Consider the following 111,825-nt stretch of genomic DNA (forward strand, 5'->3'; position numbering starts at 1 on the left):
GCCCCACCAGGGGCCGGCCCTTCGGCACCTTCACCGCCGGCATCCCCAGCGGCCAGCACGTGGTCGCTTTCCCGTGGACCGACGCACCGACATCACACGGCCGGCCCACCACGGGCCGGCCGTTGTCGTCTCGGCACCCGGAGCCGGGTGCGGGTCAGCCGCCGGAGTCGTCCAGTTCGGCGCCGTCGGGCGGGGTGTCGTCGTCCCGGCTGGCCAGCCAGCCGTCCGGCAGGAAGACCTTGCCCGGGGAGTTGGTCCGGCCGCGGGGCTGACCGAGGGTCTCCACCGGGAACGGTACGGCCGGGTCGAGCTTGCCGAGCAAGTCGTCGAACTGGGCCAGGCTGTCGATCATCGCCAGCGACCGGCGCAGCTCACTGCCGATCGGGAAACCCTTGAGGTACCAGGCGACGTGTTTGCGGAAGTCGGTGCAGCCGTCCCGCTCGCCGCGGGCCGGGTTACGGGCGCCGGCCACGAACTGGTCGACCAGCAGCTCGGCGTGGCGCCGCATGGTGACCGCCACCTCGCCCAGGGTCGGCAGCCGCCGCTTGGACCGACCGTTGAAGGCGGCCTCCAGGTCGGCGAAGAGCCAGGGTCGGCCCAGGCAGCCCCGCCCGATCACCACGCCGTCCACCCCGGTATGGGCGACCATCCGCAGCGCGTCGTCGGCCTCCCAGATGTCGCCGTTGCCGAGCACCGGCACGTCGAGCGCCTGCTTCAGGGTGGCGATGGCATCCCAGTCGGCGGTGCCCGAGTAGCGTTGCGCGGCCGTACGCCCATGCAGGGCGACCGCGGCGACGCCGGCGTCCTGGGCGGCAAGCCCGGCCTCGACGTACGTCAGGTGGTCGTCGTCGATGCCCTTGCGCATCTTGACGGTGACCGGCACCCCGGCGGGTGACGCGGCGTCCACCGCGGCCTTGACGAGCCGGGCGAAGAGCCGGCGCCGCCATGGCAGGGCCGACCCGCCACCCCGCCGGGTGACCTTCGGGACGGGGCAGCCGAAGTTGAGGTCGATGTGGTCGGCGAGGTCCCGCTCGACCACGATCCGCACGGCGGCGGCGGTGATCTCCGGGTCGGTGCCGTAGAGCTGGAGGCTGCGCGGCTGCTCCTCGGCGCCGAAGGCGATCATGCGCAGCGTCTTCGGGTTGCGCTCCACCAGTGCCCGGGTGGTGATCATCTCGCAGACGTAGATGCCGCCGCCCTGCTCCCGGCACAGCCGGCGGAAGCCGACGTTGGTGATCCCGGCCATCGGCGCGAGCACCACCGGCGGCCACACCTGGTGTCGCCCGAGGGTCAACGGGCGCAGCGCGGGCAGGGTCGGGGCGGTCACCGCACAAGTGTACGGGGCCCCGACCGACGCGGTCGGGGCCCCGTTACCAGCTCAGCAGCCGGGCAGGCGCTCGATCAGGTAGCGCTCGACCTGGTCCAGCGAGACGCGCTCCTGGGCCATGGTGTCCCGGTTCCGCACGGTCACCGCGTTGTCCTCAAGGGTGTCGAAGTCGACCGTCACGCAGAACGGCGTGCCGATCTCGTCCTGGCGGCGGTAGCGGCGGCCGATCGCCTGCGAGTCGTCGAACTCGACCACCCAACGCTTGCGCAGGTCCGCGGCGAGCTGCTTGGCCTTCGGCGAGAGCGCCTCGTTGCGGGACAGCGGCAGCACCGCCACCTTGACCGGCGACAGCCGCGGGTCGAAGCGCATCACGGTGCGCTTGTCCACGCCGCCCTTGGTGTTCGGGGCCTCGTCCTCGTCGTACGCCTCGAGCAGGAAGGCGAGCACCGCGCGGGTCAGGCCGGCGGCCGGCTCGATCACGTACGGGATCCAGCGCTCCTGCTTGGTCTGGTCGAAGTACGACAGGTCGACGCCGGAGTGCTTGCTGTGCGTCGACAGGTCGAAGTCGGTGCGGTTGGCGATGCCCTCCAGCTCGGCGAACTCGCTGCCGCCGAACTGGAACCGGTACTCGATGTCGACGGTGCGCTTCGAGTAGTGGGAGAGCTTCTCCTTGGGGTGCTCGTAGAAGCGCAGGTTGTTCTCCGACAGGCCGAGGTCGAGGTACCAGTTCCAGCGCTCCTGGAGCCAGTACTCGTGCCACTGCTCGTCGGTGCCCGGCTCGACGAAGAATTCCATCTCCATCTGCTCGAACTCGCGGGTCCGGAAGATGAAGTTGCCGGGGGTGATCTCGTTGCGGAACGACTTGCCGGTCTGCGCGATGCCGAACGGCGGCTTCTTACGGGCGACCGTCTCCACGTTCTTGTAGTTGACGAAGATGCCCTGGGCGGTCTCCGGGCGCAGGTAGTGCAGGCCCTCCTCGCTCTCCACCGGGCCCAGGTAGGTCTTCATCAGGCCGTTGAACATCTTCGGCTCGGTGAAGGTGCCCTTGTTGCCGCAGTTCGGGCAGTTGATCTCCGACAGCGAGGTCGACGGCCGGCCGTGCTTGGCCTCGAACGCCTCCTCCAGATGGTCGGCCCGGAACCGCTTGTGGCAGGACTGGCACTCGGTCAGCGGGTCGACGAACTCGGCGATGTGACCGGAGGCCGCCCAGACCTGGCGGGCCAGGATGACCGCGGAGTCCAGACCGACGACGTCGTCCCGCTGCTGGACCATGGTCTTCCACCACTGCCGGCGGACGTTCTCCTTGAGTTCCACGCCGAGCGGACCGTAGTCCCACGCCGACCGGGTGCCCCCATAGATCTCACTAGAGGGGAAGACGAAGCCCCGGCGCTTGGCGAGGCTGACGACGGCGTCGATACGGTCGGCTGGCATGTTTCCTCCTACGCCGGCTGGCGGTCGGCGGGGGTGTGATGGATGGAACCGGACGGTCCGGGACAACGGTACGACCACCGCGGTCCCCAAGCCCAGCACAATACCGGGGCAGGGTCAGCTCACCCCGCAGACCTCCACGGCACCCGTCTGCTGGTCCGGCGCCAGCGTCACCGTCTGGGCCTCCCGCTTGCCGCCGGCCAGCGTCACGTCCACCGGCACGGTCAGCGTCTGGGTGTCGACCTTGCCCACCCGGTAGCCGGAGATCTGCGGCTCGGTGGCCACCCGCTGCTCGAACTCCGACCGGGACTCGCGGCGGTGGGCGTCGTCGCAGAGCTGGTCGTACGCCTTGGACCAGTTCTTCTGCACCAGCGCCCGGTAGTAGTTGTCGGTCACCGCGCGGCCCTGTTCCTCGACGGCCTGCACGTTGCTGACCGCCAGCCCGACGACGGCGGCACCGCCCCCACCGCAGCAGAGCAGCACGGCGAGCGCGCCGACGCCGAGGCCCAGCCAGAGCCGGGCCCGGCCCCCCTCGGTGGGCGGAGCGGCGAACGGCGGGGCGACCCCCGGGCCCGCCGGCGGCGCGGGGACGCCGGGCTCGGCCGGCGGGCCCGGTACCGGCGGCGCGGCGGACGGCACGGGGTGCGGGGGTGGGGCGGCCGGTCCGGGAGCGGTCATACGCGCCAGGGTAGTGCCCCCGGCCTCAGCGGTAAGGACCTGCGGCCCGATCACTGGCGACGACGACGATCTCGCCCTCGGGCGCGGCGCTGGCCAACGTCTCGTACGCCGAGGGCTCGTCGACGGACTGGGCCAGCAGCGGCACGGCGGTGACCTTGACGTCGAAGCCGCCGAGCGCCCGCCGGTACGCCCCGACGGACTCCCACTCGCTGAGCAGGCACCAGTGCGTCGGGTCGTCCAGCGCCCGCAGCAGTTCCCCGCGCAGGTAGCCGGGGCGGGCGGCGAGGGCGGCGAGCGCCGCGTGCGCCCGCTCGGTGAAGTCGGCCGCGACATCGGTGTCCACCACGAACCGGTTGGTGACCAGCACCCGGGTCCTCCTCGTAGAGTCTGTGGCATGCAGCGTACGCAGCGTCCCCTTCCGGCCCGGCTCAACCCGACCGCGGTGTTCCTGGCCACGCTGGCCCTGGTGCTGGTCGCCCTGTTCGCGCCCGGCCCGGTCGGCGGCGTCCTGCTGCTCGCCCTGGCCGGGGGCCTGGTCTGGCTGATGAGCGTCACCTGGCCGGTGCAGCGCCCGGGGACCCGGGTGCTGCGGCTCGTGATCTTGACGCTGTTGCTCGCGGTCGCCCTGGCCAAGCTGCTCTGACATGCAATCATGCGTTTTTGACAATCAATTTCGTTATCGCGGACAGTTGGTCACATGACCATCCGCACCGCCTCGCACGCCCTCGCCGCAACCGCCGCCGCCCTGCTCGCCCTGGGCGGCGTCGCCGCCTGCTCGGACGGCGGTGGCGGCGGGAGCGATCCGGAGCGGGTCGACGTGGTGGCGGCCTTCTACCCGCTCCAGTTCCTCGCCGAGCAGATCGGCGGGGACGCGGTCAAGGTCACCAACCTCACCAAGCCCGGCGCCGAGCCGCACGACCTGGAGCTCAACCCGCGCCAGGTCGGCCAGGTCAGCGACGCGGAGCTGATCGTCTTCCTCGCCGGCTTCCAGCCGGCCGTCGACGAGGCGGTCCAGCAGAACGGCGGTGACCGCACGTTCGACGTGGCCACCGTGCAGCCACTGCGCGACGCGGCGGCCGGCGGGCACCAGCACGAGGGCGAGGACGGGCACGCGGAGGAGAGCGGCGGAAAGGACCCGCACGTGTGGCTCGACCCGACCCGGCTGGCCACCATCGGCGACCGGCTCGCCGAGCGGCTCGGCAAGGCCGACCCGGACCACGCCGCCGACTTCACCGCCCGGGCGAAGACCCTGCACGCCACGCTGGAGCAGCTTGACGCCGACTACGCCGCGGGCCTGAAGACCTGCCAGCGCCGGGAGATGGTGACCAGCCACACCGCGTTCGGCTACCTGGCCGAGCGCTACCAGCTCGAGCAGATCGGCCTCACCGGCCTGACCCCGGAGAGCGAGCCCTCCCCGCAGCGCCTCGCTGAGGTGACGAAGGAGGCCCGGGAACACGGGGCCACCACCATCTTCTTCGAGACGCTGGTCAGCCCGAAGGTCGCCGAGACCATCGCCCGCGAGGTCGGGGCGAAGACCGCCGTGCTCGACCCGATCGAGGGCCCGCCCGCCGAGGGCGACTACCTCGCGGCGATGCGGGCCAACCTCCAGACCCTGCGTACCGCCCTGGACTGCTCATGAACACACCACTCGTCATCCAGGTCGAGCATGCCGCCGTCGGCTACGACGGCCGCCCCGTGCTGCGGGACGTCTCGCTGGCCGTGGCCGCCGGTGAGGTGGTCGCGGTGCTCGGCGCCAACGGCACTGGCAAGTCGACCCTGATCCGCGCCGTGCTCGGCCTCGTCCCGCTCAGCGCCGGGTCGGTCGCCCTCTTCGGCACCCCGCAGCGCCGTTTCCGGCAGTGGCACCGCATCGGGTACGTCCCGCAGCGGCTCGGCGCGGGCGGCGGCGTACCGGCCACGGTGGCCGAGGTGGTCGCGTCCGGCCGGCTGGCCCGCCGGGGCCTGCTGCGCCCGCCCGGACGGGCCGACCGGGAGGCGGTCGCCGCGGCGCTGCGCGCGGTCGGGCTCGCCGACCGGGCGGGTGACCCGGTCGCCACCCTGTCCGGGGGCCAGCAGCAGCGCACCCTGATCGCCCGGGCCCTCGCCGGCCGGCCGGAGCTGCTGGTGCTCGACGAGCCGACCGCCGGGGTGGACGCGGCCAGCCAGGCGGCGTTCGCCGGCGCGCTGCGCGGCTTCGTCGACGGCGGCGGCACCGTGCTCCTGGTCGCCCACGAGCTGGGGCCACTGCGCCCGCTGATCAGCCGGGCGGTCGTCGTCCACGAGGGCGGGATCGCCCACGACGGCCCCGTGCCGGAGCCGGCCGGCCACCACGCGGACCCTGACCACGAGCACGTGCACCCGCACTGCGACGAGGAGCCCGCCGGACTGTGGAGCATGTGACATGGACCTCTTCCAGTACGACTTCATGCTGCGCGCCCTGGTCGGCGCGCTGGTCATCGGGCTGGCCGCCCCGGCGCTCGGGATCTACCTGGTGCAGCGGCGGCTGGCGCTGATCGGCGACGGCATCGGCCACGTGGCGCTCACCGGCGTGGGCGCCGGACTGCTGCTCAACCGCTCCCCCGTGCTGGTGGCGGTGATCGCGGCGACGCTGGGCGCGATCGCCATCGAGCTGGTCCGCGCGCGCGGCCGTACCTCCGGGGACCTGGCCCTGGCACTGCTCTTCTACGGCGGCATCGCCGGCGGCGTGCTGCTGGTCGGGCTCTCCAACGCCAGCAACGCGTCGCTCAACGCGTACCTCTTCGGGTCGCTGACCACGACGTCGCCCGGCGACCTGATCACCATCCTGGTGCTCGGCACGGCCGTCCTGGTGGCCATGCTGGCGCTGCGCCCGGCGCTCTTCGCGGTCTGCCACGACGAGGAGTACGCCCGGGTCTCCGGCCTGCCGGTCCGGGCCCTCAACCTGCTGCTCGCAGTGACCACCGCGGTGACCGTGACCATCGCCATGCGGGCCGTCGGGGTGCTGCTGATCAGCGCCCTGATGGTGGTGCCGGTGGCCACCGCCCAGCAGGCGACCCGGGGCTTCCGGAGCACCATGACGGCGGCCATGGCGCTGGGGCTCTTCGCGGCCGGAGCCGGGATCTGGGTGGCCGCCACCGCCGACACCGCGCCCGGCGCCTCGGTGGTGCTGCTGGCCATCGGCTCGTTCCTGGTGGTCGCGCTCGTCGCGGCGGGCTGGCGGGCGCTGCGCCAGCGGGCCCGTCCGGCCGGCGCGCCCGTCGTCGAGCCGCACGAGCACGAGGTGGTGCTGCGGTGAGCCCGTCCGGGCCACCGCTGCTGGGATTGGTTACCGTTACGAGGTGACCGCCACACACGGATACGACGCCTTCGAGGGCGCGGGTGACCTGCTGCGCGCCCTGTCGGCGCCCATCCGGCTGGCGATCGTGAGCGAGCTGGCCCAGGGTGAGCGCTGCGTGCACGAGCTGGTGGAGAAGCTCGGCGCCCCGCAGCCGCTGGTCTCCCAGCACCTGCGGGTGCTGCGCGGCGCCGGGGTGGTCCGCGGCTCCCGGCGCGGCCGGGAGATCGCGTACGCCCTGGTGGACGAGCACGTCGCGCACATCGTGGCGGACGCCGTCAGCCACGCCGGGGAGGGCCCGGCATGATCACGCGGGCCACCATCCCCGACGCCGACCAGCGGGAGGCGGCGGCATGACCGAGGGCGCGCAGCGCAGCACCCGGCAGCGGACCGCGGTGAGCGCGCTGCTGGCCGAGGTGGAGGGCTTCCACAGCGCGCAGGACCTGTACGCGATGCTGCGCGAGCGGGGCGAGCGGGTCGGCCTCACCACCGTCTACCGCACCTTGCAGGGGCTCGCCGACGCCGGGGAGATCGACGTGATGCGCCCGCCCGGCGGCGAGCACCTCTACCGCCGGTGCAGCCAGGGTCATCACCACCACCTGGTCTGCCGGGCCTGCGGGCGGACCGTGGAGGTGGCCGGGCCGGCGGTGGAGCGCTGGGCGGAACGGGTCGCCGCCGAGCACGGGTATGCCGAGGTCAGCCACACCCTGGAGATCTTCGGCACCTGCCCGGCCTGCGCCGGCTGACAATTCCGTCGGTGCCGGCGCCGTCGAGCCGTGGCACGCTGTCCGGCGTGAAGATCTACGCCGACCGTTTTCCGACCGCCCTCCGTCAGTTCCTCACCGATCTGCTCGTGGTCGTCTGGGTGTACGCGGCGATCCGCTTCGCGCTCTGGCTGCACGACCTGATCGAGAAGCTGGCCGTACCCGGACAGAAGCTGGAGGGGGCCGGCGGTGGCCTCGCCGACAACCTGGCCGACGCCGGCGGCAAGGTCGGCCGGGTCCCGCTGGTCGGGGACGAGCTGACCGCCCCCTTCACCAAGGCCGCCGAGGCCGCCCGCGCGGTCGCCGAGGCGGGCCGCGACCAGCAGGAACTGGTCGGCCAGCTGGCCCTCGGGCTGAGCATCGCGGTGCTCGTCTTCCCGCTCGGGCTCGTGCTCTTCGGCTGGCTGCCGCTACGGGTGCGCTGGATGCGCCGGGCCGGCGCGGCGCAGGCCCTCGCCACCGCCCCCGCCGGCCGGGACCTGCTGGCGCTGCGCGCGCTCGCCGGCCAGCCGCTCGGCCGGCTGGCCCGGATCGCGCCGGACGTGGCCGAGGCGTGGCGCCGCGGCGACGACGCGACCGTCGACGCGCTCGCCGCGCTGGAGCTGCGCAGACTCGGTCTGCGGGCCGGCCGGTAGGGTGTTGCGGTGCTGTACTTCCTGATCGTCGTCGCCGTGCTGCTGCTCGCGTACGCGGGCGTCCTGGTGAGCTACGTCCGCAAGGGCCGCAAGATCCCGCCGGCCGCGTACCTGGTGCTGGCCGGGTTGAACGGGCTCATCCTGGCCGGCGTGCTGGCCTGGGCGATCGCCGCCTCCTGACCCACCCGGGCGCCGCCCCCTCCCGCACGGATTCACGGAAAGTGTGGTCTCGCGGGGCGGCGAGGCCCCCCACTTTCCGTGAATCCGGCCGCATCAGGTCACCGGCGGAGCCGGGGGCCGGCGCGGGACGGTCAGCCGGCGGGTGGGATGCGGCGGCGGACGTCCGGCGCGGTGGAGGGGCCGGGCTGCCAGCGGGCCACCCACGGCCGGTCGGCCGGCGGCGTCACCACCCCCTCCTCCAGGGCGGCGTACCGGCCGGCGAGGATCCGCTTCGCGGCCGCCACGTCCACCGAGTCGGTGTTGGACCACAGCCCGGTGAACAGCTCGTCGACGCGCAGCCTGGCCTGCCGGCAGAACAGGTCAGCCAGCTCGACGTGCTCCGGGTGCTCCGCCCGTTCGGCGGTGGCCCGTACGCAGACCGCGGCCATCGCGAACAGCTCCGCGCCGATGTCCACCACCCGGCCGAGGAAGGCCTGCTTGCGCTCCATCTTTCCCTGCCAGCGGGACATCGCGTAGAAGGTGGCCCGGGCCAGCTTGCGCGAGGCGCGCTCGACGTGCCGCAGATGGCCGGCGAGCGGGCCGAACTCGGCGTACGCCCGGGGTGCCTGACCCTTGCCGACGGCGAGGGTGGGCAGCCACTTCGCGTAGAAGACGCCGGCCCGGGCGCCCGCCTTCGCCTTGCGGCCCAGCCCGGCGTCGGGGTCGATGATGTCGCCGGCCACCGAGAGGTGAGCGTCGACCGCCTCCCGGGCGATCAGCAGGTGCATGATCTCCGTGGAGCCCTCGAAGATCCGGTTGATCCGCAGATCGCGCAGCAGCTGCTCAACCGCGGCCGGCCGCTCGCCCCGGGCGGCCAGGGACTCGGCCGTCTCGTAGCCGCGGCCACCCCGGATCTGGATCAGCTCGTCGGCGATCTTCCAGGCCATCTCGCTGGCGTAGAGCTTCACCAGCGCTGCCTCGATCCGGATGTCGTTACGGTCGTCGTCGGCGAGCAGGCAGCAGAGGTCGAGCATGCTCTCCATGCCGTACGTGGTGGCGGCGATAAACGACAGCTTCTTGGCCACCGCCTCGTGCTCGCCGACCGGCCGGCCCCACTGAACCCGGTCGGCGGCCCACTCCCGGGCCACGTTCAGCGACCACTTGCCGGCGCCCACGCACATGGCCGGCAGCGAGAGCCGCCCGGTGTTCAACGTGGTCAGGGCGATCTTGAGGCCCTTGCCCTCGCCACCGATCACGTTCTCCTTCGGCACGAACACGTCGTGAAACCGGGTGAGGCTGTTCTCCAGGCCGCGCAGGCCCACGAAGGCGTTGCGCCGCTCGACCGTGATGCCCTCGCTGTCGCCGTCCACCACGAAGGCAGTGATGCCGCCGCGCCGCCCCTCGGCAGCCGGCACCCGCGCCATCACCACCAGCAGCGTGGCGACCGTGCCGTTGGTGGCCCAGAGCTTGACCCCGTTGAGCCGGTAGCCGGTGCCGTCCTCGGTCGGCTCCGCGGTGGTGGCCAGCCGCGCCGGGTCGGAGCCGACGTCCGGCTCGGTGAGCAGGAAGGCGGACACCTCACCGGCGGCCAGCCGGGGCAGGAAGCGCTGCTTCTGCTCGGGCGTGCCGAACATCTTCAGCGGCTGCGGCACACCGATCGACTGGTGCGCGGAGAGCAGCGCGCTGATCGCCGGGTTGACCGAGCCGGCCCGCATCAGCGCCCGGCAGTAGTGCAGATTGCTCAGCCCGAGCCCGCCGTACTTCCGGTCGATCTTCATGCCGAACGCGCCCAGCCGGGCCAGCCCGCGGAACACCTCGTCCGGGATGCGCGCGTCCCGCTCGATCGCCGCGCCGTCCACCTCGGAGTCCAGGTACGCCCCGAACGCGCCGAGGAACTCCTCGGCCCGCGCGACGTCCTCGGCTTTCGCGCGGGGCCACGGGTTGATCAGATCGAGCCGGAACCGGCCGAGGAAGAGTTCCTTGCCGAAGCTGGGCCGGTCCCAGGCCGTCTCCCGGGCCGCCTCGGCGACCTGGCGGGCCTCCTTCTCGGAGACCTGGCCCGCCTCGGTGGGCAGCGGTCCCACCCCGCCCGCCTGATCGATCGCGGCGGCCGTGCCGGCCGGCGGTTCGGCGTCGTCGACGACGGGCTCCGGGTCGCGGCCCGGCGACAGACGCGCCGAGCTGGAGTCGTCGATGGGGGTCACCCGACCGGTCGGGCCCCCGGGTCCGGCGGGATCGGGCCGGCTGTTCTGTGTCGTGGTCACGGCTGCCTCCTGGAGACCTCGGTCCGGCTGCGTCGACGTGCTCGACGAGAACGACGCTACCCCCGGTTGTTACCCAGCGGTAGCCTTCGACGCACGTCCGATTTGGCGGGACCGGCGCCGGTCAGTCGCCGGGCAGCACCACCGGGTCGTCGTCCTCGTCGTCGATGTCGCCGTCACCCCAGTTGCGCCGGGCGAACGGCAGGATCAACCAGAAGACCAGGAACCACACCGCGGTCAGCGCGCTCAGCACCAGGGCGACCGGCCGGCTCAGCACGAAGTCGGTGATCAGCAGGACCGCGCTGACCATCGAGATCAGCATGAAGGCCAGCCCGCCGGTGGCCATCAGGTGGGCGTACCGCACCAGTTCCGGCTTGCGGCCCTGACGGAACAGCGCCCGGTGAAAGGCCACCGGCGAGATGATCATCGCGGTGGCCGCGGCGGCGGCCAGCAGCGAGACGATGTAAACGTGCTTCTGGAAGCCGGTGGTCCGGGTGAAACCATTGCTGAACGGCAGGGTAAGCAGGAAGGCGAAGAGGATCTGCACCCCGGTCTGCGCCACCCGCAGCTCCTGGAGCAGGTCGGCGAAGTTGCGCTGCCAACGCTGCTTCTCGGTTTCCTTGGACACGCGCTACCTCCAGGGAAGACGGTACTGCCGGCGGGGAGCCCCCGCCGGCAGCACGCCTGTGCCCGGTCCGCGCCGTCGCGAAACCGGTTCATGCACCCCGGCGGATCCGGCCGGCGTACCGGGCCTCCAGCTCGGCGTTGTGCTCGTCGCCGCCGGTGATGTTGGCCGACAGGTAGACCGGGGGCCGCTCCCCCGCCGCCAGCAGCCGGGCCACCACCTCCGCCACGACCTGCTGCGCCAGCAGCGCGGCGGTGATCGAGGAGACCGCGCCGACCGCGCCGCCGCCGGGCAGCGGCAGGGTGGCGTCGCCGTACGGGGCCCCGTTGTCGAGCACCACGTCGGCGAAGTCGGCCAGCTTGCGGCCGGACGGGTGGCGCGAGGTCATCCGGGCGGAGTGCGCCGCCGAGGTGATCGCGATCAGCGCGTGCCCGCGTTCCTTGACGATGGACGCGAACTCCACCATCGCGCCGTTCACCCCGGAGTTGGAGGCGAGCACGAAGACGTCCTGCGGGCGGATCGGGGCCAGCTCGTAGAGGCGGTGCGCCACCTCGGGCTCGCGCTCCAGTTTCGGGCCGAGCACGTCGACCGGCTCACCGCCGTACAGGACCAGGTCACGCAGGGCGATCCGGTTGGTGGGGACCAGCCCGCCGGCCCTGCCGGCGATCTCCATGGCCAGGGCCTCCGAATGCCCGGTGCCGAACGCGTGGACCACCCCGTCGGCGCGCAGCGACTCGGCGATCAGGTCGGCGGCCCGGGCCACCCCCTCCCGCTGGCCGGCGGCCACCCGGCCGATCGTCTCGGTCACCACCGCCAGGTACGCCTCGGCGCTCACGCCGCCGCCTCGCTTCGCTCCGCGGCGGCGCGAGGCGCCACGCTGCTGAGCCGGATGGTTCGCTCGCTTCGCTCGCTCACGCTCATAATTCCTCCGTCCGTCGGTTCCGGGCCAGCCAGTCCACCGCGAAGTCGACCGCCACCCGCTGCCTCATCAACCGGCCCGTCCCGTCGCCGACCGGCCCGAGCCCTACCGCACCGGTGGCCTCCAGGTCGACGCCGAGCCGGGCGAAGTCCCCCTCATCGAGGACGATGTCCTCCCACCACACCCACTCGCGGCCACCGTCGCCGGTCAGCACGGCCCCGCCGCAGCGCTGCCGGGGCGGCGCCGGCTGCCGGTACTCCGCCAGGTGCAGCGACGTGTTGCTGTCGTGGCCCACACCGAGCAGCAGGACGTCGGCGTCCAGGTCGTAGAGGCGGGCCAGCGGGGAACCCTCGCCGAGCATGCCGGCCAGCGCGTGGCCGGCGACGATCCGGTCGGCGGCCGGCCCGAGCGCGGCGAACGAGACGTACGGGTGGTCGCTGCGCCGGGCGCCCGGCCAGGTGCGGACCAGCTCGGCCAGGGCACCCATGAACCGGCTCGGCGTCACCGCCGGATCGAAGCCGGGCAGCTCGGCCCGGATGACCGGCCACCAGTCCTCGGGCACCGGCGGGTTCGACCAGCCCGCGGGGTCGCTGTTGTCCGGCGTGTGGGTGGGCACCACGACCGTCCCGTCCCGACCGAGCACATCGCGCAGGGCGAGCAGCACCGCCTCCGGCCCGCCGCAGAGAAAACCCAGCGGGCCCAGCGCCGCGTGCACCAGCACAGTCCCGCCGGGGCGTACGCCGAGGGCGCGGAACTGGGCGGCGAGCGACGCGCGGGTATGCGGCCGGGCCGGTGCGGCGCCGGCGATCATCGGCCCACCCGGGCGAGGATCGCCGCGGCCAACGGGGCGGGCGCCTCGTCCGGGATCCAGTGCGTCACGCCGGACAGTTCGACGAACCGGTAGTCGCCGGTCACGTGCGCGGCGCAGGACTCGGCCGCCGTCCGGCCGATCGCGATGTCCCGGTCGCTCCACACGAAGGTGGTCGGCACGTCCACCGGCCCGACGGCCTTCAGGTCCGACCCGGTCATGGCCCGGTACCAGTTCAACGCGGCGGTCAACGCGGCCGGCTCGCGCATCGGGTCGGCGTAGCGGGCCACCCGCGCGCGGTCGCCCACCCCGCCGAGCATCCGGCGCAGCGCGGTGGCGTCGAGCGCGAGCAGCACCCGCTCCGCCTTGCCCGGCTTGCGGAACAGCGCGATGTACGCGGAGCGGGCCTTCTGCCGCGGGTCGGTGGCGAGCGCGTGGGCCATCGCCGCCGGATGCGGCACCGACACCGCGGTCAGGGTGCGGACCCGCTCCGGGTGCACCGCCGCCAGACCCCAGGCCACGATCGCCCCCCAGTCGTGCCCGACCACGTGCGCGGCCTTGACGCCGAGCGCGTCGAGCACGCCGGCCGCGTCCGCCACCAGCTCCGGGATCCGGTACGCCTCGACCGCCGCCGGCCGGGCACCCGGCGAGTAGCCGCGCTGGTCTAGCGCGTACGTGCGCAGCCCGGCGGCGTGCAGCGCGGGCACCACCCCGTCCCACTCGCCGCCGTGCTGCGGGAAGCCGTGCAGCAGCAGGACCGGGACGCCGTCCTCGGGACCGCAGGTGCGTACCTCGAACGTCAGACCTCGCGCGTCGACCCGCATGATCGGCAGCGTCCCTGATCAGCTTAGTGATCTTGAGTCGGATTGGGTTTCCGGGATCGTTTCCCACCGTGGTGGTGTCGCGTGGGCGTGGAAGTGGAATCCTGCGCCCAGGGCGGCTCCGCGTGGCTGGTGGCCGGGGGTGGGTGTGCTGGTCGTGTTCACGCCCTGGTGTCGGTGGGCTGCGCGGGGCAGCTTCCGGTCCGTTGGTGCGTGTCCCTCCGGACGCTTTCCCGCTCGGCGGTGGGGCCGGGTGGGGGAGGGTGCCCTGCGTCGCCTGGGCGCGGGGCGTGGTGCCTTGCGCCGGGTGGGGCCGGTCTTCGACCGGTCGGCCCGGCGGGTCTTCGTGATGACCGCGGAGGCTTCGAGTTTGTCGACCACGGCGCGGATGACCATGTGCCCGGTGGTCTTGTCGGTGACGGTCTTGGCCTGGTGGGTGAGGCCGCGGGCGGCGATGCGCCGCCAGGCACCGTGGTCGCGGTCGCCCTCCCAACGGCAGGACTGGTGGGGGCAGACGGCCCACTTCCAACCCGCCACGGTCGGCTTATCCGGGGCCTTGCAGTGCCGTAGCGGGGTCAAGCATTGCGGGCAGTGCTTCGAGGTGTTGCGGGCAGGCGTGGTGACGACGGCGATACCCGCCTCGGCGGCGAGGTGTCGCATCCGGTCGACGATCTGCCCGCGCACCTGCTGGGACAGGCGGGTGTTGAGGGTGGCGCCCATGCCCTTGGCCTCCAAGGACCGCAGGTCTTCGACGTAGATGACGGTCGCCCGGGCGGCGATGGCCTGGTCGACCGCCCAGCGGGCGGCGGCCCACGCGAGCGCGGCGTTCAGGTTGGAGCGGCGGTCGGAGACGTGGCGGATCTCGTCACGCAGTACCGCAAGCTTGCCGACGAGGTGATGCCGCTCGTTGCCGCCAGCGAGGCGTTGGTAGTGGTCGGCTTTGGCGTGCAGCCGCTCACCGTGACGGCGCAGGCGGTGCTGTTTCGCGAGGACCCCGGCGGCCCGGAACTGACCACCCGCCCCCAACGCGGTGATCCGCCCATCCTCGTGCAGGCGCAGGGCTCCCGCGCTGAGGAGAGTGTTCAGACCCCAGTCCACCCCGACCGCCACCGTGTGACCGGCGCGCCCGGCCTTCGGCACCGGATGGCTGTATGCCATATCGGCGCGCACCTGCCGGCCGGTGACCCGGAGGGTGGGCAGGTGCACCACCGCGCCCGCGGGGACCGTGGGCGGCAGGCTGATCGGACAGGCCACCCACGTCCAATCCCGATACGATCGCGGATCCGGACGTGAGGGAAGCTGCAACCGCAGCAACACCCTCCGAGGGTCGGTGTCGCCGCGTTCGATGGTGGCCTGCTGCCGGTCACACGCGGCCAGCAACAGCATCCGCGGGACCCTCGGGACGCCTTCCAGCTCGAACACGTCCACCGGCAGACGGCCATTGACGGCACGGAACCTGGCAACCTGCCGCGTGCGGGACTTGATGACGCTCGACGGCAGATGCTCCCCGCCCGGAACCGCCTTGCGTACCTGCTCCCACTCCTGCGCGGTGCGCTGACGCGGATCGGCCGGCCACGTCGCCAGCACCCCGCCGGTCAGGCCAGCACGCCACGACGCCGAGCGCAGAATGCGGCCCGCCTGCTCCTGGGCCATCCGCACGATCCGGTCATTGACCCTCACACCCTCGGCCGTGGTGACGGTCCAGCCCAAACGCCGCAACGCCATCCACGCGTTCGACGGAAGCTTCCGGCCCCCCGCGTCGTGTCCGGAGGCCAACACCTCCGCATCCGCGGAGTTCCAGCGCTCAACCAACAGGCCGGAGACCATCCCCGCCACCAGATCGGCACACCAGCCGATCCGTTGCGCCAGCACCGCCTGCGGCAGGACCTCACCGGTCTCCTCGTCCACCCCTGATCGGAGCAACGTGCGGGCGCAAGCGGTGCGGGAGGCCTCGCCCTCAGCCAGCGGCAGCTTTCCGGTCACCGGCTCATCGCCTCGACATCGATCCAGGAGAACCCGCGATCACGACCGGCCCACCTCACCGGAATCTCCCCCGAACCAGCCCAAAGACGAAGCGCCACGGTCCACACGGCTAACCTATGATCACCGACGATTCCTATCAAGTTGGTCAGCCTACCCAGCCGGGCCGGCGCCGCCCGCCCTGCTGGGCCGGCGGTGGGCGCCGGTGCTAGCGTCTGCCGGAGACAACTTCACATCCGACAGGGGAGCGCACAGCGCTGAGAGTGCGGGCCGGTGCCCGCAGACCCTCGAACCTGATCTGGGTAATGCCAGCGCAGGGAGTTCGGTCAACCTCCAGCCGCGCCGTCGTCCGGGCATCCGGACGCGGCGTGCGTCTTCTCCTGGTTCACCCTCGACGAACTGGGAGCAGCCATGAACCACACCACCAACCGGTGGCGGACCATCGACATCGTCATCGCCTCCGTGATCGCGGTCGCCTTCGGCGTGATCTTCTGGGCCTGGGGCCTGGTCTGGAGCGCCACCGACGCCGCCTTCGCCTTCTTCCCGCCGGCGCAGACCCTCATCTACGGCGTCTGGCTGGTGCCGGCCGTCCTCGGCGGCCTGGTCATCCGCAAGCCGGGCGCGTCGCTGTACTGCGAGCTGGTGGCGGCGATCGTCTCCGCGCTGCTGGGCAGCCAGTGGGGCGGCACCGTCATCGTGCAGGGCCTGATGCAGGGCGTCGGCGCCGAGCTGGCCTTCGCCGCTCTGCGGTACCGCTCGTACCGGCTGCCGGCCGCGCTGCTGGCCGGTGCGCTGACCGGCCTGACCGCGGCGATCTTCGACTTCGTCTACTGGAACAAGACCTACGAGCTGGTCAGCTACCGGATCCCGTACGCGCTGCTGACGATCGTGAGCGCCACCGTGATCGCCGGCGCCGGCGGCTGGTTCCTCACCCGCGCGCTGGCCAACACCGGCGTCCTCGACCGCTTCCCCGCCGGCCGCGAACGCGCCGCCGTCTGACCGCCGGGACCAGCGGGTTGATCATGAGGTTGGCGGCGATGTGGATCTCTGAAACTGCCGCCAACCTCATGGTCGACGGTGCGGGGTGGGCCGGGAAGGGGGTGTGGGTGTGAGCGCGGTGGTGTTGCGGGGGTTCGGGTGGCGGCACGCGGGGCGGAAGGGGTGGGCCGTCCGGGGGGTGGACCTGCGCGTCGAGGCCGGGGAGCGGGTGCTGCTGCTGGGGGCGTCCGGCGCGGGCAAGAGCACCCTGCTGGCGGCGCTCGCCGGGCTGCTGCCCGAGGACAGCGGCGAGCAGGAGGGCACCGTCGAGATCGACGGGCTGGACCCGCGCAAGGCCCGGGAACGGGTCGGCGTCGTCTTCCAGGACCCGGAGACCCAGCTGGTGATGGCCCGCTGCGGCGACGACGTCGCGTTCGGGCTGGAGAACCGGGGCGTACCCGCCGAGGAGATCTGGCCCCGGGTCGACGAGGCGCTGCGCCGGGTCGGTTTCCCGTACCACCGGGACCGGCCCACCGCCGCGCTGTCCGGCGGTGAGCAGCAGCGCCTCGCCCTCGCCGGGGCGCTCGCCCCGCGGCCCGGGCTGCTGCTGCTCGACGAACCCACCGCCAACCTCGACCCGGCCGGTGCCGCGCTGATCCGGCGGGCCGTCGCGGACGCGCTCGACGTCGACACCACGCTGATCCTGGTGGAGCACCGGGTCGCCGAGGCGCTGCCGCTGGTCGACCGGGTGGTCGTGCTGGAGGCGGGCGGCGGGGTGCGGGCCGACGGGCCGCCCGACTCGGTGTTCGCCGCGCACGGCGACGCGCTCGCCGCCGCCGGGGTCTGGGTGCCGGGTCGCACCGTGCCGCCCCGGCCCGCCACCGCGCCGCCCGGCGACTGGTTGCTCACCGCCGACCGGCTCGGCCTGCCGCCCCGGCTGGCCGCCGTCGACCTCGAGGTACGCGCCGGCGAGGCGCTCGCCGTCCTCGGTCCGAACGGCGCCGGCAAGTCCACCCTGGCCCTGCTGCTCGGCGGCCTGCTCCGCCCCGGCGCCGGTACGGCCACCGCCACGGCCGCCCTGGCCGGGCGGGACGCGCGCACTCCCCCGCACCGCTGGCGCGCGCCCCTGCTGGCCCGGCGGATCGGCTCGGTCTTCCAGGACCCGGAACACCAGTTCGTCACCGGCAGCGTCTACGACGAGTTGGCGCTCGGCCCGCGCCGGACCGGCCAGCCCGAGGCGGCGGTACGGGCCACCGTGGACGGGCTGCTGGACCGGCTGCGGCTGACCCGGCTGGCCGGCGCCAACCCGTACACCCTCTCGGGTGGGGAGGCGCGGCGGCTGAGCGTGGCGACCGCCCTGGCCACCGCGCCCCGCCTGCTGATCTGCGACGAGCCCACCTTCGGACAGGACCGGCGGACCTGGGGGGAGCTCGTCGACCTCTTCGCCGAGCTGCGCGACGCCGGCCACGGCGTCGTCGCGGTCACCCACGACCCGGACTTCGTCGCCGCGCTCGCGGACCGGACCCTCACCCTGGAGCGGCCGTGATCAGCGTGGCACCGGTGGCCCGGCCCGGTGCTCCGCTGGCCCGCCGCAACCCGGTGGCGAAGCTGGCCGCCGCGCTGGTCTTCTCGTTCGTCCTCATCGCCACCCTGGACCCGGTGGCCCCGGCGATCGCCATCGCCATCGAGCTGGCGGTGCTGCCGCTGTTCGGCATCCGCTACCGGATCCTCGCCCGGCGGGCGTGGCCGTTGCTGGCCAGCGCCGGCGGCATCCTGGTCACCCTGGTGCTGTTCGCCGCCGACCGGTCCGGCCGGGTGCTGGTCGAGGCCGGCCCGGTGGTGGTCACCGAGGGGGTGCTGGTCACCGCGCTGGGCCTGGTGCTGCGGACGCTCGCCGTGGCGCTGCCCGGGATCCTCGTCTTCGCCACCACCGACGCCACCGACCTGGCCGACGCGTTGATCCAGAACGCGAAGGCGCCGGCCCGGTTCGCCATCGGCGCGCTGGCCGCGTTCCGGCTGGTGCCGCTGCTGGAACAGGAATGGCGGATGATCAGCATGGCCCGGCGGGCCCGGGGCGTGGACGCCGGCCGCAACCCGGTCGCCAAGCTGCGGCTCTTCGTGTCGACGGCGTTCGCCCTGCTGGTCGGGGCGATCCGCCGGGGCACCCGGCTGGCCGTCGCGATGGACGCCCGTGGGTTCGATGCCGGCCTCCCGCGTACGGTGGCCCGGCGGCAGCGCTTCACCACCGCGGACGGCCTGCTCGTCGCGGGCGCGGCGGCGCTGGCCGGCGCGGCGCTGGCGGTCAGCGTCGCGCTCGGCACCTTCCGCCCGCTGATCGGCTGACTGCTCGGTCAGCGCCGGGGCTGGGCCACCCCGCTCCGGTACGCCAGCACGACCGCCTGCACCCGGTCCCGCACGCCGAGCTTGGCGAAGATGCGGTTCACGTGCGTCTTCACGGTGGCCTCGCCGACGAAGAGCTGTTCGGCGATCTCCCGGTTGGACAGCCCGAGCGCCATCATCCGCAGCACCTCGGTCTCCCGCGCGGTCAACTCCGCCAGCCCCGGGTGCGCCACCACCGACGCCGTCGCGGTGTAGTGGTCGATCAGGCGCCGGGTGATCGACGGGGAGAGCAGGGCGTCGCCCCGGGCCGCGGTCCGCACCGCCTCGGCGAGCTCGCGGGGCGGGGTGGTCTTGAGCATGAACCCGGAGGCACCGGCCCGCAGCGCCCGGTAGACGTACTCGTCGAGGTCGAACGTGGTCAGCATGATGATCCGGGTCTCGCTGCGCACGGCCAGGATCCGCTCGGTGGCCGCGATCCCGTCGGTGGGCGCCATGTGGATGTCCATCAGCACCACGTCGGGCGCGTGTCGGGTCGCGAGTTGCACGGCTTCCTCGCCGTCGGCGGCGTCGCCGACCACCTCGAGGTCCGGCTGCGCCGTGAGGATCATGCGAAGGCCGCCGCGCACCAGCGCCTCGTCGTCGGCGATGAGTACCCGGGTCATCCGGTGAGCCCCGTCGTGGCGAGCGTGCCGACCGACGCCTCCGCGTCGAAGGGCAGCTCGACGCGTACCTCGAAGCCGCCCCGCGGGCGCGGGCCGGCGGTGACCGTGCCGCCGAACAGCTCCACCCGCTCGCGGATGCCGGTCAGGCCGTGCCCGGTGCCGGCGCTCCGCCGGGCCCGGCCGGTGCCGTCGTCGGTCACCTGCAGCCGGAGTGCGTCGCCGGTCACCTCGATCGAGACGCGGACCGCCGCGCCCGCCGCGTGCCGGGCGGCGTTGGTCAGCGCCTCCTGGAGGATCCGGTACCCGCTGACGTCGGCGGCGGCCGGGATCATGTCGAGGTCGCCCGTGACATCCACGTCGACCTGCCCGCCGGCGAGGCGTACCCCGGCGGTCAACGGTTCGAGCCGCCGTAGCGAGGGCAGCGCCTCCGGGGCCGGCTCCGCGCCGCGGAGGATGACGAGCAGCCGGCGCAGCTCGGTGACCACCTCACGCCCGACGTCCTGCACCGCGTCGAGGGACGTGCGGGCCTGCGCCGCGTCCGAGTCGAGCACGGCCTGCGCCGCGGCGGCCTGCAGCACCATCACCGAGACCCCGTGCGAGACGATGTCGTGCAGCTCCCGGGCCACCCGCAGCCGCTCGTCCGTCCGGGCGGCGGCCTCCCGCTCGGCGGCCAGCGCCACCAGCCGGGCCGCCTGCGCCCGCCGCATCCGCACGGCGTACCCGGGGCCGAGCACGGCGAGCCCGACGAACAGGATGAACACCCAGTCGGAGTCGCCGGCCACCGCGTTCTCGATCCCGAGCGGAACGAAGTAGCTGACCGCGGCGACCGTGAAGGCGGCCCGGCCGCCCACGGCGACACAGCCGAAGGCGGCGGCGAGCAGCGCCAGCAGTGGCACGACCGGCCACTCCGGCAGGACCGGCGTGAAGCTCTGCGCGGTGAAGCAGGCGCCGGCAAGGACGGCCGCCGCCCGGGGGTACGCCGTGCAGCCGGCCACCGCGAGGCAGTAGCCGACCAGCAGCACGGTCAGGACGGCGAGCCAACCGGCGGAGAGGGCGGCGAGGTCCGGTCCCTCCCCCTCGACGTAGCCCGCCAGCGGGACGTAGAGCTCGGCCAGGCCGAACGCGAGCAGCGCGGCACCGGCGAGCGAGGTGGCCGCCGCGCGCCACCGGGCCCGGACGGCGGGGGTGGCTGACATGCCCGAAGGGTAGCGACGGCGGCCGCGGTTCCGCGTCCACCCACGGGTGTAGCGGGGGCGGCCGAGGCTCCACCCGGGGATCAACTTCCGAGCCGACGACCCGGCCCCGGTGCTGCTCCTAGCGTCCCTGCCACGACCTCGGAAGGAGACACTGATGGACGACAGCACCGGGCGGCGGCGGAGCCTGCGGCTCACGGCGGGCGCTCTGCTCACCGGCGGCGTGGTGTACGGCGCCGCGAACGCCTTTTACTGGGTGATGTTCCCGGACGACGTGGCCGACACCGCCGACAACGTCACGGTGGCCGCCGGGCACCTGGGCGCGTGGCGGGTGGAGACCGTCCTGTTTGCCCTGGCCCACCTGCTGCTGCTGCCGGCGACCCTCGGGCTGGCCGCGACCCTGGGCCGACGCAAGCCGGTGGTGGCCACCGTCGGCGGCGCGGCGAGCCTTTTCGGGCTCTACTTCTCCACCGTCCACCTGTGGCAGTACAACGCGTTCTTCGGCGCCCTGGCCGGTGGTGGCGTGGACGCCGCCGCCGCCCGGCCGGTGACCACCGCGATCGACGGGGACCCGTTCGTGATGGCGTCGTTCGCCGTATGGCTGCTCGGCTGGCTGGTCGGCCTCCTCGTGCTCGCCTTCGGCGCCTGGCGCGCCCGGCTGGTGGCGCTCTGGGTGCCACTGGTCCTCACCGCCGGGCAGGTGCTGGACCTGGTCGGCTCCGGCGTCCCGGTCAAGGTGGTGGTGAGCGCGCTGATGGTGGCCGGCTTCGTCGGCCTGGCCCTCGGCGTCGAGCGGTCGCGTGCCGCCGAGGCGCCGGCCGGGACGGCGACCCCGGCGACCGCCGCGGCCTGAACGGCGGGGCGGGGCGGCCGAGTGCCGCCCCGCCCCGGACCGGCCGGTGCGGGCCGCCGTCACCGCCACTTCGGGTGACCTCATGGCCCGGGACCGGCCGGTGCGGGTCGCCGCCACCGCCGCTTCAGCGAACTCGCGGCATCCGGCGAGCCGGCACACGGCAGCATCGGCGAGGCGGCGTCACCGGGAGGCCCGCCGGGCCTCAGCTCCGCCGGAACGCGTAGAACTTCGGCTGGCCGGCGCGCTGGCTGCGCCCGGCGAGGCGGGCGTCGCGGCCGGCCGGCGGGCCCGCCTTGGGCGGGGGCGGAGTGTCGGCCCGGGCGGGCAGGATGACCGGGGACGCGACGGTCAGCGTGTCGAGGTCCGGCGGGGTCACGTCTGCAAGGGACGGTTTCGGCGCCGGCTTGCGGGATTTCTTCGGACTGCGTTTGGCGGGCATACGATGCCTCCTGACTGTCGGGGCGCCGGACGGCGCGGCGAGCGGACAGGCTCCGGCGGGTCCGACGCGGGACGCCGCGGCTGACGGCGGCGACGAGAAGGCGGACGCCCGGAGCGGGACTGGTCCGCGGCGCGACACGGCGGCGGACCGGGCTCGGTGGAACGGGCGTCAGTTACGCATGCCGACACGCTAACCGGCCCACCCGCCGGCGCGCAGCCGAATTACTGGCACGATCGGCGGCATGCTGATCGCGTTCTCGATCACCCCGCTCGGCGTGGGTGAGTCCGTGGGCGACCTGGTCGCCGACGCCGTCCGGGTGGTCCGGGAATCCGGCCTGCCCAACCGGACCGACGCCATGTTCACCAGCGTCGAGGGTGAGTGGGACGAGGTGATGGCGGTGGTGAAGCGGGCCGTCGACACCGTCGCCGCCCAGGCGCCCCGGGTCAGCCTGGTGCTCAAGGCGGACCTACGCCCCGGGGTCACCGATGCGCTGACGGCGAAGGTCGCCCACGTGGAGTCCCGCCTGGCGGAGGGCTGAGGTCGGAGCGCCATCCTGGCCTCACCCCGCGTTGACGTCGGGGCCCGCGCCCGCATCGACCGCGATACGGTCGCAGCACGGGCAGCCCGACGAGAGGTGGCGGTACGCATGGCTGAGCAGGCGACGGCACAGATCGGCGTGACCGGTCTGGCGGTGATGGGCCGTAACCTGGCCCGAAACCTGGCCCGCAACGGCTTCACCGTGGCGGTGCACAACCGCTCGCCGCAGCGCACCCGCAGCCTCGTCGCCGAGCACGGCGACGAGGGCCGGTTCGTGCCGTCGGAGTCGCTGGCCGACTTCGTCGCCTCGCTGGAGCGCCCGCGTGCCGTGATCGTCATGGTGAAGGCGGGCGCGCCGACCGACGCGGTGATCGACGACCTGGTCCCGCTGCTGGAGGCGGGAGACATCATCGTCGACTGCGGCAACGCCCACTTCGCCGACACCCGCCGTCGGGAGGAGGCGCTGCGCGGGCACGGGCTGCACTTCGTCGGGACCGGCGTCTCCGGCGGTGAGGAGGGCGCGCTGCACGGCCCGAGCATCATGCCGGGCGGCTCGGACGAGTCCTACCGGAAGCTCGGCCCGATCTTCGAGCGGATCGCCGCGCAGGTGGAGGGCACCCCGTGCTGCCGGCACATCGGCCCGGACGGCGCCGGCCACTTCGTCAAGATGGTCCACAACGGCATCGAGTACGCCGACATGCAGCTCATCGCCGAGGCGTACGACCTGCTGCGGGCCGGCCTGTCGGCGAGCCCGGCGGAGATCGCGGAGATCTTCCGCGAGTGGAACACGGGCGAGCTGGAGTCGTTCCTCATCGAGATCACCGCCGACGTGCTGGCACACACCGACGCGGCGACCGGCCGGCCCTTCGTCGACGTGGTGCTCGACCAGGCCGAGCAGAAGGGCACCGGCCGGTGGACCGTGCAGAGCGCCCTCGACCTCGGCGTCCCGATCACCGGCATCGCCGAGGCCACCTTCGCCCGGTCGCTGTCCGGCCACGCCGACCAGCGGGCCGCCGCCCGCCGCGCCTTCCCCGACGCGGGCGCGAAATGGGAGGTCGACGACGGGGAAACCTTCGTCGAGGACGTGCGGCGCGCGCTGCTGGCCAGCAAGATCGTCGCGTACGCGCAGGGCTTCGACCACATCCGGGCCGGCAGCCGGGAGTACGACTGGGGCATCGACCTGGGCGGCACCGCGACCATCTGGCGGGGCGGCTGCATCATCCGGGCCCGCTTCCTCGATCGGATCCGCGAGGCGTACGACGCGCAGCCGGACCTGCCGACGCTACTGGTGGCGCCGTGGTTCGCCGATCGGGTCAGCGCCGGGATCCCGGCCTGGCGGCGGGTGGTGGCCGACGCGGCCCGGGCGGGCGTGCCGACCCCGGCCTTCTCGTCGTCGCTGGCCTGGTTCGACGCGCTGCGCGCGGAGCGGCTGCCGGCGGCGCTGATCCAGGGGCTGCGGGACAACTTCGGGGCGCACACCTACCGCCGGGTGGACCGGGACGGCTCGTTCCACACCCGCTGGGCGGGAGACCGCTCCGAAGTGGAGGCCTGACCGCGGCTTGATCCACTCGAGGTGCCGCAGGTCGCGCCGTTCGTCGGCTCTGCCGCCGCGACATGCCGCATCCCGTGGGGGCGCGGACGCTCACCAGGCCCGTTCGGTGGCGTCGGCAGGGGTGGGTGCCCAGTCGGCGGCCGGTTCGCCCTGTGCCAGCTCGGCGATCTCGCCAGAGCGGACCGCCGGGGTGTGCCCGAGCTCGGCGCAGTACCGCTCGGCGACACCGGCGCAGAGGTCCGCGACCCGTTCCCGTTGTGCGGCGTCGACCAGGTCCGCACCGGCCAGCGCAGCCGTCATCTCGTACCGGAGATCCCGCATGCCCACCCCCGTGGCCGGGCGCGACCGGGCGGCGCGCCCTCGCGCCGATGGTATGCGCTGCGGCCGCGCCGCCCGCCGGAAACGTGTCGACGCCGCCCCAAACAGGGACGGCGTCGACCTCGGTCGTCACCAGAACCGACGACGTTTCACCTTCTGTGGCCGCAGCAGGTCGGCGCCCTTGGCGAGGAGTCGGCTCACTCCGGTCGGGCCGCGGCGGGCCTCCAGGGAGTGGCTCAGCCGGCGCGCGCCGGCCGCCGCCAGCGGGACGGCGACCGCCATGAGCGCCCACTGGGCGATCCGCTTCTGAATCATGTTGGTTCACCTCCGCGATCGGCTGCTGTCGAGGTGATACCCCGCGCACCGCCCCGGTAAGCCTGCCCTCAGGTGCCCGGGGCCACCGGGTTCGGCAGCGCGCCGCCGAAGCGGCGGTCCCGCTGGGCGTAGAGCTCGCAGGCGTACCAGAGGTGACGCCGGTCGAAGTCGGGCCAGAGCGTGTCCAGGAACACCAGTTCGGCGTACGCGCTCTGCCAGAGCAGGAAGTTGGAGGTGCGCTGCTCGCCGGAGGGGCGCAGGAAGAGGTCCACTTCGGGGACCTCCGGGTGGTAGAGGTACTTCGCGACGGTCTTCTCGTTGACCTTGCCCGGGTCGAGCCGGCCGGCGGCCACGTCGCGGGCGATCGCCGCGGCGGCGTCGGCGATCTCCGCCTGGCCGCCGTAGTTGACGCAGAACTGCAGGGTCAGCGTCGAGTTGCCGCGGCACATCTCCTCGGCGGTCTGCAGCTCGGAGATCACGCTCTTCCAGAGCCGCCCGGCCCGGCCCGACCACACCACCCGGACGCCCAGGTCGACCAACTGGTCCCGGCGGCGGCGGATGACGTCGCGGTTGAAGCCCATCAGGAAGCGGACCTCGTCCGGCGAGCGCCGCCAGTTCTCGGTGGAGAACGCGTACGCCGACAGGTAGGGGATGCCCAGCTCGATCGCGCCCTCGATGGTGTCGAAGAGGCTGTATTCCCCCTGCTCGTGACCCTTGGTGCGGGGCAGCCCACGCTCCTTGGCCCAGCGGCCGTTGCCGTCCATCACGATGGCGACGTGCTTCGGCAGGGCATCCGGGGGCAGCGCGGGCGGCCGGGCCCCGGACGGGTGCGGAGTCGGTGGCACCGGCTCGCGCCGGCCTGCCCTCATCGATCGGATCACTTACGTCTTCTCCCTGTTCACACCAGCGGCGGTGGGCCCGGCGCCGGTGCCCGGCAGGACCCCACCCGGCCCCGAGCCACCCCGCGGCGGGACCGTGCCGGAGGCCGGGCCACCCCGGTCGACCAGCGGCAGCGAGCGTAGCGCGCGCTCCAGGTGCCACTGGAGGTGCGCCGCGACAAGACCGCTGCACTCCCGGCGTACGCCGGTCTCGGTCGCGTCGGCGTATGTCCAGTCGCCGGTGGTCAGCGCGGACATCAGCGCGATCGTGGCCGGGGCGGGGTGGGCGGCGCCGGGCGGCCGGCAGTCCGGGCAGACCACTCCCCCGGCCGGTACGGAGAACGCCCGGTGCCGCCCCGGGGTGCCGCAGACGGCGCAGGCGGTCAGCGCCGGCGCCCAGCCGGCGAACGCCATCCCGCGCAGCAGGTAGGCGTCCAGCACCAGGGTGGTGGCGTGCTCGCCGGTGGCCAGCGAGCGCAGCGCGCCGAGGGTGAGCTGGAACAACCGCAGCGACGGCTCCCGCTCGATCGGGGTGAGCCGTTCCGCGGTCTCGGCGATCGCGCTGGCCGCCGTGTAGCGGGGGTAGTCGCCGAGGAACCGCTTGCCGTAGAGGTCGATCCCCTCGACCTGGCTGATGGTGTGCAGCGAGCTGCCCTGGTTGCCCTTGGGGTCGCCGGCGAGCTGGAGGTCGACGTGCCCGAACGGCTCCAGCCGGGCGCCGAACCGGCTGGTGGTGCGCCGGACGCCCCGGGCCACCGCGCGCAGCCGGCCGTGCCGGCGGGTGAGCAGGGTGATGATCCGGTCGGATTCGCCCAGCTTCTGCACGCGCAGCACCACCGCGTCGTCGCGGTAGAGCTGTCGGCGGTACCCGGCCATCGGGTCATTCTCCCTCGGGGTGCGATCTCAGGGTCGGTTCGGGGTGGATCGGCGGTCGAACCCGGATGTGCCGCCCCGGAGGTCGCCCGTAGCGTGCTGACCATGGCTGTGCACCGGACCGTCGCCGCCGCCGCGGCGGCCTCCCTGATCCTCCTCTGCGGGTGTGACACCATCTCGTTCCGCCGGCTCGACTACGACAACACCGAGGCGGTGAAGATCACCCGGATCACCGTGGAACCGGGCGCGGGCAACGTCACCGTCCGCGCCGCCGGCTCCGCCGCACAGGTACGCATCAAGCGAACCGTCCGCTACCAGGGCGGGCAACCCGACACCCGGTACGAGATCAACGGCGACGAGCTGGTGCTGCGCACCGACTGCGGCCCCCGGTGCAGCATCTCCTGGGAGGTGTCCGCCCCCGAGGGCGTGGCGGTACGCGGCGAGACCGACTCCGGGGACGTCGAGATGAGCCAGGTCGGCGCGGTCGAGTTCAAGCTCGGCTCGGGCAACGTCTCGGTCAGCGGGGCGCACGGCGACGTCCGCGCCGAGACCGGTTCCGGGAACATCGACGTGGTCGACGCGGCCGGCGCGGTGCGGCTGCGCGCCACTTCCGGCGACATCACGGCGCAGCGGCTCGCCGCCGGGGTGGACGCGGAGACGACCTCCGGCAATGTGACGGTGGAGCTGGCCACGCCGGCGTCGGCGCGGGTGCACGCCGGCAGCGGCGACGTCGAGCTGGCCGTGCCGGACGGCCGGTACCGGGTGCGGGGCAGCACCGGCTCCGGCGACCGGGATCTCGGCGTGACCGACGATCCCGCCGCCGCCCTGGTGCTGGACGTCAGCACCGGCAGCGGCAACGTGACCATCACCCGCCGCTGACCGCCGCGTCCACCCCACCCACTCGCCCTCCCCGGCAGCCGCGCTGATGCACCGGCCATTCCCCGGGCGATGGCCACTCATTCCGTGACTGAGTCCCCACAGGCGGCGGGTCAGCCGGTGCCGAGTTCGGTCCCGGCGCGGTCGTCGGCCCGTCGGGGCGCGGGAACCCCGCGCGGGGCGCTACGGCGGGACGCGCCGGCCGCCGCCAGTTCGGTCTCCGCGCCGGCCGGCGCGGGGCTGGCCGGGACGGCGGCCGCCCGCTCGGCCAGGGTGGGCCGGGGCCGGCCGGGAAGCACCTCCGGCGTACGCCGGGCCGCCACGTCCTCGACCCACCCGACCAGCAGGGTGACCACGCCGACCAGCGCGAACACCAGCACCACCCGGATCGCCAGGCCGAGCGGGTCGCGCGGGGTCCAGCCGACCAGACCGACCAGCGGGGTGAGCGCCACCACGAACGGCATGTGCCACAGGTAGATGGTCAGCGCGCGACGGTTCAACAGGGTGACCGCCCGGCTCACCAGCGGGATGCGGTCGACCCAGCGCGCCTCGGTCGGGGCCCGGCCGATCGCCACCAGGATGAAGGCCGCCGACCAGAGTGCGTTGCCGAGGTGGATGTCGTTCAGGTCGTAGCCACGTGGACCGGGGTGGGTGAAGATCCAGGTCAGGCCGGCGGCACCGAGGGCGAGCGCGGCGGGTACGAGGACCCGGTTGCGCATCCGGCGCAGCATGCCCTCGTGGTGGGCGAAGCCCAGCAGCCAGGCGCCGAAGTACAGGCCGAACTCGCGCAGCACCCCCGGCGCGTCCGGATAGACGCCCAACTCGATCAGCACGAGCAGCACGTACGGGGCGAGGAGGGTGGGCAGCGGCGCCCGGCGGAACAGCCACAGCGCGAGCGGCGAGACCAGCACGAACCACAGGTAGTCCCGGAGGTACCAGATGGGGCTCAGGGCCAGCCCGCCCCAGTAGTTGGCCGGTGGGTCACTGACCGGGAAGAGCCAGAGCAGCACCTTCGGGCTGAACGGCAGCCCGGTGAACAGCATGGCCGGCACGAACACCAGGGCGAGCACCCAGAGCGACGGCAGCAGGCGACGCAGCCGGCGCGCCACGGCCGGCACACCGGTCCGGTCCAGCGAGGCGGCCATCAGCGAACCGGCGAGCGCGAACATCACCGACATCGCCGGGAAGATCAGCGTCAGGGTCGCCGAGCCGATGACGTGGTAGACGACGACGCGCACGATGGCCAGGAAGCGGAGCAGGTCCAGGTATCGGTTTCGCATAACCCTGCATCTATGTCCGGGGGCTCGGGGATCAACCTCTCCCTACCCTCCGACCCGAGCGTGCGAAACCGCGAGGTGCCGGGGCCAAAAGTGAAACTTCCCATAAAGCCGACCGATCCGGACCAGCCGGTGAGGACCGGTCACCGGACCCCAAAAAAGCGCACCGGCGGTGCCGGAAAGCTCCGGCCCGCCGGTGCGGGGGATTCGTTCAGAAACCGAGTTTGCGCAGCTGCTTCGGGTCGCGCTGCCAGTCCTTGGCGACCCGGACGTGCAGGTCCAGGTAGACCCGGGTGCCGAGCAGCTCCTCGATCTGCCGGCGCGCGGTGGTGCCGACCTCCTTGAGCCGGCTGCCCCGGTGACCGATCATGATCGCCTTCTGGCTGGGCCGCTCCACGTACACGTCGGCGTAGATCTTGGTGAGCTGTCCCTCCACGATCATCTCCTCCACCACCACGGCGATGGAGTGCGGCAGCTCGTCCCGTACGCCCTCCAGCGCCGCCTCGCGGATCAGCTCGGCGACCAGCACCTGCTCGGGGTCGTCGGTGAGCATGTCGTCCGGGTAGAGCTGCGGCGACTCGGGCAGGTAGCCGGTCATCACGTCGACCAGGGTGTCCACCTGGTGACCGGAGACCGCGCTCACCGGCACCACGTCGGCGAAGTCGGCCAGCTCGCTCACCGCGAGGAGCTGCTCGGCGAGCCGCCTGCGGTCCACCAGGTCGGTCTTGGTGACCACGGCCAGCACCGTCGCCTTGAGGCTGGCCAGCTCGCCGGTGATGAACCGGTCGCCCCGGCCGATCGGCTCGTTCGCCGGGATGCACAGGCCGATCACGTCGACCTCGCTCCAGGTCTCCCGGACCAGGTCGTTCAGCCGCTCGCCGAGCAGCGTACGGGGACGGTGCAGGCCCGGGGTGTCGACCAGCACGAGCTGCGATTCCGGGCGGTGCAGCACGGCCCGGATGACGTGCCGGGTGGTCTGCGGCTTGTTCGAGGTGATCGCGATCTTGGTGCCGACGATCGCGTTGGTCAGCGTCGACTTGCCGGCGTTCGGCCGCCCGACGAAACAGGCGAAACCCGCCCGGTAGGGACGCGGCTCCTCCGGGTCCGGCACCGCGGTCGCACTCACGCCACCGCTCCGCTTCGCTCCGCGCCGGCGTGCGGCTCCCAGGTGCTGTGCCGGATGGTTCGCTCGCTCACTCGACCACCGTGCCGAGGACGGTGCCGTCCGGGGCGGCCACGTGGATCGGCGCGTCGACGGAGAGGTCCCGGACCGCCGCGTGCCCGGCGCCGTCCAGCGTCGAGGCCTCGGTCACCACTACGGCGGCCTCCAGCCGGCTGGCGCCGGCGGCCACCGCCGAGGCGACCGCCAACTGGAGCGCGGTCAGGGTCAGCGACGGCAGGGCGACGCTGGCCGCCGCGTACGTCCGGCCGTCCTGGTCGCGAACCGCCGCGCCCTCCACGGCGCCCACCCGGCCGCGTGCGCCCCGGGCCAGGACGACCAGCTTGCCGTCCTCGGCGGTCAGCTCGGCCGGGTCGGACGGGGTGGGCCGGGCAGCCGGCACGACGGGTGACTCAGGCATCGGCGGGTTGCCTCTCCTCGGAACGGTTGTGGTTGCCGCGGGGCTCGGCGTGGTCGCCACGCCCCCCGCTGTCGGACGCGTCGCTCGGCGCGACCCGGCGCACCAGCACGGTGTCGATCCGGTTGCGCCGCCCGGTGGTGCCCTCGGCGATCAGCCGGAGCCCGGCGACCTCGGCCTCGGCGCCCGGGATCGGCACCCGGCCGAGCGACTGGGCGAGCAGGCCGCCGACGGTCTCCACCTCGTCGGTGGGCAGCTCGGTGTCGAACAGCTCGCCCAGATTCTCCACCGGCAGCCGGGCGGTCACCCGCACGGCCCCGTCCGCCAGGTGCTCGACCGGCGGGCGTTCGACATCGTACTCGTCGGTGATCTCACCGACGATCTCCTCCAGGATGTCCTCGATGGTGACCAGACCGCCGGTGCCGCCGTACTCGTCGACCACGATGACCAGGTGGTTGCGGGCCGCCTGCATCTCCGACAGCAGGTCGTCGACCGGCTTGGACTCCGGCACGAACGTCGCCGGGCGCATCAGCTCGGCCACCGGCAGCTGCCGGGCCTCCGGGGCGCCCTGGATGCGCCGGATCAGGTCCTTGAGGTAGAGCACCCCGAGCACGTCGTCCACGCTCTCCCCGATCACCGGGATCCGGGAGAAGCCGGAGCGCAGGAAGAGCGCCAGCGCCTGGGCCAGCGTCTTGCTCTCCTCGATCCACACCATCTCGGTGCGGGGCACCATCACCTCGCGGGCGATGGTGTCGCCGAGCGCGAAGACCGAGTGGATCATCTGGCGCTCGCCGTGTTCCACCACCCCGCGCTGCTCGGCGAGGTCGACCAGTTCGCGCAGCTCCACCTGGGTGGCGAACGGCCCCTCACGGAAGCCGCGCCCCGGGGTGACCGCGTTGCCGATCAGGATCAGCAGCGAGGCGAGCGGGTTGAGCGCCCGGCCCAGCCAGCGCACCAGCGGCGCGACCGCGCGGCCCACCGCGTAGGCGTGCTGCCGGCCGAGGGTGCGCGGCGCGACGCCGACCACCACGAAGCTGACCACGGTCATCGCCCCGGCGGTGACCAGGGCGGCCCGCCAGCCCGCGCCGAAGCTGTCCACCGCCACCAGCGCGACCAGCGTGGTGGCGGTCAGCTCGGCCAGCAGTCGGACCAGCAGCAGCAGGTTGAGGTGGCGGACCACGTCACCCGCGACCGCCTGGAGGGTACGCGCCCCGCGTGCCCCGTCCCGGGCCAGCTCGGCCGCGCGAGCCGGGGAGACCGCGGCCAGCGCCGCCTCGGTCATGGCGATGAGGCCGGCGAGCACCACCAGCCCCGCCGCGACGAAGATGAGCTGGAGATCGGGCAGTCCCGCCGGAGCGCCGGCCGCCAGGGTGGTCATCATTTCGACCGGGACGACCGCCAGCTCGCCAGCAGTCGGGCCTGGAGACCGAACATCTCCCGCTCCTCCTCCGGCTCGGCGTGGTCGTACCCGAGCAGGTGCAGCACACCGTGCACGGTGAGCAGGTGCAGCTCGTCGGCGGCCGAGTGGCCGGCGGTGGCGGCCTGCTTGGCGGCCACCTCCGGGCAGAGCACGATGTCGCCGAGCAGGGCCGGCTCGCCACCGGCCGGGCTGCTCTCCCCCGGACCGTGGTCGACGCTGCCCTCGTCCATGGGGAAGGCGAGCACGTCGGTCGGGCCGTCGCCGCCCATCCAGCGATGGTTCAGCTCGGACATGTAGTCGATGTCGACCAGCAGAATGGAGAGCTCGGCGAGCGGGTTGACCCCCATCTCGTCGAGGGCGTGCCGGGCGACGGCGAGCACGGCGTCGGTGTCGACCTCGACACCGGACTCGTTAGCGATCTCGATGGACAACTGTCTTCCTCTGGTGGATTAGCGGCGCCGGCCGGCCCGGCCGCCCTGGGCGGTCCGCCCGGGCACGGCGTGCACGCCCTGTGCCTGCTGGTTCTCCCGCTCGGCGTCCCAGCGGGCGTACGCGTCGACGATCTCGCCCACCAGCTTGTGGCGGACCACGTCGGCGCTGGAGAGCTGGGCGAAGTGCACGTCCTCGACGTTGCTCAGGATCTCCCGGACCACCCGCAGGCCGCTGGTCGTCCCGCCGGGCAGGTCCACCTGGGTGACGTCACCGGTGACCACGATCTTGGAACCGAAGCCGAGCCGGGTGAGGAACATCTTCATCTGCTCGGGCGTGGTGTTCTGCGCCTCGTCCAGGATGATGAACGCGTCGTTGAGCGTCCGGCCGCGCATGTACGCCAACGGCGCCACCTCGATCGTGCCGGCCGCCATCAGCTTCGGGATGGACTCCGGGTCGAGCATGTCGTGCAGCGCGTCGTACAGCGGCCGCAGGTACGGGTCGATCTTCTCGTTCAGGGTGCCGGGCAGGAAGCCCAGCCGCTCGCCCGCCTCGACCGCCGGCCGGGTCAGGATGATCCGGTTGACCTGCTTGGCCTGGAGCGCCTGGACGGCCTTCGCCATGGCCAGGTAGGTCTTGCCGGTGCCGGCGGGGCCGATGCCGAAGACGATCGTGTTGCCGTCGATCGCGTCGACGTACCGCTTCTGCCCGAGCGTCTTGGGACGGATGGTGCGGCCGCGCCGGGAGAGGATGTTGAGCGTCAGGACCTCGGCGGGCCGCTCGGTGCTGCCCTGCTCGAGCATGCCGACGGTCCGCCGGACGGCGTCAGTGGTCAGGGTCTCGCCTTTCTCGATGAGTTCGAGCAGCTCGCTGAAGAGGCGCTCGGCGAGGGCGTTGTCCGCGGGCGCGCCGGTGATGGTGATCTCGTTGCCACGCACGTGGACGTCACTGTTGACCGAGCGTTCGACGAGCCGCAGGATCTCGTCGCCCGCGCCGAGCAGGTTCACCATGATCTTCTGGTCGGGGACCGTGATCCTGGTCTGCACCCGGGGCGGGCCGGGAGGTGGGGTGCCGGTCATAGGTCGGGCCGTCGGGCCCTGCGCCACCTGCTCTCGATCTCGGCGCCGGGCCCTGCTGGCGCGGCGGTCGGACGTTACACCCATCGTATCGGGTCAACACCCGCCGCACCTCGCGCATTTCCGCCGGTAGGAGATCAACTACTCGCGGAAGTCGTACCCGTCGAAGGTCTCCTGGTGGCGGGTGAAGCGGTAGGTCGCCCAGTGCATCCGGACCACCGCGCCCTGCTCGTCGCGGGTCAGCCGGAGCAGCTCGCCCACCTCCCGGCCGGCCACGGTCCGGAACACGTCCGGCCGGTCCGGCAGCGGCGCGAAGACCGCCGGTGGCTTGCCGGCCGGGTCGTCCGCGCCCCGGGCCCGCAGCGCCCCGTCGTGCCAGGAGAAGACGTACTCGAAGCCCTCGCCCCACCAGCGGCCCAGCACCCCGCGCAGGTGCGCCGGGGCGGGCGGCCCGGGACGCCACGGCTCGATCTCCGCCGGGTCGTACTCGGCCGCGACGGCGAGCAACTGGTGGGCCAGCTCGAACACCGGCACGCCGGTGCCGGACGAGCCGAGCACGGCGCAGCCCATCGCGCCGGCCGTGCCGTCCCCGCCGCGCCGGCCGTAGACGGCGGCCAGGAAACCGGGCATGGCTCCGTCGTGCCCCACGTGCACCACCCGTTGCGGCTGCGGCACCAGGATCAGGCCGAGCCCGAAGCCAGCCCCCCACAGCGTCTCGTCGGTGGTGGTGAGCGGCCAGCGCATCTCGTCGAGGGTGGCCGGGGCGAGCACCGCGCCGGCCGGATCCAGCGCCGCCGGGTCGGCCAGAAAGGCGGCCCAGCGCGCCATGTCCGGCGCGGTGCTCCACAGCTGCGCCGCCGGGGCAACCGCGCCGAAGTCGGTGGGCGGTTCCGGGTGCGCCTCGTCGGAGTACGCGTCGACCAGGAACCCGGTCGCCGCCCGCTCGCCGGGCGTGGGGCCGGTGGCGGTCAGCCCGAGCGGGGCGAGCACCCGCTCGGCGAGCACCTCGGCCCAGGTGCCGCCGCGCAGCCGGGCGACCAGCTCGCCGAGGAGCGCCATCCCGAGGTTGGAGTAGTGGTAGCGCCGGCCGGTCGGCAGCACCCGCTCCACCCGGGCCAGGTCCGCGATCAGCTCGCTGACGCCGGGCGCCAGCAGGCTGTCCCAGACGTCGCCGTGCGGCTCGCGTTGCAGGCCCGCGGTGTGCGACAGCAGCCGGCGTACGGTCAGCTCGCCGTGCGCCGGCAGGTCGAGGTGCCGCCCGATCGGGTCGTCCAGGTCCAGCAGCCCGTCGTCGCGGCACTGCATGACCAGCACGGCCGTGAAGGTCTTGGTGACCGAGCCGATCCGGAACACCGTCTCCGGGCCGAGCGGGCTGTCGTTGCCGGTCCCGCCCACCGTGCAGGTCCAGAGCGGCCGGTCCGCCCGGTGCAGGGCGGCCGAGACCGCCGGGATCCGGCCGTGCGCCTGCGCCTGCCGCACCATCCGGTCGAGCCGGTCATGCACCGTGATCATGCAAGCAGTCTAGGGACGGCCTCAGCGGCAGAGCATCGGGCCGAGTGGCGCGCCGCCGAACACGTGCGCGTGCACGTGGAAGACCTCCTGACCGGCGTACGCCCCGGTGTTGAACATCAGCCGGAAGCCGTCGGCGAGCAGCCCCTCGTCCTCGGCCACCGTGGCGGCCGTGGCGAGCACCTCACCGGCCAGGCCTGGGTCACCCTGGGCCAGGGTGGCCACGTCCGCGTAGTGCTCCTTGGGGATGACCAGCACGTGCGTCGGGGCCTGGGGGTTGATGTCCCGGAAGGCGAGGGTGGTGGCGGTCTCCCGCACGATGGTGGCCGGGATCTCCCCGGCGACGATCCGGCAGAACAGGCAGTCGGTTCCCATTCGGGCAGTGTAAGGAAGGGCCCCCCTGTTAACGCGTTCCGCACACGAAGGGCCCCTTGTTAACCGGCGGCAGGCCGTGCGGCAACATGACGCGCATGACGGGACGGGCGGTACTGGTGACGGGGGCCTCGCGCGGCATCGGGCGCGCGGTGGCGCGGGCGTTCGCGGCGGGCGGGGACCGGGTGGCGATCCACCACCGGGACTCGGCGGAGCTGGCCGAGCGGGTCCGCGTCGAGTTGCCCGGCGAGGGGCACGTGGTGGTCCGCGCCGACCTGACAGACCCGGAGGCCGTCCGGGCGATGGTCGACACGGCGGCGGAGCAGCTGGGCGGGTTGGACGTGCTGGTGAACAACGCAGGCGTGTACGGCCCTCGGGACCTGCCGCACCCGGTCTTCGGCAACACGTACGAGCAGTGGCGCGAGCAGTGGCGGCTGGTGCTGGAGACCAACCTGACCGGGGCCGCCAACGTCACCTGGTGCGCCGCCCAGCACATGCGCAAGCGGGGCGGCCGGATCGTCAACGTCTCCTCCCGGGGCGCCTTCCGCGGCGAGCCGGAGCAGCCCGCGTACGGGGCGAGCAAGGCCGGGTTGAACGCGCTCGGTCAGTCGCTGGCGCTGGCCCTGGCCCCGTACGGCATCGCGGTGGCCACGGTGGCGCCCGGCTTCGTCGAGACGGACATGACCACCACGCACCTCAGCGGCGAGCGCGGCGACGCGATCCGGGCACAGAGCCCGTTCCGCCGGGTGGCCCGCCCGAAGGAGATCGCCGCCGCGGTGCACTGGCTGGCCAGCCCCGAGGCCGAGTGGGCCTCCGGCACCATCGTCGACCTCAACGGCGCCTCCTACCTGCGCAGCTGACCCCGGCAGGCGCCCTCCCGAGCCGGCCCGCGCGACACTCCGTCGTCCCCTTTGCTCTGCAGCCATCCACGCAGCACCTACCGATGCCGCGGTGTTGCGTCCGTGGCTGCAGAGCAGAGGCGGGGCGGGGTGTTCCGGTGGGTGCCGCGACACGCGCGGCGGCGGGGGGCGCCGCTCGGCCTACCAGCGGCCGAGGCGGGCGGCGAGCACGCTGAGCGCGGCGACGCCGGCGGTGGAGGTACGCAGCACCGACGGGCCGAGCCGGACGGTACGCGCGCCGGCCTCGCCGAAGGCGGACAGCTCGGGCGGGGCGATGCCGCCCTCCGGGCCGACCACCAGCACGATCTCGCCGGTCTCCGGCAGCGCGGCGGTGGCCAGCCGCTCCTCGGCCTCCTCGTGCAGCACGAACGCGGTGGCTGCCCCGGCGATCCGCCGGGCCACCGTCGCGGTGGACTCGTCGGGCGTGCCGGCCACGATCGGCAGCCAGGCGCGCCGGGCCTGCTTGGCCGCCTCGCGGGCGGTGGCCGCCCACTTCTCCCGGGCCCGTACGCCCCGGTCGCCGCGCCACTGCACGACCGAGCGGGACGCCGCCCAGGGGACGATCTCGTCCACCCCGACCTCGGTCATCGCCTGCACGGCCAGCTCACCCCGGTCGCCCTTGGCGATGCCCTGCACCACCACGAGCCGGGGGACGGACGCGTCGACGTACCCCCGGGTGGTGACCGCCAGGTCGAGGGTGCCCCGGCCGACGGCGGTGACCACCGCGGCGGCGGTGCCGCCCCGGCCGTCGGCGAGCAGCAACTCCTCGCCGACCCGCAGCCGCTGCACGGTGGCGGCGTGGTGCCCCTCCGGGCCGTCGAGCGTCACCGTGTCACCGGTGGGCAGCGCGTCGACCAGGAACAGCGGCGCCGACACCTCAGGCGTGCCCGTTGAAGGCGTCGCGCATCCGGGAGAAGAAGCCGCCCTGCTTGGTCAGCTCGGCGACCTCCTCGCCGCGGGTCTTGGCGAACTCGCGCAGCATCCGCTCCTGGTCCGCGTCGAGCTTCGTCGGGGTGCGCACGTCGAGGTGGACGTAGAGGTCGCCCCGCCCGGTGCCGCGCAGGTGCGGTACGCCGCGGGCGCGCAGCCGCAGGGTGCTGCCCGGCTGGGTGCCGGGCTTGACGTCCACCGTCTCCTCGCTGTCCAGCGTCTTGATGGTCAGCCGGGTGCCGAGCGCGGCGGCGGTCATCGGCACGGTGACCCGGCAGTGCAGGTCGTCGCCCTTGCGGGAGTAGACGTCGTGCGGCCGCTCGTGGATCTCCACGTAGAGGTCGCCGGCGGTGCCGCCACCCGGGCCGACCTCACCCTGCTGGGCCAGCCGGATCCGCATGCCGTCCTCGACCCCGGCGGGGATCTTGACGGTGAGGGAGCGGCGGGTCCGCACCCGGCCGTCCCCGGCGCAGGTCGGGCAGGGGTGCGGGATGGTGGTGCCGTAGCCCTGGCAGACCGTGCACGGCCGGGCCGAGACCACCTGGCCGAGGAAGGTCCGCTGCACCGACTGCACCTCGCCCCGACCCCCGCACGCCTCGCAGGTGGCGAGGTGGGTGCCGGCCGCGGTGCCCGCGCCGGAGCAGGTGGTGCAGAGCACGGCGGTGTCGACGGTGATCGGGGCCTCGACGCCGAACGCGGTCTCGTGCAGATCCAGTTCGAGCCGCAGGATCGCGTCCGCACCCGGCCGGGTACGCGGACGCGGCCCCCGGCTGCCGCCGGCCGCGCCACCGAAGAACGCGTCCATGATGTCCTGGAACCCGACGAACGGGCCGGCGCCGCCCGGGCCGCCCGGACCTGCGCCCCCGCCGCCGGGCGCGAGCGGGTCGCCGCCCAGGTCGACGATCTGCCGTTTCCGGTCGTCCGAGAGAACCTCGTACGCGGCGTTGATGTCCTTGAACTTCTCCTGTGCCTCCGGGTCCGGATTGACGTCCGGGTGGAACTGCCGCGCCAGCTTGCGGTAGGCGCGCTTGATCTCGTCGTCGGAGGCGTCCCGGCTCACGCCGAGAATGCCGTAGTAGTCCCTGGCCACTGCGTTCGGTGTCCCCATTTTCGTCTCGCGTTGCGCGGTCGTCGGCCGTGCGCCGGCCGGCGGCCCTGACTGGTCAGTTCTGGGCCAGCAGATCGCCCACGTAGCGTGCCACGGCCCGCACCGTGGCGATGGTGCCGGGGTAGTCCATCCGGGTCGGTCCGAGCACGCCGAGGCCACCGACGATGGTGCTGCCGGGGCCGTACCCGGTGCTCACCACGGAGGCGGCGCGCAGGTTGTCGATCTCGTTCTCGTCGCCGATCAGCACCCGGGTGGTGCTCGGCTCGGCCTCGCCGATGAGCTTGAGCAGCACGACCTCCTCCTCGAGCGCCTCGAGGATGGGGCGCAGCGAACCCTGGAAGTCCAGCAGGCCACCGCGGGTGAGGTTGGCGGTGCCGGCCAGCGCGATGCGCTCCTCGTGCCGTTCGACCAGCGTCTCTAGCAGCACGCTGGAGAGCGTGGCCATGGCCGGGCGCAGGTGCGGCGCGGACTCGTCCACCAGCGCCTGGACCAGCGGCGGGGTCTCCGACAGCGGGCTGCCGACCAGCTTCTCGTTGACCAGCCGGCGCAGGTCCGTGACGTCGTCGGCGGGGAGCGGCCCGGGCAGCTCGACCAGCCGCTGCTCGACCCGCCCGGTGTCGGCGATCATGACCACCATCAGCCGGGTGGTGGAGATCGGCACCAGTTCCAGGTGGCGCACCTTGGAGCGGGCCAGGCTCGGGTACTGCACCACGGCGACCTGCCGGGTGAGCTGGGCCAGCAGCCGGACCGTCCGGTGCACCACGTCGTCCAGGTCGACCGCGCCGACCAGGAAGCGCTCGATGGCCCGCCGTTCGGCGGGGCTGAGCGGCTTGACCCGGGAGAGCCGGTCGACGAAGAGCCGGTAGCCCCGGTCGGTCGGCACCCGGCCGGCGCTGGTGTGCGGCTGCCGGATGTAGCCCTCGTCCTCCAGCACCGCCATGTCGTTGCGGACCGTGGCCGGGGAGACGCCCAGCTGGTGGCGCTCGACGAGGGCCTTGCTGCCCACGGGCTCCTGCGTGGCGACGTAGTCCTCGACGATCGCGCGCAGCACCTCGAGCTTGCGGTCGTCGAGACCCATCTCCCCACCTCCTGACGCACCTCGGCCCGCCGGCACCCGGCGCAACCCAGTCTCGACCAGGCGGCACGCGGTGCCGACTGAGCGTCTGGCACTCGACTGTAGCGAGTGCCAGTCTACGTCGGCGTGCCCGCCGACGCGATGATCAGCGCTGGACCTCCGGTGCGGCCCGCCGCACAGTCACCCCGCCTGGGCCGAACAGTCGGACATCCCGGGCGATCTTGCTCTGGTGCGCCCTTGCCCACGGGACCTACCGTGACGTCCATGACTGAACCTCCTCGCCCTCCTGGAGCGGGGGACTCCGGCGCCCAGCCGCCGGAGGCGACCCCGCCGTCGGCACCGTTCGGCTCGTCGGCGGACGAGTCCCCCACCGCACCACTGTCCGGCGCACCGGGGGCGGGCGGCTATCCCCCGCCCGGTGGCTATCCGCCGCCCTCCGGTGGCCAGCCGCCGTCGGGTGGCTACCCGCCTCCGGGCGGCCACGCCGCGCCCGGCGCCGGCTACCCGACCGGCGGCGCGTACGGGCCGCCCGCCGGCTACCCCACCAACGATGACAAGACCTGGGCCCTGGTCGCGCACTTCGGCGGCGCTGCCGGCGCCCTGATCAGCTTCGGCCCGTTGGGCTTCGTCGCCCCGCTCATCGCGTACCTGGCCCGCGGTCAGCAGTCGCCGGCGGTCCGGGCGCACGCCCTGGCCGCGCTGAACTTCCAGATCCTCTGGTCGATCATCGCGTTCGTGCTGCTCTTCGTGAGCTGGTGCCTGCTCTTCCTGCCCAGCATCGCGGTCGTGGTGATCCAGATCCTGTTCGGGATCATCGCCGGCATGAAGGCCAACGAGGGGCAGCTCTACCGCTACCCGATGTCCGCCAGCTTCATCAAGTGATCCCGCCCGGCCGGCCTCCGGGCCGGCCGGGTGCGATCGTTCAGGGCAGCAGGTCGCGGACCACCGCGTCGGCCAGCAGCCGGCCGCGCAGGGTGAGCACGGCCCGCCCGGTCGCGTACGCGCCGGGGGCCAGCAGGCCGTCGGCCAGCGCGCGCTCGGCACCGGCCCGGCCGGCCGGGTCCAGCACGTCCAGCGGCAGGCCGGTGGCGAGCCGCAGCCGCAGCATCACGTCCTCCATGTGCGCCTCGTCGGCGGTGAGCACCTCCCGGGCCAGGCCGGGCGACTCCCCGCCGGCCAGGCGCTGGGCGTACGTGCTGGGGTGCTTGACGTTCCACCAGCGCACCCCGCCGACGTGGCTGTGCGCGCCCGGGCCGAGGCCCCACCAGTCGGCGCCGGTCCAGTAGAGCAGGTTGTGCCGGCACCGGGCCGCCGCGGAGCGGGCCCAGTTGGAGACCTCGTACCAGGAGAAACCGGCCGTGTCGAGGGCGGCCTCCGCGGCCAGGTAGCGGTCCGCCGCCACGTCGTCGCTCGGGTACGGCAGCTCGCCGCGGCGCATCCGCGCGGCCAGCCGGGTGCCGTCCTCCACGATCAGGGCGTACGCGCTGACGTGGTCCACGCCCGCGGCCACCACCTGGTCCAGCGAGGCGGCGAAGTCCGCGGCGGTCTCCCCCGGCGTGCCGTAGATCAGGTCCAGGTTCACGTGGTCGAAGCCGGCGTCCCGCGCCTCCAGGGCGGCGGCGGTGGCCCGGCCGGCGCTGTGCTGCCGGTTGAGGACGGCCAGCACCCCGGGCGCGGCGGACTGCATGCCGAGCGAGATCCGGGTGTAGCCGGCCGCCCGCAGCGCCTTCAGCGACTCGGGGGTGACGGACTCGGGGTTGGCCTCGGTGGTCACCTCGGCGTCGGCGGCCAGCCCCCAGGTGCGGTCGATGCCGTCGAGGATCCGGGCCAGATCGTCGGCGGGGAGCAGGGTGGGCGTGCCGCCGCCCACGAAGACGGTGTCCACCCGGGGCGGCGGGGTGTCGCCCAGCACCCGGCCGGCGAGGGCCAGTTCGGCCAGCACCGTGTCGGCGTAGGTCTCCCGGCCGGCACCGCCGCCCAGCTCGGCGGCGGTGTACGTGTTGAAGTCGCAGTAGCCGCACCGGCTGGCGCAGAACGGGACGTGCACGTACACGCCGAAGCCGCGGGCGCCGACGGCGCGGCGGGCGGCAGCGGGCAGCGATCCGTCGCGCGGGACGGATTCGCCTTCTGGAAGGACGCCGGGCATGGCCACTAGTGTGCCCGGCATGACCTCTCCGGACGCTCTCGTGCGGGTCACCACGGCCCGTGGGGTGACCACCCTCACCCTGGACAGCCCGCACAACCGCAACGCGCTCTCCACCCCGCTGATGACCGAGCTGCTGGCCGGGCTCGCCACGGCGGCCGCCGACGACGCGGTCCGGGCGATCGTGCTGGACCACACCGGCCCGGTCTTCTGCTCCGGGGCGGACCTGAAGGAGACCGCCGCCGCGTACGCCAGCGGGACGGTGCCGGCCGGGATGCTGGGCGACGTGCTGGTGGCGGTCCGGGAGTGCCCGAAGCCGGTGCTGGCGAAGGTGGCCGGGCCGGCGCGGGCCGGCGGGCTGGGGCTGATCGCCGCGGCCGACCTGGCGGTCTGCGCCGAGGAGGCGACGTTCGCCTTCACCGAGGTCCGGATCGGGGTGATCCCGGCGGTGATCTCGGCGACCGTGCTGCCTCGGCTGCACCCCCGGGCCGCCGCCGAGCTGTACCTGACCGGCGACACCTTCGACGGCCGGCGGGCCGCCGAGATCGGTCTGGTGACCGCCGCGGTGCCGGCGAGCGACCTGGACGCCGCGGTGGAGCGCTACTGCGCGTCGCTGGTCAAGGGGGCACCGCGGGCCCTCGCCGGTGCCAAGGAGCTGCTGCGCCGGCCGGCCGCGACCGACCTGCGCGCGGAGATCGCCGAGTTGGCCGCGCTGTCCACCGGGTACTTCCTCTCGGCCGAGGGCCGGGAGGGCGTGGCCGCGTTCCGGGAGAAACGGCCGGCGGCCTGGGTGCCCAGCGGAGACTGAGAGGCGACGGAGTCCGGTGCGCCGGACGCGCTCGGTGGCGGGACGGTGACGGGGCGCGCGGCAGCCGGTCGGAGGACCCGTCCGCCGTGGCGCGGGACGTACGCTTGTCGGACTGTCGGGACAGGGGGTGCGGGTGCGAACTCGGGTTGCAGTCGTGGCAGGCGGTGTGGTGGTGGCGGTCGTCGCCCTGCTCGGCGTCTATTTCGTCACGAAGCAGTTCGGGCAGCACCTCCGCCTGCCGACGGCCAGCCGGACCTGCACCGTCCAGGCCGACGGCCAGGTGGTGCTCAGCGCCGAGCAGATGGCCAACGCGGCCACGATCGCGGCGATCGGGGTGCAGCGGCGGATGCCCGAGCGGGCCGTGGTGGTGGCGCTGGCGACCGCGTACCAGGAGTCGCACCTGCGCAACATCGCGCACGGCGACCGGGACTCGCTGGGCCTGTTCCAGCAGCGCCCGAGCCAGGGCTGGGGCACCCCTGAGCAGATCCAGGACCCGCGCTACGCGGCGAAGAAGTTCTACGCCGCGCTGAAGAAGGTCAGGGGCTGGGAGGAGATGCGGGTCACCGAGGCCGCGCAGCGGGTGCAGCGGTCGGCCTACCCCGAGGCGTATCAGAAGTGGGCCGACGAGTCGGAGGTCCTCACCCGCGCGCTGCTCGGCGACGCGACCGGCGCGGTGGCCTGCACGGTCGGGCCGCAGCCGACGATGCGCGGCCCGGCCGCGGCGGCGGCCCTGGTGGAGAGCCTGACCCAGGACTGGGGGCTGTCCGGCCTCACCCCGCCGACCGACCTGACCGGGTTCGCCGTCCCGGCGCCGGACAGCCGCAACGGCTGGCGGTACGCCCACTGGCTGGTCTCCCACGCCGACGACCACGGGGTGAAGCGGGTCCGCTTCGGTGACCTGGAGTGGACCGCCGAGCACGGCACCTGGGACCGGGTGAAGGGCAGCCGGGCCGCGTCGACCGAGGTGCTGACGGAGGTCTTCGCCGCGACGTGACCGGGCCCGGGCAGCGCGCCCGGGCAGCGCGTCCGGCAACCGACGGCGGCCAGCGTCCGGCGGCAGTCAGCGGCCAGCGGCCGGCGGCGGCCGGCAGCGGCCAGCGGCGGTCAACGGCCAGGGACGGTCAGCGGTCGGCGGCGCCGAGGCGGCGGCGGACCTTCTCCCGGATCCGCTCGGGCAGCTCGGGCACGTCGGCCAGCCGGGGCAGCAGGTCGGGCTCCAGCGTGGTCGCCCGGAACACCTCGCCGATGGTCACCCCGTGCGCCGGGCGGTCGACCACCTCGACCGGGTCGCCCGCGCCGATCTCGCCCTCACGCAGCACCCGCAGGTACGCCCCGGGCGCCGCCCGGCCGGTGAACCTCTTGATCAGGTCCGGTACGCCCCAGAAGCCGGCGAAGGTGGTGCACGGGGTGCGCGGCTTGGTCACCTCCAGCAGGGCGGAACCGGCCGCCCACCGTTCGCCGATGATCGCTCCGGTGACGTCCACCGCGCAGGTGGTGAGGTTCTCGCCGAAGGCGCCCGGGCGCAGCGGCCGGCCCACCTCGGTGGCCCACCAGCCGGCGTCCTCCTCGGCGTACGCGTACAGCGCCTGGTCGGGGCCGCCGTGGTGGGCCCGCTCGCCGATGAAGTCGCCGGCCAGCCCGTCGAACCGGACCCGCACCGGGCCGTCGACCGGCCGCTTGTCGATGCCGCTGCGGCCGCTCGGGTCGCCCGCCCATTCCGCCTCGGTCACCACGCCCACGTTCACCGCTGCCAGCCGTCCCGTCATGGCGGTGAGCCTACGGGCACCGTTCCGGCCGTAGAACCGCGCGTCAAGGCGGGGCCCCTGCTCGACCGGAGGCGTTGAGAAGGGGCCCCTGCTCGACCGGAGACGTCGAGAAGGGGACCCTGCCCTGCACCTCAGCCCTTGACGGCGCCGGAGACCAGGCCGGAGACCATCCGGCGCTGCACCAGCAGGAAGAACACGATCACCGGCAGGGTGAACAGCGTGGAGGCGGCCATCACCGAACCCCAGGCGGTGTCGTCCCGCCCGAAGAAGAACGTCATCGCCACCGGCAGGGTGTACTTCTGCTGGTCGTTGACGAAGGTGAGCGCGAAGATCAGCTCGTTCCACGCGGTGATGAAGGAGAAGATGCTGGTCGCCACCAGGCCGGGCGCGACCAGCGGGAAGAGAATCCGGCGGAAGGTCTGCGCCCGGCTGGCGCCGTCGATCGCCGCCGCCTCCTCCAATTCCTTGGGCACGGCGGCCACGAAGCCGCGCAGCATCCACACCGCGAACGGCAGCGAGAAGCCCAGGTACGTCAGGATCAGGCTGGGCAGGGTGTTGTAGAGCCCGAGCCGCTGGATCATCAGGAACAGCGGGATGACCAGCGCCTCCAGCGGGATCATCTGCACCACGAGCAGCAGGATCAGGAAGCTGGTCCGCAGCCGGAACCGGAACCGGGCCACCGCGGTCGCCGCGAGCAACGCGACCAGCGCGCTGAGCAGCACCGTCGCCACCGCGACGAGCGCGCTGTTGAGGAAGAAGTCGGTGAACGTCACACCCGGGATCAGGTTTCCGGTGAGGATCTCCCGGTAGTGCTCCAGGGTGGGCTCGGCCGGCACCGGACGCGGCGTCGCCGAGAAGATCTCCCGGTTGGGCTTCAACGAGGTGGCGATCATCCAGTAGACCGGGAACGCCGCGAAGAGCGCGACCAGCAGACCGGCGCCGTTGAGGGCGACCTTCTTCACGACTCGTCCTCCTGCCGGAGCACCATGCGGACGTACACACCGGTCACCACGAGCAGGATCAGGGTGAGGATGACCGCGATCGCCGACCCGAGGCCGTACTTGGGCGGCGGCGAGAACGCCTCCGCGTACGAGTAGATCGAGAGCATGAACGTCGGCCGGTCCTGGGTGCCGCCGGCCAGCACGAACTGCTGGGTGAAGACCTTGAAGTCCCAGATCGTGGAGAGCACCACGAGGATGCCGAAGACCGGGCGCAGCATCGGGAAGGTCACCGACCAGAAGACCCGCCACGGCCCGGCGCCGTCCACCCGGGCCGCCTCCTGCAACTCGCTCGGCACGCTCTTCAGCCCGGCCAGCACGCTCACCGCGATGAACGGGAATGAGTGCCAGACCACCACCAGGGTCAGGATCGCGAAGAACAGCAGCGGGTCGTTGAACCAGCCGTAGCCGGTCCAGTCACTGCGCCCGAAGAGCGTGGTGGACAGGCCGTCCGGGAGCTTGTTGAACAGCCAGGTGACCAGGCCACTGGTGTCGTCGAAGATCCATTTCCAGACGATGGTGCCGGTCAGCGCCGGGGTGGCCCAGGCCAGCATCACGCAACTGGCGACGAAGGTGGCCATCTTCCGGCCGAGGCGGTTGAGCAGCAGCCCGACCAGGGTGCCGAGGATCATCGTGAGCGCCACGTTGGCCACCGCGAACAGCACGGTGTTGCGCAGGACCGTACGGAAGAACGGATCGCCGAGGATCTGTGCGTAGTTGGCCAGGCCCACCCACGGCCACTCGCGGTCCCCCCGCAGTTGCCGGACGCTGTCCAGCTTGTAGAAGGACATCATCACGACCTGGCCGAGCGGCCAGAGCAGCAGCACCGCGATGACGGCCAGGCAGGGCAGGAGCAACAGGTACGGGAGGCGGTCCACCCGGCGACGCCGCCGCGCGGGGGTCTCCCGCGCGGCGGACGTGCCGGTGGCCTCGGTCAGCGTGGTCACTTGGCGTTGAGGATGCTTTCCATCTCGGTGGCCGCGTCGGCGGTGGCCTTCTCGACCGTCTTCTGGCCCTTGATGACCGAGCTGTTCATGGCCTGGGTCACCGTCTTGGTCCGGCTGACCTCGACCCACTTCGGGGTGAGCGGGGTCAGCTTGGTGTTCTGCATGGCGGTGGCGCACCCGGACATCACCTTGTCGCTGGCGTAGTCACCGCCGCTGACCAGGTCCTTGTAGACCGGGAAGAAGCCGAGGCTGCTGGCGAACTCCTTGTCCTTCTGCTTGCTCAGCAGGACGGTCATGTAGTCCCAGGCCAGGTCCTGCCGCTTGCTGTCCTTCCACAGGGCGATGTCGGAACCGCCGGCGAAGGCCGGGGCCGGCTTGCCGTCCGGGCCCGGGATGGGGAACGTGGCCCACACCTTCTCGATGTCGGGGTTGTCCTTCTTCATGGCAGCGCCCTGCCAGCAACCGGCGAACGCCATGGCGGCCTTGCCGGTCGAGAACTGGGTGCGGGCGTCGATCTCGTTCCAGCCCGCGGCGGCCGGCGGGGCGACCTTGTTCACGGTCACCAGGTCGGTCCAGAACTTCACCGCCCGCTGCGCCTCCGGCGTGTTGTAGCCGGACTTCCAGGTGTCGCCCTGCTTGGTGGCGATCTCCGCCCCGGCCGACCACAGGAACGAGTAGAAGGGCAGCTCGGAGTTGCCGGGCAGCGCGATGCCGTAGGTGCCGGGCTTCTTGGCCTGGACGGCCTTCGCGGCGGCGACCAGCTCGTCCCAGTTCGTCGGCGGCTTCACGCCCGCCTCGGCGAACCAGTCGGTGCGGTAGAAGATCGACCGGACGCCGGCGTACCACGGCACGCCGTACTGCTTGCCGTCGAGCTGGGCGTTCTTCACCAGGTCGGGCAGGATGTCCTTGCCCTCGGCCCAGCCATTGAACTTGCCGCTGAGGTCGGCGAGGGCCTCCTGCGCCGCCCAGCCCTGCGTCTCGGTGTTGCCCAGCTCGGTGACGTCGGGGCCCTCACCGCCGGCCAGGGCGGCCTGGAACTTCTTCGGCGCCTCGAGCCAGGGGATGTACTGCACCACCACGTCGGTCTCGGGATGCTTCTTCTTGAACTCGGCCTCGACGCTGTCGAGGAACTTGTTCTGGGCGTCGCCGCCCTCGCCCATCATCCAGACCGTCAGCTTGCTGTTGTCGGCGGCCTTCTCGTCGTCTCCGGAGCCACCGCACCCGGCCAGCACCATCGCGGCCGAGGCCACGATGGCGGTGACCGGCGCCAGCCGCTTCCACCTGTTCACGCCTATATCTCCCTCACGCCGTTTGGCACTAACCTTCTCCGCCGCACCTTAGTAGGAAAAATTCCTTTACGACAGGGGGCAGTGTGCGGGCGGGGGCGAGGCGACCGTATCGCAGCCCGCCGCCCCGGCGGCAGGGGTGACGTCCGGGCAGGTCAGGCCGGACAACGCCAGCGGGCGCCCGACCAGGTCGGGCGCCCGCTTGAGCGTTTCGGGGGTTGTGCTGCGGGGTCAGTAGCGCGAGACGCTGCGCCGCCCACCGACCCCGGCGACCAGGGCCACCGCGATCGCGGCCAGCACAACCTGGACCAGCAACTCCATCCAGTCGATGCCGGCGGTCTCGGTCGCGATACCCAGGGCCCGGGCCAGCACGGTGCCGAGCAGCGCGGCACCCACGCCGATCAGCATGTGCAGCCACATTGGCATGTTCTGCCGGCCCGGCACGACCAGGCGGCCCAGCGCGCCGACGATCAGACCGACGATGAGCGCGGTGATAATTCCGATGACGGTCATGGTCGCTCTCCTCCTAAGATCTGTCACACGTTGTCGCGTGTTGTCTGTCGTGACCGCTAAGTTCCCGACCGGCCGAAAACCCAAACCGATTCGCCGCCGGACGGATGGCAGCGGGTCGATGTCCGGCCCCAGGTCGCCTTCCTCGAAGGGTCGATTACGCAGGTGGCGCGGGTGCCGACCCGATTGGACGGCGGGCGCCCGCGGCGCGGAAAGGCACCTCCGGGGTACGCGAAAAACGGCCGGCGCCCCGCCCGCGAGACCCGGATACGGGTCACCGTGGCGGGGCGCCGGCCGCGCGTCGGCGTACGGGCGAAGGGCCTACTTCTTGCCGGCCGGTGGCTTGCCGTCGCCGGAGTCGGAGGAGAGGGCGGCGATGAAGGCCTCCTGCGGCACCTCCACCCGGCCGACCATCTTCATCCGCTTCTTGCCTTCCTTCTGCTTCTCCAGCAGCTTGCGCTTACGGCTGATGTCACCGCCGTAGCACTTGGCGAGCACGTCCTTGCGGATGGCGCGGATCGTCTCCCGGGCGATCACCCGGCTGCCGATCGCCGCCTGGATGGGCACCTCGAACTGCTGGCGCGGGATCAGCGTGCGCAGCTTCGCCGCGATCGTCGTGCCGTAGTTGTACGCCTTGTCCTTGTGCACGATGGCGCTGAACGCGTCCACCGGCTCGCCGTGCAGCAGGATGTCCACCTTGACCAGATCGGACGCCTGCTCGCCGGAGGGCTCGTAGTCCAGCGAGGCGTAGCCCTTGGTGCGGCTCTTGAGCTGGTCGAAGAAGTCGAAGATGATCTCGGCCAGCGGCAGCGTGTAGCGCAGCTCGACCCGGTCGGCGGAGAGGTAGTCCATGCCGAGCAGGCTGCCCCGCCGGCCCTGGCACAGCTCCATCACCGCGCCCACGTAGTCGTTCGGGGTGAGCACGGTGGCCCGCACCGTCGGCTCGTACACCTCGGCGATCTTGCCGGTCGGGTACTCGCTTGGGTTGGTCACCACGATCTCCTCGCCGTCCTCCTGGACGGCCCGGTAGACCACGTTCGGCGCGGTCGAGATCAGATCGAGGTTGAACTCCCGCTCCAGCCGCTCCCGGATGATCTCCAGGTGCAGCAGGCCGAGAAAGCCGCAGCGGAAGCCGAAGCCGAGCGCCCCAGAGGTCTCCGGCTCGTAAGTCAACGCGGCGTCGTTGAGCTTGAGCTTGTCCAGCGCGTCGCGCAGGTTGGGGTAGTCCGAGCCGTCGATCGGATAGAGACCCGAGTAGACCATCGGCTTCGGGTCCTTGTAGCCGCCGAGGGCCTCCTTCGCCGGGTTGGCGTTGATGGTGACGGTGTCACCGACCCGGGACTGCCGGACATCCTTCACGCCGGTGATCAGGTAGCCCACCTCGCCGACCCCGAGCGCGTCGGACTTCTGCATCTCCGGCGAGATGACGCCGATCTCCAGCAGTTCGTGGGTGGCGCCGGTGGACATCATCTTGATCCGGTCGCGGGCGCTGATCCGGCCGTCGATCACCCGGACGTAGGTGACCACGCCCCGGTAGACGTCGTACACCGAGTCGAAGATCATCGCCCGGGCCGGGGCCTCGGCCTCGCCGACCGGCGGCACGAACTGCCGGACGATCTCGTCCAGCAGGTACGGCACGCCCTCACCGGTCTTGCCGGAGACCTTGATGCAGTCCGCCGGGTCGCCGCCGATCAGGTGGGCCAACTCCTCGGCGTACTTCTCCGGCTGGGCGGCCGGCAGGTCGATCTTGTTGAGCACCGGGATGATGTGCAGGTCGTTCTCGAGGGCCAGGTAGAGGTTGGCCAGGGTCTGCGCCTCGATGCCCTGCGCGGCGTCGACCAGCAGGATCGCGCCCTCACAGGCGGCCAGTGACCGCGACACCTCGTAGGTGAAGTCCACGTGGCCCGGGGTGTCGATCATGTTGAGCACGGCGGTCTCGCCGGCCCGGTCGCCCTCCCGGACGGTCCACGGCATGCGGACCGCCTGGCTCTTGATCGTGATGCCCCGCTCGCGCTCGATGTCCATCCGGTCGAGGTACTGGGCGCGCATCTGCCGGGGATCGACCACGCCGGTGAGCTGCAGCATCCGGTCGGCCAGGGTCGACTTCCCGTGGTCGATGTGGGCGATGATGCAGAAGTTCCTGATGCGCCCGGGGTCGGTGGCACCAGGAGCGTTCGCGCCGGGATCGAGCGTCGGTGGCACAGCGGTCCGTTCTGGTCGGCTGACGTGAGCGGGCCGGCGTGGCGCCGGCCCCCTCTATGCTCCCACGCCGCCCGGCACGCCGGTCCTCCCCGGTCACTCCTCCGGCGGCGCGGCGAACAGGGCGGCGAGCCGAGGCAGGCGGCGGGTGACCTCCTCCTCGTCGTCGAAGTCCCAGAAGTCGTTCAGGTCGGGAACCGGCACCGGATCACGGTCCGCCGGCAGCTCGGTCGCGGTCGCCTTCCGGTACGCCTCCCAGGGCACCGCCAGCATGTCCGCGCACTCGAACTCCTCGCCGCTCAGCGCGGCGGCCCGGACCTGCGGCAGCTCGGCCAGGGAGTCCGGGTCGGCGACGGCCTTGGCGAAGACGGCCCGGCCCTGGGTCATCAGCCAGCCCCGGAAGTATTCGAACCCGTCGTCGGAGGCGCCCCCGTTGATCAGGTAGGCCGCGCCCCAGAGGTCGACCTGGTAGGAGGCGGCGAGCACCCGCCGCTGATGGTGGGCGTACCCGACGATCTCCGCCGGGTCCCGCTCGACGAGCAGGGCGACCGCGCAGGCAGCGACCGCCGCGGGCTCTCCCCCACCGCCGGCGCGGGCGCGGTCGATCAGCTGCCAGAAGTCGTCGGTCCTCATGGCTCGCCAGTCTGACAGAGCGGACCGACGGCGAGCGCGTACCCGGGCCGCCACCCAGTAGGGCAGCATGGGCGGGTGCGCGCGGTGTCCCTGCCCCCGGTGCCGTACGAAGCGACGGCCGTCCGCCCCGACTGGGCCGCGCTGCCGGCCCGGCTGCGGGAGGCGGTGTCCGCCCGGCTCGGCGGCCCCCCGGTGGCGGTCCGACTGGCCGGCGCCGGCTTCACCCGGGGCTTCGCCGCGGTGCTCACCGGCCCTGACGGCGGCCGGGTCTTCGTCAAGGCGGCGGCCCTGGACACGCAGCGGCAGCTGGCCGACTGGTACTTCCACGAGGCCACGATCCTGGCCCGGCTCCCCGCCGGCCTGCCGGTCCCCCGCCCACGCTGGGCGCTGACCGAGGCCGGCTGGTACGCGCTCGCCCTGGACGCGGTCGACGGGCGGACGCCCCGGCTGCCCTGGGACCCGGCGGAGCTGGACGCCGCCCTCGCCACGTACGCCGAGGTGGCCGCCGCACTCGCCGATCCGCCCGGGGAGTTGGTGGCGCTCGGCCTGCCCCGCCTCGCCGACCTGGCCCGCGACGACATCATCTGGTGGGGCGAGGTGGCCGCCGGTCGCGAGCCCGCGCCGGAGCTGCCGGCCTGGGCCTCGCTCCCGGAGCTGGTCGCGCTGGAGTCCCGCCTCCCCGGGTACGCCGTCACCGGCGGGTTGGCGCACGGCGACCTGCGGGTGGACAACCTCCTGATCGACCCGGCGGGCCGGGCGTGGCTCTGCGACTGGACCTGGCTCTGCCACGGGCCGGCCTGGTTCGACCTGGTCAGCCTGCTGATCACCGGGTACGCCAGTGGCCTGGACGTGGACGTGGCCTTCGCCACCCACCCGGCTGCCGCCGACGCCCCCACCGACGCGCTGGACGTGACCCTCGCGGCGCTGTCCGGGTACTTCCTGACCAGCGCCGCCGCCGGTCCGTCGACCGCCTCCCCGCACATCCGGACGCACCAGCGGTGGAGCGGCGAGCAGGCGCTCGGTTGGCTGGCCGCCCGACGAGGCTGGGCCTGAGCCGTCCCGGCTCATCGCAGCCCCGGCTCGTCCCGGCCTGAGCCCTTTTTGGCTCGTCCCGGCCGACCTGGTAACCTGGCTTTTCGCGCGGCGATGACGCATGCTCGTCGTGCGCGAAAGCAGACCAACCCGAGCTATCAAGACGAGGCTGTCGCGTGGCGAACATCAAGTCCCAGATCAAGCGCAACCGGCAGAACGAGAAGCGCCGGCTGCGTAATAAGTCGGTCAAGTCGTCGCTGAAGACCGCCATCCGGAAGTTCCACGAGGCTGCCGAGGCTGGCGACACCGAGCTGGCCGCCACCCTCATGCGGGATGCCACCCGCAAGCTGGACAAGGCTGCCAGCAAGGGCGTCATCCACGCCAACCAGGCGGCCAACCGGAAGTCGGCGATCGCGAAGCGCGTCGCCTCGTTCTCGGCCTGACGAGCGCCGTAGACCTGACCGGAAGTCCCGGGGCAACCCGCCCCGGGACTTCCGGCTGTCTGCGTTTCCGGCAGCGTCTGGTGAGCGCCCGCCGCCGACGAGGCCGGGGACGGTTTGCGGGTCGGTCAGTGGGACGGGTCGGGGCGGGCTGGATCGGGCCAGCGCTCCCCCGCACCGGGGCGGAGCAGCGGGTCGCCGGTGCGGGCCGCCCAGGGCGACGGATCGCCGGTGCGGTCCGCGCCGGGCAGCGCCCGGGCCGTCGACGGCACGCGGGCCCGCCCGACCACCGGCTCGATCTGCCGACGGAAGCGGTTCCGTTCCTGCTCCGGCACCTGCGCCGCGGTGCGCATCACCACCTCGGCGACCATGTCGTTGAGCTTCACCATCGCCGCCACCGCCGCCGGTAACACCAGCACCGCCCACCAGGTGACCAGCTCGGCGAGGGCGAGCAGCACGGCGAGCGCCATCGTCCCCTCGAAGAAGAGGAAGCAGAGCACCCCGCCCGGGTTGACGAAGCGCAGCCCGAGGACGCGGGCGTAGAGCGGGCGGTACCGCTCCTCGTCACTCGGAATCGTCGTCCACGACCGGGCGGGTCGGGTCACCGGGCGCCACCCTGCCGGGCCGCGGCGACCGAGAAGACCGCCCGCTCCAGCGCGTACGCCCGGTCGTCGGAGCCGCCCTTGACGGCCGCGTTGCACTCCGCAGCCGCCCGCATCGCCGCCACCAGGCCCTCCGGTGTCCAGCCCCGGCCCTGGCGCTGGGCCCGCTCGATCTTCCACGCCGGCATGCCCAGGCTGCTGGCCAGATGGTACGGGCTGCCCCGCCCGGCGGAGGCGACCCGGGCCACCGTGCGGACGCCGTCGGCGAGCGCGTCGGCGATCGGCACCGGGTCGACGCCGACGTGCAGCGCCCAGCGCAACGCCTCCAGGGCGGCCGGGACGTCGCCGACCATCGTGGCGTCGGCGACGGTGAAGCCGGTCACCTCCACCCGGCCCCGGTAGTAGCGGGCCACCGTGTCCGCCCCGATCCGCCCGTCGGTGTCGGCGACGAGCTGCGCGCAGGCGGCCGCCAGCTCCCGCAGGTCGGTGCCGACGGCAGCAATCAGCGTCTCGGCCGCGTCCTCGGTGCACTTCCCCCCGCTGCGGCGGATCTCGTCCCGCACGAAGGCCACCCGCTCCCGGTGCCCCTTGAGCTTCGCCGCGGGCACCACGGTCGCGCCCGCCGCGCGCAGCCCGTCGGCGAACGCCTTCCCCTTCGCGCCACCGAGGTGCAGCACCACGAGCTGCACGTCCGGATCCGGGTTCTTGGCGTACGCCAGCAGCGCGGTGACCAGGTCCTTCCGGGCGTCCTGGCCGGAGCGGAGCACGAGCAGGCGGCGGCCGCCGAAGAGCGAGGGGCTGAGCATCTCCGCGATCTCGCCCACGGTCAGGGAGCCGGCCTGGTACTCGCGGACGTCCACGTCCGGGTCGACGCTGCGGGACCTGGCGACGGCTTCGGCGACCGCTCGCGTGGCGAGCAACTCCTCGTCGCCGAGAACGAGCAGAATGGAGGGCAGGCTGGCGGGGGTCACGTCGCCCATATTCGCACGGCCCCCGACCGGATCGTGCCTGCTCATCGGCGACTGTGATGGCACAGCCCGCAGAGAGCGCGAATCCAGGCATTTGAGTCAATTCACCCGCTATCCCAACAAGCTGCTTTGATCCGCAGACGTCAGCGCGGCTTTCGGCGGCCCGGCCCGACGTCCCGGCCACCACGGCGAGGCCGGGGCCGTCCCGCACCGCGGCGGCGTCCCCGTCCGTGTCGGTCCGCAGCACCCCGGGCGCCAGCCCGGGTCAGCCGGGCCAGCAGGCCGGGGTTGGCGGCCCCGGCGTCGAGGTCGAGGGCGACGACCGCTTCCAGGCCGCCGTCCACGGCTACGGCTTCTCGACGGACCCGCAGTTCCAGGCGGACGAGTTCAGGGCGGCGTGCGCCGCGTAGGAGGGCGGCGAGACGCAGAGGCCCGGTCACCTCTCGGTGACCGGGGCCTTGTCGTGCCGGGACGCGGGCGCGGCACCCGGGCCCGCCAGAATGGCACCTGCCGCGTAGGACGTTCACAGGAGGGCGCGATGGCGAAGAACGAGCTGATCGTAGGAGAGCCGCGCCTGGGCTGGTTCGTCGACGACCCGGATACTCGGCGCGTCCCGGTGATGCTGCGCGACACGGGGACGGTCGTCGAGCTCACCGTCGCGTTCAAGGGGTTCGGCGGCGACGGCGAGCACTCGCGGTGGTGGTCGAGCGACGACGTGATGTACATGGACGATCCCGACCGCACGAAGCACCGCTACGCGCCTCCGCGGGCGCTCGTCGTCGAGGACGTGCTGGGCAGGGTCGTCCTGGTCGGCTGCCGCGCCGCCGGCTCCGGATGGAACGCGGCCGTCGGCCAGGGCAGGATCGTCGCGACCTACGCCGTCCTCGGAGGCAGGAGCCCCGACTACGAGAAGATCCACGGCTTCCGCACCGAGGTCCCGGCGCTGGCCGCCTGGACCCGCCTGAGCGGCATCGAGGTCGAGGCCGGGACGGACGATCGGACTGGGTGGAAGTCCGTCGAGATGAAGCTCTCGAACGTGGAGCCCGTCGCGCTCGCCGCGGCGATGAACCTCACGCTGGCGTCGCACTGGCAGACGACCCGCGGCGACGGGCACGGCGAGTTCCACGTGCACGAGACCATCGAGCTCGAGACGACCGTCGACGAGGCGCGGAGCTGGGACGACCACATCGCCGTCCACGGCGCGGTCGTGGAGCTGGCGTCGGTCGCAGCGTGGCATCGGTTCGGCTTCGCGGCCGTGAAGGCGGCGGGGGCCGAGGACCGCATCCGCAGCGCCACCGGCGAGGACCTCGGCCCGCGCTGGCTGGAGGTCTCGACCCACCAGCTGCAGCGGCACGAGCCCTGGTCGAGCGAGCCGGCGTTCCTGTTCCCCTACGGCGAGGTGGGCCCGAGCGGGGTGGAGCGGTGGCTGACCCTTCGGACGGACTACGCCGAGGCCCTCGAGCCGCTGCTCTCGATCCTGCGGACCGACCGGCCGTGGAGCAACGCCAGCGTCGTGCAGAGCGGGATCGCGCTGGAGAAGCTCGCCTACCTGATCGACATCAACAAGAACGGCAAGGCCAACCACAACTCGTACGGCCGGATCCACTACAAGAAGGGCCTGCACATCATCCTCGACGACATGGCGGTCAAGCCGTTCGACGATGCCGAGGGCTGGATCACCCGGGCCGACGCCGCGTACATGGCCCTCAAGCACCACGACCGCCCGATGCCGGACACGCTCGAACTGATGAACACGCTCCGGGAGAACATCCTGGTCCTGCGCTTCTGGATCGGTCTCCAGCTCGGCGTGACCCCCGAATCGCTCGTGGACGGGCTCGCGCGGGACGACCTGGCTCGCGAATTCGTGCTCCTCGAGTGACGCGACGACCGGGCTCCGGGTGTCCTGGAACCGGTGTCCGGACAGGACACGTAACGGCGGACACCTGGACAGCGTGCCCGGACACCTACCGTCCGGGCGCGATCTAGGATTACCGACGATTCCTAATCAAGTTGGTCAGCCTGTGGACAGGGTTCTCCCCTGTGGACGAGCGCCTGATCAGGCCCGAACCGTGCTATCAGGCGGGGCGTAGGGCGACAGTTCGCGGGCGAACCGGCGTACCGCGTCGGTGACCGCCGACGGGGCGTCGAAGTTGGCGAGGTGTCCGGCGCCCGGGACCAACTCGATCCGGGTGCCGGGGCGGGCCCGGGCGAACTCCTGCTCCCCGGAGCGGAAGAGCCGGTCCCGTTCCCCGTTGAGGATGAGCACCGGGGCGCGCACGGCAGCCACACTGGTCGCGTCGAACCGGCCCATGACGTCCCGCCAGGCGATCGGCAGGGTGTGGAAGGCGTAGCCGTCGGCGATGGTGGCCCCGACGACCTCCGGTGGGTACAGGCGGCGCAGCAGCCGGTCGTTCCACGCGGTGAGCCGGACCGCCGGCAGCCGCGCGACCAGCGCCGCCACCAGCCGGTACGGCACGGTCAGCGGCCACGTGGTGGCCACGCTGGCGCCCATCAGCACCAGCCCGGCCAGCAGGTCCGGGTGCCGTCGGGCGACGTGCAGCGAGACGTACCCGCCGAGCGAGTGCCCTACCACCAGAGCGAGACCGGCGTCGAGGTCCTGGATCGCCTCGGCCACCACGTCGGCGGCCCGGTCCAGGTTCCACGCCTCGGCCGACCGGCGGCCGTGCCCGGGCAGGTCGACTGCGGCCACCGGGAACTCGGCGGCGAGAGCGGCCAGTTGCGGCTGCCACTGGCCGCGCGCGAAACGGGTGCCGTGCACGAAGACGATCGGTGGTCGGTCCACGGTTCTCACCGTGCCTCGGGGTCGATGCCGAGGGCCGCTCGGCCGCCGTCCACCGGCACGGTCGCCCCGTTGACGAAGCCGGCCCGCTCCGACAGCAGGAACGCCACCACGTCGGCCACCTCCCCGGTACGCCCGATCCGGCCGAGCGGGTGCAGCCGGGCCAGCTCTGCGGTGATCCACTCCGCCTCGGCCGGTTCCCGTCCGGCCAGGAAGGCGGCGTGCCGCTCGGTGTGGATCGAGCCGAGCGCGACGGCGTTGGTCCGGACGCCCCGGATTCCGTACTCGACGGCGAGCGAGCGGGTGAGCCCCTCGACGGCGGCCTTCGCCGTGGCGTACGGCAGGGCGCCCGGCACCGCCCGACCGGCCTGGTGCGAGGAGACGTTGACGATCGCGCCGCCGGTGCCGGCGGCGAGGAACCGGCGTACCGCGGTGGCGGCGCCGACCACGGCGGGGCGCAGGTTCCGGGCGATCAGGTCGAACACCTCGGCCACGGGCGCGGTGTGCAGGGCGGCGTCCCGGAACACGGCGGCGTTGTTGACCCAGCCGGCCAGCGGGGCGGCCGACTCGGCCAGGTCGGCGGCCCGCCCAGCGACGTTCTCGTCGGCGGCGTCGCCGAGCACGGAGCGCAGCCGGTCGGCGGCGGGATGGTCGGCCAGCCAGCGCAGCGCCTCGCCGTCCCGTTCGACGACCACCACGGTGCCGCCCTCGGCGGCGAGGCGTTCCACGATGGCCCGCCCGACGCCCCGGCCCCCGCCGGTCACCACGTACGACACGAGCGTCATTCTGCCGGGCAGGCGTGGCCGCCGCTGTCGTGAAGGCCACTGCACATCGGCGATGTGGCGGTGTCCGGGCGCACCGGATACCGCCAGATCGCCGAAGTGGCGGCAAGAGAGGTCACGCCGGGCGGCGGTGGACCACCACGCAGGCCAGGCCCGGCCCGGCGTGCGCCGCCACGACCGCCCCGGCCTCGGTGACGTACGTGTCGTGCAGGCGGTCGCCGAGGCGCTCGGTCAGCGCCGCGACCAGTTGCTCGGCGCGCTGCGGGGCGGCGAGGTGGTGCACGGCCAGGTCCACCTCGGCGTCGCCGGCCGCCTCGACGGCCAGGTCGACCAGGCGGGCCAGGCCGCGGCTGGCGGTGCGGACCTTGTCCCGGACGACGATCGTGCCGTCCGGCATGTGCATGATCGGCTTCACCGACAGCGCGGTGCCGAGGAGCGCCTCGGCGGCGTTGATCCGGCCGCCCCGGCGCAGGAACTCCAGGGTGTCCACGTAGAAGAAGATGGTGGTCCGGGCGATGGCGTCGACGGCCGCCTGGCGTACGCCGGAAAGGTCCGCGCCCCCGGCGGCGGCCGCGGCGGCGGCGAGCGCCGGGAAGCCCAGTCCCATCCCGGTTGAGCGGCTGTCCACCACGGCGACCCGGTCGCCGAACTCGGCGGCGGCCAGCCGGGCGGCCGCCACCGTGCCGGAGAGTTCGGCCGACAGGTGCACCGAGAGCACGCCGTCGGCGCCGGCGGCGAACAGCTCCCGGTAGACCTGCGCGAACTGCTCCGGAGCGGGCCGGGAGGTGCTGGCCGTGACCCGCCGCCCGCTCAGCGCCCGGGTGGCGTCGTCCGGGAACGTCTCGACCCCTTCCCGCCCTTCGGCGCCGTTGAGCACGACGGTCAGCGGGACCACGGTGAGCCGGTGCGCGCGGACCAGGTCGGGCGGGAGGTAGGCGGTGGAGTCGGTGACGACCGCGACGGGCATGACCGGCACGCTAGCCGATGCCGGCCCGGCGCGCCCGCGCCGGATGACTCAGACCGCGTCGGTCAGCGCCGGCTGCGTGATGAGCCCGACGTTGTGCGCGCGCAGGTGCCAGCCCCGGACGTCGTCGTGGCGCAGCTCGGTCCAGTGGCAGTTGGCCAGCGAACCGACGGCGCGCAGGACGGCATGGTCCCAGCCGAGCAGGTGGCCGACGCCCTGCCGGGCGCCGCCGCCGTGCGTGGTCACCACGACCGTGCCGCCGACGGCCAGGTCGGCCGCGTCCTGCATGGCGGCGCCGAGGCGCTTGCCCAGGTCGTCGAGGTGCTCGATGCCGGCGCCGGGGTCGGGGTCGCCGGCGCGCCAGCGCGCGTACTCGTCGGGGAAGCGCGCGGCGACCTCGGCGAGGGCGAGGCCCTGCCACTGGCCGAAGTGGCGCTCGCGGAGCCGGGCGTCGGCGCGTACCGGCAGCCCGGTCAGCGCGGCGAGGGCGGCGGCCGTGTCGGCGGCCCGGCGCAGGTCGCTGGAGACGATGGCGTCGGGACGCAGCGCGGCCAGCACGGGCGCGGCGGCGCGGGCCTGCTCACGACCGAGGTCGTTGAGCGGGACGTCGGTCTGCCCCTGGACCCGGCCGGCGGCGTTCCAGTCGGTGTTGCCGTGCCGCCAGATGATCAGGCGGGTCATTCCGCGCTGGCGGTGCCGGCGGTGGAGTCGGCCAGGTCCCGGTCCACGAACGGGATCTGCGGGCAGTCCTTCCAGAGCCGGTCGAGGGCGTAGAACTCGCGCTCCTCGGTGTGCTGGACGTGCACCACGATGTCGACGTAGTCGAGCAGCACCCAGCGGCCACCCCGCTCGCCCTCGCGCCGGACCGGCTTGGCCTTCTCCGGCAGCTCCAGCAGGCGCTCCTCGATGGCGTCGACGATGGCGAGCACCTGGCGCTCGTTCGGAGCGGCGGCCAGCAGGAACGCGTCGGTGATGGCGAGCTGGTCGCCCACATCGATGATGACGATGTCCTGCGCCTTCTTGTCGGCCGCGGCCTGGGCGGCGGCCATCGCCAGCTCGTGAGCGCGTTCGGAAACTGTCACCGTTCTCCTTCGATCAACCGTGCGACCCTCCAAGCCTCTCACACCAGGTCGCGCGACGACTTGTCAGTTCTGGCCGATTACCCGGACAAACGCTCGCATTCGGGGGGAATCACCGCTGATAAAGGCGCCGCTTGGCGATGTACTGCACCACACCGTCCGGCACCAGGTACCAGACCGGCTCACCCCGGGCCACCCGGGCGCGGCAGTCGGTCGAGGAGATGGCCATCGCCGGGACCTGCACCAGGCTGACCGTGTCGGCCGGGAGGTGCTTGTCGGAGAGTTCGAACCCGGGGCGGGTCACCCCGATGAAGTGGGCCAGCTCGAACATCCGGTCCACTTCCTTCCAGGACAGGATGCGCTCCAGCGCGTCCGCGCCGGTGATGAAGAAGAGCTGGACTTTCGGGCCGTACTCGGCGTGCAGGTCGCGCAGGGTGTCGACGGTGTACGTCGGGCCGCCGCGGTCGATGTCGACCCGGCTCACCTGGAACCGGGGGTTGGAGGCGGTGGCGATCACGGTCATGAGGTAGCGGTCCTCGGCGGAGCTGACCACCTCGTCGGCTTTCTGCCAGGGCTGGCCGGTGGGGACGAAGACGACCTCGTCCAGGCCGAACCGGTCCGCCACCTCGCTGGCCGCCACCAGGTGACCGTGGTGGATCGGGTCGAAGGTGCCGCCCATGATCCCGATCCGCCGGATGTCTTCCTCCACCACGCGATCGTAGGCCGGTGCCGGGCGCCGGCAGCCTCGGCCCTTGCCGGCACCGGCGCCCCGGCAGAGTTCCGTACGGTCTTCCCCGATCGTCCGGTCGGCCATATACTCGTCTACGAGTAATCGTCAGCGAGCATTCGTGGAGGACGACATGTCGGGACGGCGGAAGGTCGGCAACCTGCTGGCCCTGGCCGTGCTGTCCGCCCTCGTCCAGCGGCCGATGCACCCGTACGAGATCGCCACCACGCTCCGCGGCTGGGGCAAGGACCAGGACATGAGCATCAAGTGGGGGTCCTTCTACACCGTCGTCCGCAACATGGAACGGCACGGCCTGATCGCGGCGGTGGAGAGCGTCCGCGCCGGGCGACGCCCCGAACGCACCGTTTACCGCATCACCGACTCCGGTCGGACGGAGCTGGTCGACTGGACCCGCGAGCTGGTCTCGACCCCGGTCGCCGAGCAGTCCCGGTTCCGGGCCGGCCTGTCGGTGCTCGCCGTGCTGCACCCCGACGAGGCGACGGCCCTCCTGCGCCGGCGGCTTGAGCTGCTGGAGGAGGAGCTCGGAGCCGAACGCGCCACGCTCGCGGAGCACCTGCGCACCCTGCCGCGGCTGTTCCTGGTCGAGTCGGAGTACGACGTGGCCCTCCGCGAGGCGGAGGTGGCCTGGATCCGCGCCCTGCTGGCCGAGCTCACCTCGGGCAGCTACCCGGGCCTGGACGAATGGCGGGCCTTCCACGAAACCGGCGTGCTCCCGGCAGAGCCGGGCGCGCCCGGGGAGAGGAGCGACTCCGCACCGTGATGGGCGGCCCCGGCACGGTGCGCCAACACCAGGCCGGGGCCCTCAGGGCCGGTGTCATGAGGCTCGCCCGAGCGACATGACACAGGCCCTACCTCGAACCGACACCCGGAGGCGTCCGGCCCGAAGCGGCAACCACGAGGATAGCCGGACTCCCCTCCAGGTCGGTTCGTCCGCACGACAACCGACGATCCCTGGGAGGAACCGTGAGCAGAGTGAAGACAGCGATCGTGATCGGCGGCGGCGTCGCCGGACCGGTCACCGCGTTGGCGCTGCACCGGGCGGGCATCACCGCCACCGTGTACGAGGCGTACCTGAGCATCACCGACGGCATCGGCGGCACGCTCGCGCTCGCGCCCAACGGCGTCGCGGCGCTGCGCACCGTCGACGCGGACCGGGCGGTCACCGCGATCGCCACCCCCATCACCCGGACGGTGATGGCGGTGGGCCGCAAGCGCATCGACCTGCCCGGCCTGGCGGGCCTGCCGCCGTTGCGGGTGGTGCACCGCAACGAACTGCACCGCGTGCTGCACGACCGCGCCCGCGCCGAGGGGGTGGTGGTCGAGCACGGCAAGCGCCTGGTCGGCGTGCGAGAGACGGGCGACGGGATCACCGCCGAATTCGCCGACGGCAGCCGGGCCACCGCGGACGTCCTCATCGGCGCCGACGGCATCCGGTCGACGGTGCGCACCCTGATCGACCCGGACGCCGCCGGACCCAAGTTCACCGGGCTGCTCGGCTTCGAGGCGGTGGCCCGGCACGAGGTCGAGGCGGAACCGGGCACCATGACCTTCGCCTTCGGCCGGGGTGGCTACTACCTCTACTGGCCGGAGCCGGGCGGCGGCACCCGGTGGGGCGTCAACCTGCCCCAGGAGCGGCCGATGAGCCTCACCGAGGCGCAGGCGGTGCCGGCGGCCGACTGGCTGCGGACGCTGCGGGCCGCGTACGCCGACGACGACCCGGGTGCCGACCTCATGCGCACCAGCCGCGAGGACGAGCTGCAGGTGGTCGGCTCGCTGCACATCATGCCGCCGGTCCGGCACTGGCACCGCGGGCGGATGGTGCTGGTCGGCGACGCGGCGCACGCGCCGTCGAACAGCTCCGGCCAGGGCGCCTCGCTGGCCATCGAGAGCGCCGTGCAGCTCGCTCGCTGCCTGCGCGACCTGCCCGACCTCCCGTCCGCGTTCGCCGCCTACGAGCACCTGCGGCGCGATCGGGTGGAAGGGATCGCCGCGCGAGCGGCGAAGGTCAATCGCACGAAGGCCCCCGGCCCGGTGGCCCGGGCGCTGATGCCGGTGCTGATGCCGCTGCTGATCCGGATCGCGATGAACCCGGAGAAGACACTCGGCCCCGAGCAGCGGTACGTCATCGACTGGGACGCCCCCGTGACGCCGGCTCCGGCCGCACGCTGAACCCGCACCGTGGGTGGTGCACGCCGGGTGCGCCACCCACACTCAGCCGACCCGATGTGGGGCCGGGCGGGACGGGTCAGGCCGTGCCGGCGGCCACCGCGGTGCGGGCCACCAGCGCGCGGCGCAGGTCGTCGTCGAGGTCGACGACCCGCCGGCGCAGGCCCGGCGTGAGGTCGTCGCGGGCCAGCAGCGCCGCGGCCAGGTCCCGGGTGGACTGCGCCACGGCGTAGCGGGGGAAGGCCAGGGTGGCGACCCGGTCGGCCGTCCAGGGGGTACGCAGCCGCGCCGCAGCCGGCATCTCGGCGAAGTACCGCTCGACGTACCCGGCGGTCAGCTCGGCCTGCTCCGGCTGCCAGAAGCCCTCGGCGGTCGCCTCGACAAGGCGGTTGGAGAGCTCGGTATTGCTGGTGATGATCTCCCAGGCGGCCCGCTTGGCGTCGGCGTCGGGCAGCGCGGCCCGGCAGCTCGCGGCCCGCTCGGCGCCGGTGGCGCTGCGGTCGGCGGCCGCCTCGGCGGCGATCTCCGGCTCGCCGGCCGCACCGAGCACCACCAGCCGGCGCAGCAGCGCCCAGCGCAGGTCCGCGTCCACGGCCAGCCCCTCCGGTACGCCGTCGCCGGCCAGCCAGCGGGCGAGCAACCCGGCGTCGGCGGTGGCGCCGATCAGGCCGCGGGCCGCGGCGAGCTGCAGCGACTCCCCGGCCGGAGCGCCGGCCAGCAACGCGGCGCACGCCTCGCCGATCCGGAGCAGGGCCGCGTCCCGGGCCAGCGGCTCCAGGTAGCGGTCGACCAGGTTGCGGCTGAGCGTGAGCACGTCCTCGGCGATGATCACCTCGGTCTCGGCTGGCAGCGCCGCCGCGATGAGCGAGACCACCGAGGCCACCGGACGCTCACCGTCGGTGGCGGCGTCCAGGGCCTCGCCCCAGAGCAGCGCCCGGGCCAGCGGGTCGTCCAGCCCGGGGAGCAGCATCGGCACCGCGTCCGCGGAGGCGGGGTCGAGCCGGATCTTGGCGAAGGTGAGGTCGCCGGCGTTGGGCAGCAGCAGCCCGGTGGCCGGCTGCCCGATCAGCTCGCTCAGCCCGGTGCGGCCCTGGTCGGCCTCCGGGTCCAGGTCCACCTCGAAGCGGTGCACCGGGGCGTCCGGGGCGTACCGGGCCACGCCGATGCGGTGCGGGCGCAGCACCGGGTACGCCTCCGGCGCGGTCTGCACCACCGCCGCGTCGGTCCACCGCCCGGCGGCGTCCACCGCGGTCACCATCCGCAGCGTGTTCACCTGCGGGCGGCGCAGCCAGCGCGCGGCCCAGTCGGCCAGGTCCCGCCCGCTGGCGGTGCTGAGGCTCTCCAGCAGGTCGGTAAGGGTCGCGTTGCCGAACCGGTGCTTGGCGAAGTGCGCGTTCAGGCCGGCGAGGAAGGCGTCGTCGCCGACCCAGGCGACCAGCTGGCGCAGCACGCTGGCGCCCTTGGCGTACGAGATGCCGTCGAAGTTGAGCAGGGCCTGGGCGGCGTCGGTCACCTCGTCGGGGGCCACCGGGTGGGTGGAGGGGCGCTGGTCGGCCGCGTAGCCCCACGCCTTGCGGCGCATCGCGAAGGTGGTCCACGCCTGGTCGAACCGGGTGGCCTCGGCGGTGACCCGGGTGCCCAGGTATTCGGCGAAGGACTCGTTCAGCCAGAGGTCGTCCCACCAGCGCATGGTGACCAGGTCGCCGAACCACATGTGCGCCATCTCGTGTGCGATGGTGGTGGCCCGCAGCTCCCGCTGGCTGTCGGTGACCGCGGAGCGGAAGACGTAGTCGTCCCGGAGGGTGACCAGACCCGGGTTCTCCATCGCGCCGGCGTTGAACTCGGGCATGAACGCCTGGTCGTACTTGCCGAACGGGTAGCGCTCGGCGAAGAGCTGGTGGAACCGGTCGAAGCACTGCCGGGTGACGGTGAAGATCTCGTCGGCGTCGGCGTCCAGGTGGGCGGCCAGCGACCGCCGGCAGTAGAGGCCGAGCGGGATGCCGTCGTGCTCGTCGTGCCGGACGTGCCAGGGGCCGGCGATCAGCGTGAAGAAGTAGGTGGCCAGGGGCTCGGTGGGGGCGAACTCCCAGCGCCCGGGTGCCGGCCGGTCGGCGAGCTGCCCGTTGGCGGCCACGGTCCACTCCGGCGGGGCGGTGACCGAGAGCGTCACCGGCGCCTTCAGGTCGGGCTGGTCGAACGCGGCGAAGATCCGCTGCACGTCGTCGAGGAAGGACATCGCGTAGAGGTAGGTCTCGCCATCGGCCGGGTCGACGAACCGGTGCATGCCCTCGCCGGTGTTCGAGTACGCCATCTCGGCGCTGACCGTCAGCGTGTTGTCCGCGGCCAGCCCGGTCAACGGCAGCCGGTTGTCGTCGAGGAGGGCCGGGTCGAGATCCCGGTCGTTGAGGCGTACGCCGAGGAGTGTCACGGGTTTGACCTCGGCGAAGGTCTCGGCCCCGGGGGTCGCCCGGAAGCGGATCGTGACGGTCGAGCGGAACCGCTCGCCGGCACCGGTCAGGTCGAGGTCCACCTGGTAGGACTCGACGGTAATCAACGCGGCACGCGCGGTCGCCTCTACACGGGTCAGGCTCGGCATCCGCTTATCCTGCCCGATGGGGATCCGAACGGAGTCCCCGGTGACGCGTGGCGATGGAGGAACACAATGGGTCAGCACCCCAAGGGCGACTTCGACCTCTCCCGGGCGGTCTGGCAGCGGGCCGAGGGGGACAGCTCCGACGGCGCGGTCGAGGTGGCCTTCGTCGACGAACTGATCGGGATGCGCAACTCCGCCGAGCCGGACGGGCCGGTGCTGGTCTTCACCCAGGCCGAGTGGGACGCCTTCGTCGCGGGTGCCCAGGACGGCGAGTTCGACCTGGACTGAGCGGCGGTCAGTCACCGTCGCCCCAGCCCAGGCCGCCGGGGCCGGGCGCGTGGTGGAAGCCGGGGTGACCGGCCACGTCCGCGCAGCGCTCGCCGTCGGGCCCGAGCGCCCCACAGAACAGCCGCTCGGCGCGGTGCCAGGCGTCAGCCGGGGAGAGCGCCGCCGCGCCGAGCGCCAGCTCCGGGCGGAGCAGTCCCAGCGCCTCGGCGTACGCGACGGCCAACTCCCGGGCGAGGGCCGGATCGGCCGCCTCGAAGCCGAGATGCACGGTGAAGAACCGGGGCGGCCGGGCCCCGGACCGTCGGGGCGGCGCGATCAGCGGCTCCGCGCGGTCGCCGCGGCGCGCGCTCAGCCCGGTCACCGCCCGCCGCTGCCGCCAGTGCATCGCCCTGTTGTCCCGCATACGCCCTCCCCGTCGCCGGTGCCCGCCGCCGGTCGTGCCCGACGGATCCACGACCGGCCCGCTGCCGGTCCCGCACTGAGCGAACCAGCTTTTCCGCTCCCTGGGAGGGGCCAGCCCGGCTGCTCCTCGCTGGCCCCTCCCCCGGCCGGCCGCAGGTGCTTCGGCAGAACGCCCGAACGGGCGGATTCACCGCCCCGACCCCGGGTAGAAGGCACCGTCGCCGAGCGCCGCAGGAGCAGCAGATGACCATCCCCACCGACCGCAGCCCGGACAGCACCCTGGCCTTCCTCCGCGAGGGCTACCGGTTCGTCGGGGACCGCTGCGACCGGTACGGCACGGACATCTTCGGGACCCGGCTGCTGCTCGAGCCGACCGTCTGCCTGCGGGGCCGCCCGGCCGCGGAGCTCTTCTACGACAACGACCGGTTCGTCCGCCGGGGGGCCATGCCGCTGCGGGGGCAGCTCACTCTCACCGGGGTCGGCGCCGTCCAGGGGCTCGACGGTGCGGCGCACCGGGCGCGCAAGGCGATGCTCATGTCGATCATGACGGCCGCCGCGATCCGCCACCTCGGGCAGCTCTTCGACGACGAGTGGCGGGCCCGGATCCCGGGCTGGTCGGGAGCCGGCCCGGTGATGCTCTTCGACGAGGTCGACCGGCTCCTGACCCGGGCGGTCTGTGCCTGGTCGGGGGTGCCGCTGACCGGCTCCGACGAGGCGCGCCGCACCGCCGACCTGCACGCCATGATCGACGCCCCAGTCGCGGTGGGGCCCCCGCACTGGCGGGGGCTGCTCGCCCGGCGCCGCGCCGAGCTGTGGACCGGCGACCTGATCGAGCGGGCCCGCACGGGGGCCCTGCCCGCGCCGGAGGGCAGCGCCCTGCGGGTGGTCGCCCAGCACCAGGACGAGCAGGGGCGCCCGCTGCCCCGCCGGATCGCCGCGGTGGAGTTGCTCAACATCCTCCGCCCCGCCGTCGCGGTCGGGCGCTTCGTGATGTTCGCCGCGCTGGCCCTGCACGACCATCCGCAGTGGCGCGAACGGGGTCCGCGGCGACGACGCGGCCACCGAGAACTTCGTGCACAGGGCACAGGAGGTACGCCGCTACTACCGTTACCTGTCAGTGCGCTCTAGCGACTGATCGGCATGTCCCGCCTTGCGGTGGGACGGTCCCGGTCTTATCCGCTTGAGCGGTGCCGGGTTGACGTTTCACGGCCACCGGCCCGCCGGGGCGGGTCTTATGGTCGGCTCCACGTCCTGCCACCGGGCCACTCCCGGCGGTGGTTGCCTCACGCGCGAGCGCGGCGAGGTTACGGGCGGCGTTCACATCGCGGTCGAGGGTCAAGCCGCAAGAGTCGCAGATGTAGGTTCGGACACGCAGCGGCAGTTTGGCTTTCACCGCGCCGCAGTCCGAACAGGTTTTGCTGGAGGGATACCAGCGGTTGGCCACGATCCGCCGGCCGCCGTTCCATTCAGCCTTGTACGCCACCTGTCGGCGGATCTCACCGAAGCCGGCGTCGGCGACCTGCCGGGCTAGCCGCCGGTTGCGCAGCATGCCGGCCACGTTGAGGTCTTCGACCACGATCGTGCCGTACTCGCGAGCGAGGCGGGTGGTGAGCTTGTGCAGGCCGTCACGGCGCAGGTTCGCCACCCGCGCATGCGCCCGGGCCACCTGCCGCCGCGCCCGTTCCCACCGCCTGGATGGCTGCTGACCGGTACGCCGGTCCGGCCCGACGCGCCGGGACATCTGCCGGGCCAGACGCCGCATCCGCTGGGCCGCCTCGTCCAGGTGCCGGGGGTTGGGCACCATCTCGCCGGTGGACAGCACCGCCAGGTGGGTGATCCCCACATCGACGCCGACCACCGCCCGCGGGCGCGTCGGGGTGCGCTCGGCCCGCTCGACCTCGACGCAGAACGCGACATGCCACCTGCCGCCGTCACGGCGCACCGTCGCGGACAGGATCCGGGCCGTGCCCGCCTCCAAGCGGCGGGCGAGTTTACGGGCGGACTCGTGCAGCTTGAGCCGGCCCAACCGGGGCAGCACAACATGCCGGCGGTCCGGCTCCACCCGGATCGCACCCGTGGTGAACCGCACGGACGGTGTCGACCGGCGGCGGGACTTGAACCGCGGAAACCCCACCCGCGGCCCGGCGCGTTTCCCGGCCCGGGAGTCGGACCAGTTCTTCAAGCCGCGCGCCAGGTTGTCCAAGCCGGTGTTGAACGCCTCCTTGGAACACTCAGCCCACCACGGCGCCACATCCGCCTTCGCCTGGTTCCACGCCTTGCGCAACGCGGCGAGATTCCACCCGACGGCCGCAGTCAGCAGTTCCTCGGGCGTGCCGTAGGAACGTTCCGCGGCACGCTGATCCATGACCGCCTTCACCCTGGCCAGGCCCCAGTTGTACGCCACCCTGGCCGCGCCCGCATGCGCCAGCACCGCCCGCTCCTGCAACGGCGTCAGATCCAAAGCAAACCGGTACGCCTGTAACGCCTTCACAACGGCGGGTCCTCTGTGGTGGCGGCCTCGACCGCCCGGCGCACCCGATCCGCCCCAGCCCGACCGCCGTACAGACGCACGCACAACAAGGTCAAGATCTCCGTGACGTCCCGGACCAGGTCGTCGTCAACCTCCGCCGGGTCGACCACCAACAACTTGCGCCCCTGCGCGGCCAGCGCCGCCTCCACGTACTCGGCACCGAAACGGGCGAACCTGTCACGGTGTTCCACCACGATCGTCGTAACCGCCGGGTCACGCAGCAGCGCGAGGAACTTCTCGCGGCCCCCGTCCAGCGCGGACCCGACCTCAGTCACCACCTGCGACACCGGCAGGTCCCGCCCGGTCGCCCACGTGACGACCCGAGCGACCTGCCGGTCAAGGTCAGCGCGCTGGTCGGCGGACGAGACCCGGGCGTACACCACCACCCGCTCGACGCCAGCCGAGGCAGCAGGCAGCGGCTCACCCACCATGATGAGTCGACCCAGCCGGTACGTAGGAACAGGCAGCGTCCCAGCCGCGTACTGCCGCCGCGCGGTGACATACGCGATGCCCTGAGACGCCGCCCACTCCTTCAAATTCACCCGATCACCATAGCACGCTCAAGGACGCCAGAGACCACCCAATCGAGAGCAGTTGTTAACCCCTTCTTCCCCCTGGTGGCCGCGCGGGTGCGGCGCTCCTTCGAGTGGCAGGGACACTGGTTCCCCCAGGGTCGCCGGGTGCTGCTCGACCTGTACGCCACCAACCACCACCCGCAGCTGTGGCCGGAGCCGGAACAGTTCCGGCCGGAGCGGTTCATCGGCTGGCGGGGCGACTCGTTCAGCCTCATCCCGCAGGGCGGTGGTGACCATTTCACCGGCCACCGCTGCCCCGGCGAGTGGCTCACCATCGAGCTGATGAAGCAGGCGGTCAGCAACCTGACCTGCGCGATGAGCTACCGGGTCCCGCCGCAGGACCTGGCGCTCGACCTGGCCCGGATGCCCACCCAGTTGCCCTCCGGGTTCGTCATCGACGGCGTCCGCCGGGCGGAGTGAACCTCCGGCCGCGCGCGGGAGCCGGCCGCCGTGGCCCGGGTCGCCGTCGACCGAGAGCGGTCAGTCCAAGCGCGGCCGGCAGCACCGAGCTGAGCAGCGCGACGAGTGCCGCGGCCGCCACCATCCCGGCGACCGGCTGCCCGGGCAGCACGACCGCTGCCGGGCCGACCAGTTGCAGTAGTGCCACCCACAGGCCGCCGAGGGTGAGTCCGGTGACGCCGCCGGCGAGCGTCACGCCCAACGCCACCACGAGGAGGGCCTCGGTGGCGACGATCCTGAGGATCTGGCGCGCCGTCGCGCCCGCCAGCCGCAGCAGGGTCAGGTCGCGGGCGCGGTCCCGGGCCGCCATGAGCATGGTGCCGGTGATGGCCAGAATCGCGTAGAGCAGCGCGATTCCGAGCACCACCCGCAGCCCGATCGCGCTGGCCCGGTTGCGGTGCGCGGCGGTCGCGTTCGACCATTGGTCCGGTGTGGTCAGGGTCGCTCCCAGCCCGGCGATCGCCGCTCGCAGGGCCCGCTCCGTCGCCGCCCGGTCGACGTCCGTCGGCAGCTGCACCTGTATGCGCTCGGCGAGCGCGGCGCCGGCGTAGCGGCCGGTCAGGTAGGCGCCGTTGCCGCCCGCACCGTCGCGGATCACCGCCGCGACCCGTAGCGACACGGGAGTGCCGTCGCCGAGCCAGATCCGTACCGGTTCGCCGACCCGGCGGCCCCATTCCTGGTCGACGACGATGGTGTCGTCGCGCAGATCGTCGAGGGATCCGTCGAGCACCGGGAGGGCCAGCAGGTCGAGCGGGGCGTCCCCGGTCGTCGCGTGGGCACCGTGCCGGATGAGCGCCTCGCCGTCCTCCACGTCGTACACGGAGGTCGGGTAGACCACCCGGGTTCGCAGGCCGGGGATCTGGCGTACCCGGTCGACCACCTCTCGGTTGAGGCCTGGCGTACCGGCGGGCAGGACCAGGTAGTCGCCGGCGAGCTGCGCCCGCCGCTCGACGGCTCGGGCCTGGTCCACGGTCGCGGTGGCCGAGAGCAGTCCGGCGGCCAGGCCGACGGTGAGCAGTACGGGTGCGGCTGTCGCGGCCGTGCGCCGGGCTGCGGTCAGCACGGTCTGGCCCACCACTGTCCCGGTGACGCCGCCACGGTTCGCCAGCGGGCCGGCCAACAGCCGCGCCACGCGCGGTACGAGCACCGGGGCGAGCAGCGCGAAGGCCACCACCAGCAGCATGATCATGGGGATGTACTGCTTGCGTTTCAGCGCATCGGCCGGCGTGTCGAGCAGCGGCCAGAGCAGCATGGCCAGGGCCCCGACGAGCACGCCGAGTCCGCCGATCCAGCGCCCCACGCTCATCGCCGCCGATTCGACCGCGGCCTGGCGGATCGCCTCCACCGGCCGGATCCGTCCGGCCCGCCAGGCGGAGGAGCAGACTCCGACCAACGCGGCGGTCATCCCCAGTGTGAACGCGATGACCAGCGGGGTCGGGGACTGGGACGCGGTGAACCAGGGCGGTGCGAGGCCGAGCTCGACCAGCCAGCCGGCCAGCCGAGGGCCGCCGAGCCGGGCCAGCTGCCAGCCTGCGGCGGACGCCAGGAGCGCGACGACCGTCGCCTCGGCGAAGATCAGTCGGCGTACCTGTCCGGGGGTGGCACCGGCCATCCGGAGCAGGGCGAGCTCCCGCCGGCGCTGGGCCAACGCGTACGCGAACGTGCCGGCGACGACGAAGATCGAAACGAAGACCGCGACGCCGCCGGCCGTACCGGCGAGCGCGTTCGCCGCGGTCAGCGCCTCGGCGTCGCGGCGCAGGTCGGGATCGAGTCGGCGCAGCCCTGACCCGGTGTGCAGCACCGCGTCGGCACCGATGGCCTGTCGGACGCGCGGCGCGGGTGCGGACACCACCAGCGCGTCGATCCGGGGCGAGATCCGCGCGGCTTCGGCGTCGGTGAAGAAGACGGCGCGTTCGAAGGGCACCGCGGCGGTGACTCCGACCACCGTGTACGCGCGGGCGCCCGCGCCGCTCAGCACGGTCACCCGGTCGCCGACCGCGGCGGCCCGCTCGGCGACCACGATCTCCCCGGCCGCCGCCGGTGGGCGTCCGGCCAGCATCCGGTACGGCGTGACGGCGGCCGCCGACCACGGATGCCCGACCTGGTCGGCACCACCGTCGGGGAGTTGGGCGTAGAACGTGCGGTCGACGACGACCGGCCCGAGCGCGCCGAGGCGGGCGACCAGCTCCGCCGGCAACCCGCGCGGCTCGGCCAGGGGCCTGGCGGCGGGGCCGTTCACGGTGGTGACCCGCAACTCGTCGACCGGGCTGACCACCGCCGGCGCGGCGGCGTACCGCTGGGCGGGCCGTGGCGGCGCGGTGAGCGTACCCCCGATGACCTGGCCGGTCGCGCCCACCAGGCCGACCCCGACGGCGAGCGCGATGAAGGTGCTGACGAGGGTGACCCACCGGGTGACGAGGGTGCGTACGGCGAGGCTCAGCACGCGGCGACCTCCAGCCGGGTCATCCGGGCGGCGACGGTCTCGGCGGTCGGTGCGGTCAGCTCACCGACGAGCCGGCCGTCGGCGAGGAACACGACCCGGTCGGCGTGCCCGGCGGCGACCGGGTCGTGGGTCACCATGATGATCGTCTGCCGCTGGGTGTCGACGAGCTCGCGCAGCTTGGCCAGTACGTCCCGGCCGGCGCCGCTGTCCAGGGCGCCGGTCGGCTCGTCGGCGAACACCACTGCGGGGCGGGTGACCAGCGCGCGGGCGATGGCGACCCGCTGCTGCTGACCCCCGGACAGCTCTCCGGGCCGGTGGCGTTCCCGCCCCGCCAACCCCACGTCGGCGAGCGCCCGGGCGATCGCGGCGCGGTCGGGTCGCCGTCCGGCCAACCGCGCCGGCAGTGCCACGTTCTGCGCCGCGGTGAGCATCGGCAGGAGGTTGAACGTTTGGAACACGAACCCGATCGACTCCCGCCGTAGCAGGGTCAGCCGCTTCTCGCTGAGCCCGGTCAGCTCCACACCGGCTACCACGACGCTGCCGCTGTCCGGCCGGTCGAGGCCGGCCGCGCACTGCAGCAGCGTCGACTTGCCGGAGCCGGACGGACCCATGATCGCGGTGAAGGTCCCGGCGGCGAAGCCGATCGTCACGTCGTCGAGCGCGGTGACCGCGCCGGCCCCGGTGCCGTACGTCCGACGCACGCACCGCAGCCGCACTGTTTCATCCATGTCGGCAAGCACACCGGTTCGCCGAGGCCGGGGCAGTAGGTCACGGTCGACTCTCGGGGTAGAGCTTCTGCTACCCGCACCCTCGGGCTGGCCGACTTCCGGGCCGGCGTCGACCGACCGTACCGTCACCCGCATGTCTGTTCGGAGCGCCGGAAAGGCGATGTACCGCCGTGACCTGGTGGTGTCGGCCTGGCCGTGGCGGGCGGCGGCGTACCTGCTGAGCGGCCTGCCGGTCGGCGTCGTGGTGCTCGCGGTCCTGGTCACACTCATCGCGTTGGGTATGGTGTCGGCCGTCGCGCTGGTCGGCGTGCCGCTGCTGGTCGCCGCCACGCTGGTCGGGCTCCCCGTGGGGGCGGTGGAGCGCCGCCGGCTTTGGCTGGTCAACGCCGAGCCGATCGCCGACCCGCACCAGGTGCCCGAACGCCCCGGGCTGCGCGCCTGGCTGCGCCAGCGGTACCGCGAGCCGGCCACCTGGCGCGAGCTGGGCTACACCGTCCTGCTGGCCGCCCTGCTCTGGCCGCTCGACCTGCTGGTGGTCGGTTGCGCGCTCGGCGTACCCGGTGCACTGCTCACCGCACCCGCCGCGCAGGCCCTCGGCGGAGACGGCGAGGTGAAGCTGCTCAAGGCCGTACTGCTGACCTCGCCCGCCGCCGCGTGGGCGGCGGTGCCGATCGGCGTGGTTCTGCTGGTGCCCGCGGCGTACCTGGTCACCGGATACGGTGCGGCGCGCGGCGTCCTCGCCCGGGCGCTGCTGGCACCCCGCGACAATGAACTCGTCCGGCGGGTACAGGACCTGACCCGGTCGCGCGCGCGGCTCGTCGACGCGTTCGACGCCGAGCGACGCCGCATCGAGCGTGACCTGCACGACGGCGCGCAGCAGCGGCTGGTGGCCCTCGGTATCACCCTCGGACTGGCCCGGCTGGCCACGCCCGCCGAGGTGCCGGCGCTCGTGCAGCGGGCGCACGACCAGGCGAACCTGGCCCTGGCGGAGTTGCGTGATCTGATCCGGGACATCCATCCGCGGATCCTCGCCGACCGGGGCCTGCCCGCCGCCGTCGCTGAACTGGCCGACCGCTCGCCGATCCCGGTGGACGTGGACGTCGCGCTGCCGGCGCGCGCACCGTCCGCCGTCGAGACGGCCGCCTACTTCGTGGTCTGCGAGGCGTTGGCGAACGCCGCCAAGCACAGCGGCGCGACCCGGATCCAGGTCAGCGGCCGGATGCAGGCGGACCGGCTGGTCGTCGAGGTGGCCGACGACGGCTGTGGCGGTGCCGACGCGGCCCGGGGCAGCGGGCTGACCGGCCTCGCCGACCGGATCGCGGTGGTGGCCGGCAGACTGACGCTGACCAGCCCGCTCGGCGGGCCGACCCTGCTACGCGTGGAGCTGCCATGCCATCGGACCAGCCGATCCGAGTCGTCCTCGCCGAGGACGGTGTCCTGATCCGGGAGGGCATCGCCGGCCTGCTCAGCCGATTCGGGTACGACGTGGTCAGGACCGTGGGGGACGCCGCCGCGCTCACCTCCGCCGTCTCGGCCTACCGGCCGGACCTGGTGCTGACCGACGTACGGATGCCACCCGACTTCACCGACGAAGGGCTGCGCGCGGCGATCGCCCTGCGCACGGCGTACCCGGATCTCGCGGTGCTCGTGCTGAGCCAGTACATCGAACTGACCTATGCCGGGGAGCTGCTGGACATCGGCGGTGACGCCGGGGTCGGCTACCTGCTCAAGGACCGGATCACCGATGTCACCACGTTCGCCGAGGCGGTGCGCCGCGTCGCCGCCGGTGACACGATCGTCGACCCGAAGGTGGTCCAGCAGCTGCTCCGTCGGCGCCGCGATCCGTTGCAGCGGCTCAGCGAGCGGGAGCGTGAGGTGCTGGCGCTCATGGCGGAGGGCCGGTCGAACGCAGCGATCGCGCGGACGCTGGTGGTCAGCGAGGCCGCGGTCGGCAAGCACATCACCAGCATCTTCACCAAGCTCGACCTGCCACCGGCCGAGGAGGACAACCGGCGAGTCCTCGCCGTCCTCGCCTACCTGCGCGGCCAACCACCCGCCGGCCTCGCCTCCGACCGCATCGGGCGGAACAGCTAGTCGGCGACCACCAGCGCCTGCGGGGCGGCCTGCTTCATCCGGGTACGCAGCCACTTGAGCTGCGTCGCGGTCTCCTGCTCGCCGGCCTGCATCACCCCCAGCAGCTCCTCGTCCCGGGCCCCGTACGCGGCCTGCCCCACCACCGTCCAGCTGATGTCGCACTCCGCCGCCATCAGGTAGAGGTCCTGCAGGTCCCGCAGCAGCCCGAGCCCGCCGGTCCGGGTGCCGGAGAAGAGCTGGGAGTGCAGCCGGTCCGGCTCGGCCGGGGCGTCCTCGGCGTACCGGCGGGCGAACGGCGCCAGCTGCTCGGCGTGCCGGCGGCACTGGGCGGCCAGTCGCTGGCAGAGGTGGAAGACGTCCGGCTCGTCGCGGTGGGCCTCGCCGACCTCCAGGTAGGCGTCGCCGAGCCGGGCCTGGGCCTTGTGCAGCAGCCCGAGATAGTGCGCGAGATGCACGGTCACTCCTCCCTCGCGGGTGCCTCGGCGGCCGGTCCGCCGACGGTGGCCGGGACACCCGATCGGTCCACCGGGGCGGGACCGCCGACCGTGGCCGCGGGCGCGGGACGGCCACCCGAGTCCGCCTCCTTCACCACCCGGACCGCCGCCGCCTTGAAGATCGGCTGCTTGGAGACCGGGTCCCAGGCGGTGATCGTCAGCTCGTTCGCCGCCCGGGTGTGCCCGTCGCCGTCCGCGTCCCAGTAGCCGTAGTGGAAGGGGACGAACACCACGCCGGGGCGTACCCCACAGATGCGGGCCCGGGCCCGGACCAGGCCGCGCGGCGACTCGACCCGGACCAGGTCCCCCTCCCCCACGCCGAGCTTCCCGGCGTCGTCCGGATTGAGTTCCACCCAGACCTCGGGCGCCGCGTGCACCAGCTGGGTGGCCCGCCCGGTCTTGGTACGGGTGTGGAAGTGGTAGACGGTGCGGCCGGTGGTGAGCAGCAGCGGGTACGCGTCGCTGGGCACCTCGGGGGACGGCTGGTACGGCGCCGCGTGCAGGAACGCCCGCCCGCGCGGGGTAGAGCCGTTCGGTGCCGTCCGGGTGCTCGTCGTTGCACGGCCACTGGATGCCGCCGGCGCGCAGCCGCTCGTACGTGATCCCGGTGTAGTCGCAGGGTCGGCCGCGCGAGCACTCCTGCCACGCCCGGAAGGCGGATTCGGGGTCGGTCCACCTGATCAGCGGGTTTCCGTCGGCGTCCCGGAAGTCCATCCGGCGCGCGTAGTCGAGGAAGATGTCCAGGTCGGCGCGGGCCTCCCCGGGCGGGTCGACCGCCTTGTCGGAGATGTGCACGGTCCGGTCGACGCTGGTGAAGGTGCCGGTCTTCTCGCCCCAGGTGGCCGCCGGCAGCACCACGTCGGCCAGGTCGGCGGTCTCGGTGCGGAAGAGGTCCTGCACCACCACGAACAGGTCCGGCTTCGCCAGGATCCGGCGGATCCGGGCCAGGTCGGGCAGGGAGACGGCCGGGTTGGTCGCCGAGATCCAGAGCAGCTTGATCGAGCCCTGCTCGGCGTACCGGAAGATCTGCATGGCGTGGGTCGGCGGCGACCAGTGCGGGATGGTGTCGACCTCGACGTTCCAGAGCCGGGCCAGCTCGGCGACGTGCTCGGGGTTCTCCCAGTTGCGCAGGCCGGGCAGGTCGCCGTCGGCGCCGCACTCCCGGTTGTTCTGCGCGGTCGGTTGGCCGTTCATCTGGTAGATCCCGGCGCCGGGTCGGCCGATCATGCCCCGGATGAGATGCAGGTTGTTCACCTGGCAGGACGCCGCGGTGGCCTGGTTGGACTGGTAGAGGCCCTGCAGCACGGTGGAGAGCAGCCGGTCCGAGTGCCCGAGCAGCTCGGCGGCCCGCTCGATGTCGCGCGCCGGCACGTCACAGATCTCGGCGACCTTGGCGATCGGGTAGTCCTCGACGACCTGGCACAGCTCGTCGAAGCCGAGGGTGTGCGCCCGGACGTACCCCTCGTCGTACCAGCCGCGCTGGATCAGCTCGCGGAGCAGGCCGTTGAGCAGGGCGACGTTGGTGCCGTTGCGCAGCGCGAGGTGCACGTCGGCCTCCCGGGCCACCGGGGTGGCGCGGGGGTCGACCGCGAGCATCGCCGGCGGGTTCGGCCCGCGCCGCCGGTCCAGCATCCGCATCCACAGCACCGTCTGGGTTTCCGCGACGTTGTGCCCCCAGAGCGCGATCGCGTCGCAGTGGTCCACGTCGGTGTACGACCCGGGCTGCCCGTCGGTGCCGAACGACGCCTTGAGCGCCGAGGCGGCGGTGGCGGTGCAGAGCCGGGTGTTGCCGTCCATGTGCGGGGTGCCGATCCCGGCCTTTCCGATCACCGAGAGCGTGTAGTACTCCTCCAGGAAGAGCTGCCCGGTCGTGTAGAAGCCGAAGTGTCCCCAGCCGCCGGGCCCGTTCAGCAGTTCCTTCGAGCGGGCCACGATCCGGCCCATCGCGGTGTCCCAGTCGGTCTCCACCAGGCGGTCGCCCTCGCGGACCAGCGGCCGGCGCAGCCGGTCCGGGTCGTGGTTGGCCTGCCAGCCGTACACGTCCTTCGGGTCGACCCGGCCGTGGTTGATCCGGTCCCCGGCCCGGCCACGGACGCCGACGATCCGGTCGTCGACCACCGCGATGTCCATCGCGTCGCCGTTGGAGTGCAGGATGGAGGCGCTCGGCACCCAGCGCTGCACGTCCGCCTCGGTGTGCCCGTCGGCGAGGAACGTGTCCACCCGCACCGGCCAGCGCTCCCCCGGCCCGTACGGGGTGCGCGGCCCCCACGGGTCGGCGATCCGGTCCACCATCGGTCAGCCCTCCTTCGGCAGTGGGGCCGCCCAACGCAACGGGGTCTCTTCGATCTGAGCAGGCATGCCGCCTCCTGTACCCCGCCGCTACCTGATCGAATCGACCGCCGCGCTGCCGTCGTGGTGGAAGCCCGAAAGACGCTCAGGCCGCCTGCGGGTGCAGGACGGTACGCAGGCAGCCGTCCTCCTTCTTCTCGAAGATCTCGTAGCCCCGGGCCCCCTGCTCGAGGGACATCGGATGGGTGGCCAGGTAGCCCGGATCGATCTCGCCGACCGCGATCCGGTCCAGCAGCATCGGGATGTAGCGCTGAGCGTGCATCTGCCCCATCCGCAGCACCAGCGCCTTGTTCATGGCCGCGCCGAGCGGGAACTTGTCGACCAGGCCGACGTACACCCCGATGATGCTCACCGTGCCGCCCTTGCGGCAGGCCATGATCGCCTGTCGGACCGAGGTCGGCCGGTCGGTGGTCACCCGGGTCGCCTGCTTCCCCTTGTCGTACGCGTGGATCGGCCCCACGTCGTGCGACTCCATGCCAACCGCCTCGATGCAGGCGTCCGGCCCCCGCCCGGCGGTCAGCTCGCGCAGCGCCTCCAGCACGTCGGTCTCCGCGTAGTTGATCGTCTCGACGCCCCACCGGCGCGCCGCGGCGGAGAGCCGATCCGGCAGCCGGTCGATGACGATCACCCGCTCGGCGCCGAGGATCTGCGCGGACCGGGCGGCCATCTGGCCCACCCCGCCGGCGCCCCAGACCGCGACCACCTCGCCGCCCTTCAGGCCGCAGAAGTCGGCCCCCATCCAGCCGGTCGGCATGGCGTCGGAGGCGAACACCACCGAGTCGTCCGGCACCCCTCGGGGACGGTGAACGCCCCGACATCGCCGAACGGCACCCGGATGTACTCGGCATGGCTGCCCGAGTAGCCGCCGGCCGCGTGCGAGTAGCCGAGGATGCCGGCCGGCGCGTGGCCCCACAGCTTCTCGCTGAAGACCGGCTGCGGATTGGAGTTGTCACAGAGCGAGTACTGCTCGGTACGGCAGTACCAGCAGGCGCCACAGGCCACCACCGAGCCGACCACGACCCGGTCACCGATCTTGATCCGGCGTACGTCCGGGCCGGTCTCCACCACTTCGCCCATGAACTCGTGGCCGAGGATGTCGCCCTCCCGCATCGCCGGCAGGTAGCCGTTGATCAGGTGCAGGTCCGAGCCGCAGACGCTGCTCGCCCGGACCTTGACGATGATGTCGCCGGCCGCGCGGATCGTCGGTTCCGGCACGTCACGTACGGCCAGCTTGCGGACGCCCTCCCAGCACAGCGCCTTCACGGCCGGCCCCCCACCGTCAGCCGCTCCCGGATCCGGTCCGTCGCCTGCTCCTGCTTCGGGCTGCGTCCCGACGGGTCGTGCCGGGTGTCCAGCACCTGGCCGGTCTCGATCAGCGACTTGATCCGGCGTAGCGCGCTGCGCAGGGCCAGGTCGGGATCGTGCCGGCTGGCCAGGCCGAGCAGCTGGCGTACCCGGCCGGACCGCCAGCGCAGCTCGGCGCGGATCTCGGTGCCCCGGCCCTGCGGCGCCGGGACCAACTCGACCCGGCCCCGCTCGGCGACCGGACCCTCCGTCACCCGCCAGCTCAGCCGGCCCGGGCCGTCGACGGTGAGCTCGGCGCGCCACTCGGTGCCGCCGCCCGCCGGGTCACTGGCCACGCAGCGCCACCGGTTGTCGTCGAGCCGCTCCAGGGTCGCCCACTCGGCCAGCCCGCGGTCCAGCCGTTCCTGACCCGTCCAGAAGCCGATCACCGCGTCCCTCGGCCGGTTCACGGTGATCCCTCGGTGGACGACGTACCAGCCCCCCTCCCGGTCGGGTTGGTGCCGGCGCCGCCGCCGGGCCACCATCCGGCCGACCCCGAGCGCGGTCACCGTGGCGGCCCCGCCGAGCACCCACCTCATCCCACTGCTGGTCATCACGCCTCCTCCACCCGGGCGCCTGGGCACGTCCGCGCCCCGCAGCGCTACCCCCGAGAAGACGTCGAAACGGCACAGGCGCACCTCCGCGCACGCGACGGCTCGCGGCTTCCACCGCCGTTGCCCGGTCCATGCCTGATTCGTCATTTCTCTGCGGAGCCGCCCCGCCCCGATCTCACAATGGAGGGTCTGCCCCGCCCGGGCGGCGGTTGGAGCAACGGAGGTGACAGCGATGGCACGTGACGTGCGCGAACGGGCCCCGGCCGGGCACCGGCCCGCGATCCAGCAGGTCGCCCTCCTGGTGGCCGCCGTCTTCGTGCTGATCGGCGTGCTCGGCTTCATCCCCGGCGTCACCTGGCACTCCGGCGACCTGGCCTTCGCCGGCCACCACTCCCGGGCGAAGCTGTTCAACCTGTTCCAGGTGTCGATCCTGCACAACCTGATCCATCTGGTCTTCGGCCTGGTCGGGCTGGTGCTGGCCCGCAGGGTCGGCGGGGCGCGGCTGTTCCTCGCCGGTGGCGGCGCGGTCTACCTGGTGATCTGGCTGTACGGCTTCGGCGTCGACCGGGAGAGCGACGCGAACTTCGTGCCGTTCAACGACGCCGACAACTGGCTGCACCTCTTCCTCGGCTTCGGCATGCTGCTCCTGGGGCTGCTGCTGTCCCCCCGCGCGGGCACCGGCGGCCGGCTGGACACCCCGTTCGACCGGCCCTGACCTGCGCTGTCACCCGATCGGGACGGCGCGACACACCGCGGGCGGGGTTTGCGCGATCATCGCCCGGGGCAGGAGGACCGCCACCCAGAGTGATCCGGGACGAGGAGGTCCGCCATGCCGCGGTGGTTGCGGGAGAACGCGCTCACGGTCGCCATGCTCAGCGCGTTTCTGATCTTCCTGCTGTTGCAGAGCGTGTTCGGCTGGCAGACCCACAACGAGGAGCTGGCCCAGTACGGCGCTGCCCCGCTGAGTTGGTGGGCGTACCTGGGCAGCGGGCACTTCGCCGAGGCGGTCTTCGAGAACTGGGAGTCGGAGTTCCTCCAGATGGGCGGGTACGTGCTGCTCACCGCGTACCTGGTGCAGAAGGGGTCGGCCGAGTCGAAGCCGGAGGACCAGGGCGACCGCCCCGAGGACGACGCGCGCCGGGCCACGCCCGACTCGCCCTGGCCGGTGCGGGTCGGCGGCCTCCCGCTGGTGATCTACCGCAACAGCCTGTCTCTGGCCCTGCTGCTGATCTTCGCCGGCTCGTTCTTCGGCCACCTGCTCGGCGGCGTGGTCGAGTACAACGAGGAGCAGGCGTTGCAGAGCGGGGCCGCCCCGATCAGCGCCTGGCAGTTCCTCGGCACCAGCGACTTCTGGTTCCAGTCCATGCAGAACTGGCAGAGCGAGTTCCTCGCCGTGGGCGTGCTGATCCTGCTGAGCATCGTGCTGCGCCAGCACGCCAGCCCCGAGTCGAAGCCGGTCACCGCCGCGCACGCCGAGACCGGCGCCTGAGCGCGGCCGGCGCCCCGCCGCCGTCTGGGCCGGCCGCCGCCGTCTGGGCCGGGCGCCGCCGTCCGGGCCGGGCCGCCGTCAGACGGCCACCGGCAGGCGCTTGGCGAAGCAGACGCGGTACGGGTGGTGGCCGTGCTCCCCGTACACCGGGATGGGCTGGTAGCCGCAGGACCGGTAGAGGCCGATGGCGGCCGGGAGGTACGTGCCGGTCTTCAGGCACAGCGTGGTGTGCCCCTGCCGGAAGGCCAACTCCTCTAGGGCGGCCAGGAGCTGCCGGGCGATGCCCCGCCCCCGGTACGCGGGCCGCACGTACATCCGCTTCAGCTCGCCGGTCCCGGCGTCCAGGGCCTGGATCCCACCGCAGGCGATCGCCCGCCCGCCGTCGACCACGACCAGGTAGCACCCGTCGTCGCGGGTGGCGGTCGCCTGGCCGTCCAGGCCGCCGTCGGCCTCGCGCAGCTCGCGCTGCTGCGCGGTGACCAGGGCGGCGAGCTCGGGGTCCGTGGCGGGGCGGGATTCGATCAGCACCCCCGCACGGTAGGTCGGCCGGTTTTCGCGGAGGTTTCCGGCCAACGACCCGATCACGGACGGAAAGGGACCACTCGTTACGCCCAGTCCTCGTCGTCGTCCGCGTCCTGCGCCGCCGCCTCGATCTCGTCGGCGGGCCGCTGCCGCCGCGCCTTACGGGCGGCCAGCCGCTCGGCGGCCGACACGCGGGTCGGCTTCTCCTCCAGCCGGATGTCGGCACCACGGACGCTCGGGGTGAAGTCCACCCCGGCGTAGAGGGTGGGCTGCCAGTCGAACTCCCGCTCGCCGATGCGGACCAGGTCGCCGGCCTGGGCGCCGGCCTTGGCCAGCTTCTCCTCGACGCCCAGCCGGGCCAGCCGGTCGGCCAGGTAGCCCACCGCCTCGTCGTTGTCGAAGTTGGTCTGCTTGACCCAGCGCTCCGGCCGGTTGCCCCGGACGGTGAACGAGCCGTCCTCCTCCGCCTCGATGGTGAAGCCGGCGTCGTCGACCGCCTTCGGGCGGATCACGATCCGGGTGGGCTCGGCCGGCGGCGCCGCGCTGCGGGCCTGCTCGACCAGCTCGGCCATCGCGTACGTGAGCTCCTTGAGCCCCTCCCGGGTGGCGCTGGAGATCTCGAACACCCGGAAACCGCGTGCCTCCAGGTCGGGCCGGACGATCTCGGCGAGGTCCCGCCCGTCCGGCACGTCGACCTTGTTGAGCGCGACGAGTCGGGGCCGGTCGGCGAGCCCGCCGTACTCGGTCAGCTCGGCCTCGATGGTGTCGATGTCCGCGAGGGGGTCCCGGCCGGGCTCCAGCGTCGCGGTGTCGACCACGTGCACCAGCACGGCGCAGCGCTCGACGTGGCGGAGGAACTCCAGACCCAACCCCTTGCCGGTGGCCGCCCCGGGGATCAGGCCCGGCACGTCGGCGACGGTGAAGGTGTGGTTGTCCACCCGAACCACGCCCAGGTTGGGCACCAGGGTGGTGAACGGGTAGTCGGCGATCTTCGGCTTGGCGGCGGAGATCACCGAGATAAGCGAGGACTTGCCGGCGGACGGGAAGCCGACCAGGCCGACGTCGGCGACGCTCTTCAGCTCCAGCACCACGTCCAGCCGGTCGCCGGGCTCACCCAGCTCGGCGAAACCGGGGGCCTTGCGCCGGGCGTTGGCCAGCGAGGCGTTGCCCCGGCCACCCCGGCCGCCCCGGGCCGCCTCGAAGGTGGTCCCCACGCCGACCAGGTCGGCCAGCACCTCGCCGTCCGGGGTCTGCACCACGGTGCCGTTCGGCACCTTGATCACCAGGTCCCGGCCGTTGGCGCCGTCCCGGTTCGAGCCGGCCCCGCCCTTGCCGTTCTCGGCCTTCTGGTGCGGCCGGAAGTGGAAGTCGAGCAGCGTGGTCACCTGCGGGTCGACGACCAGCGACACGCTGCCGCCGTGCCCGCCGTTGCCGCCGTCCGGGCCACCGAAGGGCTTGAACTTCTCCCGGTGGATCGAGACACAGCCGTGCCCGCCGTCGCCGGCCTGCAGATGCAGGACGACCCGGTCAACGAACGTCGTCACGACGCCAATCCTTCCAGCGGGGCCCACCCCGCACCTGAAAAAGCGAAGCGGGCCGGGACCCGAGGTCCACGGCCCGCAACGCCTGCGAACTACTGCTGCGGCACGATGCTGACGGTCTTGCGACCGCGCTTGATGCCGAACTGGACCGCACCGGCGGCCAGCGCGAACAGCGTGTCGTCGCCACCGCGGCCGACCAGGTCACCGGGGTGGAACTTGGTGCCCCGCTGGCGGATGATGATCTCGCCGGCGTTGACGACCTGACCACCGAAGCGCTTCACGCCGAGCCGCTGGGCCGCGGAGTCGCGACCGTTACGCGAGCTGGACGCACCCTTTTTGTGAGCCATTGGAGGACGACCTACTTCCCGCTGGAGATGCCGGTCACCTTGACCTGGGTCAGCGGCTGGCGGTGACCCTGGCGCTTGTGGTAGCCGGTCTTGTTCTTGAACTTGTGGATCCGGATCTTCGGGCCCTTGGTGTGCGCGGCGATCTCGCCGGACACCGCGACCTTGGCAAGCTGCGCCGCGTCGGTCACCAGGTCGTCACCGTCGACGAGGAGCACCGCGGTGAGCTTCACCGCGTCGCCGGGGACACCGGCGAGCTTCTCGACCTCGATCACGTCGCCCTCGGCGACCTTGTACTGCTTGCCGCCGGTCTTGACGATCGCGTACATCGGAGGCGGACTCCCTGTCGTTGAGGCTGCTGGCGGTCGTTCCCACGGCGACTCGCCGGGTAGCTGTGACACCGGCGGCGCGGGCACGCGGGAACTCGGCACACCAAAGTGCGCCGCAGGCAAGCGTACGCCATACCAGGCCCGCCACCCAAACCGGGCCACCGGTCAACCCGCGGAACTGCGCGTCGCCGGTGCCGGTGGGGGTCACTTCCCGCCCGAGGCGCGCCGTCTCGACGGGGCCGACGGACACGACGGGGCCCCTCCCCCGGACTCTGTCGCCGGAGAAGGGGCCCGTCAAACGCCACGTTGGTCAGCGCCTCACGGCCGGGTACGCCGCCGCGCACCGCCCCGCCGGGAGCGCCGCCGGCCGAGGCCGGTCTCGGGGCTCTCCTCCTCGCCCTCGCCGAGCGCGTCCGGGTCGTCCGGCGCGGCCAGCCGGGCCGAATCGCCCTCCTGGCTGTCCGCCACGGCCGGGGCGGCCGGCGTCTCGGTCTCGTACCGGGACAGGTCGTAGCCCATCGTGTCGTGGTAGTCGGCGTCCGCCTGGGCGTCGGTCACCTCGGCGACGGTCTTCTCCGGTGCGGCCTTGCGGCCCCGGCGCCGGGACGGCCCGCCCTTCTCCTCGGTGGCCGGGGTGGTGACGGCCGAGGCGACCGCCTTGACCTTCTCCCCCGCGCCGCCGCGCGGCTTCTCCGGCACCGGCTCGGTGTGGATGATCACGCCGCGGCCCTTGCAGCACTCGCAGGTCTCGCTGAACGCCTCCAGCAGGCCGGCGCCGATCCGCTTGCGGGTCATCTGCACCAGACCCAGCGAGGTGATCTCGGTGACCTGGTGCTTGGTCCGGTCCCGGCCCAGGCACTCGGTGAGCCGGCGCAGCACCAGCTCCCGGTTCGACTCCAGGACCATGTCGATGAAGTCGATGACCACGATGCCGCCGAGGTCACGCAGCCGCAGCTGACGCACGATCTCCTCGGCCGCCTCCAGGTTGTTGCGGGTGACCGTCTCCTCCAGGTTGCCCCCAGAGCCGGTGTACTTGCCGGTGTTGACGTCGATGACGGTCATCGCCTCGGTCCGGTCGATCACCAGCGACCCGCCGGAGGGGAGGAAGACCTTGCGGTCCAGCCCCTTGAGGATCTGCTCGTCGATCCGGTACTCGGCGAAGACGTCGGTGGTGCCGGCGTGCCGGCGCAGCCGGGCGACCAGGTCCGGCGAGACGTGCGACAGGTACGACTCGACCATGTCGTACGACTGCTCACCCTCGATGACCAGCTCGCGGAAGTCCTCGTTGAACAGGTCCCGGACCACCCGGATGACCAGGTCCGGCTCCTCGTAGAGCAGCACCGGGGCACCGCCCTCGGCCGCCTTGGCCTGGATGTCCTCCCACTGCGCCTGGAGCCGCTTGACGTCGCGGGCCAGTTCGTCCTCGCTGGCGCCCTCGGCGGCGGTCCGCACAATCACCCCGGCGCCGTCCGGCACCAGCTTCTTGAGGATGTCCCGCAGCCGCTTGCGCTCGGTGTCCGGCAGCTTCCGGCTGATGCCCGAGGCGTTGCCGTTGGGCACATACACCAGGTGCCGGCCGGAGAGCGCGATGTGGCTGGTCAGCCGGGCGCCCTTGTGCCCGATCGGGTCCTTGGTGACCTGCACCAGCACCGAGTCGCCGGACTTGAGCGCCTGCTCGATCGAGCGGGCCCGGCCCTCCAGGCCGGTGGTGTCCCAGTTGACCTCGCCGGCGTACAGCACGGCGTTGCGGCCCCGCCCGATGTCGACGAAGGCCGCCTCCATGCTGGGCAGGACGTTCTGCACCTTGCCCAGGTAGACGTTTCCGGCCATGGTGCCGGAGGAGTTGCGGGTGACGTAGTGCTCGACCAGCACGCCGTCCTCGAGGACGGCGATCTGGGTCCGGTCGCCGCGCTGGCGCACCGCCATCACCCGGTCGACCGCCTCCCGGCGGGCCAGGAACTCCGACTCGCTGAGGATCGGCGGCCGGGTACGCCGCTGCTCCCGGCCGTCCCGGCGGCGCTGCCGCTTGGCCTCCAGCCGGGTCGAGCCGGAGACGCCCTGCACCTCGTCGACGGGCCGGCGCGGCTCGCGGATCTTGACGACCGTGGGGACGCCGTCCTCGGCGGCGACCTCGACGTCACCCGCGCCCCGGCGGCGCCGGCGGCGCCGGCGCCGGGTCATCCCGTCGCCCTCGGCCTCCTCCTCCTCGGCTTCGTCCGCCTCGGCCTCGGCGCTCTCGGCGTGGACCGCCTCCTCGGCCTCGTCCTCCTCGAGGTCCTCCACGCCGCCCTTGCCCCGGCCCCGGCCGCGGCGGCCTCGACGGCGGCGGCGACGGCCGGCGGCCGTCTCCTCCTCGTCCTCCTCCGCCTCGGCGGGTTCCTCGGCCTCGGCGGTCGGCTCCTCCTCGGCCTCCGCCTCGACCTCGACCGGCTCCGCCTCGCGGCGGCCCCGCCGGCGACGCCGGCCGGTCTCCACCGGCTCCTCGGCCGGCTCCTCGACGGCCGGCGCGGGCGGCCGGACGACCGGTGCCTCCTCGGGCTGCGGCGCCATGAACAGGACGGTCGGCGCGGACAGCGCGGCCCGGCGGCGACGGGTGGTCGGTGCCGGCTCCTCGACGGGTTCCTCGGCAGGCCCCGGTACGGCGGCGCCCGGCGCGATCTCGCCGGTCCGGTCCTCCGGGCCGCCGGCGCGGGCCAGGGTCGCCTCGGTGGCCGGCGGCACCTCGGCCACGCCCTCGACGGTCGGGGTGGGCGCGCCGGCCCGCTCCCGGGTCGTGGTCTCCTCTTCGGTCTCCTCCGCGATCTCCTCCTCGGCCGGCGTGGCGGCGGCGGAGGGCTCGGCCTGCTCGCCACCCTCCTCCGCCTGCGGCTCGGCCGCGGCCTCGGGCTCCGCGGCGGCGGCCTCGGCGGCGGCTGCTGCCTCGGCGGGCGCCTCGGTGGCCGACTCCTCGATCGTCTCGGCGGGCGGCGGGGTGGCCTTCCGCCGGCGGCTACGGGTCACCTTGACCGGCGGGACGACCTCGTCGGAGGTCCCCTCCACGCCGGTGGCGACCGTCGGCTCCTCGACCGCCTTCGCGCTGGTCGCCTTGCGGCGCCGCCGGGTGGTCTTGGGCGCGGTGTCCTGTTCCCCGGCGACCGGGGCGAAGACCTCGGCCTGCGGGGCCTCCCCGCTGGTGGTGCCGGCACTGGTGGGCGCCTCGGCGGGCGCGTCGGTCTGCTCCGGCTGGTTGAGCGGGGCGGCCTTGCGCCGGCTGGTCCGCTTGCGCGCCGGCTTGGCCTCGGGAGTGCTGTCGGTGCTGTTGGCGGTTGCCTCGGCCGGTTCCGAACCGGTCCGTTCGCCGCCCTCGGGCTCGTTCTCGAGCATGGACGTTCTCCAGTTCTGGCTGCCCCGGGCGCGGGTGAGCGCTGCCACGCAGGGTCGCCGCAAAAGGTGTTTCCGCCGGGCGCAGGTGCGCGACCGCCGAAGTCTGCCTGCCAGAGCGCTGACCGTCGGTCAGCGCTCTCCGATGGCTGCCCCGTCGCGATCCGCATCCAACGGATCGACGATCTCGCCCTGCGCGGTCAGCGTGCCCTGTGCCAGCCGGATCACCCTCGGCGAGACCGGCGGCTCCAGGTCGGCCACCACGCGGAGGCCGGAAAGGACGTCATCGGGCCGTACGGACGGGGTGACCTGCCGTACGACCACTTCGAGTATCGCACACGGTACGGCCATCGCCCCGGAAGGCGTCTCGGACGGGGGCAGCACATCGATGCTGATGACGGCCGCCCGCGCGTCGAAGGTCCGCCGGCCCTGCTTGGTCATCCGCTCGACCTGGATCTCCCCGGCGGCGGTGAAGGCCGCCACCGCCCGCTCCAACCCGGCCGGGTCGACCTCGGGCAGCTCGATCCGCCAGTGCGACGCCTCGATCCGGTCGGGCAGGCTGCCGCCGGCGGCCTCCACGGCGTCGAGCACGTCGAGCCCGGGCGAGAGCGCGGCGTCCAGGGCGATCCGCAGCTGCTCCGGGTCGACCGGCTCGCGCAGGCCGATCTCCAGGTACTCGGCCTCGCTGGCGACGCCGGTCGGCGCGGCGGAGGCGTAGGAGATCTTCGGGTGCGGGGTGAAGCCCTGGGAGAAGGCGATCGGTACGCCGGCCCGGCGCAGCGCCCGCTCGAAGGCCCGGGCGAAGTCCCGGTGCGAGGTGAACCGCAGCGGCCCGCGCTTGGCATACCGGATCCGGACCCGCTGGACGACCGGCGCCTGGCCGCCCTCGGGTTGAGGCTTTCTGGCGATCGTGAACTCCTCGGGTGCTGCCTGCGTGTCCGTCCCATCCTGGCGCAGTGCCGGAGACGGTACACAGCCGGGGCGGCCGGAGGAGTCCGGAAAGCCGGTCCGAACCGGTCAGGCGACCCCTTACCGCCCAGGCCGGAGACGCCGGTGGCCGGCCGGTGACGCGCAGGTCACCCGGCCGGCCACGACGACGAGGACCGGCGCGCCGACGGCGGCGATCAGGACCGGTTGCCGCCCCCGGGCGGCGGGTACGTCCCCGGCGGTCCCGGTGGCGGGACGTGGCCGGGGGGCGGGGCGTAGCCACCCGGGGCGGGCGTGCCACCCGGCGCCGGGTAGCCCGGAGCGGGCGGCGCGCCCGGCGGGTGGTAGCCGGCCGGAACGGGCGGGGCGTATCCGCCGCCGGGCGGGACCCCGTCGAGCAGGTCATCCGGGACGGCGGCGGCGCGGGCCGCGTCGCGCCGGTACCGGCGACGGTTCCAGATCAGGAAGATCGCCAGCGCCAGCAGGACCACCAGCACCACGGCGATGCCGATGCCGATCACCATCACCTGCTGGTCGGTGGGGCCGCCCCGGTCGCCGTACTTGGTCACGTCGAAGTTGTCGTCCTCGGCCGCCTGACCAGGCGGCTGGCTGGCCGCGGCGGCCGGCTCGAGCAGCGGGTTCGCGGAGACGGCCGGCACGTCCGCGGTCAGCGCGGCAACCGCGTCGATGCGGCCGAAGCCGTACTGCGGGTCGCGGCCGGGCGGGCCGGCGTCCCGGGCGGTCCTGATGATCCGGTTGATCACGTTCGGCGCGTCCAGGTCCGGGTACTTCGACCGGATCAGCGCCGCGAGGCCGGAAACGATCGCGCTGGCGTCGGAGGTGCCGTCACCCCAGCCGTAGCCGTGCTCGGGGCCGATGTTGTAGATGCTGTCGCCGGGGGCCGAGACGACCGCCTCCGGTCCCTGCACCGATCCCGACCAGAAGCCCCCGCCCCGGGTGGTGCCGGTCACCGCGATCACCCCCCGGATTTTGGCGGGGGTGGACACGTCGACGTCGCCGCGGGCGGTGTTGCCCGCCGCGGCGACCACCACCACGTCCTTCTCCAGGGCGTACTTGACCGCGCTCTCCTCCTCCGCGCTGGCCCCGCCCTGGGCGCCGTAGGACAGGTTGATCACCTTGGCGCCGCCGTCGACCGCCATCCGGATGCCCTGGGCCGACGCGGCTTCGGTGTACGCCTCCTTGGCCCGCTTCGTCTTGATCGGCAGGATCTTCGCGTCCGGCGCGATGCCGATCACCCCGTCGCGGCTGGCGTTCGTCGCCGCGATGATGCCGGCCATGTGGGTGCCGTGGCCGGCCGCGTCGGAGCGCCCGTCGCCGGAGGCGCCGTAGCTGCGCCCACCCGGAAGCACCCGGCCCGCGATGTCCGGGTGGGTTGCGTCGACGCCGGAGTCCACCAGACCGACGATCACGCCGCGCCCGGTGGAGACCTTGTGCACCTGGTCGATCCGCAGTTCGTCCAGATACCACTGCTCGGCCCGGCGCGGCACGGCGGACGCCGGTTGGGCGGCCGCCGCCACCAGCAGCAGCCCGGCCAGCAGGCCGGCCGTGACCGGGCGGAGTGCGCCGACGTTCAACCTCATCCGTCCGTCCTCATCGCAGGATGCCCGGGGACGCCGCGTCACCGGTGCCCCACGGATCGTCGTCCTCAGTCAACCACGACGAGTGCTCCGTGGCCCCGCTGCCGTGCCCGCCGGCGCCGTGGCCGCCCATCATGCCGCCGCCCATCATCCCGGCGCCGCCGCGCAGTCCGCCCGCGCCACCGGCGCCGGCCGCGTTGCGCAGCGCGCTGGCCGCGCTGGTCATCGGCGGCACCTTGCCGTTGCCGCCACCGACCATGCCGGGGATGCCGCCCATCATCCCGCCGGCCGCGCCGACGCCGCCGCCGCCGATCCCGCCGGCCGAGCCCAGGCCGGGTCCTCCCCCGCTGAAGCCGCTGCCACCGCCGAGCCCCGGGTTGCCCAGGCCGCTCGGGCCGTTGTACCCGCTGCCGAGGTTCGGGCCGCCGGCCCCGGCCAGGCCGCTGCCGTAGTCGGGGGCGCCGGAGCCCGGGTAGCCGGAACCGGTCGACGGCGTCAGGGAGCCGGCGCCCCCGCTGCCGTGGCCGCCGCCGAAACCGCCACCGGTGGGCGGCGTCGCGATGGACGGGTGGCCGCCGCCGTAGGAACCGCCACCGCCACCGATGCCCGTGCTGCCGAGGGAGGGACCACCGCCGCCGAAGCCGCCGCCTCCGCCACCGCCACCGCCCGGGTACCCGGACGGCGGCTTGCGGTCATCCGGGCGGTAGCCGTCGAGGTCACCACCTTTGGGGCTGGGTACCACCAGCCGGGGCCGCTCGGTCTCCACCGCCGTGGGCAGCGGCGACATCGCGGTGTTGGCCGCCTTCTGGTTGTCGTTGTACCAGTTGTCCAGGTGGGACTTGGTGTCCCACCAGCCGCCCCGCTTGTGGTCGTTGGCCTGGCCGTCGATCTTCATCGTCGCTTCCAGGTCGTCGGCCTTGTCGCGGAACGCGCCGTCGGCGTACGAGCCGGGGTTGCTCTGGTAGTCCTTGCGCAGCGCGGCGAGGAAACCGGACGCGCTCTCGCCGTCGCGGGCGTCGTCGAGCTCGGTGCCGTTGGGCAGGCTCCACTCGTTCCAGCCGAAGTCGTCCATCAGCGGGATCGGGATGCTGGCGACCGCCTTGCGGATGTCGCCCTCGATCCGGGACAGCGCCCCGCTGACGTTACTCGCGTGGGTGATCAGTTCCTCGATGTCCTTGCCGATGTCACCGAGGTGCTCCCGATAGGCGTCGCCGCCGCTGCCCTTCCAACCGGCCAGCATGCCGGGCAGACCGCCGGTGTGCGGGCGCTCCTGGCCGGCCGCGATCGGGCCGACGAACGACCGCCCGACCAGCGAGTCCCGCAGGTAACCCAGCGCGGTGGAGAGGTTGTTCCACCCCACGCTCACCGAGCCGACCGTCTCCGGGTCCGCCGACAGCGTCACCTCGCGGACGCACTGCTCCCAGGTTCCTCCTGCCATGACCGTCCCCTCAGGCCGTGTACGGGTAGGTGGGCGTGCCGGTGGGCGTGCCGCCGGGCGCGGGCGGCTTGGCGGCGGACTCCAGCATCCGCTCGATCTCCTTGCCGTTGGCCGCGTTGCGCGCCTCGGCGTCCCGGAACGCCTTGGCGATGTCCTCGGTGCCCTTCTTGAGCCCGGCGAGCTTGCTGGAGATCGCCTTGAGCTGGGCCTCCATGTTGGCCGTCGAGGTGGTCAGCCGCTGCCACTGCATGCGGGCGTCCTCGTAGGCGCCGAAGGGGGTGCCGTTCGGGACGGTCTGGGCGTTGTTGCTGTCGCCCTTCATCCGCTCCTTGATGCGCTCCATCTCGTAGCCGATGGTGTCGTCGACGTACTGCTTCAAGCGCTCGACGTATTCCGCCGCGGCGTCCAGGTCCTCGACACTGACGTGGAGGTCGCCGGTGTCCGGCGGCCTGATGTCACCCATGCTGCTGTCCTCCCCGTTGCCGACCCGCCGATCGGTCCATGTCGGACGCAGCGTATCGAGTCACCGCCAATCCAGGCACCCCCACCCCGCGTCACCGCGCCGCCCATGAGACGACCGGCCCCCAAAATACAGCGGAGCGCCGGGCCCCTCGCGGGGTCCCGGCGCTCCGGACGCGGCGGCGGCGCTACTGCGCGGCGCCGGTGGGCAGCTTCAGGCCGTTGACCGGGGTCAGTGGCAGCAGCTTCTTCCCGGTCGGGCCGATCTGGATCTCGGTGTCCATGGCCGGGCAAACCCCGCAGTCGAAGCACGGGGTCCACCGGCAGTCGTCCTGCTCGTACTCGGACAGCGCGTCCTGCCAGTCCTGCCAGAGCCAGTCCTTGTCCAGGCCCGAGTCCAGGTGGTCCCAGGGCAGGACCTCCAGCTCGTCGCGCTCCCGGGTGGTGTACCAGTCGAGGTCCACCCCGAAGGCCGGCAGCACCTCGGCGGCGGCGTCCACCCAGCGCTGGTACGAGAAGTGCTCGCTCCAGCCGTCGAACCGGCCGCCGTTCTCCCAGACCCTGCGGATCACCGCGCCGACCCGGCGGTCACCCCGGGACAGCAGGCCCTCGATCAGCGACGGCTCGCCGTCGTGGTAGCGGAAGCCGATCGCCCGACCCAGCGAGCGGTCCGCGTTGATCGCCTGCTTGAGCAGCTTGAGCCGGGCGTCGATGACCTCCGGCCGCTCCATGGCCGCCCACTGGAACGGGGTGTGCGGCTTCGGCACGAACCCGCCGATGGAGACCGTGCAGCGGATGTCCTTGGACCCGGTCGCCGCCCGGCCGGCCTTGATCACCTCGTGGGCCATCCGGGCGATCTGCAGCACGTCGTCGTCGGTCTCCGTGGGCAGGCCGCACATGAAGTAGAGCTTCACCTGCCGCCAGCCGTTCGTGTACGCGGTGACCACGGTGCGGATGAGGTCCTCCTCCGACACCATCTTGTTGATCACCTTGCGGATCCGCTCCGACCCGCCCTCGGGGGCGAAGGTCAGACCGGTACGCCGGCCGTTGCGGGACAACTCCTGCGCCAGGTCGATGTTGAACGCGTCCACCCGGGTCGACGGCAGCGACAGCGAGACGTTGGTGCCCTCGTACTGCTGGGCCAGGCCGGAGCACATGTCACCGATCTCGGAGTGGTCGGCCGACGACAGCGACAGCAGGCCCACCTCGTGGAAGCCGGAGAACTCCAGCCCCTGCTGCACCATCTGGCCGACCGTGGTGATCGAGCGCTCCCGCACCGGGCGGGTGATCATGCCGGCCTGGCAGAACCGGCAGCCCCGGGTGCAGCCGCGGAAGATCTCCACCGCGTACCGCTCGTGGACCGTCTCGGCGAGCGGGACCAGCGGCTTCTTCGGGTACGGCCAGGCGTCCAGGTCCATGGTCGTGCGCTTGTGCACCCGGAACGGCACGTCGGGGCGGTTCGGCACGACCCGCTGAATCCGGCCGTCCGGCAGGTAGTCCACGTCGTAGAAGCGCGGCACGTAGACGCTCTCGGTGCGGGCCAGCCGCAGCAGCAGCTCGTCCCGCCCGCCCGGGCAGCCCTCGGCCTTCCACTCCCGGACGATCCCGGTGATCTCGAGTACCGCCTCCTCGCCGTCTCCGAGCACCGCGGCGTCGACGAAGTCGGCGATCGGCTCCGGGTTGAACGCGGCGTGCCCGCCGGCCACGATCACCGGGTCGGCGTCGGTGCGGTCGGCGGCGAGCAGCGGGATGCCGGCCAGGTCGATCGCGGTGAGCAGGTTGGTGTAGCCCAGTTCCGTGGAGAAGGAGACGCCGAACACGTCGAAGTCGCGCACCGAGCGGTGCGCGTCGACGGTGAACTGCGGCACGCCGTGGGCGCGCATCAGCTTCTCCAGGTCCGGCCAGACCGCGTAGGTCCGCTCGGCGAGCACGTCGGGCAGCTCGTTGAGCACCTCGTAGAGGATCTGCACGCCCTGGTTGGGCAGGCCCACCTCGTACGCGTCCGGATACATCAGCGCCCAGCGGACGGTCGCCGCGTCCCAGTCCTTGACCACCGCACCCAGCTCGCCACCGACGTACTGGATGGGCTTGGTCACCTGGGGCAGCAGCGGCTCCAGCCGGGGCCACACGGAATTGGCCGCGACGGGATGCGGCGTCGTGGACGGGGCACTCATGATGCCCAAGGGTACGCGGTGTCCCACCCGCCACCACGCCGCACCGCAGCAGGCCACCGGCCAACCCTTCTGGATCTTGGGCAGGTTCCGTCCGCGGCGCACGGCAAATCTCCAAGATCGGCATGGTGACGGGCCGACGAGCGGATTCGTCGGCGGTGGCACGCCGGTACTAACCTCGCAACGGCGCGAGAGGAGATGCCGCGATGCCGGAGCCGCAGCCGGGCACGGACCGGCCGGCCGACGGGGGCACCCAGGCCACGGCCCGGGATCCGGGCACCGACGAGCCGAGCCGCGCCCCCGTACCGCCGGCCACCCCGGCCACCGGCCCGGACGCGGCGACGACGCCGGCCGCGGACGACAGCACCCCCGACGAGGAGCCGACCGGGACCGCCCCGGCCACCGACAGCGCGGACCCGGACGGCGCGGAGGCCGCCGGCAGCGGTTCGCCGAGCACGCCGCACGAGGCGGCCGGTGCCGCACCCGCCGGGCCCACCCTGACCGATCCGGTCGACGACGAAACGCCGGGCACGGAGATCCCCACGCCCGGCGACCACCAGACCGCCGACACCGAGACCGTCCCGCCCCAGCCGGTCGACCGGCAGACCGCCGGCACGGAGACGGCCGTGCCGGAGCCCGCCGAGGAGCGCACCGAGGCGGCGCCGGACAAGGAAGGGGCATCCGCCGAGCCGCCGGTCACCCCGGCACGCGGCTCGGCCGCCGTCCCCATCCGCCCGGCCGGTTCCGCCACCGTCCCGGACCGCGCGGCCGGCTCGGCTGCGGTCCCGGGCCGCCTCGACCCCGCAGCGGAGACGGATCGTCCCGAGCCGACGCGGAAGGCGGAGCAGCCGGATCCGACCCGGGTGGCGGGCCGACCGGACCCGACCCGGGTGGAGTCGCGCGTCGAGCCGCCCGCGCCCCGGTGGAGCGGGTCCGCGCCGGTGCCGCCCCCACCGCCGCGCAAGCGGTCCTGGGGCGAGTCCGCCGAGCCCACCCCGCTGCCGCCGGTGGACTCCCCCGAGCACCTGGTCCCGGTCGATCCCTGGGAGGGCGTGGACACCACCGGCTGGGACCTGCACTCGGCCGACTTCCCCGCGCTGCCGCCGACGCCGCCCTACCCGACCCCGGCCGCCCACCCGCACGCACCGGTCGCCCACCCGCCGGTCGCCCACCCGCACGCCGCACACCCACCGGTCGTGCACCCGCCGGCCGCGCTGCCCCCGCCCGTCGCCGTCCGCCCGGTGCCGTCGCCCGCGCCGGTGTCGCCACCCCGGCCCGCGCCGCCGCGGCCGCCGAAGCAGCGCCGCCGCCCGGCGCCCCCGCCGGTCGCGCCGCCGCCCGGGTTCCAGCCCCCCAAGGGGTACGTGGCCGTCCCGGTCCGCCGCCGACGCCGCTGGCCCTGGGTGCTGCTGCTCACCGTCGCCTGCTGCTGCGGCGTGCCCATCTGGTGGGCCCAGCCGCTCTCCGCCCAGTACCCGGCGAGCGCGACCCTGCCGGACCGGATGGCCGACCTGCGGCTGCGGCAGGACCAGCGCAGCCAGGCCACCGCCGAGGAACTGAAGACCGAGGTACGCCAGGCGCACCTGCTCGCCGAGGACACCTTCGCCGGGATCTACACTACGAACGACGGCAAGCGGGTGACCCTCTTCGGCGGCACCGGGTTCCGGCTGAGTCCCGAGGCGGACGCCGACGCCGAGATCGACCGCCTCCGGGAGCGGTACGCGCTCGGCGACGCCGAAGCGGTGGAGACCGGTGTCCGGGGCCGGTACGAGCGCTGCGCGGTCGGCCGGGCGGACGGCGACGCGGTGGTGGTGTGCACCTCGGTCGACCACGGCAGCCTGACCACCGGCGTCTTCACCCGGCTCTCACTGACGGACAGCGGCCGTCTGCTGAACGACCTGCGCCAGCAGGTGGTGACCCCGAAGCGGTCCTGAGCGCCCCCCTGCGCGAGGTATCGATCACATAAAGCTCCTCGCGTCGCTCCGCCCATAACGGATGATTGACTCACAATCAGGACATGTCGCGGCGTTGGCTCTTCGCCGACCAGTTAGGTTCGCACTTCCTCGACGACCGGCAGCAACCGGTCCTGCTGATCGAGTCGAAGGCGGTCTTCCGGCGTCGCGTCCACCACCGGCAGAAGGCCCACCTGATCCTCTCCGCGCTGCGGCACCGCGCCGCCGAACTGGGCGACCAGGCGATCTTCCTGCGCGCCGAGACGTACGGGCAGGCGCTCAGGAGGGTCCGCGAGCCGCTGGAGGTGTGTCACCCGACCTCGCGCCGGGCGCTGCAGTTCGTCCGCGGCCTGGACCGGGTCACCGTGCTGCCGGCCCGGGGGTACGTGACCAGCATGGCGGACTTCGCGGACTGGGCCGACGGCCGGCGGGGCACGCTGCGGATGGAGGGGTTCTACCGCTTCGCCAGGGAGCGGCACGGGGTGCTCATGGCCGGCGGCGACCCGGTCGGCGGCCGGTGGAGCCTGGACCCGGAGAACCGCGAGCCGCCACCGAAGGACGGCAGGCGGGACGTGTCGGCCCCGCCGATGCCCAGCGAGGACGACATCGACGCGGAGGTCCGGGCCGACCTGGACCGCTGGGAGCGGGAGGGCATCCGGTTCGTCGGCCGGGACGGCCCGCGCCGCTTCCCGGCCACCGCCAAGGAGGCGAAGGCCCGGCTGCGGCACTTCCTCCGGCACCGCCTCGCCGCGTTCGGCCGGTACGAGGACGTCATGCTCGCCGCCGACCCGTGGCTGGCGCACAGCATGCTGTCCGCCGCGTTCAACCTCGGCCTGCTGGATCCGATGGAGGCGGTCCGGGGCGCCGAGCAGGCGTACCGCCGGGAGGCCGCGCCGTTGGCCAGTGTGGAGGGCTTCATCCGGCAGCTCATGGGCTGGCGGGACTACACCTGGCACACCTACTGGTACGTCGAGCCGGGTTGGCGCAACAGCAACGCGTTGGCCGCCCGGCGGTCGCTGCCGGGCTGGTGGCAGGAGCTGGACGCCGACGTGGTCGACGCGCGCTGCCTCTCCGACGTGCTCGCCGGCGTCCGGGACCGGGGCTGGGTGCACCACATTCCGCGGCTGATGGTGCTCGGCAACTACGCGCTGCAGCGCGGCTGGCGCCCGACGGAGCTGGTCGAGTGGTTCCACACTCGGTTCGTGGACGGCTACGAGTGGGTGATGACCGGAAACGTGGTCGGCATGAGCCAGTACGCCGACCTGGCCCGGATGACCACCAGGCCGTACGTCTCCGGGGGCGCGTACATCAACCGGATGAGCGACTACTGCGGCGGCTGCCGCTACGACCCGAGGCAGCGGCTCGGCGAGATGGCGTGCCCGTTCACCGCGGGCTACTGGGCGTTCCTGTCCACCAACCGCCCCCGGATCCCGGCCAACGCCCGGCTGGCCCGGACCATGAAGCAGCTGGAACGCCTCGGCGACCTGGACGCCGTGGTCGCCCAGGAGCGGCGGCGCGGCAGCGACCCGCCGTGACGGCTGGAGTCAGGACGCGACCGGCGGCTCGCCGCTGACCGGCGGGTGCGCGCGGGGCGGGGCGTAGCGGGGCACGTACTCCTGGCCGGTGAGCTTCTGGATCTCGCTCATCATCTCGTCGGTCATCGCGCGCAGCGAGGTCCGGTCGCCCGACCGGCCGGTGAAGTCCAGCGGCTTGCCGAACCGCACGATGATCTCGGCCTTTCCCGGCCGGGGCACCCGGGCCCCGATCGGCTGGGCCTTGTCGGTGCCGATCATGCCGACCGGGATGATCGGCACGCCGGCGGCCACGGCCAGCCGGGCCGCCCCGGTGCGCCCACGATAGAGCCGCCCGTCCGGGGAGCGGGTGCCCTCCGGGTAGACGGCGACCAGGTCCCCGGCCTTCAGCGCGGGAATGGCCGCGTCGAACGCGGAGAGCGCGGCCCGCCCGCCAGCCCGCTCGACCGGGATGGCACCCAGGCCGGTGAGCACGAACTTGGAGAACCGCCCCTTCACGCCGGTGCCCTTGAAGTACTCGGACTTGGCCCAGAAGGCCAGGTGGCGGGGCACCACGGTGCCGAGGAAGAGCTCGTCGGCGACGGAGAGGTGGTTGCCCGCGAAAATCGCGCCGCCGGTCGCCGGGATGTGCTCCAGCCCCTCCACGGTCGGACGGAAAGCCAGCCGGAGCGTGGGGCCCACGACGAGCTTGCCGATGGTGTAGAGCAGCGGCACGGGTCCTCCGGCGGTCGTACGGGACAGGCGGTGTCACGGTAGCGGACGGCCCCACGCCGGCCCGATCGGGTGGCCGGCCGCCCCGGTGGTGGTCCGGCGAACCTCGGTCCGCCGGACCACCACCATCAGGAGGTCATACCCGTCGCACGGCGACCGTCACCCGCTCGCCTTCGCCGACCTCGCCGGCGAAGCCCTCGATCCCCTCGGCGAAGTCGACCGTGTCGGCCAGCACCTCCCGGGCCACGAAGTCGGTGTACGCGGACACCGCGGCGCGCACCTCCTCGGACGCCGACAGCGCCACCACAATCCGGTCCGAGACGTCCAGGTCGGCGTCCCGGCGGGCCTGCTGGATCACCCGGACCACGTCCCGGGCCAGCCCCTCGGCGGCCAGCTCCGGGGTGACCTCGGTGTCCAGCACGACCACGCCCTCGCCGCCGGGCAGCGGCGCGGAGTGCTCGGCGTCGGCGGCGACCAGGCGCAGCTCGTACTCGCCCTCGTCGAGGGTGATCCCGGCGGCGACCGGGGCGCTGTCGACCAGCTCCCACTCCCCCGCCTTGACCGCCTTGATCACCTGCTGGACCGCCTTGCCCACCCGCGGGCCGAGCGCCCGGGGCACCACGGTCAGCACCTGCTGGCAGTATGCGGACACCTCGTCGGTGAACTCCACGTGCTTGACGTTCACCTCGTCGGCGACCAGGTCGGCGAAGGGCCGCAGCTGGTCCGCCCGCGGCGAGGCCACGGTCAGCCGCGACAGCGGCAGCCGCACCCGCAGCCCCTTGGCCTTGCGCAGCGACAGTGCCGCCGAGGCGACCGCCCGGGTGGCGTCCATCGCCGTCACCAGCTCGTGGTCGGCCGGGAACTCCGCCGCCGCCGGCCAGTCGGTCAGGTGCACCGACCGCTCGCCGGTGAGGCCGCGCCAGATCTCCTCGGCGGTCAGCGGCGCCAGCGGTGCCACCACCCGGCAGAGCGTCTCCAGCACCGTCCACAGCGTGTCGAACGCCTCCGCGTCACCGGACCAGAACCGGTCCCGCGAGCGGCGCACGTACCAGTTGGTCAGCGCGTCCAGGTAGGACCGGACGGTGGCGCAGGCGCCGGAGATGTCGTACGCGTCCAGCTGCGCCTGCACCGTCGACACCAGCTCGTTCGTCTTCGCCAGCACGTACCGGTCGAGCAGGTGCGTCGAGTCGGTGCGGCGCCGGGCGGTGTGGCCCTCGGCATTGGCGTAGAGCGAGAAGAAGTACCAGACGTTCCACAGCGGCAGCAGCACCTGGCGCACCGCGTCCCGGATGCCCGCCTCGGTGACCGACATGTCGCCGCCGCGCAGCACCGGCGAGGACATCAGCATCCAGCGCATCGCGTCCGACCCGTACGAGTCGAAGACGTGGTAGACGTCCGGGTAGTTGCGCAGGCTCTTGGACATCTTGCGCCCGTCCGAGCCGAGCAGGATGCCGTGGCTGAGGCAGTTGCGGAACGCCGGCCGGTCGAACAGCGCGGTGGCCAGCACGTGCATGGTGTAGAACCAGCCGCGGGTCTGTCCGATGTATTCGACGATGAAGTCGCCCGGGTAGTGGTGTTCGAACCACTCGCGGTTCTCGAACGGGTAGTGCACCTGGGCGAACGGCATCGACCCGGACTCGAACCAGCAGTCCAGCACCTCCGGCACCCGGCGCATCATCGACTTCCCGGTGGGGTCGTCCGGGTTGGGGCGGACCAGCTCGTCCACCGCCGGCCGGTGCAGGTCGGTCAGGCGTACGCCGAAGTCCCGCTCGAGGTCGGCCAGCGACCCGTACACGTCGACCCGCGGGTAGTTCGGGTCGTCGGACTTCCACACCGGGATCGGCGAGCCCCAGAACCGGTTCCGGCTGATCGACCAGTCGCGGGCGTTGGCCAGCCACTTGCCGAACGAGCCGTCCTTGATGTGCCCCGGCGTCCAGTTGATCTGCTGGTTGAGCTCGACCATCCGGTCCTTGAACTGGGTCACCGCGACGAACCACGACGACACCGCCTTGTAGACCAGCGGGGTGTCGCAGCGCCAGCAGTGCGGGTACGAGTGGGTGTAGGTGTCCTGCCGGAGCAGCACCCCCCTTTCCTTCAGCTCCCGGATCACCGACTTGTTCACGTCGAAGACCTGCTCGCCCTGGTAGGGCGGGACCAGCGCGGTGAACCGCGTGTGGTCGTCCACCGTGACGATGGTCGGGATGCCGGCCGCGTTGCAGACGTTCTGGTCGTCCTCACCGAAGGCCGGGGCCAGGTGGACGATCCCGGTGCCGTCCTCGGTGGTGACGAACTCCGCGCCGAGCACCTGGTACGCGTTCGGCCCGGCCTGCTCGACCAGGAAGTCGTAGAGCGGGACGTACCGGCGGCCGACCAGGTCACGCCCGGACACCGTGCCGACCTGCTCGTACCCCTCCAGCTCCTTGGCGTACGCGCCCAGCCGGGCGGCGCCGACGACGTACCGCACACCGTCGCGCTCCAGCACCGCGTACTCGATGTCGGGGCCGACGGCGAGCGCCAGGTTCGACGGCAGGGTCCACGGCGTGGTGGTCCAGACGCCCAGCCGCACCGGCCCGCGCAGCAGCTCCGGCGCGCCCTCGTCGGGGGTCAGCTCGAACCAGACCGACACGGTCGGGTCGTGCCGGTCCTTGTAGACGTCGTCCATCCGGGTCTCGGTGTTCGACAGCGGCGTCTCGCACCGCCAGCAGTACGCCAGGACCCGGAAGCCCTCGTAGACCAGACCCTTGTCGTGCAGGGTCTTGAAGGCCCACATGACGCTCTCCATGTAGTCCAGGTCGAGCGTCTTGTAGTCGTTGGCGAAGTCCACCCAGCGGGCCTGCCGGGTGACGTACCGCTCCCAGTCCTGGGTGAACTCCAGCACCGAGGTGCGGCACGCCTCGTTGAACCGGGCCACGCCCAGGTCGAGGATCTCCGCCTTGCTGGTGATGCCGAGCTGCTTCTCGGCCACCACCTCGGCCGGCAGGCCGTGGCAGTCCCAGCCGAAGCGCCGCTCCACCCGGCGGCCGCGCATGGTCTGGTAGCGCGGCACCACGTCCTTGACGTAGCCGGTGAACAGGTGGCCGTAGTGCGGCAGGCCGTTGGCGAACGGCGGGCCGTCGTAGAAGACGTACTCGTTGGCCCCGTTCTCGCCCGCGTCACGGGCTTCCACCGAGGCCTCGAAGGTCTTGTCGGCCGTCCAGTGCTCCAGGACCCGGCGCTCCACCGCGGGCAGGTCCGGGCTCGCCGGGGCGCCGGCGGCGGTCGGGTCGTGCAACGGATAGGCCATCGGGGGTCGCTCTCCTCAGCAGCAGCTCACTCGTCGTGTGGGTCTGCGAGGACGAGCCCTTCCGGTACGCCGTCACCGGCGCCCCGGGTCAGGCCCGCGGTACCACCCCGCTTGGCGGTCAAGGTGCGACCGCCCGCTCGTTGGCCGGCTGTGACGGGCCGGTCCCGTCCGGTTCTACTGGGCCGGTCACCCGGCTGTTCTTCCGGAGGCTCGCCGGTGATGGCCGGGTCGTCGCCTGTGTCCGACAAGCGTACTCGACCGGGCCGGCGCTCCGCCCCCGAGTATCGGCCCGGGTCGACCCCGTACCACCAGCCGGGCGTCACGGCCGGCCGCGGCTAGGCTCACCTGGTGATCCGGATCGAGTTGGACGAGCCCACGCTGGCCCGTACCCGGATCGCCACCAGCCCGCTCTGGGAGGTGCTGACCAGCCTCTACCTGCTGAAGCGCCAACCGGAGGAGGCACCCTGGCCGTACACCGGCTGGGCCCGGCACGCCCGGCGGGTGCTGGCCGAGGTGCCGGAGACGGCACCGGCCCGGCTGCTCACGGCCGACGACCGGGCACCGGACTTCCTCACCCCGATCCCGCCGTCGCCGGCCCCCACGCTGGCCGAGGAGTTGGCCGTGCTGCGGGCCACCCCGGCCGAGGTGATCGCCGAGCAGGTCCCCCGCTACCACGACCCCGACGACCTGCCGGGCTGGCTGCGCCCGTTCGTCACCGACCGGCAGGCCGCGCTGGACCGGCTCGCCGGCGGCATCCAGGCGTACTGGGACGCGGCGATCGAGCCGTGGTGGCCGGCGATGCGGGCGGCGCTGGACGAGGAGGTGCTGCACCGGGCCCGAGCACTCGCCGCGGACGGCCCGGACGCGCTCCTGGCCGGCCTGCACGAGCGGGTGCGCTGGGAACAGCCGGTGCTCACCCTGGTCAAACCCCTGGAGCAGAGCTTCCGGGCGCTGGACCAGCGGCTGCTGCTGATCCCGCTGATCTTCTCCCGGGGCGCGCTGGCCTGTTCCACCGACCATCCGGAGATCGTCGCGGTCTCCTACCAGGCCCGCGGGGCGGCCGTGCTGGCTGAGGGCGGGCCCACCCCGACGGCGGAGGAAGCCGCGACCGACCGGCTGGCGATCCTCCTGGGCCGGGGCCGGGCCCAGGTGCTGCGGGCGCTGACCCGGCCGGCCACCACGGCCGGGCTCGCCGCCACCCTCGGGCTCGCCCCGAGCACCGTCTCCGAGCACCTCGCCGCGCTGCTCACCGCCGGGGTGGTGCACCGCCGCCGGGTGGGCCGGCGCGTGCTGTACGGCCTGGAACCGGCCGGCCTGTCCCTGGTCACCCTGATCGGCGCCGACCCGGCGACCGCCTCCGCCTGAGGATTCGGCGAGCGCCGAATTCGTTTCCCCGCCCGCCCCGGCGTTCCTAGATTCGCCGACATGAGCGAGCGAAGCGAGCGAATCATCCGGCTCAGCGCGGCCGAGCCTCATGACGGCCCGGAGCGAAGCGGAGGACCGGCATGAGCGAGTACGCGATCGAGGCGGCCGGGCTGCGCCGCACCTACCGCAGCCGAACGGGATGGTTACGACCCCAGCGCCGGGAGGTGGAGGCGGTCCGCGGCGTCGACCTGACGGTCGGCAACGGGGAGCTGTTCGGCCTGCTCGGGCCGAACGGCGCCGGCAAGACCACCACCATCAAGCTGCTGAACACGCTGCTCATCCCGACCGCCGGCACCGCCCGGATCTGCGGCCACGACGTGGTCACCGAGACCCGGGAGGTACGCCGGCGGATCGGGTACGTCTTCGGCGGCGACCGGGGCCTCTACGAGCGGCTCTCCGCCCGGGACAACCTGCGCTACTTCGCCGAGCTTTACGGCGTGCCGGGGCGGGAGCAGAAGCGGCGCATCGCCGAACTGCTCGAGCTGGTCCGGCTCGACGGCCGGGAGAACGAGCGGGTGGAGGGCTACTCCCGGGGCATGCGGCAGCGGCTGCACATCGCCCGCGGCCTGCTGCACCGGCCGAAGGTGCTCTTCCTCGACGAGCCGTCGATCGGGGTGGACCCGGTGGCGGCCCGGGAGCTGCGGCAGACCGTCGCCGACCTGGCGGCCACCGGCACCACCGTGCTGCTGACCACGCACTACATGGCCGAGGCGGACGAGCTCTGCGACCGGATCGCGGTCATCGCCAGCGGCACCATCCAGGCCCTCGGCACCCCGGCGGAGCTGCGGCGCCACGCCGACGGCCGGCAGGTGCTGGAGGTCGAGGCGTACGGGGTGACCGACGCCCAGCTCGCCACGATCCACACCCTGCCCGGCGTACGCGAGGCGAGCGTGACCGTCGCCGGGGCGGCCCAGGTGCTGACCGTGCAGTCCGACGCGGGGGTGGACGTGCAGGCGGACGTGCTTCGCGCGCTGGACGGGGTCCGGCTGGGCCGGGTCAGCGCCCGCCAGCCCACCCTCGAGGACGCGTACGTGGCGATCGTCAACCGGGTCGCCGCGCCGTCTCGCCCGCTCGAGGCGGTGACGGCGTGAAGCTGCTCCGCATGATCGGGGTGGGGGCGCTGCTGCACACCAAACAGCTGAGCCGCTCCCCGTTCGAGATCGCCACCGCGCTGATCGTGCCGGTGGTGCAGGCCACCCTGGCCGTGTACCTGTTCCGGGCCGGCGGCGAGCCGGGCCGGCTGCTGGAGGCCGCCGTCGGCGCCGGACTGATGGGTGTCTGGTCGTCGGTGCTCTTCGGCTCCGGCGGCGCCATCCAGAACCAACGCTGGCAGGGCACGCTGGAGATGATCATGCTGGCGCCGCGCCCGCCCGCGCTGATGATCCTCCCGATCACGCTGGCCACCGCGGTCACCGGCACGTACGCCATGCTCGCCACCCTGCTCTGGGGCCGGCTGCTGTACGGCGTCCCGCTGGACTTCGCACACCCGCTGCTCTTCCTGCTGGCCGTCCCCGGCTGCGTGCTCGGGCTGGGCATGTTCGGCCTGCTGCTCGCCGCCACGTTCGTGCTCATGCGCAACGCGAACGCGCTGACCAACACCCTGGAGTACCCGATCTGGCTGGTCTCCGGGATGCTGGTGCCGCTCACCGTGCTGCCCGGCTGGACCGGCCCGATCGCCGCCGCGCTGCCCACCACCTGGGGCGCCCGCGCGGTCCACGAGGCGGCCAGCGGCGGACCGGTGTGGCCGTCCCTCGGCATCTGCCTGGCGATCAGCCTCGGCTGCCTGATCACCGGCGCGTTGATGATGACCTACGTCGAGCGACGGGCCCGCGCCGCGGCGACCCTCGCGCTGGCCTGAGGAGACGACGATGACGGCACTCTTCCGGCTGATCGGCACGGGCGGCGTGATCGCCTACCGGGCCCTGTTCAACTGGACCACCCCGGCGATGTTCATCGGCTCGCTGCTGGTCGGCCCGATCTTCCAGCTGCTCTTCTTCGCCTATCTGGGGCGGCAGCTCGGGGTTGCCGACGACCGGTTCTACATCGTCGGCAACGCGGTGCTCGCCGCCTCGCTCTCCTGCGTCTTCGGCGGCACCATGGCGGTCGCCAACGAACGACGCTTCGGCACGCTCGGGCACGTGTTGCTCTCGCCGCGCAGCCGCACCGCGGTCTTCCTCGGCCGGGTCCTCCCGTACGCCGGGAACGGCCTGCTCATCGCGGTCAGCACGCTGACCGTGGGCTCGCTCCTGCTCGGCCTGCGGATGCCGCCGGACGCCCTGCCGGCCCTGCTGGCGACCCTGGCGGTGGCCTCGCTGTCCTGCGGCTTCTTCGGCCTCACCCTGGGCGCGCTGGGGCTGCGGTTCCGGGACGTCTGGGTGGTCTCCAACGTCTCGGTGGCGCTGCTGCTCCTGCTCACCGGGGTCAACGTCCCCGCCGCGGGACTGCCCGGCTGGATGCGCGCGGTGGGCCAGGCGCTGCCGATCACCCACGCCGCAGCGGCCGCCCGCCAACTGGTCGCCGGCAAGGGTTTCGCGGCCGCCGCCCCGGCGCTCGCCGCCGAGGTCGCCGTCGGATTCGGGTACGCGCTGCTGGCCGCCACGCTGCTCAAGCTCTTCGAAGCCGAATCCCGCCGCCGCGCCTCCCTCGACACCATGTGACCCGCCCCCTCCATCCTCCCTTTCCTCCCCCACTCCCGGTTGATCATGAAGTTGGCGGCATCTGTGGAGATCCACATCGCCGTCAACCCCATGATCAACGCGGGCGACGCACGGAGCCTGAGTCAGCGGGTGGGGGCGGGGAGGGTGGTGGTCCAGAGGGAGACGCCGGCGCGGTCGCGCAGGTGCACCGTCAGGTCGCCGGACTCGCCGTCGATCGAGACCTCGCCGAAGTGCTGGAAGCCCTCGGCGGGCGAGGTGTTCGCGCGCGGCGGCGCGTGCACGAACGCGGCCTGCGGGCCGAAGGTGCCGTCCAGGGCGTTCGGGCCGAACGCGCCGGCGTGCGCCGGCCCGGAGACGAACTCCCAGAAGGGGGTGAAGTCCCGGAAGGCCGCCCGCGTCGGGTCGTAGTGGTGGGCCGCGGTGTAGTGCACGTCGGCGGTGAGGAAGACGATGCCGGTGACGCCGGCCCGGTGGGCCGCGCCCAGCACCTCGGCGAACTCCAGCTCACGCCCTGCGGGCGCACCCGGGTCGCCCTGCGCCACGCCCTCCTGCGCGCCCGGGCCGTCCGGCACCACCAGGCCGAGCGGCAGGTCGTTGGCGATGACCTTCCAGGTGGCCCGGGACCGGGTCAGTTCCCGGATCAGCCATTCCCGCTGCTCCCGGCCGAGTAGGCCGCGGTCCGGGTCGGCGTACGTGTTGCCGTCGTTCGGGTCCTTGTACGTCCGCATGTCGAGGACGAAGACGTCCAGCAGCGGACCGTACGGCAGCTTGCGGTAGAGCGGCCCGTTGACGGGGGCCGGAACCCACTCGTGGAACGCCTGCCGGGCCCGGGCGGCGAGCACGTCGACCCGCTTCTCGGTGTAGCGATCGTCGGCGAGGATCTGCCCCGGATACCAGTTGTTGCGCACCTCGTGGTCGTCCCACTGGTTGATCTGCGGCACCTCGGCGGCGAGCGCGCGCAGGTGCTCGTCGAGCAGGTTGTACGCGAACTGCCCGCGGTACTCGGCCAGCGTCTCGGCCACCTTGCTCTTCTCGGGCGTGACCAGGTTGCGCCAGATCCGGCCGTCCGGCAGGGTGACGCTCTCGGTGAGCGGGCCGTCGGCGTAGACCGTGTCCCCGCTGCACAGGAAGAAGTCGGGGCGGACCGCCCGCATGGACCGGAAGATCGCCATGCCGTCGAAGTCGGGGCTGATCCCCCAGCCCTGGCCGGCGATGTCCCCCGTCCAGACGAACCGCACGTCCCGCCGGTCCTGTGGGCCGGGGGCGGTGGCGAACGAGCCGGTCAGCGGCTCGCTGGACAGCCCGGGCCGGTCCAGGCTCTCCACGCTCACCCGGTAGTACAGCCGCTCGCCTGACGGCAGGCCGCGCAGCCGCACCCGGCCGGTGCCGTCGGTCGACGGGTCCAGCAGCGGGCCGCGCAGCAGCCGGGCGCCGCGCAGGTCCGGGCGGCGGCTCAGCTCCACGAGCATCCGGCCGGGCCGGTCCGCGCGGGTCCAGACCAGCGCCGAGTCGGCGGTCACGTCGCCGCTCTGCACGCCGTGGGTGAGCACCGGGCGGCCGGACGGCTGCCAGGCCGGCGCCGCCGTGGCCGGGCCAGCGCCGAACAGGCCGCCGCCGGCGAGTCCGGCCCCGGTCAGCAGTCCGGCGCGCAACACGGTACGTCGATCGAGAGAAGTCATCTGTCCCCTCCGTCGGGAATCGGTTCCTGGTGGTCTACCGGCCCGAGGTGAGCCGGACCGGCGCACGCGGATGGCCGGCGTGGGAACCGCGGCTGACCACTCGTTGACGTCGTGGGCATGACCACCGTCACAGCCCGCACCTGTCACGCCCAGGGCAGGCCGATCCGTCGTGTCCACGTACCGACGACACGAGGGAGGCCGAGATGAGTCGGATCAACATGACGGCAGTGGTGCCGGAGGCGTACCAGGCGGTGCTCGGGCTGGAGAAGTACGTCCAGAAAAACGTGGACCACACCGTGCTGGAGCTGGTGAAGCTGCGGGCGTCGATGCTCAACGGCTGCGCGTTCTGCGTGGACATGCACAGTCGGGACGCGCTCGCCGCCGGCGAGTCCAGCCGGCGGCTGTTCGCCGTCGCCGCGTGGCGGGACGCGCCGTTCTTCGACGAGCGGGAGCGGACCGCGCTGGCGCTGACCGACGCGGTCACCCGGCTCGGCGAGCACGGCGTGCCGGACGAGGTGTGGGACGCCGCGGCGAAGGTCTGGTCGGAGAAGGAACTGGCCGACCTGCTCGTCGCGATCGCCACAATCAACGTGTGGAACCGAATCTCGGTGAGCACCCGGAACGAGCCGCCGCTCGAGGTGTGACCACCACCGGGGCAGCGGAGGCGGCCGGTGCGCTCACCGCGCACCGGCCGATGCTGCTCGGCCTGGCGTACCGGCTGCTGGGCAGCCTGCACGACGCCGAGGACGTGCTGCAGGAGGCGTACCTGCGCTGGCTGGACGTCGACCGGGCGGCGGTCGCCGAGCCGCGCCGGTACCTGGCCCGGGTGGTGACCCGGCTGGCGCTGGACCGGCTGCGCGCCCGGCAGGCGGCCCGCGAGACGTACGTCGGCCCGTGGCTGCCCGAGCCGGTGCCCACCGGCGCGGGTGGCCCGTTCGGACCGCTGGACACGGTCGAGCAGCGGGACACCCTCTCCACCGCGGTGCTGCACCTGCTGGAGCGGCTCACCCCGCCGGAGCGGGCCGTGTACGTGCTGCACACCGCATTCGCCCTGCCGTACGCCGAGATCGCCGACCTGCTGGACCGGTCGACGGCGGACTGCCGCCAACTGCACCACCGGGCCGTGGCCCGGATCGCCGACGACCGGCGGCGGTTCACCGCCGGGCCGGCCGAGCAGCGGCGGCTGCTGGACGCGTTCCTGGCCGCGGCGCGCGACGGCGACCTGGCCCGGCTGACCGACCTGGTCGCCGCCGACGCCACCGCCTGGTCCGACGGGGGTGGCCGGGTCCGCGCGGCGCGCAACCCGGTCCGCGGCGCGAACCGGATCGCCCGCTTCTTCGCCGGCGTCTACGGCCGCCGCCGCCCCGGCGTCACGGCGTCGCGGGTCGAGCTGAACGGCGCGCCGGCGCTGCTGCTGCGCTGGCCGACCGGGGTCCGCTACACCCTCGCGGTGGCCGCCGCCGACGGCCGGATCACCGGCGTCTACCTGGTCGGCAACCCCGACAAGCTGGCCCGCGTGCCCGGCTGAACACGCCCGACGGCCCCGGTCCCAGTGTGGGACGGGGCCGTCGGCGAGGACGTCAGCCCAGCTCGGGGAACCAGAGGGCGATCTCCCGCTTGGCGCTGTCGACCGAGTCGGAGGCGTGCACCAGGTTCTCCCGGTTGGACAGGGAGAAGTCGCCGCGGATGGTGCCGGCGGCGGCCTTGCGGCCGTCCGTGCTGCCGATCATCCCGCGCACCACCTCGATCACCTGGTCGCCGGAGAGCACCAGGGCCACCAGCGGGCCACCGATCATGAACGCCTTCAACGGCGGGTAGAACGGCTTGTCGACGTGCTCGGCGTAGTGCTGGTCGGCGAAGTCGCCGTCCATCGTCCGGGAGATCAGCGCGTCGATCCGCAGGCCCTTGCGCTCGAAACGGCCGAGGATCTCGCCCACCAGACCGCGGCGCACCGCGTCGGGCTTGATCAGTACGAGCGTGCGCTCGTCCGGGCTGCTGCTGGACACGCTGGGTTCCTCCTGTGCGCGGAAGCGGGTCGGGCTGGGTACGGTCAGCGTAGCGACCCGGTCCCGGCGCCGACGCGGCGGCCGCTCTTTCCCCCGGTCGCCGACACGGCCTAGCCTGGCCCTAGACCCCGGGAGGTCCACTGTGGCGAATGGCGGGAACCGACCCATCGCGCCGGTGCGCAAGCTGATCGGCGCGGTGCTGGGCACCGTGGCGACCTTCATCGTGCTGTTCGGGCTGGGCATGACGAGCTGGGCCATCGTGGCGCTCGGCGTCGCGCTGCTCGTGCTGGCGATCGCCCTGGCCACCGTACGCGGCGGCGGGCGCACCTGGGTGGTCGGCCTCGGCCACGTGCACAGCGCCTCCGAGCCGCCCACCCAGTACTCGTTCGGCCGCTGCGAACTCCAGCTGGTGATCGACGCGCCCGGGCTGCCGCCCCGGTCCAAGAAGATCATCGAGCCGCGGGTCCCGGTCGCCAAGTGGCCATCCCTGGGCCAGGCCCTGCCGGTCCGGGTCGCCCTCGACGACCAGCGGCACGTGCGCGTGCTGTGGGACGAGGTGCCCACCCACGCCGAGACGGCCGCCGCGGTCGCCGACCTGCCGCCCGAGTACGCCGGCCCCGACCCAGTCGAGGAGGTGCTGATCGCGCAGGAGGCCCCGCCGTGGGTGGACCGCCCGGACGACGACTTCCGCGAAGATCTCCCGCCCGCATCGGACCCGCTCCTCGACGACGTCACCGGGCCGCCGGAGCAGCGCGAGCCGGTGGTGGTGCACCAGCGCCCGGGCGGCCCGGTGGTGCTGGAGGGGCAGTTCGTCGAGGCGACGACCGGGGGCTCGCTCCCCCGCCGGGCCACCCCGGCCCCACGCCCGCCCGCCGAGGAGCGGTTCGACACGGTGCCGGTCGACCCGATCGACGTGCCGCTGGACGAGCCGGCCGCGGAGGCGCCGCCGACCCCGGAGGAGCTGGACGAGGCCATCTTCGGGCCGACCGGCGACGAGCCCGCCGAGCTGGCCACGCCGATCAGCGGGGTCGGGATCACGCTGCTCGTCACCGACCTGGACCGGTCGCTCGACTTCTACCAACGGCTCGGCTTCGACGAGCTGGACCGGGGCACCGGCAACGCCGTCCTCTCCTCCGGGGCGACCCGGCTGGTGCTGCGCCAGGTGACCGGAGCCGCGCCGATCAGCCGCCGGCTGGTCCACGTCAACCTGGAGGTCGACGACATCCAGGCCGCGTACGAGCGGCTGCGCGGATCCGGCGTCCGCTTCACGTACGCCCCGCGGGTGGTCAACCGGGGCACCAGGCTGGAGGTGTGGGCGGCGGCCTTCCGCGACCCGGACGGGCACGGCGTCGCCCTCACCCAGTGGCGCACCCTCGCCGACGCCTGAAAAGGGGCGGGCCTCCGGCCAACGCGCGGAGGCCCCTCCGCACACCTGGTACGGCTCAGCCGAGGATGACCCGCCGGACGTGCAGCGCGTACGCCCAGACCAGGGCGAAGATGACCCCCAGCACGAGCAGTGACCAGTGCAGCAGCCCGGACAGCATCAGCAACCCCTGGAGCACCGTCCCGGCGTGCCAGGCCCACGACCGCTTCATCTGCCCGGCCAGCACCACGCAGGCCACCGCCAGCGCCACGATCGCCCCGACGGCGGCGCCGCTGAGGTGCCCGCCGACCACCCGGATCGGCTGGATGGCCAGCAGCAGCACCAGCGCCTCCAGGGCCAGCGTCCCGGCGCCGAGCCCGCGGACGGCCTTGTCCGGGTTCCGCAACCCGGATCGCCGCTCCCCCGGGCCGACCGGCTCGCCGCCCCCTGGGCCGCCGACCGGCGCGCCGTCGCCCGGGCCACCGGCCGGGGGCCCGGCCGGCGAGCCTTCGGCGCTGGGGCGCTCCTCCACCGGCCCGGTCATCGCTTGAGCAGCCGGCGGGCGTCGGCCACAGTCACCACCGATCCCGTAATCAGCACACCGACCCCGGCCAGCTCGCCCGGCACGTCGGATTCGGCCTCGGCGACGGCCGCCTCGATGGCGTCCGGCATCTCCTCGGCGACCTGCACCCGGTCCGGCCCGAAGACCTCCCGGGCCAGCGCGGCCAGCTCCTCGGCCGGCATCGCCCGAGGCGAGCTGTTGCGGGCGACGACGATCGAGTCGAGCACCGGTTCGAGCAGCTCCAGCAGGCTGGCCGCGTCCTTGTCGCCGAGCACGGCGAGCACGCCGACCAGCTTGCTGAACGCGAACTCCTCCTGCAACGCGGTGACCGTGGCAGCCATCCCGTGCGGGTTGTGCGCGCCGTCGAGCAGGATCGTCGGGGCGGTACGCACCTTCTCCAGCCGCCCCGGCGAGCTGGCCGCGGCGAAGCCCTCCCGGACGGTCTCGATGTCGAGTTGCCGCTTCGCTCCCGCCCCGAGGAACGCCTCGACCGCGGCGAGCGCGACGGCCGCGTTCTGCGCCTGGTGCGCGCCGTGCAGCGGGATGAAGATCTCCTCGTACACCCCGCCGAGGCCCTGGATGGTGAGCACCTGACCGCCGACCGCCACCGCCCGGCGCAGCACCCCGAACTCGGAGCCCTCCCGGGCGATGGTGGCACCGACCTCGGCGCAGCGCTCCAGGATCGGCCGGGCGGCCTCCTCCTCCTGCGCCGCCGCGACCACCGTGGCGCCCTTGTGGATGATGCCCGCCTTGTGCAGCGCGATGTCCTCGATGGTGTCGCCGAGCCACTCGGTGTGGTCCAGCCCGATCGGGGTGAGCACCGCCACCCCGGCCTGAATCACGTTGGTCGAGTCCTCGGCGCCGCCGAGCCCCACCTCCACCACCGCGACGTCGACCGGCGCGTCGGCGAACGTGGCGAACGCCAGCGCCGTGGTCATGTCGAAGTAGGTCAGCGGCTCGTCGAAGCGCTGGTCGACCAGCTCGGCCAGCGGCGCCACCTCCCGGTACATGGCGACGAAGCGCTCCTCGCTGACCGGCTCCCCGTCCAGGCTGATCCGCTCCCGGACGGTCTCCAGATGCGGGCTGGTGTAGCGGCCGGTGTGCAGCCCGAACGCCCGCAGCAGCGAGTCGATCATCCGGGCCGTGGAGGTCTTGCCGTTCGTCCCGGTCAGGTGGATCGACGGGTACGCCCGCTGCGGGCTGCCGAGCAGGTCGAGCAGGGACTCGATCTTCTCCAGCTCGAAGTGCATGCGGGTGAAGCCGCGCTCGCTGAGCGCGGCCTCCACCGCGACGAATTCCGTGCGGTCGGTCACGAGGGCAGTGCCTCCAGCGCGGCGTCGATCCGGACCAGATCCGCCTCGGCCACCGCGAGCCGCTCACGGATCTTGGCGACCACGTGCTCGGGCGCCTTGCCGACGAACGCCGGGTTGTCCAGCTTCCCCCGCGCCTGCGCGGCCTCCTTCTCGGCGGCCGCCCGGTCCTTGGTGAGCCGCGCCCGCTCGGCGGCCACGTCGATCGAGCCCCGGGTGTCCAGCGCGACGCTGACCTC

110 protein-coding genes, 2 pseudogenes and 1 riboswitch (1 of these 113 only partly in view) are annotated in these 111,825 nt (G+C 73.2%); of the genes and pseudogenes, 41 read left to right on the forward strand and 71 right to left on the reverse strand.

The window, feature by feature from the left end; genetic code table 11:
- Positions 1-154 precede the first annotated feature (154 nt).
- The 4 genes from dusB to FXF52_RS13845 all read right to left on the reverse strand — a co-directional run bounded on the left by dusB (position 155) and on the right by FXF52_RS13845 (position 3,800).
- Entirely contained in the window at positions 155-1,327 is a 1,173-nt protein-coding gene (gene dusB, locus FXF52_RS13830) for a tRNA dihydrouridine synthase DusB (protein ID WP_148797241.1), read from the reverse strand.
- A 51-nt stretch (positions 1,328-1,378) separates the two neighbouring features.
- Positions 1,379-2,758: a glycine--tRNA ligase gene (locus FXF52_RS13835; protein ID WP_148797244.1), complete on the reverse strand. Its 1,380-nt coding sequence runs from the start codon at positions 2,756-2,758 to the stop codon at positions 1,379-1,381.
- Positions 2,759-2,872: 114 nt separating this feature from the next.
- Positions 2,873-3,433 (reverse strand): hypothetical protein, encoded by a 561-nt coding sequence (locus FXF52_RS13840; protein WP_255471929.1) that lies wholly within the window; start codon positions 3,431-3,433, stop codon positions 2,873-2,875.
- Between the two features lie 25 nt (positions 3,434-3,458).
- The gene (locus tag FXF52_RS13845) at positions 3,459-3,800 is read right to left on the reverse strand and encodes an antibiotic biosynthesis monooxygenase (RefSeq protein WP_148797247.1); all 342 of its coding nucleotides are present in this window, start codon (positions 3,798-3,800) and stop codon (positions 3,459-3,461) included.
- 27 nt (positions 3,801-3,827) lie between these two features.
- Here FXF52_RS13845 and FXF52_RS13850 point away from each other — a divergent pair, with 27 nt between their 5' ends.
- The 8 genes from FXF52_RS13850 to FXF52_RS41620 are packed head-to-tail and all read left to right on the forward strand — an operon-like array spanning position 3,828 to position 8,325.
- The gene (locus FXF52_RS13850; protein ID WP_148797250.1) at positions 3,828-4,076 is read left to right on the forward strand and encodes a DUF6703 family protein; all 249 of its coding nucleotides are present in this window, start codon (positions 3,828-3,830) and stop codon (positions 4,074-4,076) included.
- Positions 4,077-4,130: 54 nt separating this feature from the next.
- Entirely contained in the window at positions 4,131-5,072 is a 942-nt protein-coding gene (locus tag FXF52_RS13855) for a metal ABC transporter substrate-binding protein (protein ID WP_148797253.1), read from the forward strand.
- Entirely contained in the window at positions 5,069-5,833 is a 765-nt protein-coding gene (locus tag FXF52_RS13860; protein WP_148797256.1) for a metal ABC transporter ATP-binding protein, read from the forward strand. Before FXF52_RS13855 ends, FXF52_RS13860 begins: the two co-directional genes overlap by 4 nt.
- A gap of 1 nt (position 5,834) precedes the next feature.
- Positions 5,835-6,707: a metal ABC transporter permease gene (locus FXF52_RS13865; protein WP_148797259.1), complete on the forward strand. Its 873-nt coding sequence runs from the start codon at positions 5,835-5,837 to the stop codon at positions 6,705-6,707.
- A 43-nt stretch (positions 6,708-6,750) separates the two neighbouring features.
- Entirely contained in the window at positions 6,751-7,053 is a 303-nt protein-coding gene (locus tag FXF52_RS13870) for a metalloregulator ArsR/SmtB family transcription factor (protein ID WP_148797262.1), read from the forward strand.
- Positions 7,054-7,099: 46 nt separating this feature from the next.
- Entirely contained in the window at positions 7,100-7,492 is a 393-nt protein-coding gene (locus FXF52_RS13875; RefSeq protein WP_148797265.1) for a Fur family transcriptional regulator, read from the forward strand.
- Between the two features lie 47 nt (positions 7,493-7,539).
- A complete protein-coding gene (locus FXF52_RS13880; protein ID WP_148797268.1) occupies positions 7,540-8,145 on the forward strand; it encodes a hypothetical protein in 606 nt (201 codons plus the stop codon).
- Positions 8,146-8,154: 9 nt separating this feature from the next.
- The gene (locus FXF52_RS41620; protein WP_187413492.1) at positions 8,155-8,325 is read left to right on the forward strand and encodes a hypothetical protein; all 171 of its coding nucleotides are present in this window, start codon (positions 8,155-8,157) and stop codon (positions 8,323-8,325) included.
- Positions 8,326-8,456: 131 nt separating this feature from the next.
- On the opposite strand, the gene FXF52_RS13885 is transcribed toward FXF52_RS41620, so the two are convergent.
- The 6 genes from FXF52_RS13885 to FXF52_RS13910 form a co-directional block, all read right to left on the reverse strand.
- Complete coding sequence (locus FXF52_RS13885) at positions 8,457-10,406, reverse strand: acyl-CoA dehydrogenase family protein (RefSeq protein ID WP_148797384.1); 1,950 nt, start codon at positions 10,404-10,406, stop codon at positions 8,457-8,459.
- Positions 10,407-10,689: 283 nt separating this feature from the next.
- On the reverse strand, positions 10,690-11,193 hold the full coding sequence (locus FXF52_RS13890; protein WP_148797271.1) for a DUF6328 family protein: 504 nt from the start codon (positions 11,191-11,193) through the stop codon (positions 10,690-10,692).
- A gap of 88 nt (positions 11,194-11,281) precedes the next feature.
- A complete protein-coding gene (locus tag FXF52_RS13895; protein WP_148797274.1) occupies positions 11,282-12,025 on the reverse strand; it encodes a sugar isomerase domain-containing protein in 744 nt (247 codons plus the stop codon).
- 82 nt (positions 12,026-12,107) lie between these two features.
- Entirely contained in the window at positions 12,108-12,920 is an 813-nt protein-coding gene (locus tag FXF52_RS13900) for an aminoglycoside N(3)-acetyltransferase (RefSeq protein ID WP_148797278.1), read from the reverse strand.
- Positions 12,917-13,741 carry an alpha/beta fold hydrolase gene (locus tag FXF52_RS13905; protein ID WP_148797281.1) on the reverse strand — a complete coding sequence of 275 codons (825 nt, stop codon included), beginning with the start codon at positions 13,739-13,741 and terminating at the stop codon, positions 12,917-12,919. Before FXF52_RS13905 ends, FXF52_RS13900 begins: the two co-directional genes overlap by 4 nt.
- 18 nt (positions 13,742-13,759) lie before the next feature.
- Positions 13,760-15,721: a zinc ribbon domain-containing protein gene (locus FXF52_RS13910; RefSeq protein ID WP_148797284.1), complete on the reverse strand. Its 1,962-nt coding sequence runs from the start codon at positions 15,719-15,721 to the stop codon at positions 13,760-13,762.
- A 228-nt stretch (positions 15,722-15,949) separates the two neighbouring features.
- Positions 15,950-16,056: riboswitch (TPP riboswitch) on the forward strand.
- A gap of 73 nt (positions 16,057-16,129) precedes the next feature.
- On the opposite strand from FXF52_RS13910, the gene FXF52_RS13915 reads away from it, so the two are divergent.
- The 3 genes from FXF52_RS13915 (at position 16,130) to FXF52_RS13925 (ending at position 19,039) form a co-directional block, all read left to right on the forward strand.
- The gene (locus tag FXF52_RS13915; RefSeq protein WP_148797287.1) at positions 16,130-16,717 is read left to right on the forward strand and encodes an ECF transporter S component; all 588 of its coding nucleotides are present in this window, start codon (positions 16,130-16,132) and stop codon (positions 16,715-16,717) included.
- A gap of 109 nt (positions 16,718-16,826) precedes the next feature.
- On the forward strand, positions 16,827-18,242 hold the full coding sequence (locus FXF52_RS13920) for an ABC transporter ATP-binding protein (RefSeq protein ID WP_148797290.1): 1,416 nt from the start codon (positions 16,827-16,829) through the stop codon (positions 18,240-18,242).
- Complete coding sequence (locus tag FXF52_RS13925) at positions 18,239-19,039, forward strand: energy-coupling factor transporter transmembrane protein EcfT (protein WP_148797293.1); 801 nt, start codon at positions 18,239-18,241, stop codon at positions 19,037-19,039. Before FXF52_RS13920 ends, FXF52_RS13925 begins: the two co-directional genes overlap by 4 nt.
- An 8-nt stretch (positions 19,040-19,047) precedes the next feature.
- On the opposite strand, the gene FXF52_RS13930 is transcribed toward FXF52_RS13925, so the two are convergent.
- On the reverse strand, positions 19,048-19,698 hold the full coding sequence (locus FXF52_RS13930) for a response regulator transcription factor (RefSeq protein WP_148797296.1): 651 nt from the start codon (positions 19,696-19,698) through the stop codon (positions 19,048-19,050).
- Positions 19,695-20,894: a sensor histidine kinase gene (locus FXF52_RS13935; RefSeq protein WP_148797299.1), complete on the reverse strand. Its 1,200-nt coding sequence runs from the start codon at positions 20,892-20,894 to the stop codon at positions 19,695-19,697. The genes FXF52_RS13930 and FXF52_RS13935 overlap by 4 nt, the downstream gene beginning before the upstream one ends.
- 154 nt (positions 20,895-21,048) lie before the next feature.
- Here FXF52_RS13935 and FXF52_RS13940 point away from each other — a divergent pair, with 154 nt between their 5' ends.
- A complete protein-coding gene (locus FXF52_RS13940; protein WP_148797302.1) occupies positions 21,049-21,744 on the forward strand; it encodes a hypothetical protein in 696 nt (231 codons plus the stop codon).
- A 202-nt stretch (positions 21,745-21,946) separates the two neighbouring features.
- On the opposite strand, the gene FXF52_RS13945 is transcribed toward FXF52_RS13940, so the two are convergent.
- Positions 21,947-22,120, reverse strand: coding sequence for a hypothetical protein (locus tag FXF52_RS13945; RefSeq protein WP_255471932.1), 174 nt, complete (start codon positions 22,118-22,120; stop codon positions 21,947-21,949).
- A gap of 304 nt (positions 22,121-22,424) precedes the next feature.
- Here FXF52_RS13945 and FXF52_RS13950 point away from each other — a divergent pair, with 304 nt between their 5' ends.
- Both FXF52_RS13950 and gndA read left to right on the forward strand, forming a co-directional pair.
- The gene (locus FXF52_RS13950) at positions 22,425-22,721 is read left to right on the forward strand and encodes an MTH1187 family thiamine-binding protein (protein WP_148797305.1); all 297 of its coding nucleotides are present in this window, start codon (positions 22,425-22,427) and stop codon (positions 22,719-22,721) included.
- A gap of 108 nt (positions 22,722-22,829) precedes the next feature.
- Positions 22,830-24,272, forward strand: a complete 1,443-nt coding sequence (gene gndA, locus FXF52_RS13955) for an NADP-dependent phosphogluconate dehydrogenase (protein ID WP_148797307.1) — start codon at positions 22,830-22,832, stop codon at positions 24,270-24,272.
- Between the two features lie 90 nt (positions 24,273-24,362).
- Here gndA and FXF52_RS13960 read toward each other — a convergent pair whose 3' ends face one another.
- The 4 genes from FXF52_RS13960 to recO form a co-directional block, all read right to left on the reverse strand.
- Positions 24,363-24,593 carry a thioredoxin reductase gene (locus FXF52_RS13960; protein WP_148797309.1) on the reverse strand — a complete coding sequence of 77 codons (231 nt, stop codon included), beginning with the start codon at positions 24,591-24,593 and terminating at the stop codon, positions 24,363-24,365.
- A 126-nt stretch (positions 24,594-24,719) separates the two neighbouring features.
- Positions 24,720-24,905, reverse strand: a complete 186-nt coding sequence (locus tag FXF52_RS13965) for a hypothetical protein (protein WP_148797310.1) — start codon at positions 24,903-24,905, stop codon at positions 24,720-24,722.
- Positions 24,906-24,973: 68 nt separating this feature from the next.
- On the reverse strand, positions 24,974-25,774 hold the full coding sequence (locus FXF52_RS13970) for an isoprenyl transferase (protein ID WP_148797385.1): 801 nt from the start codon (positions 25,772-25,774) through the stop codon (positions 24,974-24,976).
- A gap of 12 nt (positions 25,775-25,786) precedes the next feature.
- Positions 25,787-26,659 (reverse strand): DNA repair protein RecO, encoded by an 873-nt coding sequence (recO, locus tag FXF52_RS13975; RefSeq protein WP_148797312.1) that lies wholly within the window; start codon positions 26,657-26,659, stop codon positions 25,787-25,789.
- Between the two features lie 102 nt (positions 26,660-26,761).
- Here recO and FXF52_RS13980 point away from each other — a divergent pair, with 102 nt between their 5' ends.
- Positions 26,762-27,535 carry a DUF4097 family beta strand repeat-containing protein gene (locus FXF52_RS13980; protein ID WP_148797313.1) on the forward strand — a complete coding sequence of 258 codons (774 nt, stop codon included), beginning with the start codon at positions 26,762-26,764 and terminating at the stop codon, positions 27,533-27,535.
- A 110-nt stretch (positions 27,536-27,645) separates the two neighbouring features.
- Here FXF52_RS13980 and FXF52_RS13985 read toward each other — a convergent pair whose 3' ends face one another.
- The 8 genes from FXF52_RS13985 to FXF52_RS14020 all read right to left on the reverse strand — a co-directional run bounded on the left by FXF52_RS13985 (position 27,646) and on the right by FXF52_RS14020 (position 35,195).
- Positions 27,646-28,812, reverse strand: coding sequence for an acyltransferase (locus tag FXF52_RS13985; protein WP_148797315.1), 1,167 nt, complete (start codon positions 28,810-28,812; stop codon positions 27,646-27,648).
- A 208-nt stretch (positions 28,813-29,020) separates the two neighbouring features.
- Positions 29,021-29,920, reverse strand: a complete 900-nt coding sequence (era, locus tag FXF52_RS13990; protein ID WP_148797386.1) for a GTPase Era — start codon at positions 29,918-29,920, stop codon at positions 29,021-29,023.
- A gap of 82 nt (positions 29,921-30,002) precedes the next feature.
- Entirely contained in the window at positions 30,003-30,389 is a 387-nt protein-coding gene (locus FXF52_RS13995; RefSeq protein ID WP_148797316.1) for a cytidine deaminase, read from the reverse strand.
- Positions 30,382-31,788: a hemolysin family protein gene (locus FXF52_RS14000; RefSeq protein ID WP_187413495.1), complete on the reverse strand. Its 1,407-nt coding sequence runs from the start codon at positions 31,786-31,788 to the stop codon at positions 30,382-30,384. The genes FXF52_RS13995 and FXF52_RS14000 overlap by 8 nt, the downstream gene beginning before the upstream one ends.
- A complete protein-coding gene (ybeY, locus tag FXF52_RS14005) occupies positions 31,764-32,237 on the reverse strand; it encodes an rRNA maturation RNase YbeY (protein ID WP_148797320.1) in 474 nt (157 codons plus the stop codon). The genes FXF52_RS14000 and ybeY overlap by 25 nt, the downstream gene beginning before the upstream one ends.
- An 18-nt stretch (positions 32,238-32,255) precedes the next feature.
- The gene (locus tag FXF52_RS14010) at positions 32,256-33,314 is read right to left on the reverse strand and encodes a PhoH family protein (protein ID WP_148797322.1); all 1,059 of its coding nucleotides are present in this window, start codon (positions 33,312-33,314) and stop codon (positions 32,256-32,258) included.
- Positions 33,315-33,452: 138 nt separating this feature from the next.
- Entirely contained in the window at positions 33,453-34,823 is a 1,371-nt protein-coding gene (locus tag FXF52_RS14015) for a serine hydrolase (RefSeq protein ID WP_148797323.1), read from the reverse strand.
- 21 nt (positions 34,824-34,844) lie between these two features.
- Positions 34,845-35,195 carry a histidine triad nucleotide-binding protein gene (locus tag FXF52_RS14020; RefSeq protein ID WP_148797324.1) on the reverse strand — a complete coding sequence of 117 codons (351 nt, stop codon included), beginning with the start codon at positions 35,193-35,195 and terminating at the stop codon, positions 34,845-34,847.
- A gap of 95 nt (positions 35,196-35,290) precedes the next feature.
- On the opposite strand from FXF52_RS14020, the gene FXF52_RS14025 reads away from it, so the two are divergent.
- A complete protein-coding gene (locus FXF52_RS14025; RefSeq protein ID WP_148797325.1) occupies positions 35,291-36,052 on the forward strand; it encodes an SDR family NAD(P)-dependent oxidoreductase in 762 nt (253 codons plus the stop codon).
- 180 nt (positions 36,053-36,232) lie between these two features.
- Here the strand turns inward: FXF52_RS14025 and FXF52_RS14030 are convergent, their stop codons facing one another.
- The 3 genes from FXF52_RS14030 to hrcA form a co-directional block, all read right to left on the reverse strand.
- Positions 36,233-36,967 carry a 16S rRNA (uracil(1498)-N(3))-methyltransferase gene (locus FXF52_RS14030; protein ID WP_148797326.1) on the reverse strand — a complete coding sequence of 245 codons (735 nt, stop codon included), beginning with the start codon at positions 36,965-36,967 and terminating at the stop codon, positions 36,233-36,235.
- Position 36,968: 1 nt separating this feature from the next.
- Positions 36,969-38,111: a molecular chaperone DnaJ gene (gene dnaJ, locus FXF52_RS14035; RefSeq protein ID WP_187413496.1), complete on the reverse strand. Its 1,143-nt coding sequence runs from the start codon at positions 38,109-38,111 to the stop codon at positions 36,969-36,971.
- Between the two features lie 73 nt (positions 38,112-38,184).
- Complete coding sequence (hrcA, locus tag FXF52_RS14040; protein WP_148797328.1) at positions 38,185-39,207, reverse strand: heat-inducible transcriptional repressor HrcA; 1,023 nt, start codon at positions 39,205-39,207, stop codon at positions 38,185-38,187.
- A 261-nt stretch (positions 39,208-39,468) separates the two neighbouring features.
- Here hrcA and FXF52_RS14045 point away from each other — a divergent pair, with 261 nt between their 5' ends.
- A complete protein-coding gene (locus FXF52_RS14045; protein WP_148797329.1) occupies positions 39,469-40,086 on the forward strand; it encodes a DUF4870 domain-containing protein in 618 nt (205 codons plus the stop codon).
- Positions 40,087-40,126: 40 nt separating this feature from the next.
- Here the strand turns inward: FXF52_RS14045 and hemW are convergent, their stop codons facing one another.
- The gene (gene hemW / locus FXF52_RS14050; RefSeq protein ID WP_187413497.1) at positions 40,127-41,350 is read right to left on the reverse strand and encodes a radical SAM family heme chaperone HemW; all 1,224 of its coding nucleotides are present in this window, start codon (positions 41,348-41,350) and stop codon (positions 40,127-40,129) included.
- Between the two features lie 19 nt (positions 41,351-41,369).
- Between hemW and FXF52_RS14055 the strand changes: the two genes are divergently transcribed.
- Together FXF52_RS14055 and FXF52_RS14060 are read left to right on the forward strand one after the other, a co-directional pair.
- On the forward strand, positions 41,370-42,155 hold the full coding sequence (locus tag FXF52_RS14055; protein ID WP_148797331.1) for an enoyl-CoA hydratase-related protein: 786 nt from the start codon (positions 41,370-41,372) through the stop codon (positions 42,153-42,155).
- A 127-nt stretch (positions 42,156-42,282) separates the two neighbouring features.
- Entirely contained in the window at positions 42,283-43,149 is an 867-nt protein-coding gene (locus FXF52_RS14060; RefSeq protein WP_187413493.1) for a hypothetical protein, read from the forward strand.
- 127 nt (positions 43,150-43,276) lie between these two features.
- Here FXF52_RS14060 and FXF52_RS14065 read toward each other — a convergent pair whose 3' ends face one another.
- The 7 genes from FXF52_RS14065 to FXF52_RS14095 all read right to left on the reverse strand — a co-directional run bounded on the left by FXF52_RS14065 (position 43,277) and on the right by FXF52_RS14095 (position 50,494).
- Entirely contained in the window at positions 43,277-43,921 is a 645-nt protein-coding gene (locus FXF52_RS14065) for an MOSC domain-containing protein (RefSeq protein WP_148797333.1), read from the reverse strand.
- Positions 43,922-44,052: 131 nt separating this feature from the next.
- A complete protein-coding gene (locus FXF52_RS14070) occupies positions 44,053-44,883 on the reverse strand; it encodes a carbohydrate ABC transporter permease (RefSeq protein ID WP_148797334.1) in 831 nt (276 codons plus the stop codon).
- Entirely contained in the window at positions 44,880-45,866 is a 987-nt protein-coding gene (locus FXF52_RS14075; protein ID WP_148797335.1) for a carbohydrate ABC transporter permease, read from the reverse strand. Before FXF52_RS14075 ends, FXF52_RS14070 begins: the two co-directional genes overlap by 4 nt.
- Positions 45,863-47,155 (reverse strand): sugar ABC transporter substrate-binding protein, encoded by a 1,293-nt coding sequence (locus FXF52_RS14080; protein ID WP_148797336.1) that lies wholly within the window; start codon positions 47,153-47,155, stop codon positions 45,863-45,865. The genes FXF52_RS14075 and FXF52_RS14080 overlap by 4 nt, the downstream gene beginning before the upstream one ends.
- Before the next feature lie 228 nt (positions 47,156-47,383).
- A complete protein-coding gene (locus tag FXF52_RS14085) occupies positions 47,384-47,665 on the reverse strand; it encodes a GlsB/YeaQ/YmgE family stress response membrane protein (protein ID WP_148797337.1) in 282 nt (93 codons plus the stop codon).
- A 318-nt stretch (positions 47,666-47,983) separates the two neighbouring features.
- Positions 47,984-49,864: a translation elongation factor 4 gene (gene lepA / locus FXF52_RS14090; RefSeq protein ID WP_148797338.1), complete on the reverse strand. Its 1,881-nt coding sequence runs from the start codon at positions 49,862-49,864 to the stop codon at positions 47,984-47,986.
- Between the two features lie 93 nt (positions 49,865-49,957).
- The gene (locus FXF52_RS14095) at positions 49,958-50,494 is read right to left on the reverse strand and encodes a DUF4240 domain-containing protein (protein WP_148797339.1); all 537 of its coding nucleotides are present in this window, start codon (positions 50,492-50,494) and stop codon (positions 49,958-49,960) included.
- A 75-nt stretch (positions 50,495-50,569) separates the two neighbouring features.
- Here FXF52_RS14095 and FXF52_RS14100 point away from each other — a divergent pair, with 75 nt between their 5' ends.
- Together FXF52_RS14100 and rpsT are read left to right on the forward strand one after the other, a co-directional pair.
- Positions 50,570-51,547: a phosphotransferase family protein gene (locus FXF52_RS14100; protein WP_255471937.1), complete on the forward strand. Its 978-nt coding sequence runs from the start codon at positions 50,570-50,572 to the stop codon at positions 51,545-51,547.
- 155 nt (positions 51,548-51,702) lie between these two features.
- A complete protein-coding gene (gene rpsT / locus FXF52_RS14105) occupies positions 51,703-51,969 on the forward strand; it encodes a 30S ribosomal protein S20 (protein WP_148797340.1) in 267 nt (88 codons plus the stop codon).
- Positions 51,970-52,094: 125 nt separating this feature from the next.
- Here the strand turns inward: rpsT and FXF52_RS14110 are convergent, their stop codons facing one another.
- A complete protein-coding gene (locus FXF52_RS14110) occupies positions 52,095-52,571 on the reverse strand; it encodes a hypothetical protein (protein WP_255471938.1) in 477 nt (158 codons plus the stop codon).
- Complete coding sequence (holA, locus tag FXF52_RS14115; RefSeq protein WP_148797388.1) at positions 52,568-53,548, reverse strand: DNA polymerase III subunit delta; 981 nt, start codon at positions 53,546-53,548, stop codon at positions 52,568-52,570. Before holA ends, FXF52_RS14110 begins: the two co-directional genes overlap by 4 nt.
- Positions 53,549-53,766: 218 nt before the next feature.
- Here holA and FXF52_RS14120 point away from each other — a divergent pair, with 218 nt between their 5' ends.
- Together FXF52_RS14120 and FXF52_RS14125 are read left to right on the forward strand one after the other, a co-directional pair.
- Complete coding sequence (locus FXF52_RS14120; RefSeq protein WP_148797341.1) at positions 53,767-53,946, forward strand: hypothetical protein; 180 nt, start codon at positions 53,767-53,769, stop codon at positions 53,944-53,946.
- 128 nt (positions 53,947-54,074) lie between these two features.
- Positions 54,075-55,415: a hypothetical protein gene (locus tag FXF52_RS14125; protein ID WP_148797342.1), complete on the forward strand. Its 1,341-nt coding sequence runs from the start codon at positions 54,075-54,077 to the stop codon at positions 55,413-55,415.
- A gap of 177 nt (positions 55,416-55,592) precedes the next feature.
- Here the strand turns inward: FXF52_RS14125 and FXF52_RS14130 are convergent, their stop codons facing one another.
- The 6 genes from FXF52_RS14130 to nadD all read right to left on the reverse strand — a co-directional run bounded on the left by FXF52_RS14130 (position 55,593) and on the right by nadD (position 59,870).
- On the reverse strand, positions 55,593-56,339 hold the full coding sequence (locus FXF52_RS14130; RefSeq protein ID WP_222870513.1) for an alpha/beta fold hydrolase: 747 nt from the start codon (positions 56,337-56,339) through the stop codon (positions 55,593-55,595).
- Positions 56,340-56,344: 5 nt separating this feature from the next.
- Positions 56,345-57,121, reverse strand: a complete 777-nt coding sequence (locus FXF52_RS14135; RefSeq protein ID WP_148797344.1) for an SDR family NAD(P)-dependent oxidoreductase — start codon at positions 57,119-57,121, stop codon at positions 56,345-56,347.
- A gap of 112 nt (positions 57,122-57,233) precedes the next feature.
- On the reverse strand, positions 57,234-58,085 hold the full coding sequence (locus FXF52_RS14140) for a DegV family protein (RefSeq protein ID WP_148797345.1): 852 nt from the start codon (positions 58,083-58,085) through the stop codon (positions 57,234-57,236).
- A gap of 48 nt (positions 58,086-58,133) precedes the next feature.
- Positions 58,134-58,763 (reverse strand): histidine phosphatase family protein, encoded by a 630-nt coding sequence (locus FXF52_RS14145; RefSeq protein WP_148797346.1) that lies wholly within the window; start codon positions 58,761-58,763, stop codon positions 58,134-58,136.
- Positions 58,760-59,164, reverse strand: coding sequence for a ribosome silencing factor (gene rsfS, locus FXF52_RS14150; RefSeq protein WP_073838283.1), 405 nt, complete (start codon positions 59,162-59,164; stop codon positions 58,760-58,762). Before rsfS ends, FXF52_RS14145 begins: the two co-directional genes overlap by 4 nt.
- Before the next feature lie 109 nt (positions 59,165-59,273).
- Positions 59,274-59,870 carry a nicotinate-nucleotide adenylyltransferase gene (nadD, locus tag FXF52_RS14155; RefSeq protein WP_073838284.1) on the reverse strand — a complete coding sequence of 199 codons (597 nt, stop codon included), beginning with the start codon at positions 59,868-59,870 and terminating at the stop codon, positions 59,274-59,276.
- 151 nt (positions 59,871-60,021) lie between these two features.
- On the opposite strand from nadD, the gene FXF52_RS14160 reads away from it, so the two are divergent.
- On the forward strand, positions 60,022-60,669 hold the full coding sequence (locus tag FXF52_RS14160) for a PadR family transcriptional regulator (RefSeq protein ID WP_148797347.1): 648 nt from the start codon (positions 60,022-60,024) through the stop codon (positions 60,667-60,669).
- 203 nt (positions 60,670-60,872) lie between these two features.
- The gene (locus FXF52_RS14165; protein WP_148797348.1) at positions 60,873-62,078 is read left to right on the forward strand and encodes an NAD(P)/FAD-dependent oxidoreductase; all 1,206 of its coding nucleotides are present in this window, start codon (positions 60,873-60,875) and stop codon (positions 62,076-62,078) included.
- 76 nt (positions 62,079-62,154) lie between these two features.
- Here the strand turns inward: FXF52_RS14165 and pepN are convergent, their stop codons facing one another.
- On the reverse strand, positions 62,155-64,671 hold the full coding sequence (gene pepN / locus FXF52_RS14170) for an aminopeptidase N (RefSeq protein WP_148797349.1): 2,517 nt from the start codon (positions 64,669-64,671) through the stop codon (positions 62,155-62,157).
- A gap of 66 nt (positions 64,672-64,737) precedes the next feature.
- Between pepN and FXF52_RS14175 the strand changes: the two genes are divergently transcribed.
- Entirely contained in the window at positions 64,738-64,956 is a 219-nt protein-coding gene (locus tag FXF52_RS14175) for a DUF397 domain-containing protein (protein WP_148797350.1), read from the forward strand.
- Between the two features lie 7 nt (positions 64,957-64,963).
- Here the strand turns inward: FXF52_RS14175 and FXF52_RS14180 are convergent, their stop codons facing one another.
- A complete protein-coding gene (locus tag FXF52_RS14180; protein ID WP_148797351.1) occupies positions 64,964-65,359 on the reverse strand; it encodes a hypothetical protein in 396 nt (131 codons plus the stop codon).
- A 242-nt stretch (positions 65,360-65,601) separates the two neighbouring features.
- Between FXF52_RS14180 and FXF52_RS14185 the strand changes: the two genes are divergently transcribed.
- A complete protein-coding gene (locus FXF52_RS14185; RefSeq protein ID WP_255471940.1) occupies positions 65,602-66,486 on the forward strand; it encodes a hypothetical protein in 885 nt (294 codons plus the stop codon).
- Here FXF52_RS14185 and tnpB read toward each other — a convergent pair.
- Together tnpB and FXF52_RS14195 are read right to left on the reverse strand one after the other, a co-directional pair.
- Complete coding sequence (tnpB, locus tag FXF52_RS14190; RefSeq protein ID WP_148797352.1) at positions 66,473-67,849, reverse strand: IS607 family element RNA-guided endonuclease TnpB; 1,377 nt, start codon at positions 67,847-67,849, stop codon at positions 66,473-66,475. The two genes, FXF52_RS14185 and tnpB, sit on opposite strands and share 14 nt — an antisense overlap.
- Positions 67,846-68,430, reverse strand: coding sequence for an IS607 family transposase (locus FXF52_RS14195; protein ID WP_148797389.1), 585 nt, complete (start codon positions 68,428-68,430; stop codon positions 67,846-67,848). The genes tnpB and FXF52_RS14195 overlap by 4 nt, the downstream gene beginning before the upstream one ends.
- A 75-nt stretch (positions 68,431-68,505) precedes the next feature.
- Here FXF52_RS14195 and FXF52_RS14200 point away from each other — a divergent pair, with 75 nt between their 5' ends.
- Positions 68,506-68,883: a cytochrome P450 gene (locus tag FXF52_RS14200; protein ID WP_255471941.1), complete on the forward strand. Its 378-nt coding sequence runs from the start codon at positions 68,506-68,508 to the stop codon at positions 68,881-68,883.
- Here FXF52_RS14200 and FXF52_RS14205 read toward each other — a convergent pair.
- Complete coding sequence (locus tag FXF52_RS14205) at positions 68,855-71,365, reverse strand: ABC transporter permease (RefSeq protein ID WP_148797353.1); 2,511 nt, start codon at positions 71,363-71,365, stop codon at positions 68,855-68,857. The two genes, FXF52_RS14200 and FXF52_RS14205, sit on opposite strands and share 29 nt — an antisense overlap.
- Positions 71,359-72,093, reverse strand: coding sequence for an ABC transporter ATP-binding protein (locus FXF52_RS14210; protein WP_148797354.1), 735 nt, complete (start codon positions 72,091-72,093; stop codon positions 71,359-71,361). The genes FXF52_RS14205 and FXF52_RS14210 overlap by 7 nt, the downstream gene beginning before the upstream one ends.
- Before the next feature lie 133 nt (positions 72,094-72,226).
- On the opposite strand from FXF52_RS14210, the gene FXF52_RS14215 reads away from it, so the two are divergent.
- Complete coding sequence (locus FXF52_RS14215; protein ID WP_222870514.1) at positions 72,227-73,534, forward strand: sensor histidine kinase; 1,308 nt, start codon at positions 72,227-72,229, stop codon at positions 73,532-73,534.
- Positions 73,483-74,187, forward strand: coding sequence for a response regulator transcription factor (locus FXF52_RS14220; protein ID WP_148797355.1), 705 nt, complete (start codon positions 73,483-73,485; stop codon positions 74,185-74,187). The genes FXF52_RS14215 and FXF52_RS14220 overlap by 52 nt, the downstream gene beginning before the upstream one ends.
- A 457-nt stretch (positions 74,188-74,644) precedes the next feature.
- Here the strand turns inward: FXF52_RS14220 and FXF52_RS43035 are convergent, their stop codons facing one another.
- From FXF52_RS43035 to FXF52_RS14240, 4 genes and pseudogenes are all read right to left on the reverse strand, one after another.
- Positions 74,645-75,151 carry a molybdopterin dinucleotide binding domain-containing protein gene (locus FXF52_RS43035; protein WP_255471949.1) on the reverse strand — a complete coding sequence of 169 codons (507 nt, stop codon included), beginning with the start codon at positions 75,149-75,151 and terminating at the stop codon, positions 74,645-74,647.
- Between the two features lie 319 nt (positions 75,152-75,470).
- Positions 75,471-76,973: pseudogene (locus FXF52_RS43040) on the reverse strand (molybdopterin-dependent oxidoreductase); the annotation flags it as partial.
- A gap of 142 nt (positions 76,974-77,115) precedes the next feature.
- Positions 77,116-78,293: pseudogene (locus FXF52_RS14235) on the reverse strand (zinc-dependent alcohol dehydrogenase).
- Positions 78,290-78,928, reverse strand: coding sequence for a cyclase (locus FXF52_RS14240; RefSeq protein ID WP_148797356.1), 639 nt, complete (start codon positions 78,926-78,928; stop codon positions 78,290-78,292). Before FXF52_RS14240 ends, FXF52_RS14235 begins: the two are co-directional and overlap by 4 nt.
- A 232-nt stretch (positions 78,929-79,160) precedes the next feature.
- Here FXF52_RS14240 and FXF52_RS14245 point away from each other — a divergent pair, with 232 nt between their 5' ends.
- The gene (locus FXF52_RS14245; protein WP_148797357.1) at positions 79,161-79,643 is read left to right on the forward strand and encodes a DUF4383 domain-containing protein; all 483 of its coding nucleotides are present in this window, start codon (positions 79,161-79,163) and stop codon (positions 79,641-79,643) included.
- Positions 79,644-79,757: 114 nt separating this feature from the next.
- On the forward strand, positions 79,758-80,417 hold the full coding sequence (locus tag FXF52_RS14250) for a DUF6766 family protein (RefSeq protein ID WP_148797358.1): 660 nt from the start codon (positions 79,758-79,760) through the stop codon (positions 80,415-80,417).
- Between the two features lie 78 nt (positions 80,418-80,495).
- Here the strand turns inward: FXF52_RS14250 and FXF52_RS14255 are convergent, their stop codons facing one another.
- From FXF52_RS14255 to FXF52_RS14300, 10 genes are all read right to left on the reverse strand, one after another.
- Complete coding sequence (locus FXF52_RS14255; RefSeq protein WP_148797359.1) at positions 80,496-80,945, reverse strand: GNAT family N-acetyltransferase; 450 nt, start codon at positions 80,943-80,945, stop codon at positions 80,496-80,498.
- 77 nt (positions 80,946-81,022) lie between these two features.
- The gene (gene obgE / locus FXF52_RS14260) at positions 81,023-82,483 is read right to left on the reverse strand and encodes a GTPase ObgE (RefSeq protein ID WP_148797360.1); all 1,461 of its coding nucleotides are present in this window, start codon (positions 82,481-82,483) and stop codon (positions 81,023-81,025) included.
- Between the two features lie 89 nt (positions 82,484-82,572).
- Positions 82,573-82,827 carry a 50S ribosomal protein L27 gene (gene rpmA, locus FXF52_RS14265; protein WP_148797361.1) on the reverse strand — a complete coding sequence of 85 codons (255 nt, stop codon included), beginning with the start codon at positions 82,825-82,827 and terminating at the stop codon, positions 82,573-82,575.
- Between the two features lie 11 nt (positions 82,828-82,838).
- Entirely contained in the window at positions 82,839-83,153 is a 315-nt protein-coding gene (gene rplU, locus FXF52_RS14270; protein WP_073838296.1) for a 50S ribosomal protein L21, read from the reverse strand.
- 318 nt (positions 83,154-83,471) lie between these two features.
- On the reverse strand, positions 83,472-86,516 hold the full coding sequence (locus tag FXF52_RS14275) for an Rne/Rng family ribonuclease (protein WP_148797362.1): 3,045 nt from the start codon (positions 86,514-86,516) through the stop codon (positions 83,472-83,474).
- A gap of 129 nt (positions 86,517-86,645) precedes the next feature.
- Positions 86,646-87,365, reverse strand: coding sequence for a TIGR03936 family radical SAM-associated protein (locus tag FXF52_RS14280; protein ID WP_148797363.1), 720 nt, complete (start codon positions 87,363-87,365; stop codon positions 86,646-86,648).
- Between the two features lie 272 nt (positions 87,366-87,637).
- Entirely contained in the window at positions 87,638-89,041 is a 1,404-nt protein-coding gene (gene mycP, locus FXF52_RS14285) for a type VII secretion-associated serine protease mycosin (protein ID WP_148797364.1), read from the reverse strand.
- Positions 89,042-89,051: 10 nt separating this feature from the next.
- Positions 89,052-90,476, reverse strand: coding sequence for a hypothetical protein (locus tag FXF52_RS14290; protein WP_148797365.1), 1,425 nt, complete (start codon positions 90,474-90,476; stop codon positions 89,052-89,054).
- Positions 90,477-90,486: 10 nt separating this feature from the next.
- Positions 90,487-90,939 (reverse strand): hypothetical protein, encoded by a 453-nt coding sequence (locus FXF52_RS14295; protein ID WP_148797366.1) that lies wholly within the window; start codon positions 90,937-90,939, stop codon positions 90,487-90,489.
- Positions 90,940-91,123: 184 nt separating this feature from the next.
- Positions 91,124-93,109 (reverse strand): TIGR03960 family B12-binding radical SAM protein, encoded by a 1,986-nt coding sequence (locus tag FXF52_RS14300; protein WP_148797367.1) that lies wholly within the window; start codon positions 93,107-93,109, stop codon positions 91,124-91,126.
- Positions 93,110-93,312: 203 nt separating this feature from the next.
- Here FXF52_RS14300 and FXF52_RS43045 point away from each other — a divergent pair, with 203 nt between their 5' ends.
- Together FXF52_RS43045 and FXF52_RS14310 are read left to right on the forward strand one after the other, a co-directional pair.
- Positions 93,313-95,040, forward strand: a complete 1,728-nt coding sequence (locus FXF52_RS43045; protein WP_148797368.1) for a hypothetical protein — start codon at positions 93,313-93,315, stop codon at positions 95,038-95,040.
- A gap of 83 nt (positions 95,041-95,123) precedes the next feature.
- On the forward strand, positions 95,124-96,593 hold the full coding sequence (locus FXF52_RS14310) for a cryptochrome/photolyase family protein (RefSeq protein WP_148797369.1): 1,470 nt from the start codon (positions 95,124-95,126) through the stop codon (positions 96,591-96,593).
- A 9-nt stretch (positions 96,594-96,602) separates the two neighbouring features.
- On the opposite strand, the gene FXF52_RS14315 is transcribed toward FXF52_RS14310, so the two are convergent.
- Entirely contained in the window at positions 96,603-97,304 is a 702-nt protein-coding gene (locus FXF52_RS14315) for a 1-acyl-sn-glycerol-3-phosphate acyltransferase (RefSeq protein WP_148797370.1), read from the reverse strand.
- A 133-nt stretch (positions 97,305-97,437) separates the two neighbouring features.
- On the reverse strand, positions 97,438-100,584 hold the full coding sequence (ileS, locus tag FXF52_RS14320) for an isoleucine--tRNA ligase (RefSeq protein WP_148797371.1): 3,147 nt from the start codon (positions 100,582-100,584) through the stop codon (positions 97,438-97,440).
- A gap of 348 nt (positions 100,585-100,932) precedes the next feature.
- Here ileS and FXF52_RS43855 point away from each other — a divergent pair, with 348 nt between their 5' ends.
- The 4 genes from FXF52_RS43855 (at position 100,933) to FXF52_RS14345 (ending at position 104,666) form a co-directional block, all read left to right on the forward strand.
- Entirely contained in the window at positions 100,933-101,949 is a 1,017-nt protein-coding gene (locus FXF52_RS43855; protein ID WP_148797372.1) for an ArsR family transcriptional regulator, read from the forward strand.
- A gap of 140 nt (positions 101,950-102,089) precedes the next feature.
- Positions 102,090-103,100 carry an ABC transporter ATP-binding protein gene (locus FXF52_RS14335; protein ID WP_148797373.1) on the forward strand — a complete coding sequence of 337 codons (1,011 nt, stop codon included), beginning with the start codon at positions 102,090-102,092 and terminating at the stop codon, positions 103,098-103,100.
- Positions 103,097-103,867 carry an ABC transporter permease gene (locus FXF52_RS14340; RefSeq protein ID WP_255471946.1) on the forward strand — a complete coding sequence of 257 codons (771 nt, stop codon included), beginning with the start codon at positions 103,097-103,099 and terminating at the stop codon, positions 103,865-103,867. Before FXF52_RS14335 ends, FXF52_RS14340 begins: the two co-directional genes overlap by 4 nt.
- A 10-nt stretch (positions 103,868-103,877) precedes the next feature.
- Entirely contained in the window at positions 103,878-104,666 is a 789-nt protein-coding gene (locus FXF52_RS14345; RefSeq protein WP_148797374.1) for an ABC transporter permease, read from the forward strand.
- A gap of 122 nt (positions 104,667-104,788) precedes the next feature.
- Here FXF52_RS14345 and FXF52_RS14350 read toward each other — a convergent pair whose 3' ends face one another.
- Positions 104,789-106,345: an alkaline phosphatase gene (locus FXF52_RS14350; RefSeq protein ID WP_148797375.1), complete on the reverse strand. Its 1,557-nt coding sequence runs from the start codon at positions 106,343-106,345 to the stop codon at positions 104,789-104,791.
- Positions 106,346-106,548: 203 nt separating this feature from the next.
- Between FXF52_RS14350 and FXF52_RS14355 the strand changes: the two genes are divergently transcribed.
- Positions 106,549-106,989 carry a carboxymuconolactone decarboxylase family protein gene (locus FXF52_RS14355; RefSeq protein WP_148797376.1) on the forward strand — a complete coding sequence of 147 codons (441 nt, stop codon included), beginning with the start codon at positions 106,549-106,551 and terminating at the stop codon, positions 106,987-106,989.
- Positions 106,938-107,873, forward strand: coding sequence for an RNA polymerase sigma factor SigJ (sigJ, locus tag FXF52_RS14360; RefSeq protein WP_255471947.1), 936 nt, complete (start codon positions 106,938-106,940; stop codon positions 107,871-107,873). Before FXF52_RS14355 ends, sigJ begins: the two co-directional genes overlap by 52 nt.
- A 52-nt stretch (positions 107,874-107,925) precedes the next feature.
- On the opposite strand, the gene ndk is transcribed toward sigJ, so the two are convergent.
- Positions 107,926-108,351: a nucleoside-diphosphate kinase gene (gene ndk / locus FXF52_RS14365; protein ID WP_148797377.1), complete on the reverse strand. Its 426-nt coding sequence runs from the start codon at positions 108,349-108,351 to the stop codon at positions 107,926-107,928.
- Positions 108,352-108,493: 142 nt separating this feature from the next.
- Between ndk and FXF52_RS14370 the strand changes: the two genes are divergently transcribed.
- Positions 108,494-109,738 (forward strand): glyoxalase/bleomycin resistance/dioxygenase family protein, encoded by a 1,245-nt coding sequence (locus FXF52_RS14370; RefSeq protein ID WP_148797378.1) that lies wholly within the window; start codon positions 108,494-108,496, stop codon positions 109,736-109,738.
- 55 nt (positions 109,739-109,793) lie between these two features.
- On the opposite strand, the gene FXF52_RS14375 is transcribed toward FXF52_RS14370, so the two are convergent.
- The 3 genes in view from FXF52_RS14375 to FXF52_RS14385 are tightly spaced (each overlapping or abutting the next) and all read right to left on the reverse strand, a layout consistent with a single transcriptional unit that may run on beyond the window.
- Positions 109,794-110,258: a DUF4233 domain-containing protein gene (locus tag FXF52_RS14375; RefSeq protein ID WP_148797379.1), complete on the reverse strand. Its 465-nt coding sequence runs from the start codon at positions 110,256-110,258 to the stop codon at positions 109,794-109,796.
- Positions 110,255-111,589 carry a folylpolyglutamate synthase/dihydrofolate synthase family protein gene (locus FXF52_RS14380; RefSeq protein WP_148797380.1) on the reverse strand — a complete coding sequence of 445 codons (1,335 nt, stop codon included), beginning with the start codon at positions 111,587-111,589 and terminating at the stop codon, positions 110,255-110,257. Before FXF52_RS14380 ends, FXF52_RS14375 begins: the two co-directional genes overlap by 4 nt.
- Positions 111,586-111,825: the end of a valine--tRNA ligase gene (locus FXF52_RS14385; protein ID WP_148797381.1), read on the reverse strand. It continues 2,379 nt past the right edge of the window; the window shows 240 of its 2,619 coding nt (coding positions 2,380-2,619); its start codon lies off the right edge, out of view — the gene reads right to left on this strand; its stop codon occupies positions 111,586-111,588. Before FXF52_RS14385 ends, FXF52_RS14380 begins: the two co-directional genes overlap by 4 nt.

The sequence above is a fragment of the Micromonospora sp. MP36 genome (assembly GCF_008119785.1).
Lineage (GTDB): Bacteria > Actinomycetota > Actinomycetes > Mycobacteriales > Micromonosporaceae > Micromonospora.

What these genes read in the sequence shown, in the direction of transcription:
- FXF52_RS14335 (WP_148797373.1), top strand. Translation starts at nt 102,090, where the DNA reads ATGAGCGAGTACGCGATCGAGGCGGCCGGGCTGCGCCGCACCTACCGC.
- FXF52_RS13875 (WP_148797265.1), top strand. Translation starts at nt 7,100, where the DNA reads ATGACCGAGGGCGCGCAGCGCAGCACCCGGCAGCGGACCGCGGTGAGC.
- FXF52_RS14215 (WP_222870514.1), top strand. Translation starts at nt 72,227, where the DNA reads ATGTCTGTTCGGAGCGCCGGAAAGGCGATGTACCGCCGTGACCTGGTG.
- FXF52_RS14250 (WP_148797358.1), top strand. Translation starts at nt 79,758, where the DNA reads ATGCCGCGGTGGTTGCGGGAGAACGCGCTCACGGTCGCCATGCTCAGC.
- FXF52_RS13840 (WP_255471929.1), bottom strand. Translation starts at nt 3,433, where the DNA reads ATGACCGCTCCCGGACCGGCCGCCCCACCCCCGCACCCCGTGCCGTCC.
- FXF52_RS14180 (WP_148797351.1), bottom strand. Translation starts at nt 65,359, where the DNA reads ATGCGGGACAACAGGGCGATGCACTGGCGGCAGCGGCGGGCGGTGACC.
- FXF52_RS14295 (WP_148797366.1), bottom strand. Translation starts at nt 90,939, where the DNA reads ATGGGTGACATCAGGCCGCCGGACACCGGCGACCTCCACGTCAGTGTC.
- FXF52_RS14345 (WP_148797374.1), top strand. Translation starts at nt 103,878, where the DNA reads ATGACGGCACTCTTCCGGCTGATCGGCACGGGCGGCGTGATCGCCTAC.
- FXF52_RS13965 (WP_148797310.1), bottom strand. Translation starts at nt 24,905, where the DNA reads ATGATTCAGAAGCGGATCGCCCAGTGGGCGCTCATGGCGGTCGCCGTC.
- FXF52_RS14275 (WP_148797362.1), bottom strand. Translation starts at nt 86,516, where the DNA reads ATGCTCGAGAACGAGCCCGAGGGCGGCGAACGGACCGGTTCGGAACCG.
- FXF52_RS13985 (WP_148797315.1), bottom strand. Translation starts at nt 28,812, where the DNA reads ATGCGAAACCGATACCTGGACCTGCTCCGCTTCCTGGCCATCGTGCGC.
- FXF52_RS13850 (WP_148797250.1), top strand. Translation starts at nt 3,828, where the DNA reads ATGCAGCGTACGCAGCGTCCCCTTCCGGCCCGGCTCAACCCGACCGCG.
- hemW (WP_187413497.1), bottom strand. Translation starts at nt 41,350, where the DNA reads ATGCCCGGCGTCCTTCCAGAAGGCGAATCCGTCCCGCGCGACGGATCG.
- FXF52_RS14310 (WP_148797369.1), top strand. Translation starts at nt 95,124, where the DNA reads ATGTCGCGGCGTTGGCTCTTCGCCGACCAGTTAGGTTCGCACTTCCTC.
- FXF52_RS14010 (WP_148797322.1), bottom strand. Translation starts at nt 33,314, where the DNA reads ATGACCGGCACCCCACCTCCCGGCCCGCCCCGGGTGCAGACCAGGATC.
- FXF52_RS14350 (WP_148797375.1), bottom strand. Translation starts at nt 106,345, where the DNA reads ATGACTTCTCTCGATCGACGTACCGTGTTGCGCGCCGGACTGCTGACC.
- FXF52_RS14240 (WP_148797356.1), bottom strand. Translation starts at nt 78,928, where the DNA reads ATGACCAGCAGTGGGATGAGGTGGGTGCTCGGCGGGGCCGCCACGGTG.
- FXF52_RS43045 (WP_148797368.1), top strand. Translation starts at nt 93,313, where the DNA reads ATGCCGGAGCCGCAGCCGGGCACGGACCGGCCGGCCGACGGGGGCACC.
- FXF52_RS14185 (WP_255471940.1), top strand. Translation starts at nt 65,602, where the DNA reads ATGACCATCCCCACCGACCGCAGCCCGGACAGCACCCTGGCCTTCCTC.
- FXF52_RS13980 (WP_148797313.1), top strand. Translation starts at nt 26,762, where the DNA reads ATGGCTGTGCACCGGACCGTCGCCGCCGCCGCGGCGGCCTCCCTGATC.
- FXF52_RS14085 (WP_148797337.1), bottom strand. Translation starts at nt 47,665, where the DNA reads ATGACCGTCATCGGAATTATCACCGCGCTCATCGTCGGTCTGATCGTC.
- FXF52_RS14125 (WP_148797342.1), top strand. Translation starts at nt 54,075, where the DNA reads ATGGCGAAGAACGAGCTGATCGTAGGAGAGCCGCGCCTGGGCTGGTTC.
- FXF52_RS14020 (WP_148797324.1), bottom strand. Translation starts at nt 35,195, where the DNA reads ATGGGAACCGACTGCCTGTTCTGCCGGATCGTCGCCGGGGAGATCCCG.
- pepN (WP_148797349.1), bottom strand. Translation starts at nt 64,671, where the DNA reads ATGCCGAGCCTGACCCGTGTAGAGGCGACCGCGCGTGCCGCGTTGATT.
- FXF52_RS14220 (WP_148797355.1), top strand. Translation starts at nt 73,483, where the DNA reads ATGCCATCGGACCAGCCGATCCGAGTCGTCCTCGCCGAGGACGGTGTC.
- FXF52_RS13915 (WP_148797287.1), top strand. Translation starts at nt 16,130, where the DNA reads ATGAACCACACCACCAACCGGTGGCGGACCATCGACATCGTCATCGCC.
- FXF52_RS13905 (WP_148797281.1), bottom strand. Translation starts at nt 13,741, where the DNA reads ATGCGGGTCGACGCGCGAGGTCTGACGTTCGAGGTACGCACCTGCGGT.
- FXF52_RS13865 (WP_148797259.1), top strand. Translation starts at nt 5,835, where the DNA reads ATGGACCTCTTCCAGTACGACTTCATGCTGCGCGCCCTGGTCGGCGCG.
- FXF52_RS13935 (WP_148797299.1), bottom strand. Translation starts at nt 20,894, where the DNA reads ATGTCAGCCACCCCCGCCGTCCGGGCCCGGTGGCGCGCGGCGGCCACC.
- FXF52_RS14175 (WP_148797350.1), top strand. Translation starts at nt 64,738, where the DNA reads ATGGGTCAGCACCCCAAGGGCGACTTCGACCTCTCCCGGGCGGTCTGG.
- FXF52_RS14065 (WP_148797333.1), bottom strand. Translation starts at nt 43,921, where the DNA reads ATGACGGGACGGCTGGCAGCGGTGAACGTGGGCGTGGTGACCGAGGCG.
- FXF52_RS14210 (WP_148797354.1), bottom strand. Translation starts at nt 72,093, where the DNA reads ATGGATGAAACAGTGCGGCTGCGGTGCGTGCGTCGGACGTACGGCACC.
- FXF52_RS13960 (WP_148797309.1), bottom strand. Translation starts at nt 24,593, where the DNA reads ATGCGGGATCTCCGGTACGAGATGACGGCTGCGCTGGCCGGTGCGGAC.
- FXF52_RS14290 (WP_148797365.1), bottom strand. Translation starts at nt 90,476, where the DNA reads ATGGCAGGAGGAACCTGGGAGCAGTGCGTCCGCGAGGTGACGCTGTCG.
- FXF52_RS14135 (WP_148797344.1), bottom strand. Translation starts at nt 57,121, where the DNA reads ATGACGCTCGTGTCGTACGTGGTGACCGGCGGGGGCCGGGGCGTCGGG.
- gndA (WP_148797307.1), top strand. Translation starts at nt 22,830, where the DNA reads ATGGCTGAGCAGGCGACGGCACAGATCGGCGTGACCGGTCTGGCGGTG.
- FXF52_RS13970 (WP_148797385.1), bottom strand. Translation starts at nt 25,774, where the DNA reads ATGAGGGCAGGCCGGCGCGAGCCGGTGCCACCGACTCCGCACCCGTCC.
- rpmA (WP_148797361.1), bottom strand. Translation starts at nt 82,827, where the DNA reads ATGGCTCACAAAAAGGGTGCGTCCAGCTCGCGTAACGGTCGCGACTCC.
- FXF52_RS13995 (WP_148797316.1), bottom strand. Translation starts at nt 30,389, where the DNA reads ATGCCTGAGTCACCCGTCGTGCCGGCTGCCCGGCCCACCCCGTCCGAC.
- FXF52_RS13855 (WP_148797253.1), top strand. Translation starts at nt 4,131, where the DNA reads ATGACCATCCGCACCGCCTCGCACGCCCTCGCCGCAACCGCCGCCGCC.
- FXF52_RS14300 (WP_148797367.1), bottom strand. Translation starts at nt 93,109, where the DNA reads ATGAGTGCCCCGTCCACGACGCCGCATCCCGTCGCGGCCAATTCCGTG.
- FXF52_RS14355 (WP_148797376.1), top strand. Translation starts at nt 106,549, where the DNA reads ATGAGTCGGATCAACATGACGGCAGTGGTGCCGGAGGCGTACCAGGCG.
- FXF52_RS13930 (WP_148797296.1), bottom strand. Translation starts at nt 19,698, where the DNA reads ATGACCCGGGTACTCATCGCCGACGACGAGGCGCTGGTGCGCGGCGGC.
- FXF52_RS14245 (WP_148797357.1), top strand. Translation starts at nt 79,161, where the DNA reads ATGGCACGTGACGTGCGCGAACGGGCCCCGGCCGGGCACCGGCCCGCG.
- FXF52_RS14055 (WP_148797331.1), top strand. Translation starts at nt 41,370, where the DNA reads ATGACCTCTCCGGACGCTCTCGTGCGGGTCACCACGGCCCGTGGGGTG.
- FXF52_RS14375 (WP_148797379.1), bottom strand. Translation starts at nt 110,258, where the DNA reads ATGACCGGGCCGGTGGAGGAGCGCCCCAGCGCCGAAGGCTCGCCGGCC.
- FXF52_RS13860 (WP_148797256.1), top strand. Translation starts at nt 5,069, where the DNA reads ATGAACACACCACTCGTCATCCAGGTCGAGCATGCCGCCGTCGGCTAC.
- FXF52_RS14140 (WP_148797345.1), bottom strand. Translation starts at nt 58,085, where the DNA reads ATGCCCGTCGCGGTCGTCACCGACTCCACCGCCTACCTCCCGCCCGAC.
- FXF52_RS13950 (WP_148797305.1), top strand. Translation starts at nt 22,425, where the DNA reads ATGCTGATCGCGTTCTCGATCACCCCGCTCGGCGTGGGTGAGTCCGTG.
- FXF52_RS13900 (WP_148797278.1), bottom strand. Translation starts at nt 12,920, where the DNA reads ATGATCGCCGGCGCCGCACCGGCCCGGCCGCATACCCGCGCGTCGCTC.
- ileS (WP_148797371.1), bottom strand. Translation starts at nt 100,584, where the DNA reads ATGGCCTATCCGTTGCACGACCCGACCGCCGCCGGCGCCCCGGCGAGC.
- FXF52_RS14025 (WP_148797325.1), top strand. Translation starts at nt 35,291, where the DNA reads ATGACGGGACGGGCGGTACTGGTGACGGGGGCCTCGCGCGGCATCGGG.
- FXF52_RS14015 (WP_148797323.1), bottom strand. Translation starts at nt 34,823, where the DNA reads ATGATCACGGTGCATGACCGGCTCGACCGGATGGTGCGGCAGGCGCAG.
- FXF52_RS13940 (WP_148797302.1), top strand. Translation starts at nt 21,049, where the DNA reads ATGGACGACAGCACCGGGCGGCGGCGGAGCCTGCGGCTCACGGCGGGC.
- mycP (WP_148797364.1), bottom strand. Translation starts at nt 89,041, where the DNA reads ATGAGGTTGAACGTCGGCGCACTCCGCCCGGTCACGGCCGGCCTGCTG.
- FXF52_RS14045 (WP_148797329.1), top strand. Translation starts at nt 39,469, where the DNA reads ATGACTGAACCTCCTCGCCCTCCTGGAGCGGGGGACTCCGGCGCCCAG.
- rplU (WP_073838296.1), bottom strand. Translation starts at nt 83,153, where the DNA reads ATGTACGCGATCGTCAAGACCGGCGGCAAGCAGTACAAGGTCGCCGAG.
- FXF52_RS14160 (WP_148797347.1), top strand. Translation starts at nt 60,022, where the DNA reads ATGTCGGGACGGCGGAAGGTCGGCAACCTGCTGGCCCTGGCCGTGCTG.
- FXF52_RS13835 (WP_148797244.1), bottom strand. Translation starts at nt 2,758, where the DNA reads ATGCCAGCCGACCGTATCGACGCCGTCGTCAGCCTCGCCAAGCGCCGG.
- holA (WP_148797388.1), bottom strand. Translation starts at nt 53,548, where the DNA reads ATGGGCGACGTGACCCCCGCCAGCCTGCCCTCCATTCTGCTCGTTCTC.
- FXF52_RS14095 (WP_148797339.1), bottom strand. Translation starts at nt 50,494, where the DNA reads ATGAGGACCGACGACTTCTGGCAGCTGATCGACCGCGCCCGCGCCGGC.
- recO (WP_148797312.1), bottom strand. Translation starts at nt 26,659, where the DNA reads ATGGCCGGGTACCGCCGACAGCTCTACCGCGACGACGCGGTGGTGCTG.
- FXF52_RS14145 (WP_148797346.1), bottom strand. Translation starts at nt 58,763, where the DNA reads ATGACCCGCCTGATCATCTGGCGGCACGGCAACACCGACTGGAACGCC.
- hrcA (WP_148797328.1), bottom strand. Translation starts at nt 39,207, where the DNA reads ATGGGTCTCGACGACCGCAAGCTCGAGGTGCTGCGCGCGATCGTCGAG.